Source organism: Anaerococcus jeddahensis (genome assembly GCF_001182725.1).
In the GTDB taxonomy this organism is placed as follows: domain Bacteria; phylum Bacillota; class Clostridia; order Tissierellales; family Peptoniphilaceae; genus Anaerococcus; species Anaerococcus jeddahensis.
In genome coordinates, this window is sequence record NZ_CWHU01000005.1 from 115343 (window position 1) to 230685 (window position 115343).

A 115343-nucleotide genomic window follows, 5' to 3' on the forward strand; every position below is an offset into this window, starting at 1 on the left:
TCCCATAATGGGGTCAAGAACCATAAATATTTTATTTTCTTTTACAAAATCGCAAATTATTTTTGCTTGGTCAAAATTTAGGACAAAGCCTACAAAAACCACATCATAAATTCGACCTTGTTTTTTGTAAACTTCCAAGGTATTTTTTAAAAATTTAGTAGAATCAAAAATTTCTATAGGTTTTAGGGAAAATTTATTTGAAATTAAGGCTGTTGGTAGGAAATCAACATCAAAAGAATAAAAATTCAAAACATCTCTACAAAGACTTCCACCAATATTTCCACTTGATAGAAAGTCATTAATTAATAAAATTTTTTTATTTTTTTTGAAAGATTTCATATAACCACCATAAAATTTTAAACTATCCTTATATAACTATTATAAATATAATATCAAAATAAGCAAATATGAAGAATTTGGCTGATAATAAATTTAAAAAAGAAATAAACTTTACCCTGTTAATATAAGGAGAAATTAGATATAATGAAATCATGAAAACTTATAATAATAACATGAAAAAATATAATGAAAAAATTAAAAAAATTTTAAACGAGAACAAATTTGTTGTTAAAACGAAATCATCTGTGATAAAGGTGATTTTTGGCAGGGCAGGCTTGTATTTTCTTTTGGTACTTGGGCAAATTTTTCTTATTTATCAAATTTTAAAACACCTATCCATTGATCCTTCCTTAATTTTTGGATCATCAGCTGTTATTGCTATAATTTCTCTTTTGGTAATTTTATCAATGGATGTAAATCCTTACGAAAAACTTTCTTGGTTTTTCTTGATTGCAGCTGTCCCAACATTTGGAATTATGTTTTTTATACTATCAAGAATTGATATTGGAAAAAAAATCGAGGAAAGCTCGATTATGGATAGCGAAGAAGAAACAAATTATTTGCATACAATCGATGAAAATTTGATAAATGAGCTTAAAAACGAGGATAAGGAATTTTATAATCTTGTAAATTATTTAAATGATTATGGTTCATTTCCTGTAAGCAAAGATAATGATGCAAAATATTATAGAGTTGGAGATGATTGCGTAAATGATTTGATTGACTCCATTAGAAGTGCCAAAGATTTTATTTTTGTTGAATTTTTTATAATAAATCAAGGATATTTTTGGGGGACAATTCTTGAAGAGCTTACAAAAAAAGCAAGCGAGGGGGTTGAAGTAAGACTCATGTATGATGGGACAAATGCAATTTTAAATCTTCCTAAAAATTTCCCAGAAGAAATGGCAAATCTTGGAATAAAATGCAAGGTTTTTTCTCCAATAATTCCAATTATTTCAACCTACCACAACAATAGAGACCACAGAAAAATTTTGGTTATAGATGGAAGAGAAGTATACACTGGTGGGGTAAATTTGGCTGATGAATATATAAATGTAGAAGAAAGATTTGGCCATTGGAAAGATACTTTTATAAGAATAAAAGGACCTGCAGTTCAATCATTTACAATAATGTTTTTACAATTGTGGGCAAGTGAGGAAAAAGAAGATTTAAAAAGATATTTAAAAACCTACCCACAAAAATCTGACGGATATATAATTGGAGTTGGAGATAATCCAATAAGAAAAGAAAGATTTTTCAAAAATATTTACATGCACATTTTGGATACTGCAAAAGATTACGTCTATATTATGACTCCATATTTAATTATAGATAATGAAATGGTAAAATCGCTAACTTTTGCAGCAAAAAGAGGAATTGATGTAAGAATAATTCTTCCAGCAATACCAGATAAAAAAATTCCCTATATGCTAGCAAAATCTCACTACAAAAAATTAATAGAATCAGGAGTGAAAATCTACGAATATTTACCAGGATTTATTCACGCAAAAACTTGGGTATCTGATGGCAAAAAAGCAGTTGTAGGATCTGTAAATGTAGATTATAGGGCGCTTTATTTAAATTTTGAATGTGGGGTTTATATACACAAACATCCTGTGATAAATGATATTTTAAAAGATTTTGAAATATCATTTGATATAGGAAAAGAAATTAAAATGAGAGATGTAAAATCCTATCCTCTTTATAAAAAAATAATAGCATTCGCAGTAAAACCATTTGCTCCTTTAATGTAAACCTAGTTACAAGCTAGGTTTTTTATTTTGCAAAATTTTTATCAAATAATCAAGAAAAACAAGCTAACTTAAAAAAATAAAATCTATCTTTACAATTTGTTGAAATTTCAAAGAATATTTTAAAAACATTATAGACTTTTAATAAAATACCTGATATTATTAGGGTAAGATAAATATTTTTTTAAAAGGAGGATTCTATGAAATTAAAAAATAAGGCACTACTAACATCTGCCCTTATACTTGCTCTTGCATTTTCTGGAGTAAATCCTGTAAAGGCAAGTGATGATGTTAGTTCAGATACAAGTTTGGAAAGTACAGAAAAAGATAGTAAGAATCAAGAGAATGTTAATACTTTAAAAGATGATAGTCAAGAAAAACGTCCAGTCTATTGCGAAATTGATTTGTATGTAAAAAATAGAAGAATAAAAGACTGGCTTAAAAAGGGGGCTTATTCTAAGATAGAAGGGCAAGAGGGGAAACTATTAGAAGATCATAGAGATATAGAAAAAATTAATATACACGAAAATTTAGAACCAGGCAAAAAATATAAAATAGAAATTTTAGATGGAAAAAATGGAAAAGCTTATGCGAAAGGAGAAATAAACCTAATAGCAGAAGCTAAAGATGGTCATAAAATGGCTGTAGAAATAATACCAAATACCCCTATAAAGACTAGAAAAATGACCTTGAACTATAAAAATAAAAGTTTAGACAAGGATAGGCTTATACCTGATGGCAAATTTTATGTGTTTGTAGATGGTAAATTTGTAAGTGAATATAAAAATTATAATGATGTAACTGAATTAAAAGATTTTGAATATGAGACAGGAAAGAAATTTAAAATTGAATTTAGAAGGACTAGAGATGCTGATTCTGAACTTTTAGCAAGTATAGAAGATAAAATGCCTGAAGATGGAAAAATGCTAGAATCTACATCAATGAATGTTTATTTAAAATTACCAACAGATCCAAAAGAGGATAAAAAAGATAGTGAAAAAGGATCAGAAACTACTGCTAGTTCGGGAGAAAAAGAAGGTAAAAAAACTGGTGAAACTTCTGATGGTTCAAAAGATAATAAAAAATCAAATGAATCTAAACCTTCATCTAATGAAAATTCTACATCTTCATCAAATGATCCAAGTAATGGAAAACCAAAAAACGGATCCAACCAAGGCAATAGTATGACAGTTACACCTATACCAGGAGCTAAGGATGATAAGGATAAAATTTCAGAAAAATCTTACAAAACAAGAGAAGAAGCCATTGAAGCTGCCAAAAAAGAAATGCAAACAAATACAAAATGGAAATCATATTATGTGATTGATCAAAAAGATGGAACATTTAAATATGGCTTAAGTGAAAAAGAAAATAATGGTCAAAAAGGAAGCACTTCAACTACTACACCTAATAAGCTTACAACAACAAACACTCAAACACAAAAACCTAAATCTCCTCTAAATGTAAAAACAGGAGTAGCAGGAGTAGGAGCAGTAGTTGGTGTTCTAGCTCTATCTGTAATTGGATATTTTGTAACCAAAAAGAAAAAATAAAATTTTAAAAGTCTAATCTGACTAAACCCTTCAATCTGAATTAAGATTGAGGGGTTTTTTAGTTTGAAATTTATAAAGATTATTATTTAAATCTAGCGATTAAAATTTTAATAGATTTAAAGTTTTCGGAAATTTTTATTTAAACATTTTTAAATTTTGGAATATTTTTAAGGTTAGCTTAGAAAAATTTTTTAAATTATTTGACAAAGAAAAAAATTTATATATAATTAAATTAAGAAGTGTATGGAGATACGCCACACACCATACAGAAAAAAGAAAGGAGTTTTTATGTTTGATTTGAATAGCTCATCTCAAATTCCTTTGAACGAACAAATTGTTGAGCAAACGAAGTTGATGATTGCTCAAGGAATTTTGCTTGACGGTGATATGATGCCTTCTGTAAGAGATTTATCAAAAACTTTACTTATAAATCAATCAACCGTCCAAAAAGCCTACAACAAATTGAAGGAAGATGGGATTCTGCTTACAAAAAAAGGCCTTGGGACTTTTGTAAGTTTAGATGATGAAAAAATTGATGTAAAAAAAGAAAGACTTGAGAAAAAACTCTATGATATTTTTTTAAAATGTATTTTTTATGGAATTGATTTTGAAAAAATAAAAGAAATTTATGAAAAAAGTAAGGAGGATTCTAATGATCGTGGAAGTAATGAGCCTTTATAAATCTTTCGGGAAAAATAAAGTTTTAGATGATATAAATTTTTCTCTTGATGAGGGCAAAATTTATGCCTTAGTTGGAAGAAATGGTTCTGGTAAGACTACACTCTTAAAAACCATGGCGGATATTTACCAAAAAGATATAGGCGAAGTTCTTATTTGTGGAAAATCTTACAAGGCTGATAAGCATATTATTGAAAATATTGCCTATTTACCTGACAGATTTGATTATTTTGATTATTCTTCTGTTGAAAAAATGCTTGGATATTATGAGACTATTTATCCAAATTTTGATAGAAAATTTGCTAAAAAAGAACTTGAAAAAAATAAAATTGATTTGAAGAAAAATTTGAGGAGTTTTTCTAAGGGCTATAAAAATTTAATCGGACTTTTGGCAACAATTTCTACAAATGCAAAAATTCTTCTTTTGGATGAAATTCTTGATGGGATGGATGTTTTGAATAAGGAGATAATTTTATCTTATATTTTGGATTTAAAAGAAGATGGAAAAACAGTTCTTGCATCAAGTCATGAGCTTGAGGAGTTAGCAAAAATTGCTGATGAAACCTTATATCTTTCTAAAGATGGGAAGCTTACAAATCTTTATCAAAATAAAGAGAAATTTGTAAAATTACAAATTGTAGTTAAGGACAAACTAGATCCAAAAGTTCTTGAAAAATCTGTTTTAAGATTTAATATTGGAAGAGTTTATACTATTTTGGCAGAAAATAAGGAAAATTTATTGGAAAATATAAGGAAAAATGAAACGGTCGTTCAATTTGATATTTTAGATCCAAAAATTGAAGATTATTTCTATTGGGAAAAGGGAAGGAGTAAATAATGAAAGACTTTAAAAAAGAAATTAGCATTCTTACTAGAAGAAATGGATTTTGGATTATTCTTGTTGTCGCAGTAAGTCTTCTGTTTTCTGGACTTTTTCAAACAAATTCATTGGATGCAAGCTATAGATCTTTAATCCAAACAACAAATACCCTAAATAAAATGGCAAAAACTGGGGAAAAATATGGTAAAGATTTAAAAATCGACAAAAAGTTTTTCCAAGATAATGATATTTTATTTGAAAAAATGGCAAAAAAATATAAATATGATGAATATATTAATTTTGATTATGAAAAGGCAAGCCAAAAAGAAATTGATGAACGTGAAGAATTTCAATTAAAATATGGGGAATATATTTCAACTTTGGACCAATACAAATATTTATCTCATGAAGCCAAGGGAAAATCTAATAATTTCTATTTTTCTTATATTTCGGTTATGGGCATAGTTGTAGCTATAGTTTTGGGAGTTTTATTCTCTTCAATGGAGCACTCTACATCTTATTATGAATTTGCAAGAGTCTATCCTTGGACAAAGAAAAAAGATTTTCTTATGAAAATAGGCTTTGGTTTGATGATTGTTTTGGGATTTGTGATTCTTTCTTCAGCTTTAAATTATATGATTTTAAAAACTTCAAATTTTGAGATTTTAAAAACTGGAACAAGACAAATTCCTGAAACTATCAAAGGTTTCGGAATGCTTTCAGCAATCTATCTTGCGATTTTGTCAGTAGGTTTTATGGCTGGAAATATTTTGGGACATTTTGGTTTAACTATAATGACCTTTGGATTTTTGGATATTTTGGATGGAATAATTGGAAATATTAGTCAAATTTTATTCGGTTATTCTGACAACAATAGAACTTTTGCAAGTCTTATTGAGAAAAATATTCCAAACAATGGAAGTCCTGTAAATACAATTTTAAGAGTTATACTAAGACCACTTACAGATTTTGATACTACTAAATTTGCAGTTATAGGATTAATATTATTTTCTTTAATAGTTTTTTCTGTATCTTTTTCATTAATAGAAAAAACAAAAACAGAAAATTCTGGAAAGATGGTTTTATTAAAGCCAATCGCAAATCTTGCGAAGATTTTGGTAATAATGCTTTTTGCAAGCATTGGAACAATGATTTTCCAATCATCAATTTTTGAAGGATTTTCTATTATGAATTTTGTAGTTTTGGGTATTTTAATTTTTGTATTTACAAAAATATTTAATATCTTGTTTAAATTAAAATTAAAAGTTTAATAGAGCTACTATTTAAAACATGGTAGTATAAGGCTGGAGTTTATCTTCAGCCTTTTTCTGTGATTAAATCTTTAAATTTGGTAAAATAGAAGAAAGAAAGATTTTAAGGAGTGAATTTATGGCAAAAGATAGGCTAACTTGGAACCAATATTTTATAAAACTTGCCCACATGGTTGCTCTTAGGGGAACTTGTGACAGGGCTTATGTTGGTTGTGTTCTTGTTAATAGTGAAAATAGGATAATTTCTACAGGCTACAACGGATCTATAAAGGGAAATCCTCATTGTGATGAGGTTGGCCATACTATGAGAGATGGTCATTGTATTGCGACAATTCATGCGGAAATGAATGCACTTTTATATTGTGCCAAGGAAGGAATTTCTGTCAAAAATTCAATTTGTTATGTAACTCATTTTCCTTGCCTAAATTGTACAAAATCTTTGATTCAAGCAGGAATTAAGGAAATTTATTATTCAAATGATTACAGGGTTGATCCTTATGCGATTGAACTTTTGGAGAAAAATAAAATTAAATTTGAAAAAATAGAAAATAGAGATTAGAAATGGGATATAGAAAAAGAAAACTTGAGATAATAAAAAAATTTTTAAGCCCAGACTTAATTTTTGAAATAAGAAAACTTTTAAAAAACAGGGGAGAAAATTCCAAAGAAATTCTTGATATTGAAAGTAAATTTGGTCAAAAATTAAGGAGTTTGTTTGAAGATTTGGGGCCGGTTTTTGTAAAATTTGGTCAATTATTATCTACAAGAAGGGATATATTTCCTGAAAATATAATTTTAGAGCTTGAAAAATTGCAAGATGATGTAAAGGAAGAAGATTTTGAAAACATCAAGGAAGTTTTTTATGGGGAATTTTCCAAGGATATTTATGATGTTTTTGATAAATTTGAAAAAAAACCTCTAGCTTCTGGATCAATGGCTCAAACTCATTTGGCAACAATCAAGGTCGGCTCCCTTGAAAGAAAGGTTGTTGTAAAAATTCAAAGAAAAGATTTGGAAAAAAATGTAAAAGAAGACCTAAAAATAATGAAAGACCTTTATAAAAAGCTCGAAATAAAGCTTGAAGGGATAAAATCTTTTAATCTTGGAGAAATTATTGAAGAATTTGCTATTTCTTTAAACAGGGAAATTGACTTTGAAATTGAAAAAAATAATATCAAAAAATATAGAAAATTAAATGTTCAAAAAAAGGACCTTCTTTGTCCCGACGTCTACGATTCATATTCAAGCAAAAAAGTTTTGACCATGGAATTTATAGATGGTGAATCCATCAGGTCAGTCTATGAAAAAAGGTCAGATATTAGAAAAGATTTGGCGGAAAAAATCATAGGTGCCTATGTAAATCAAATGTTTACTTATGGATATTTTCACGCCGATCCCCATCCTGGAAATATTTTTGTCGATAAAAATTTAAAAATCTATCTTTTAGATTTTGGAATCGTTGGAAATCTATCAGAAAATTACCGTTATCAAATGATGAAAATATTTTTGGGTGCAAGTTTTAATGAGGTAAAACTCATAACTGATGCCATAATTGGCATGGGACTTTTGGAATTTGATTCCAAAAAAATTGGAGATTTTGAAAAAAGAATTCAAAAACTTTTGGATAAGTACATGGTTATGAGCCTAAATCAAATGAAACTTGCGGATTTATTTAGGGATTTTTATACGCTTTTGGTAGACTATTCAATAAAAATTCCATCAGAGCTTACAAATTTTGGGAAAACTGTCCTAATTTTGGAAGGCTTAATCGAAAAATTAGTTTACAAGGAATCCTTCCTAGAACTTGCCCTTCCAATTGCAAAATCTATGGTTTTTAAAATTTTTAGTCCAGATTTGGTTTTTGATAGGATAAGACCAAAAATTTATGATACCTATTCTTTAATAAAAGAATTTCCTCAAACAAGTTTAAATATTTTAAGGCAACTTGCAAGAGGAGATTTTAGGATTATCGACCAAAAAAGCGAGGAAGAAAGAAAATCTTACGAAAAAATTGAAAATCAAAAAAGCCAGGCCCTAGTTTTTCTTGGACTTTCAATTATTATAGGATTTTCACTTTTAAGCCTTGCCCTTTTAGATTTTGATAAAAATATTTTAAAGGCGATTTTAATTGCAAGCCTTAGTATTGGATTTTTTACGATTTTTGCCATAATGAAAAATTTATTTAGAAAGGAATAAAATGAGAAAAAGTAAAGAGTTTGAAATAGGAAGATTTCTCGCAAACAGTGAGGGATATTTGAAAAATAAATATCTTTTATCTTTGATGTTTGAAGTTTCTTTTGACCAGGCGAAAGAAGTTGAAGATGAAAAAATAATGGAAGATAAAAGGTGGGTAGTATATTCTTGGGATATAAAAATAAAAAAACCGATTAGGGAAAAAGATAAAATAAAAATTACAACCTTTGCCATTGATATGAATAAATTTTATGCCTACAGAAACTTTATTATTGAAAAAGATGGGGAAATTATAGTCGAATCTTTTTGTGTATTTTTATTATTTGACCTTAAAAAAATGCGTCCAATAAAAATTCCAAAAGAAATTGCAAAAGCTTACCAAAAAGAAAATCCGATTTATAAAGAAAAATCCCATAAATACGTGGAAAATTTTGGAGATTTAGAAAAAATTCAAATAAGAATGACAGACATAGACTCAAATTATCATGTAAATAATGCAGCCTACATGGATTTGTTGGGAGAAATTTCAAATGTCAAAGACCAAGATATAGAATTTATAAATATAGTTTACAAAAATGAAATTAGGGATAAAAAATATATTTTTGGGCAAAAATCTCAAAAAGAAAATGAAATTTTCTACAGATTTGTTGATGGTGATGGAAAAATTTACACTTATGGAAATCTAGGACTTAGAAATGTATAAAGAAAATTATGGAAATATTCCAAACAAGGACAAGATAAATTTTTATTTGATAGAGGATAATAAAAATTTGGGTCCTTGGGTTACAAGGTCAAAAATTATTGGAAAAAGTGCCAAAATTATTGGAAAAGAATTGGGTCTTGATGAGGACATAGCCTTTGCTTGTGGGTCACTTTTTGATATTGGAAAAAAAGAAAAGAAAAATGGATTAGAAAATAATTTAAGATCTTTTCATATTTTAAGAAATGAAAGCTATTTTTTTCCAGCAAAAATTGCCATAAGCCACTCTTTTATCCTTAAAGATATAAATTCATACCTTGGAGAGATGAATTTGAAAGAAAAAGATATTATTACAATAAAAAATTTACTTTTGTCTTACTCTTACACCGATTATGACAAATTAATCCAAGTTTTGGACAATTCTATTACTGATAATTACCTTGGAAGTGAGAAAAAACAAGAAATTTTAAAAGAAAAATACGGAAAAATTCCTTTTGAAGATGAAAGATTAAAAAAATTAATAGAGTACGAAAAATATTTTGAAAATAAATTGAAAAATCCTATAGAATATTATGTAAATAAATTTTTGTAAAAAATCTCAGAGCGTAGACAAAGTATGATTTTAGCTAACAATTTATTTTATAATAAAAATTAAGCTACGCACCATCTCGACTAAGTGAGTGAAACGAACGCATGGAGAGATCTCATGAGATTTCTCGACTCACTACGTTCGCTCGAAATGGATATTATTTTTAGTTTGTCAACAGTCTGAAATTTTTGTAAAAAATCTTAATTTATTAACAAAAATTTTCAAAAATCTAAGAAAATGGTAATATATATAGGTATCAAAAATTTAGGAGGATTTATGAATTGTCTTATTGGGCAGTCAGGTGGACCTACTGCAGTTATTAACTCATCTTTGGCTGGAGCTATCCAAGCTGGGATTGATTTTGATTTTGAAAATGTATATGTTTCTTTAAATGGAATTGAGGGACTTTTACATGAAAATATAAAGTGTGTTGACAAAGATTTATTTGAAAAAGAAAAGGCAAATGATAGGCTTAAAAAAAGACCATCTTCAATTCTTGGATCTTGTCGTTTTAAATTAAGTGATAATTTGGAAGATGACCAATATAAAAAAATCTTTGAAAACTTGAAAAAATATGAAATTTCAACTTTTGTCTATATTGGTGGAAATGATTCGATGGATACAGTTATGAAACTTAATTCATACATAGAAAAAAATAAAATTGATTGGATAAATGTGGTTGGTTGTCCAAAAACAATTGACAATGATCTTTGTGAAATGGATCATTCACCAGGATTTGCTTCTGCATCAAAATTTGTAAATACTGCCCTAAGACAAATTAGGCTAGATTGCGATATTTATCCAATAAAATCAATTACCTTTGTGGAAATTATGGGAAGAAATGCGGGCTGGCTAACTGCAACTTCTTATCTTGCAAATTATAAAAGAAAAAAAGATATAGTAAATTTAGTTTATCTTCCAGAAGATTCAAAATCTTTGGATGATATAGAAAAAGAAATAGAAGAAAAATTCAAGGAAGATAACAATTTAGTAATTGCTGTTTCAGAAGGATTTATGGATAAAGATGGAAAACTTGAAAATGAAAGCGAAAAATCCTTCGACAAGGGCTTTAACCATCCAATAATTGCAGGAATTGGCCTAAAAATTTCAGATTATATTCACGATAAATTAAAGGTAAAAACTCGTTCAGTTGAATTAAATATTGTTCAAAGAACAAGCTTTTTAATTTCAAAAACCGATTCAGACGAAGCATATGAATTGGGATATCTTGCTATAAAAGAAGGAAAAAATCAAACAAATATAGTTCCGATTTTAAAAAGAGAAGAGAAAAAAGAATACAAAGTAAGATATTCAACAACAAGTCCATCAAATATAGCAAACAAAGAGAAGAAAATTCCGGAAGCCTGGCTAAAATCAAGAGAAATTTTAAAAGAAAAAATCACAGCATACACCTTGCCATTAATAAAGGGTGAGATAAATCAAGAATTTACAGATGGAATTTTTGATTATATAAAATTAGAAGATTTTACAAAATAAAAAGACCCGACCGGGTCTTTTTTACATAAAAATAATATCTTTTCCATCAATAATTTTTACAGGAATCCCAACTTGACCAGTTTCAATTTTTTCTTTAAACTCATCTTTGTGGTCTCTGTAGGAGAAAAATTTTTTTAGATTTGCCATCGATTTTGTAATATCAATTAAGTCAACATTTTCAAAATCCTCAGGATTTTCCTTATAATTTTTAATAATTTCTGTACAATCTGGACAAAGTGAGCTTACATAAATTTCAATCATTTTTTTCTCCTATAATCTACATATTTAAATTTTGTATCATTTTCAAAAAAATCTTCAGATTCATCAAAGACTTCGAAATCTTCATCCTCATCAAAATTATGAAGAAAAGTATCTGCATCTTTTTTCTTATCAATTTTTGTCAAAATTGCTTGGTCACAAAAAGGTAAAAGCAAATCAACAATTTGATTTCCACCAATAACAAAAACTTCCCTATCATTTTTATTCTCATCCAAATATTTCAAAAGATTTTCCACCTTATTAAAAACTAAGGCATCATCAAGTTTTAAACTTTCATTCCTAGTTAAAACTAAATTTTCCCTGTTAGGAAGAGCTCCATTCATGGATTCATAAGTTTTTCTTCCCATAATAACAATATTATTTAAGGTTAATTTTTTAAAATGAGCCAAATCTTTTTTTATATGAAAAAGAAGTTTGTTATCCTTTCCAATCCCAAATTCTCTATCAACCGCCAAAATTATTTTCATAAAAACTCCTTGAATTTACTTATTAATTTAATTTTATCATTTTTAAGATAAAAATTAAATTTTAAAATTATTTGGGGTATAAAAAAAGTAGTAATTAAAATTTTAAAGGAGTAAAAATGAAATTTTTTCTAGATACTGCAAACGTTGATCAAATAAAAAGAATAAATGATTTAGGACTTTGTGACGGAGTTACAACAAATCCATCACTTATAAAAAAAGAAGGAAGAGATTTTAAAGAAGTCGTGACAGAAATTGCATCAATAGTTGACGGACCAATTTCTGCAGAAGTAACAAGTTATGATTACGAAGAAATGGTAAAAGAAGCTTTAGAAATTTCAAAATGGGCAGAAAATATTGTGGTAAAAATTCCTATGACAGAAGAGGGATTAAAGGCTATCAATACCCTTTCAAAAAAGGGAATAAAAACAAATTGCACCCTAATTTTTTCTCTAAGCCAAGGACTAATGGCAGCAAAAGCTGGAGCAACATACATTTCTCCATTTGTAGGAAGAATCGATGATATGGGAGAAGATGGGGGAGAGTTAATTTATAATTTAAAACAAGTTCTCGATAATTATGGATTAAAAGCAGAAATTATAGCAGCATCAATTAGAACAAATAAACATCTAGAAGATGCAGCTTTGGCAGGAGCTCACATAGCAACAATTCCAGGAAATTTATTTGAAAAATTATGGACCCATCCACTAACTAGCCAAGGAATAGAAAATTTCAAAAAAGATTGGGAAGCTTTTATAAAAAGATAAGAATTCGGTGTTGCAAAACAAAAATTTTGCAACACTTTTTCTTTAGGAGGTATGAATGAAAATATTAAATTTTGGATCGGTTAATATAGATTTAAATTTTAAAGTTGACCATATAGTAAGGCCGGGCGAGACAATATCTTCAACAAATTTCACCAAAAGTCCTGGTGGAAAAGGCCTGAACCAATCCATAGCCCTAAGCAAGGTCAACGAAAATGTCTACCATGCAGGAAAATATGGACAAGATGGAGAATTTATAAAAAAAATATTAGAAGATAATGGAATAAGTACTAATTTTTTAGAAAAATCACAAAAAAACACAAAAAATGGCTCTCAAGATTCAATACCAAATATTGATGATATAAAAAATTTTAAATTTTTGGATTTTAATTAATGGAATATTATGGATAGATAAAAATAATTTTGGAGGATATATGTATTTATTAATTATTAGTTTGATAATGCCAATTGCCTTCTTTTTTATGTATTTTTTCCTAAAATATAAGGCAAATAAAAAAATAAATCGATGGTCAGGTTTTAGAACTCGACTTTCTATGGAAAGTGAAAAAAATTGGAAATTCGCAAATAATTATGCGGGAAAGCTTTCTTTAATTTTTGGGATAATTAGTATGGTAATGACCCTTTTTGTTATTTATAAATATGATTTAAATGACAAAATCGTCTTGATTTTAACTGGAATACAAATTTTCTTTTTGATTATGGTGAGCGTATTGACTGAAATAAAATTGTACAAAAAAAATAATGGATAAATTTATATCCATTATTTTTTTTATTATTTAATATTTAATTCTTTATATTCCAAGCCTGTATCTTCTGCAACACCTTCGTTTGTAACGTATCCGTCGTAGGTGTTTATGCCTGAAATTAATTCTGGTGATTTTTCGCAGGCACTTTTTAGTCCTAGATTTGCTATTGTTTTTATATATCTTGTTGTTGCATTTGATAGGGCGTAAGTTGATGTGATTGCTACAGCTCCTGGTATATTTGCAACTGCGTAGTGGATTACTCCGTGTTTTACAAAAATTGGATCGGAAAGACTTGTTGCGTGACTTTTTGTAATATCTGTTGAACCACCTTGGTCAATTGCAACGTCGACTATTACTGATCCTTCTTTCATTTGTTTTACCATATCTTCTTTTATAAGTTGTGGAGCACGTCTTCCTGGAATTAAAACTGTAGAAATAACTAGGTCAGCATCTCTTACAGATTCTTCAATATTTATTGGGTTTGAATAAACTGTTTCAATTTTATCTGGGAGAATATCTTGAAGGTGACTTAAAGCTTCGATATTTACATCCAAAACTGTAACTCTTGCTCCCATACCAACGGCAATTTTTGTAGCTCCAGTTCCAACAGTTCCTGCACCAACAATTACTACGTGAGCAGGTCTAACTCCTGGAACTCCTTGAAGTAAAATTCCTCTGCCGCCTTCAGGTTTTGTCAAATATCTTGCCCCTTCTTGAACAGCCATTCTTCCTGCAATCTCACTCATTGGGGTTAAAAGAGGAAGCTTATTGTCAAGTTTTACAGTTTCATATCCAATTGCAGTAACTTTTTTTTCTGCCAATTCTTTTGCTAATTCTTCATTACTTGCAAGGTGAAGGTAGGTATATAAAATTAAACCTTCTCTTAAATATTTATATTCTTCCTTTAATGGTTCTTTGACTTTGTAAATTATATCAGCATTTTCCCAAACTTCTTTGGCAGAATCTACAATTTTTGCTCCTACAGCTTCGTAATCCTTATTTTCAATACCAGAATTTAAACCGGCATTATTTTCAATAATAACTTCATTACCAGCTTTTACAAGCTCAGCAACAGCACCTGGTACGGTTGCAACTCTTGATTCTTGGTCTTTAATCTCTTTTGGTACACCTATTATCATATTTCCTCCTTATATACTAGAAACATCTCAAATAAAATATACCCAAAATGAAATAAAAATATTATTATTTATTAAAAACAAAATTTTCCAAATAATAAGCTATTCCGTCCTCATCATTTGATTTAGTAATAAAATCAGCTTTTTCTTTCATAAAATCAGTTCCATTTCCCATAACAACACCGGCACCTGCCATCTCAATCATGGTAAGGTCGTTTTCTTCATCACCAAAAGCAATAACATCTTTCAAATCCATATTAAAATATTTGGCGATTTCATTTAAACTTCCACCCTTGTCGATTCCTTTTGGCATAATTTCATAAAAATATGGGGTAGACTTAACTTGGGCAGTTTTATCAAAAAAATTATCCTTTAATTTTTTTGCATCCTCATCAATAAATTTTGGATCTTGAGAAAATAAAATTTTATTTGGAGCAAAGTCCAAACTATATGCCAAGTCGTCAATAACTTTATAATGAGTAAAGGCCTTATCGCAAATTTCTTTTAAAGTATAAGTTTCCTCTGAACTTGTGACAACACAATCGTCAGTGTAGAGGATGTAGTGCATTTTAAGATTTTTTTCAGCAAATTGCAAAATTTCTTTTGCAAGATTAATATCCATAGGATGATTAATAATCACTTCTTTTGTTTTATAATCTGTAATTCTTCCCCCATTAAAATTAGAAAGAAGACCACCATACTTTTCAAATTCCAAAATATCAGCAAAAGGCAAAACCCCAAGCGGATCACGACCAGATGCAATAACAACAATATGACCAAGTTTTTGAGCCTTGATTAGGGCATTTTTTGTTTTTTCAGTAATTTCTCTTTTAGAATTTAATAAAGTTCCATCAATATCAACTGCAATAATTTTTTTCATATTAACTCCTTTTTCTATTCTTTTATAATTATATTAGATAATTTTTTTTATTCAAAAAGAAAAAAGCGTGAATAAATTTATCCACGCTTTTTTAAATTCTATTTTTAATTTAATTCTGGCCAATAATCTTTGTTTACTTTTATATAATCATCAAGTAAGTCTTTTGCCTTATCAAAATCATCTACAACTCTGTTTAATGTCAAAGCTTGAACTGCTTTTTGATATGATCCTTCGAGGTTTGCATCAACTGTTAGTTTTTCGTAAGCATATTGATTTTCAAGAAGTCCCTTGTAGAAAGTTTTTACTGGTCCAACTGTTATTGGTTCAACTCCATTGATTCCAACTCTTACTGGAGATTCTAGCATCATTCCAGAGCTTAAGTTTTCTATTGTTCCATTATTTTCGTGCATGCACAAGAATATTTCACCAGTATTGTTTGAAATTGCATAGGCAAGGTCTACAATATATCCTGCGTGGCCGTCCATACTATTTGGATCTGGTTCAAATTCTGTTCCTTTTATTTTGCCAAGCTCAATTACCTTATCGCACATTTCATGAACTTGTTTTTCATTTCCATCCATTACTTCATTTGCTCTTGTATATTCTGGATTTTCATTTTTCAAAATATGTTGAGGGTAGAGGTAATATTGTAGGTAAGTGTTTGGTAAATATTCATCTGAATCTTTTATCATTTTGCTCATGAAAGTGAAGGTATCTTTCCATGATTGGTCGCTTCCTTCTTCTACTAAATCATGTGGTGTTTTTAAAATTTCTCTAAGTTTTGGTAGGTAGTCTTCTCCGGTTTCTTTGTTTAAAACATTTGTAAACCAACCAAAATGGTTTAGACCGAAATATCTTGGTTCAAGGTCATGATAATCAAGCCCTAAAATTTTCGCATAACTTGCCATTATTCCTACTGGCATGTCACAAATATTTATAATTTTATTGTCATCTTTGAATACTCTTTTTGTTGCTTCTGCTACTATTGCTGCAGGGTTTGAATAATTTAAAATCCAAGCATCTTTTGAATATTTTCTAATATCTTTTATTATTTCAATCATAGCTGGAACTGATCTCATCCCATAAGCAAATCCACCTGGTCCACAAGTTTCTTGACCTATACAATTATGTCTTAGGGCAATTTTTTCGTCTTGTTCTCTCATTTTTAATCTTCCAGCTCTAATTTGTACAAAGGCAAAGTCTAAATCTTTGTAGGCTTCCTCTTTGTCTGTTGTATAAATAAATTCATCAAGTTCTGGATAGTATTCTTTAAATAAAATATCTCCGTATTGACCGATTTTTTCTTGTCTGTCTTTTTCTATATCATAAAGAACCAATCTTCCTATTGGAAATCTTTCTTTTTGTGAAACTAACATTCTTAAAATTCCTGGTGTATATCTACTTCCACCACCAACTATTACTACATTATATTTTTTCATTTTTACTCCTTTAGTCTATGTGAACTCTACTTAAAATTTGATCTTTAACTTTTGCAACATTCATTCCAATTACTACTTGTATGTGTTGTTGTCCTTCTTTGTGAACAATTCCACTGTTAGGGTATTTGTTTATTATATCTTTATCAATTAAGCTAGGGTCTTTTACATTGATTCTTAATCTTGTAAAGCAAGAATCTAATGAATCTATATTATCCTCACCTCCTAAGCCCTCAACTATATACATTGGATCATTGTCATCTTGGGCGATAGCACCGTAATCTGCGTTTGTTTCATCTGATTTTAATTCATCAGTATCTTCTCTACCTGGTGTTTTTAAATCTAATTTTTTTATAAAATAAACGAATAAGAAATACCAAGTAGCTGTCCCTATAAGTCCTATTATTGGAACTATCCATAATTTTGTAAGACCTATTGGCATAACAATATTTTTCGTAACTAAATCTATAACTCCACCTGTAAGGCAAACTCTAGCACCTGATAAGTAAATTAATATTTGGAATAATCCATCAAGTAGGGAGTGGATTAACCATAATAATGGTGAAATAAATAAGAAAGCAAATTCAAATGGTTCTGTGATTCCTGATAAAACAGCTGTTAATAATGTAGGGATAATAAATGCTTTTGTTCTTGCCTTGTTTTCTGGTTTTGCAGTTTTAATAAAGGCGAGTGCTATTCCTATACAACCAAATATTTTTGAAAAACCCCAGTTCATATATCTTGCAGCTTCATTTATACTTGTTAAATTATGAGCGATTCCCATTTGAGCAAACCAAATTGGATCAGCACCTTGAATAACTTCTCCAGCGATTTTTGCTGTTCCACCGATACTTGTGTACATAAATGGCATGTAAACTAAGTGGTGAAGTCCGGTAGGGATTAAAAATCTATTTAAAAATCCGTAGATATATAAACCAAATACTCCTGTATTTGACATTATATTTGTAATTGAATTAATTCCATTATTTACAACAGGCCATACATATGAAAGAACTATTGCAAGAACAATATCAACTGCAGCAACAATTAAATATGCAAATCTTGGTCCGCCATAAATACTTAATGAAACTGGAAATTCTACTTCTGAATATTTGTTAAAAATATATCCTGTGATACATCCTAAAAGTATTCCAGAAAATACTCCCATATCCAAACTTTGAACACCTAAAACTAAAGTTTGACCAGTTCCTGAAAGTCCAAATTCTGGATCCGCTGTTGCAAGCATGTCGTGTCCTTTTAGCCATAGATTATTTGCTGTAATAAAAATTAGAAAGCTTAAAAGCCCAACTACAGCAGCTTGTCCCTTGTTCTTTTTTGCAAGTCCAGCACTAAGACCTACACAAAAAATAACGGATAATTGTGAAATATTTCCTAATAAGAAAGTTGTAAAAATAAAGTTTCCCGTATTTCTTATTGCTTCTGGCATAAAATTAAGTTGTAAAATTGAACAAAGTGCGATTAATAAACCTGGAATTACTAGAAAAAACACAGGTTGTAGCATAGCATGGGCAAAATCCTGCACGCCCATTTTCATTTTGTCTTTAAAAGTCATTTTTCCCTCCTTGACAATTACTTTTTATTGATTAGTATTTCTTTTTCTGTTAATTAGTAAAGTTAGCATAGTTTTTTCTTCATCAGTGACTATAATTTTATATTTATTTTCTACAAAACTCACAATAGAAAGCGTAGTTATAAAATCTTTTTTATAATTACTTCTTATAAAATAATATAGCTTTTTATCATTGATATTTTTTTGCTTTCCTTCTTTGATTCTTGTAATAAATTTATTTATATAGTCATACAAGACGTAATCTTTTCCATATAAATTTTCTGACATTTGGCCTTCATATATAATTTTAATTATCTCTTTTATATCTTCGATTTGAGATACAATTTCTGAAGGATTTCTATCATATTCAGCGTCTACAATGTGTAATGCAATTGAACTTGCTTCGTGTTCATCAAAGTTAATATTCAAATTTTTATTTAGATAATTTACAGCATATAAGCCTAATTCAAATTCTTGTTTGTAAATATTTCTTACCTCATGCAAGAGAGGATTGGTAAAGTTATAACCTTTCTCTCTTCTTTTTATTGCAAAAGAAATGTGGTCAGTAAGACTTATGTAAATATTTTCGTTTAACTTATAGTCAAATTTATCTTGAATGTGTGAGACAATGTCAAGACACAAGTCAATGTGTTCAATTGGAATTGAGGATAAAAGATTAATAAGTCTTTCTAGATGAGTTTTATTATCTAAATGATAAGTTTTTTCTATCTTTTCTTTTTCTACTAAATCTCCTTTCTTTTTATTAAATCCTAAGCCTTTTCCCATAAGGATTACTTCTAGTTCGTTTTCGTCTTTAGCGCTAATTATGTTGTTGTTAATAATCTTATATATTTTCATAACGGTACCATCTCAAATTTTAATAAAAAAAACCAAACAAAGCTATCTCGTGATAGCCTCGTTTGGTTTAGCCTAATTCAATAGTAACTATCCATTGAAAACGTTTCATTGGTTAAATTATATAAGGCATTTTTAATTTTGTCAAGATGTTGTTTAAAAATTTAATTTATACTAACGATAAATTTTTTTGGGTAAGTAATATATAAAAGGGTGATTTGATAATTATGACTTAAAAAAATTGGTATTTAATGAAAGTCATAAATCTAATTTGTATATATTAAGGAGATTTTTATGGAAAAAAATAATAGCGTATTTTCTAAGGCCTCAAATGGACTTCAAATATTTGGTAGATCTATGTTGTTGGCTATTTCAGCAATGCCTGCGGCTGCAATCTTAAATAGGCTTGCTAGTGATGATTTATTTAATATTCCTTTTTTAAAGGAAGCAGCTTGGACGATATTTGCAATTTTGCCATTAATTTTTGCGGTATCGGTTGCAGGCGGAATTACAAGAGATAAACATATTGCGGCTGGGGTTGCTTCAGTTATAGCTTATAATATTTTAATTCATACTTTAAGAGAAATTGATAAAACTGGGTTTAATTCATTTGGCAGAGTTGCGGTTAGTAATGTTGAATCAAATATTTTAATTGGTATTATCGCAGGGCTTGTTGCGGGAATTTCTTACAATAAATTTAAAGACAAAGCTTTGCCATCTGCTCTAGCATTTTTTGGTGGGAGAAGACTTGTAATTATTATGTCTTCATTTTTTGCAATCATTGTGTCTTGGATATTATCCTATATTTTTCCAACCCTTGATGAGGGTATACTTTCTTTAGGAAAAAATATTGGAACTATGTCTATGGGACCTTTTATTTTTGGATTTTTAAATAGGCTACTAATTCCTACAGGTCTTCATCACATACTTGCGACATATATTCAAATGCAATTGCCTTCCACTTTAAAAGAATTTGCAAATTTTACTGGTGAAATCCCTAGATTTTTCGCAGGCGATCCAACAGCAGGATCTTTTGTCTCTGGTATGTTTCCAATGATGATGTTTGGCCTTCCTGGAGCTGCTTTTGCAATGTATTCAACAGCTTATGAAAAAAATAAAAAAAGAGTTAAGGGATTGTTATTAGGCGCAGCATTTACTGCTTTTTTAACTGGAATAACTGAGCCTGTAGAATTTTCATTTATGTTTGTTTCACCAATTTTATTTTTGGTGCATGCAAGTTTAACTGGATTTTCAAATGTTATTTGTAAAATATTTGGAGCAAAAATTATTGGAGTTGGTGGATCTGGTATTATTGACTATTTCTTACAATTTAATAAAGCTACTAAACCTCTATTAATTATTCCTATTGGAATTGTATTGTTCTTGCTTTATTATTTCATTTTCAGATTTTTGATTATTAAACTTGATATAAAAACTCCGGGCAGAGAAGATGAAACTATAACTAGTGTTAATAAGGACGTTAGTTTATCTGATAAGGCGTCTTCAATTCTTAAATATGTTGGAGGAAGAGAAAATATAGTTGAATTTGAAAATTGTATCACAAGATTAAGAATCAAATTGAAAGATATGTCAAAATTAGATGCTAAAAAACTAAAAGAAATTGGGGTAATCGAAGTTATGAAAATGTCAAATAACAATGTTCATCTTGTGATAGGCTTAGAGGTAGAACAATTGGCAAATGAAATTCAACCATTACTAAGTGAAGAAAAAGTTGTAGAGAAAGGAACTACAGATTTAAATGATATCAAGTAAACTTTTTGCAAAAAAACTTTATACAGGTGATGAAATAATTGAAAATTGTAAAGTTGAAATTGAAAATAATAAAATAAAAAAGATAAAAAAATTGGATAAGGTAAATTGTGAAGATATTATAGCTCCTGGCTTTATAGATATTCATAACCATGGTGGTTATGGGATCGATTATATTGATGCTTCAATTGATGATATTAAAAAATTACAAATTAATCAAGCAAGTGAAGGTATTAGTTCGATGCTTGCAACTATTGGACTTTCTAGAAAAGAAAATATTTTAAGTTCTTTGAAAAATATTTCATCTTACATTGAAAATGAAAATAATTTTGGAACAAAAATTTTGGGAATTCACATGGAGGGACCATTTTTAAGTAAAGATAAAAGTGGTGTGATGGATGATGAATTAACTCTAGATCCCGATATATCATTAATGAAAGATTTTATAAAAGCTTCTAGAAATAATATTTCATTAATTACCTTGGCTCCGGAATTAAAAGGGGCAAAAGAACTGGTAAGTTTTTTAATAGAGAATAATATCATAGCTTCAGCGGGACACACAAATGCAAAAGAAGAGGATATGGTTGAGATTGAAAAGTATGGTCTAGATCAAGTAACTCATTTATATAACGCAATGAGAGGATTTCATCACAGAGATATAGGTATTATTGGAGAAAGTTTATACAATGAAAAAATTTTTGTAGAAATGGTAGGTTTTGATACTTTTTCTATTTCTCCAAAAGTTTGGAATTTTACCTATAAACTAAAAGGGCCAGATAAAATGATAATAGCAACTGATGCTTTGACCTTAAAAGGACTTAAAAATGGTGAATATAATTATGGCGGCAAAAAAATTAATTTTATTGATGGTTTTGCTTATACAGATTATTACGGTCAAAACAGGCTTCCAGGTAAGCCTATGACTTTTATTGAATGTGTAAAAAATGTATTGAAGTATACAGATGCTAAGTTTGAAGATGTAGTGAAAATGGCCTGTGTAAATCCTGCTAGAAGATTAGGTTTAAGAAATATTGGAAAGATAAAAGAAAATTATATTGCCGATATAAATGTTTTTGATAATAATTTCAATTTGAAAAAAACTCTTATAAATGGGAAATAATAAAATACGGCTGTTGTAAAATTTATTTTGATTTTACAGCAGTCTTTTTTTGAGTTTTTAAAAAAATCAAGGAGAATTAGGGTAATAAATACAAAAGAGGTGATTTTATGGGAAATTTAATTAGTGTTGATAGGAAAATGAAATTTCAAGATTTTAAGCGTTCTGAGCTTGCGGAAAGGCTTGGGAGAGTTTCAAGGATTTGTAATGATTTGGATATTCCGATTTTAATTATTGTTGATGGATGGGAATCTTCTGGGCGTGGTTTTGTTATTAAAGACTTGTGCCGTGACTTTGCTGCTAAAAATTTTGATGTTGAAGTTTTTGATAAGGATGAATCTTATGATGATAAATACCCTTTTATTAGAAAATTTTGGATAAATGTTCCTGAAAAGGGAAGGATTAAAATTTTTGATAGGTCTTTTTATTATAAAATTTTTGAAAAGAAAAATTTGTCTGACAAACAAATTCAAAAAAGAATTGATTCTATAAAATCTATTGAGAAGGCCCTTTTTGATGACCAAACTATTATTTTGAAATTTTTCTTAAATGTTGATAAAAAAGAACAGGCAAAAAGAATTGAGAAGCTGGAAGATTCTTATAAGGAAGATTTTTATATTGATGGTTTGGATTTAGACCAACAAAAAAATTACAAGGATTATGAAAAGCATTTCAAAAAAACTTTAGATGCTAGTGATTTTTCTTATGCAAGATGGGATATAGTCGATTCTAATGACAAAAAAGCTGCTAGTAAGGAAGTTTTGGGTCTTGCTCTTGATAGGATCAGCCAAGGGATGGAAAGAATTATAAGACAAAGGGAAGAAAATGAAAATGTAGAGAGAGATTATATTTCTTCTTCAAGTATTTTACAAAATATTGATCTGTCTAAATCTATTTCTGATGAAAAGTATCAGGAAAAAAAGGACAAGCTACAAGATGAAGTTGCTAAATTAATGTACAAATTTTACCAAAAGGGTATCAGCCAAGTTTTGGTTTTTGAGGGGGTTGATGCTGCTGGAAAAGATGGAGCTATTGAAAGATTAATTAAAGAAGTTGATCCAAGACTCTACAGTGTTCACGGAATTTCAGCTCCATCAAAGGAAGAACTATCAAGAAATTATTTGTGGAGATTTTTCACAAAGCTTCCTAGAGATGGTTATGTGGGAATTTTTTCAAGGTCTTGGTATGGAAGAGTTATGGTTGAAAGAGTTGAAGGTTTTGCCAAAACCAATGAATGGGACAGGGCCTATGGAGAAATCCTTGATATGGAAAAGCAAATTTATGACCATGGGTCTTTGGTTTTGAAATTTTTTGTAACAATTGATAAGGATGAACAATTAAAAAGATTTAAGGATAGGCAAAGAGATCCTGATAAACAATATAAAATCACAGATGAGGACTGGAGAAACAGGGACAAATGGGATGATTATATTGAGGCTATGAATGAAATGCTTGAAAGAACCAGTGTCAGCTATGCTCCTTGGATAATTGTTGAGGGAAATTCTAAAAAATATGCAAGAATAAAAGTTATGGAAGAATATATTAAAGCTGCCAAGGCTCATCTTAAAAAACTTGAAGATAAAAAATAATTTTTAATTTGTAACATAGGTTACCGATTAAAAAAAATATTTCTAGTATTATAGGATTGTAAGAAGAAAGAATAAAAAGAAAGGATTTTATTATGTTTTGTTTTCAATGTCAAGAAACAGCTGGCAACAAGGGCTGTACAAAAGTTGGAGTTTGTGGAAAAGATGAAAATACTGCAAACAGCCAAGACTTGTTAATTTATGTTACAAAAGGACTAGCTGAAGTTTTAAATAAAATTCAAAATGTCGATTCAAAATATTATGATTTAATTTCAAATAATATGTTTGTAACAATTACAAATGCAAATTTTGATGAAGAGGATATTTTAGACAAGGTAGAAGAAACTATTAAGGCAAAAGATGAATTAATCAAGGAAAATAAGCTTGAAAATTTATCAGCTGCGGCAAAATATACAACAGATGATAGGGATGAGCTAAAAAGAAAAGCTATCGAAGTTGGAGTTTTAAATATAGTAAATGAAGATGAAAGATCTTTGGTAGAACTTGTAACTTATGGCTTAAAAGGAATGGCAGCTTATAACCATCACGCAAATGTTTTGGGTTATAGAAATGAAGAAGTTGATAAATTTATCTCCAAAACTTTGGAAAAAACTTTAAAAGATGATAAAGATATTAATGATTTAATTGATTTAACCATGGAAACTGGAAAACATGGTTTAATGGCAATGGAAACATTGGATAAGGCTAATACAGAAAAATTTGGAAATCCAGAAATCACTGAAGTTGATTTTTCTGCTGGGAAAAATCCAGGAATTTTAATTTCAGGTCACGATTTAAATGATATGGAAATGTTACTTGAACAAACAAAAGGTTTGGGAATAGATATTTACACTCATTCAGAAATGCTTCCTGCAAACTATTATCCAAAATTTAAAAAATACGATCATTTCCATGGAAATTATGGAAATTCTTGGTGGAGTCAAAATGAAGAATTTCAAAAATTTAATGGACCAATTTTGATGACAACAAATTGTATAGTTCCACTTAAAAAAGATAATGACTATCTCGATAGATTATTTACAACAGGAAATGCAGGATATCCTGGTGCAAAACACATAGAAGCGGATGAAAATGGTCACAAAGATTTTTCAGAAATAATTGAACTTGCAAAATCATGCAAAGCTCCAGAAAATTTAGAAAATACAAAAATTGTTGGAGGTTTTGCCCACAACCAAGTTGAAGCTCTTGCTGGTGATGTGGTAAAAGAAATCAAGGCTGGAAATATTAAAAAATTTGTTGTAATGGCAGGATGTGACGGAAGACACAAAGATAGATCATATTACACAGAATTTGCAGAAAAACTACCAAAAGATTATGTTATTTTGACAGCTGGTTGTGCAAAATATAGGTACAACAAATTAAATCTTGGTGATATAAATGGAATTCCAAGAGTTTTAGATGCCGGTCAATGTAACGATTCATATTCTTTAGTAAAAACTGCCTTGTTATTACAAGATGCCTTTGGCCTTGAATCAGTAAATGATTTGCCACTTGAATTTAATATAGCTTGGTATGAGCAAAAAGCTGTAATAGTTTTATTAGCTTTGTTAAGTCTAGGAGTAAAAAATATCCATCTTGGACCAACACTTCCAGCTTTCTTGTCAGAAACTGTAGTAAATTTCTTGGTAGAAAATTTCAATATATCACCAATTTCAAGTGTAGAAAAAGATTTGGAAGAAATGACAGCATAAAAATAAAAATTAAAGAGAAAATAAATTTATACATCCCCGAAATTAATAATTTTGGGGATTTTTTTGAAAATTTATTTTTATTTTTCTAAATATAAAAGGAAAATTCATTTGTGAAAAAATAAATTAGAAATTTTGAAATAGTTTTCAGCCTATGTTATCATGTAACACATGAGAGGTTAATATGTATTATATTGGAATAGATATTGGATCAACAGCTAGTAAATATGTTGTTCTAAATAATGAAAAAAATAAAATACTTTATAAAGAAGTTATAAGCAGTGGATGGAATAGCAAGGAAACTGGTAGGAAAATAATCGAAAAATTAGAAAATTTGGGTTATGACAGAAAGGAAAGTCATATTACTGCTACAGGTTATGGAAGAATTGCAGTAGACTTTGCGGACAAGGTTATCACAGAAATTACTGCCCACGGCAAAGGAGCACATTTTTTGGGATCAAAAGATAAAACTGTAATCGACATTGGAGGACAAGATACAAAAATCATTGTTCAAAATGAAGAAAGAGTCGTGGATTTTTTGATGAATGATAAGTGTTCGGCTGGAACTGGGAAATTTTTGGAAGTTATGGCAAATAGGCTTGGCCTTGATTTGGATGAATTTTTCAAAATGGCAAAAAATGGAAAGGACATAGAACTTTCTTCAACTTGTACGGTTTTTGCGGAATCTGAAGTTGTTTCTTTGATGGGAAAGGGAACAAAAAGAGAAGATATAGCAAGTGGAGTTATAAATTCTATAGTTTCAAAAGTTTCAAAACTTGCCCAAAAAAAATCTGATGACGGATATTTTCTTACAGGTGGTTTTTCTAACAATGACTATATAATGAAATGTTTGGAAGAAAAACTTGATGTGGATGTTCAAAGTCATCCTGATGGAAGGTTTGCCGGAGCGATTGGAGCTGCTATTTTATGAAAACCAAACTAGAAGATTTCAGGAGAGATGCTTATGTAGATGCAATTTATGCAAAAATGGAAAAGGACAATGTAGTTGGAGTTTTTTCCGATAAAGTTGAAGCGCTTTTGATTTCGTACGGTTTTATTGTCTATCCAATCATTGGACTAGACAGTTACATATTTGATTATTTTAAACTAGATAATATTTGCGATCCAATAAATTCTACAATAGCCTATCTAAAAACAAAAAAATGCCCTCTCATATATGCTTCAAAATTCTTTGTAGTCGATACTTATTGCGAGAAATTTAATAAATTTTTGAAAGATTATAGTGAAAAAGATGTGGTTTACGAAGATGACCTAAAATCATATCTTGAAAATCTTGATGGAATAAAATTTGATGAAAAAATTTATAAAGAAAGTCAGAAGAAACTTGAGAAAATTAAAAAATTATTGAAGGACTTGGAAGAAAGTAATATTAGTGGGGACTTGCTTTTTAAATTAGAATTTTATATAAGATTTATCAATAATTTGGATGAAAGAATTTCTTTTCTTGAAAAAGTAAGGACAAAATTCGATAAGAAAAAAACTGAGAGAAAAATTATAAAAGCAACTTGTGCCTATGGAGTAAGCGAAAAAATTTACAAAAAAATTTCTGGAGATTATAAAATTGTAAGGTCAAAAAATCCTGATTTTACTTTTGAAAAATGTATATACGAGGCGGATGAAATCTTAACATATAAGGAGAAATAAATGGATAAAAATCATAAAATGTGGGACGATTTGAGTATGAATCTTGATAAGCACGATTTATTGTGCGAGGCTTTGCCACAAGCTTTTGGAGATGTTTTTTTATCACAAGAAAATAGACCAGAAAAAATGGATTATTTTAATGCAGTTACAGCAGATATTCACGGAGTAAGACCTGCTGAATTGATTGAGGCTCAAAAAAATGGACAAAAAGTTATAGGAAGTTTTTGTATCCACGTTCCAGAAGAAGTTGTTTGGGCAGCAAACGGAATTTCTACAGGACTTTGCTCAGGATCACAATTTTGGGTTCCAGGTGGAGAGAAAAAATTACCAACAGCAACTTGTCCTTTGATAAAGGCATCACTTGGTGCAAGATTTGATAGAACTTGCCCATTTTTTAGGATAGCAGATTTATTTGTTGGAGAAACAACTTGTGACGGCAAGAAAAAAGCTTGGGAAATTTTGGCAGAAGATGCTCCAATGTACATAATGGATATCCCACAAATGAAAAGGGATGAAGATTTCAAAAAATGGGAAAAAGAAATCAAATTATACATAGATAGGCTTGAAGAGCTAACAGGAAATAAAGTTACAGCAGAAAATTTGCACGATGCAATTGTAATGATAAATAACAAAAGACGTGCTATGCAAAGACTTTATGATTTTAGAAAACTTGATAATGTTCCAATTTCAGGAAGAGATACTCTTCTTATAACTCAAATTTCATTTTTTGATGATCCAGTAAGATTTACACAAAAAGTAAACGAGCTTTGCGATGAACTTGACCAAAGAGTTAAGGAAAATGTAAATGTATTTGAAAAAGGAACAAAAAGAATTCTTCTTACAGGAACACCACTTTCAATTCCAAACTGGAAATTACATCAAATAATTGAAACAAACGGCGGGGCAGTAGTTGGAGAAGAATTGTGTACAGGAATTAGATATATAGAAAATCCAGTTGACGAAACCAAGGGAGATTTAGATACAGAAGTTAAAAATCTTGCAAAAAGATATTTAGGAAGCATAAATTGCGCTTGCTTTACACCAAACACATCGAGAATTGACGATATAATAAGACTTTATCACGAATACAATGCCGATGGAGTAATAGATATCAACCTTAAATTCTGTAATATTTATGATACAGAAGGATATTTTGTAGAAAAAAGATTAAAAGAAGAAAATATTCCTTGCATAGGAATAGAAACAGACTACACAGACGAAGATGCAGAACAATTAAAAACAAGAATTGGTGCATTTATAGAAATGCTTGACTAATGAAATATTTTATCCTAGTAGAAAATGCAAGCATAGCCACAAATTTATTGCAAATTTTGAGAAAAGAAAAAATAAAAGCAACCCTTGCCCCAACACCAAGAGAGGCAAGTCATGCTTGTGGCGTTTCAGTTTATATATATAATAAGGAAGATATTGAAAAAATTGAGCCCTTGGCAAAAGAAAATAATATAAAAATTGATGAAATTTATAAATCAGAATTAGATTTTGATACAAAAAGAAATAAATTTCTATGAACAAAGTGGTGAGGAAAAAATCCTCATCACTTTTTAATTTGAAAAAAATTAATATAAGATATAATTTAAATAGAGGTGAAAAAATGGACTTAAGACAAATACCCTTATTTAAAAATTTATCTGAAAAAGACTTGGAAATTTTAAAAGAAAATATAAAAAAGGAGGAAAAAATATATGAAAAAGGATCCTATATCTTTAACCAAGGCGATATAAAAAAAGACCTATATTTTCTAGAAGAAGGATCAATATTAGTTGCTAAATTTGACTCAAACGGCAAAAGATCAATAATTCAAACATTTAATCAAAAAGCAATTTTTGGAGAAGTCTATGCCTATCTTGAAGAAGCCTACGATTTTTCAGCCTATGTTCAAAAAAAATCAAAATTAATTGTAATAAAAGATTTTAGAAAATTAATAAACGAATCAATGCCTAAATCATTTCTAATAAATTATATAAACTTAATAAGCAAAAAATGCCTAATATTAAGCCAAAAAAACCAAATAAGCACTCAATTTACCCTAAGACAAAAAATTTCAAATTTCCTATTAATAGAAGAAGAAAATGGAAAAGTAAATTTGGACCAAACAAGAGAAGAACTAGCAGATTTTCTATCAACAACCAGACCATCACTTTCAAGAGAATTATCAAACATGGCTGATGAAAATATTATAAAAATTAAGGGCAAAGAGATTGTAATTTTAGATGCTAAACTTTTAAAAGAAATGTTATAAGTATTAAATATTAATATTTTTTTGTAAAATTAATTACAAAATTTTAATTTAAAATCATATATTTTTTTAATTTAAAATAAATAGTTGTATTTATTTTGAAAATTTGATAAAATTTAGTTACTAAGTTGTAACAATATTTAAAGGGAAAATACGGAGAAAGTAGAGATATTATGAAAACAGAAAATATTAAAAAGATAGCCTTGGCTATGGCTATATCAACAACAGTTTTATTACAGGCAAATAAAGTTTCTTTAGCTGATTCCACAGCACCTGCAAGTGTAGAAAGCAATGTTAAAAGTAACAAAGAAAATCCAAAAAACGTTAAGGAAGCTGAAGTAAACTATAATAAAGCTAAAGAAGAATACGATAAAGCTAATGAAAATTTAAAAGATAGTCAAAAAGCAAATGAACAAGCAAGTAAAGATGAACAAAGTTTACAAAATGGTAAAGAAGAAACAGCAAAAAATCTAGAAGCAACAGATAAAAAATTAGAAACTGCTGTAGAAGATAACACTAAAATTCAAGAAAAAAATGTAGAAGATACAAAAACTGACTTAAGTAATAAAGAAAAAGATCTTGAAAATACAAAAGTATTAACAGAAAAGTCAGAAAAAAATGTTAGTGAAAAAGCTCAAGCAGAAAATACAGCAAAAAGTAATCTAGACTTAGAAAAAGAAAAAAATCCAGATGCTGAAGAAAAAATAAACAAAGCAGATGAAAATTTAAAAGCTTCAGAAGAAAATAAAACTAAAGCTGAAAATGATTATAAAGAAAAGACAAATGCTTTAGAAGAAAAAAACAAAGAATTAGAAGAATTAAATAATTTTAAAGCAGAAAATAAATTATTAAAAAATAGAGTAGAAAATAATGATTCTACAATAAGCGTTTTAGAAAAAAATAAAGCAAAAGAAGAAAGTACTTTAAATTCATTAAATTCTGATGCAAAAACTATAAAAGATCAACTAAATTCTAGACAAAAAGAATTAGAAGATTTACAAAAACAAGCTAAAAATTCTGTTACAGAAAAACAAAAATCTGAAGCAATTAAACAATGGAAAGAAGGATCTATTGGATTTTTCAGACAAAATGGATCCCAACAAGCTATAGATGTATTTAAAAAATTGCCTAATGCTAGCAAAAATAAGTGGAATTCAAAAATATACTTAGATGCAAATAAAGATTATCACGAAAATGATTCAAGAGATCTTTATAATATGTTGGATTCACTTGAGGCTCTTAAAAAAGTAAATGCAAAAAGACAAAATGCCAAGGGCTACAAAGGTAGAGAACTTAATAAATTAAGAGTAAGCGATTATGATATGGCAGTAGCTCAAGCTAATGCAAATTACACTAGAGTTATTTTGGATAAATATGGTGAAGATTACAAAAAAGTCCACGCTAAAATCCACCCACAAAATGAAAACTTAACTTGGGGAGCTTGGGCATATGATCCAGATAGGTCAATCGAATTTTGGTGGGATGAAGAAAAAGCTTATTTTGATAAGTATAAAAATGAAGTAAATACTAATATTAATGATTTAGATAAGAAAGTTAGAGAAAAACTTGGAAATAGTTATACAATTTGGCACTATGCACAAATGGCAGATTTGGGATATTTCTTTAAGGGTCAAAATCCAACAAAAAGCGCAGGTTATGCTATAGGTCAAGGCGTTGCATCATCAGTATTTAATAAACAAGCAAACCAAAAAACTTACTCAATAGGTGAATATGAAAATCGTCTAAAAACTTATATAAATAATTTAGAGAAAAAGATTAAAGCAGAGACAATTCAAGACAAAAATCTTTTACAAAAAATTAAAAATGTTCAAAGTACAATAGATGATTTAAAAAATAAATTAAGTGCAAAAGAAGCTGAAATAGCAAATGTTAAGTCAAATATAGCTGATCTTAATGGACAAATTGATCCATTAGTAAAAGAAAACACTGAAAATAAAAAAGTATTAAAAGCAAATCAAAAAAGACTTGAAAATTTAGATAAAGAAAGAGAAGATTTGAAAAATCAAATCGACCAAAAAACAAAAGAAAAAGAAGCATCACAAGAAAACCTAAATTCTAGCAAGGCTAAATATCAAAAAGCAAAAGAGGATTTAGAAAGCGTAAATGCTGAATTCAAACCTTATCTAAGTGCATTAGCTGTCTTTAATCAAGCACAAAAAGAACTAACTGAAGCCAAAAATGAATTAGAAGAAAATATAAATAATTCTAAAAAATTAGAAATAGAAATAGCAAGTACAAAAGAAAAATTAGAAAAAGCTAAAGAATTACTTGAAAAATCACATTTAGTTGATTTAAATGATTCTAAATCTTATGAAGAATTTGATTACATCAAAAATTTATTAGCAGATAAAGAAAAATATGAAAAAGAATTATTAAGCTTAGAAGATAAACTAAAAGATGCTAAAGAAAAAACTTTATCATCATCAAAAGATCTTGAAGAGGCAAAAGCAGTATATGCTAAAGCACTAGAAAAGTATATAGATGCTAAAGAAATATTCGAAAAATTCAAAAAAGAAGACGAAGCAAAATATGTAGTTTTAAAAAGACCTAGTAAAGCAGGATATAAGTTCTTATATTGGAGATATGGAAATAAAATTTATTATCCAGGTCAAAAATTAAAACTAGATAAAAATATAAAATTAGAAGCTGTATGGAAAGAATTAAAATCAACTAGAGTAGCAAATAAAGTTGATAAATCATATAGTGAAAATCCAAATACAAGCGTTAATGCTTCATTGGCACCAATGCTAATTGGACTAATGAGTACATTCGCAACAGCTTTATTAAAAAAGAAAGAAAAATAAAATTATATATTAATTTTTAAAAAGAAAATGTCAGAATTGGAATTGAATCTAATTCTGACATTTTTTATTTTTTTATTAATAAGATTTAAATACACAACTAGAAAAAAATAAAAAAAATTTTAAGAAATATTTGAAAAATTTAAATTAAGAGTATATAATATACAAGATTGATGCAAAAATCGAAAAGAAATTTTTTAAAATTTAAAAAAAATGTTAAATTTACTTGATTTTTCTTATGATTTGTTGTATCATACTTAAGTGCTATGAAGTGGGAGGTTGCTTTCACACTTAAGCCAGATGTGGAAGGTAATTTCCACCAAGCAAGCTAGAGAATAATCTCTAGTGCTTTCCAAATATAATTAAACGCCCGGTAGGGTGGCACATCAAAAGGAGGAAAAATGGCTAATCAAAAGATAAGAATTAGACTAAGAGCATATGATCATGAAATAATTGACAGCTCTGCAGAAAAAATCGTTGAAGCGGTAAAAAGATCAGGAGCAAAAGTAAGTGGACCAATTCCATTACCAACAGAAAAAGAAGTTATAACAATACTTCGTGCGGTTCACAAATACAAAGACTCAAGAGAACAGTTTGAACAAAGAACACACAAAAGATTAATCGACATCATTGGACCAAATGCAAAAACTTTAGATTCTCTAAAGAAATTGAATTTACCAGCTGGTGTTGACATAGAAATAAAACTGTAATTAGAATGATTGAAGGTTTTCCAAATAATTTTGGATCAATCCGCTGTAATTAAGGAGGTACTCAAATGAAGAGTATATTTACAACAAAAGTAGGCATGACTCAAGTCATTGATGAAGATGGTGTTGTTACACCTGTAACTGTACTTAAAGCTGATGAGAATGTAATAGTTCAAGTCAAATCAGAAGAAGTTGATGGTTACAATTCAATCCAAGTTGGATATCATGACAAAAAAGAAAAAAATGTTAAAAAACCTATCAAAGGACACTTTGATAAGGCTGGGGCTTCTTACAAAAGATTTTTAAAAGAAGTTAGACTTTCTGAAAAATCTGAATTAAATGCTGGTGATACACTTAGTGTTGACCAATTTGAAGAAGGCGAATTAGTAGATATTACTGCTATTTCAAAAGGAAAAGGAACTCAAGGTGCTATCAAAAGATGGAACTACGGAAGAGGACCAGCAAGCCACGGTTCTAAATCACACAGAGTAGCAGGTGCAAGAGCAGCAGGTTCTGATCCAGCTAGAGTGTTCAAAGGTAGAAAAGGCTCTGGAAAAATGGGTAATGAACGCGTAACAGTTCAAAACCTAAAAGTTGTTAAAGTTAATACAGAAGACAGCTACATCCTAGTTAAAGGCGCAGTTCCAGGACCAAAAGGTGGACTTGTTCAAGTTAGACAAGCAAAAAAGAGCCTATAATAAGGAGGAATAAATGCCTAAAGTAGAAGTTTTAAATATTAAAGGAGAAAATGTTGGCGAAATCGAGTTAAATGAAACTCTTTTTGCATCAGAAATTGCTGAAACAGCTGTTTACGATGCAGTTAAAAACCAACTAGCTAATAAAAGACAAGGCACACAATCCGCTAAGACTCGTGCAGAAGTAAGAGGTGGTGGAAGAAAGCCATTTAGACAAAAAGGAACAGGTAGAGCTAGACAAGGATCTATAAGAGCACCTCACTATACAGGTGGTGGAATTGTATTTGCACCAAAGCCAAGAGACTATAGCTACAAAATTCCTAAGAAAATGAGAAGAAAAGCTCTTTACTCAGTTTTAACTTCAAAAGTAAATGACAATGAATTAATCGTACTTGATGAATTAAAACTTAACTCATACAAAACAAAAGAAGCAAACGAAATTTTAGCAAACATTAATGCAAACAATAAAGCATATGTTGTTATTGCTGAAAATGATGACAAAGTTTATAGATCATTTAGAAACATTGAAGGATGTAATGTAGAAACAGCAAACTTAATCAATGTATATGATCTTTTAAGACATGATAAACTTGTTATTACAAAAGATGCAATAAATAAACTTGAGGAGGTATTTATATAATGAAATCACCTTACAATATAGTAAAAAGACCAATAATTACTGAAAAAAGTATGGAATTAATTGAAGAAAACAAATACACTTTTGAAGTAGACAAAAACGCAAACAAAGCAGAAATCAAACAAGCAATCGAAACTATCTTTGAAGGAGTAAAGGTTAAAAAAGTAAGAACTTTAAACTTTACAGGTAAAAAAGTTAGAACTAGATATGGTTATGGTAAAAAAGCTGATTGGAAAAAAGCTTACGTTACATTAACTGAAGATTCTGAAGCAATTGAATACTTCGACGGAATGTAGGGAGGATTTAAATGCCTATAAGAAAATTAAAACCAACATCAAACGGACACAGAAATATGTCTGTTATGACATACAGTGAAATTACAAAGAAAGCACCAGAAAAATCTCTAACAACTGATTTAAGAAAATCAGGCGGAAGAAACAATACTGGTAGAATAACAGTTCGCCACAGAGGTGGTGGAGCTAAAAGAAAATATAGAATCATTGATTTCAAAAGAAACAAAGATAATATACCAGCTAGAGTAAAAGCTATTGAATATGATCCAAACAGATCAGCAAACATTGCTCTTTTAGCTTATGCTGATGGAGAAAAAAGATATATACTTGCTCCAAGAAACTTAAATGTTGGAGATATAGTTGAAAGTGGAAAAGAAGCTGATATCAAACCAGGTAATGCACTTGAATTAAAAGACATTCCAGTAGGTACACAAATCCACAATATCGAACTTAAAGCAGGAAGAGGAGCAATCCTTGTAAGAAGTGCAGGAGTATCTGCTCAACTTATGGCTAAAGAAGGAAGATTTGCAACAGTAAAATTACCAAGTGGTGAAACAAGACTAATCCACAATGATTGTAAAGCTACAATCGGAATGGTTGGAAACATTGAAAACGAACTAGTAAGAGTTGGTAAAGCTGGAAAAACAAGATACATGGGTCAAAGACCACACGTTAGAGGATCAGCAATGAACCCAGTAGACCATCCACACGGTGGTGGTGAAGGAAGAACTCCAGTAGGAAGACCAGCACCATCAACACCATGGGGTAAACCAGCACTTGGTCTTAAAACAAGAAAAAAGAAAAATAAATCTTCTAAATATATAGTAAGAAGAAGAAACGAAAAATAGGGGGATTTAATGGCTAGATCACTAAAAAAAGGACCTTTTGTCGATGAACATTTAATGAAAAAAATTGAAGCATTAAATGAAAAAAATGACAAAAAGGTAGTTAAAACTTGGTCAAGACGTTCTACAATATTTCCTGAATTTGTAGAACATACTATAGCAGTACACGATGGCAGAAAACATGTACCAATATATATAACAGAAGATATGGTTGGACATAAACTTGGAGAGTTCGTTCCAACAAGAACTTTCAAAGGTCATGCTAAAAAAGCAACTGAAATGAAATCAAAATTAAGTTAGGAGAGTATAAATGGAAGTAAAAGCAACAGCTAAATATGTAAGAATATCTCCTCTTAAAGTTAATTATATATGTAGAGAAATTAGAGGTAAACAAGTAGATGAAGCACTTAACATTTTAAGATTTACAAATAAAAAAGGTGCTAGACTACTTTCAGATGTACTAAAAAGTGCAATAGCAAATGCAGAAAACAATAACGGATTATCTAGAGAAAATCTTATTGTTAAAAAAGCCTTCGCAAACGACGCTCCAACTATGAAAAGATGGAGACCTAAGGCAAAGGGTGCAGCTTATCCAATCCTTAAGAGATCATCTCACATAGGCGTAGTTCTTACACAAGAAGAAGTAGAGGAGGCATAATAATGGGTCAAAAAGTAAATCCTAAAGGTTTTAGAGTTGGCGTAATTAAAGAATGGGACTCTAAATGGTATGCAAATAAAAAAGACTTTTCTGAACTTTTAGTAGAAGATCATAAGATAAGACAATTAGTCAAAAAAGAAGTTTACGATGCAGGAATTTCTGATATAGAAATTGAAAGAGCAGTAAATAACATAAAAGTTTCAGTTTACACCGGAAAACCAGGAATGGTAATAGGAAAGGGTGGAGCAGGAGTAGAAGAACTTAAGAAAAAAGTTGAAAAAATTGCTCCTGGTAAAAGAGTAATTATTAACGTTGAAGAAATCAAAAACCAAGACGTTGATGCCCAATTAGTAGCTGAAAACATTGCAGCACAACTTGAGAATCGTATCACATTTAGACGTGCTATGAAACAAGCAGTTCAAAGAACAATGAGAGCTGGAGCTGTAGGAATTAAAACACAAGTATCTGGTAGACTTGGTGGAGCTGATATGGCAAGAAGTGAAGGATACAACGAAGGAAAAGTACCACTTCAAACACTAAGAGCAGATGTTGATTATGGTTTTGCAGAAGCAGATACCCAATACGGTAAAATCGGATGTAAAGTTTGGATAAACAGAGGAGAAGTTCTTCCTGGAGAAAAAGCAAAAAGAATTCCAGACATCAAACAACCAAAGCAAAACAGAAGAAATAAAAGAAGACGTCCAAATAGAAGAAATGACGATAGATAATATTATTATCTCAAGGAGGAAACAAGATTATGTTAATGCCTAAAAGAGTAAAATATCGTAGACAACATAGAGGAAGAATGAAAGGTAAAGCCCAAAAAGGTAATACACTTGCTTATGGTGAATACGGATTACAAGCACTTGGTAGCACATGGCTTACAGCAAACCAAATAGAAGCAGCAAGACGTGCTATGACAAGATATATAAAAAGAGGCGGAAATATTTGGATAAAAGTATTTCCAGATAAACCAGTATCAAAGAAGCCAGCAGAAGTAAGAATGGGATCTGGTAAAGGTGCTCCAGAATATTGGGTAGCAGTAGTAAAACCAGGCAGAATGTTGTTTGAAATGAGTGGAGTAAGCGAAGAAGTAGCAAGAGAAGCTATGAGACTTGCAGCACAAAAACTTCCAATCAAAACAAAATTCGTAAAAAGGCTTGAAGTCAAAGAAGTGGAGGAAGCTTAATGAAAGCAGTAGAAATCAGAAAATTAAGTGAAAGCGAATTAAATAAAAAACTTTTCGATTTACAATCTGAATTATTTAATCTTCGTTTCCAATTGGCTACAGGTCAACTAGAAAACCCAGCTGCTATTGGAAATGTAAAAAAAGATATAGCTAGAGTAAAAACAATCCAAACAGAGAGAAAGCTCAACATAAATAAGGAGGCTTAACTTGATGGAAAGAAATAGTAGAAGATCCGTTCAAGGAGTAGTTGTATCAGATAAAATGGATAAAACAATCACAGTAAAAGTTGAAACAAAAATCCAACACCCTGTATACAAAAAAAGATTAAAAGTAAGTAAGAAATATAAAGCTCACGATGAGAACAATGAAGCAAGAGTTGGCGATACAGTAACAATAATGGAAACTAGACCATTAGCAAAAACTAAAAGATGGAGACTAGTTAAAATTAACGAAACTGCGGTTCGTGCTTAATTAGGTAAAGGAGATTATTATGATACAACAAGAATCTCGTATGAGAGTAGCAGATAACTCCGGAGCAAGAGAACTTTTAGTTATCAAAGTTCTTGGTGGAGCCGGAAGAAGATACGCAAACATTGGGGATATAGTTACATGTTCAGTTAAAAGTGCAACACCCGGTGGAGCGGTAAAAAAAGGTGAAGTTGTAAAAGCAGTTATAGTAAGAACTTCAAGAGGAGTTAAAAGAAGCGATGGATCATACATTAAATTTGATGACAACGCAGCTGTAATAGTAAAAGACGACAAAACACCTGTAGGAACTCGTATATTCGGGCCAGTAACAAGAGAACTTCGTCATGAAGGATTCATGAGAATTATCTCACTTGCACCGGAAGTATTATAGGAGGATTAAATGCATATTAAAAAAGGCGATAAAGTCCAAGTAATATCAGGTGAATATAAAGGACACGTAGGAGAAGTTATTAAAGCATTTCCTAAGGAAAATAGAGTAATAGTTGAAGGTGCAAACATTCAAACTAAACACCAAAAAGCAAGACAAATGGGTGAAGAAAGTGGAAGAATTGAAAGAGAAGGAAAAATCTCAGCATCAAAAGTTCTACTATACTCAGAAAGCTTAAAAAAAGGTGTAAGAACATCAACTGAAATAATCGATGGAAAAAAAGTTAGAGTTTGCAAAAAAACTGACGAAAAATTCGATTAGATCCAAAAGGAGTAATTATGACAAGTAGATTAAAAGAAAAATACAAATCAGAAGTTGTTAAAGGTCTTGTGGATCAATTCGGTTATGAAAACTTAATGCAAGTGCCAAAACTTGAAAAAATTGTTATAAACATCGGACTTGGTGAAGCAAAAGATAACAAAAACATTTTAAACAAGGCAAAAAATGAACTTGCACTTATTACAGGTCAACAACCAATTGAAATAAAAGCAAAAAAATCTGTATCAAACTTTAAACTAAGAGAAGGCCAACCAATTGGAACAAAGGTAACTCTTAGAGGAGAAAAAATGTATGATTTCATGGATAAATTAATCTCAATTTCTCTACCAAGAGTTAGAGACTTCAGAGGAATCAATCCAAATTCATTCGATGGAAGAGGAAATTATTCATTAGGAATCAAGGAACAATTAATATTCCCAGAAATTAACTTTGATGATGTTGATTTCTTACATGGTATGGATATTACTTTTGTAACAACAGCAAAAACTGATGAAGAAGCTAAAGCATTCTTAACATTAATGGGAATGCCTTACAGAAAATAAAGGAGCAAAAAATGGCAAGAAAGTCAATGATTGCGAAACAAAAAAGAAAGCCAAAATATAGTACAAGAGCATATTCAAGATGCAAGATTTGTGGAAGACCACATTCTGTATTAAGAAAATACGGTATTTGCCGTGTATGCTTTAGAGAGCTCGCAAACAAAGGTGAAATTCCTGGAGTAAGGAAAGCAAGCTGGTAAGTTAGGAGGAAAATAATTATGATGACAGATCCAATTGCGGATATGCTAACAAGAATAAGAAATGGTAACAAAGCTAATCATACATCTGTAAGCTTACCATCTTCTAATGAGAAACGTGCTATTGCTCAAATTCTATTAGACGAAGGTTACATCAAAGGATTTGATGTGGAAGAGGACAATAAGCAAGGTATTCTTACAATAGACTTGAAATACGCAGAAGAAGGCGAAAAAGTTATAACAGGACTTAGAAGAATTTCTAAACCAGGATTAAGAGTTTATGTTAAAGCAAACGAAGTACCAAAAGTTTTGGATGGACTTGGAATTGCAATAATCTCAACATCAAAAGGACTATTAACAGATAAAGCTGCAAGAGAATTAAATGTCGGCGGCGAAGTTATGTGTTATGTATGGTAAGGAGGAATAAATGTCAAGAATAGGTAAAAAACCAATTGAAATCCCTTCTGGAGTAACTATTGATGTTAAAGACAATTTGGTTACAGTAAAAGGACCAAAAGGTGAAGATTCTCAATTAGTATCAAAAAACTTGAAACTTGAACAAAAAGACAATGAGTTATGTGTAATTGCTTCTGAAAATCCTACAAAAATCGAAAATCAAGAACATGGTCTTTACAGATCATTAATTGCTAATATGGTTTTGGGAGTAACAGAAGGTTATCAAAAAACTCTACAAATAGAAGGAACAGGATACAGAGCCCAAAAACAAGGTAAAACTTTAGTAATGAACTTAGGTTTTTCTCACCAAGTTAAAATGGACGATCCTGAAGGTATTGAAGTAGAAGTTCCTAACGATAGAACTATCCTAGTAAAAGGAACAAATAAGCAACTTGTCGGACAATATGCAGCAAATATCAGAAGATGGAGAAAACCTGAACCATATAAGGGTAAGGGAATCCGTTATGAAGGTGAGCATATTAGAAGAAAAGTTGGTAAGACAGGTAAGTAGGGGGCAATAATGGCTAAAAAAACTAAAGAGCAAAGATTAAAAACTCGTAAGTACAGAGTTAGAAATAAAGTCAGTGGAACTGCTCAAAAACCAAGACTTAGTGTCTACAAATCAAATACTAATATATACGCACAATTAATTGATGATGATGCACAAGTAACTCTTGCAAGTGCAAACACATTACAAAAAGAAGTAAACGAAGGTTTAGAAAATTGTGCAAACATAGAAGCTGCAACAAAAGTTGGCGAAATGATAGCAAAAGTTGCACTTGATAAAGGAATCGAAGAGGTTGTTTTTGATAGAAACGGATATCTTTATCACGGAAAAGTAAAAGCCCTAGCTGAAGCAGCAAGAGAAAATGGTCTTAAGTTTTAACGAGGGAGGATTTAGATGTATTTATTAAAACAAGATGTAGACAAACTAAACCTCGAAGATAGAGTAGTTAGTATAAATAGAGTTGCGAAAACTGTAAAAGGTGGACGTAACATGAGATTTGCTGCCCTAGTGGTAGTAGGAGATCAAAATGGACATGTAGGTGTAGGAACAGGAAAAGCTACAGAAGTTCCTGAAGCTATAAGAAAAGCAACAGAAGATGGAAAAAAACACATGGTTACAGTTCCTATAGTAAACACTACAGTTCCACACAGAATATTGGCAAACAAAGGTGCAGGATCTGTACTATTAATGCCAGCTAAAGAAGGTACAGGAATAATAGCTGGTGGACCAGTTCGTGCTATCTGTGAACTTGCAGGATACAAGGATATCAGAGCTAAAAACTTAGGTTCATCAAATCCAAAAAATATCATTAATGCTTGCTTAAAAGCTTTCGCTTCTATGAAAACTGTAGAAGAAGTTGCAAGATTACGTGGTAAATCAATAGAAGAATTCGATTATTAAGGAGTATTCTATGGCAAAAGTTGAAATCAAATTAAAAAAATCCTTCATAGGCAGAAAAGACGATCAAATAGCTACAGCAAAAGCACTAGGTCTTAGAAAGATTGGTCAAACAGTAGTTAGAGAAGACAATTCTGCATTAAGAGGAATGATAAACAAAATTCCATTTATGTTGGAAGTTAAAGAATTAAGCTAGGAGGTGTAAAATGAAACTTCACGATTTAAAACCTAACCAAAAGCTAAAAACAAAAAATAGAAAAGGTAGAGGTCCAGGAAGTGGAAACGGAACTAGAGCAGGTCGTGGTCAAGACGGACAAAACTCAAGAAGCGGTGGCGGAGTTAGACCAGGATTTGAAGGTGGACAAATGCCACTATTTAGACGTCTTCCAAAAAGAGGATTTAAAAATATCAATAGAAAAGAATACGAAACAATCAATGTTTGCGATTTAGATATTTTTGAAGACGGAACAGAAGTTACACCTGAACTACTATTCGAAAATAAAATTTTAAATAAAAATAAAGCAAAAGCTGGAATTAAAATTCTAGGTGACGGCGAAATCACAAAGAAATTAACAGTAAAAGCTCACAAATTTACAAAATCAGCAGAAGAAAAAATCACAGCCCAAGGGGGAAAGGCTGAGGTGATCTAATGTTTGATACATTAAAAAGAGCTTGGGGTGAAGAAGAAATAAGAAAAAAATTCTACTTCACTCTCGTGATGTTATTTATCTATAGACTAGGAAATAACATCCCAATTCCATTTATAGACGCACAAAAGTTAGCTGCAGCATATAAAGGAATGGAAGGAACCCTTGTTGATTATTTAAATATGTTAACAGGTGGTGGACTTTCTACCCTTTCAATATTCGCTCTAGGAGTACAACCTTACATTACAGCATCAATCGTAATGCAATTACTCACAGTTGTAATACCTAGACTTGAAGAGCTAACAAAAGAAGGCGAAGCAGGAAGAAAAACTATACAAAAATATACAAGATATATGACAATATTTCTTGCAATATTTCAAGCTATAGCAATAACAAACGGATTATATGGAGCAGCATTATCATCTGCAACATCATTCCAAAAAATAGTTATGAATGTAGTTCTAATCGGTGGAACAATGCTTGTTACATGGATGGGAGAAACCATAACTGAAAAAGGAATTGGAAATGGTGTATCAATTATAATCTTCATGGGTATTATAGCAAACGTACCAAAAACACTAAAAACATGGAAAACTGGACTTCATTACAGCACAATTTCTTGGGTATCAATCCTAATAATGGCAATTGTAGTAATTTTTATAGTAGTATTTACAGTAAGAATTACAGAAGGTGAGAGAAAAATTCCAGTTCAATATGCAAAAAGAGTTGTTGGAAGAAAAATGTATGGTGGACAATCAACTCATATTCCAGTAAAAGTAAATATGAGTGGAGTAATGCCAATAATCTTTGCATCAGCAGTATTAGCGATACCATCAACAATCTCATTATTTATGGGAAAAACTAATGGAGGATTAAACCAATTCTTCAGCAAATCAAGCTATGGTTTTATAATTTATCTTGTAGTTCAAGCAGTATTGATATTAGTATTTGCTTACTTCTACAACATGATACAATTTAATACAGTTGAATATGCAAAACAACTCCAACAAAACGGAGGTTTTATTCCAGGAATAAGACCAGGAAAACCAACTAGCGATTACCTAGCAAAAGTTGGAAACAAAATAACATTTATTGGTGCTATTTCGTTAGCTTTACTTACAATAGTACCAGCTCTATCATCAAGATTTTTAGGACTAAACTTATCATTTGGTGGAAGTTCAGTAATAATCGTTGTTGGTGTAATACTTGAAACAGTGAAACAAATAGAAGCAATGCTTACTATGAAAAACTATAAAGGATTTTTAAATAGGTAATATTATGAATATCATATTGTTAGGCCCTCCGGGAGCAGGAAAAGGAACACAAGCAGAAAGATTAATCAAACAATTAAATGCAGTTCAAATATCAACAGGTGATATATTTAGAACAAATATAAAAAACAATACACCTTTAGGAGCTAAGGCAAAAGAATACATTAACAAAGGTCAATTAGTTCCAGATGAATTAACAATAGATTTAGTTTGGGATGCCTTAGATAAAGTAGAAGACGAAAAAAGCGTACTTCTTGATGGTTTTCCAAGAAATATTACTCAAGCCGAAGCACTTGATGAAGGAATGCAAAAAAGAGATAAGAAGATTGATAAGGTAATAAATATCAATGTACCTGAAGATGTAATTATTGAAAGAATATCTGGAAGAAGAGTAAATGTGTCAACCGGAAAAGTTTATCACATCAAATTCAACCCTCCTAAAGTTGAAGGAATTGATGATGAAACTGGAGAAAAATTAATCCAAAGAGAAGATGACACAGAAAAAGCAGTAAAACAAAGACTTGATGTTTACAACAAACAAACATCAGTTTTGATTGATTACTACGACAAAAAAGGTATATTAGTTACTATTGACGGTGCAAAAACTCCTGATGAAGTTTTTGATCAAATTAAAAAAAGTTTAGAAAAATAAGATAAAAAATATTAACAAATATGCTAAATTTTTCAATGAATTACAAAATCGAAAACGAGATAAAGATAGAGTCTTTCATTAAAGATATCTTGATTATGTCTTGTTGTAAAAAGAATCAATCAGACATTAATAGATCAAAATAAAAAGAAAAGGAGAGATTTTATCGATGTCAAAAAAAGATGCTATAGAAGTAACAGGAGTAGTTAGAGAAGCTCTACCAAATGCAATATTTAAAGTAGAACTAGAAAATGGCCATGAAATACAAGCACATATTTCAGGAAAGTTAAGAATGAACTACATTAGAATATTACCAGGAGATACAGTTACAGTTGAGTTATCTCCATACGATCTTACTCAAGGCAGAATTACTTGGAGACGAAAATAGTCACGGAAGTGTTAAAGATTTTGAAAAAATCTTTAATTTTCGAGGCGAATGAAATGAGCCCGAAAAACTAAGCGAGCGAAGCGAGAGGAAACTTTAAGTTGACTATTTGATAAACAAGTTTAGATAAAGAAAGAGAGAACGATAATGAAAGTTAGAGCATCAGTAAAAAAAATGTGTGATAAATGCAAAATTATCAAAAGAAACGGTAAAGTTATGGTAATTTGCGAAAATCCAAAACATAAACAAAGACAAGGTTAAGGAGGTATTAGATGCCAAGAATAGCTGGTATAGACTTACCTAGAGAAAAAAGAGCAGAAATTGGATTAACTTATATTTATGGTATAGGAAAATCTTCAGCACAAGAAATTTTGGAAAAAGCAGGAATCAATCCTGATACAAAAATGAAAGACCTTACAGAAGGTGAATTAGGAAAAATTCGTGAGATATTAGACGACTATACAATCGAAGGTGATTTAAGACGTGAAGTATCTATGAATATTAGAAACCTTAGAGAAATTAATTGCTACAGAGGAATTAGACACAAAAGAGGTTTACCTGTAAGAGGTCAAAATACAAAGAATAACGCTAGAACTAGAAAAGGAAGACATTAGGAGGAGATATGGCAGCAAAGACTAAAAAATCTTCTGCTAAAAGAGGTAGAAGAAGAGTTAAAAAGAATGTCGAAAGAGGACAAGCTCATATCAATTCAACATTCAACAATACAATGGTAACTTTGACAGATGCACAAGGAAATGCCTTATCATGGGCTAGTGCTGGACAATTAGGTTTTAGAGGATCAAGAAAATCAACTCCTTTTGCAGCACAAGAAGCAGCTTTAGAAGCAGCTAAAAAAGCTATGGAATATGGCCTTAAAAGTGTAGAAGTATTTGTTAAAGGACCTGGTTCAGGAAGAGAATCTGCAATTAGAAGCTTACAAGCTGCAGGACTTGAAGTAACAATGATAAAAGATGTAACACCAATTCCTCACAATGGTTGCAGACCACCTAAGAGAAGAAGAGTTTAATAAGGAGAAACTATGGCAGTAAGCAGAGATCCAATATTTAAAAGATGTAGAAGCTTAGGAATTAGCCCAGCATATTTAGGTTACTCAGGAGAATCAAAAAGATCAAACTCTAATCAAAGAAGAAAACTTAGTGAATATGGTATGCAACAAAGGGAAAAACAAAAAGCTAAATTCATCTACGGAGTAAGTGAGAAAAAATTTAGAGGCTACTATGAAAAAGCTTCAAAAATGCAAGGACAAACAGGTGAAAACTTAATAATCCTTTGTGAAAGAAGACTTGACAATATAGCTTTTAGATCTGGACTTGCAAGAACTAGAAGAGAAGCAAGACAAATCGTTACACACGGACATTTATTATTAAATGGAAAAAGTGTTGATATCCCATCAATTCTTGTAAATGAAGGCGATGTAATTGAAGTTAAAGAAAAATCTAGATCAAGCCAATTATTTAAGGCTATTAAAGAAACAAACCAATCATTTGGTGTAGTTTCATGGTTAGATTCAGATTTAGAAAACTTAAAGGTAAAAGTTACAAACTTCCCAACAAGAGAAGATATAGATATACCTGTAGAAGAACGTATGATTGTTGAGTTCTATTCTAAATAGAATTAGTTAAATTGTTAGAACTAAGGAGATACAATGATAGAGAAATTAGATACAAAGATTGAAATTTTAGATATAGACGAAGAAACTAATTACGGAAAATTTGTTCTATATCCACTCGAAAGAGGCTATGGTACAACCATAGGAAACAGTATGAGAAGGATGCTTTTATCATCCTTACCTGGTTCTAGCGTCTCAAAGATTCTTATAGACGGGGTACTACATGAATTTTCTACAATTCCAGGAGTTGTTGAAGATGTACCTGAATTAATATTAAATATCAAAGGTATTGATATTAAAAAACATACAAAAGAAGATCTAACACTATTTTTAGATATAGAAGGACCTAAAATTGTTACAGCTAAAGATATAAAAACAGATGCCCAAATAGATGTGGCAAATCCTGATCATTATCTTGCAACAGTTAATGATAAGGGAAGATTGTTTGTAGCCCTTGATGTTACAGATGGTAAAGGATATAGGGTAGCTGAACAAAACAAAAAGGATACCGACCCAATAGGAGCAATAGCTATAGATTCATCATTTACTCCAGTAAAAAGTGTAAACTTTACAGTTGAAAATACTAGAGTTGGTGAGTCAACTGATTATGATAAATTAATTCTTGAAGTATGGACTGATGGAACAATCACTCCTCAAGAAGCTTTATCTGAAGGCGCTTCAATTTTAATGGAAGATATTAGATTTTTCAAAGATCTTCCAGGTCAACAATTCCCACCAGAAGATGAGGAAGTAGAAGTTGAAGAAATAGTTGAAGAAGATGATAATCAAGTTGAATTATCAAAAACTATTGAGGAATTAGATCTTTCATTAAGATCATTCAATTGTCTAAAAAGAGCAGGATATAATACTGTTGGTGAGATAATAGAAAAAAGTGAATCTGAACTAAAGGATATCAAAAACTTCGGTAAAAAATCTCTTGATGAAGTTATCGATAAAATCCATAGTTTAGGATTAAATTTAAGAGAAGAATAGGAGGATATGATGGCTAATAAAAGAAAGCTTGGTAGAAGAACAGATCATAGAAATGCCTTACTTAGAAATCAAGTAACTTCTTTGTTAGACAATGGTAGAATTACTACTACTCTAACAAGAGCAAAAGAAACTCAAAAAATGGCTGATCGTATGATTACATTAGGAAAGAAAAATACACTTCACACAAGAAGACAAGCAGCTCAATACATTTACAAACCATCTACAGTTCAAAAATTATTTGGTGAAATCGCACCAAAATATGAAGATAGAAACGGTGGATACACTAGGGTATTGAAACTTGGACCAAGACAAGGTGATGGTTCAGAAAGAGCAATATTAGAACTTGTATAAAACTTACTCTATAGCATCTTATGAAAATAAGGTGCTTTTTTTGTGGAAATTTTTAATTTTAAAAACATAAAAGAAAATGATTTTAAATTAATTTTTTTTAAATTTTATTAGTTTAGTTAATTATTGAAAATATATCTCATAAATGTTACCATTAAAAGAGAATAAATGTTTTAAAGAGGTTCTTATGGGTAAGGCAAATATAGAAAAATTTAGGGATGATAATTTCTATGTCTTAAACTCAATGGATGACTGGGTAAGGATTCTTGATAAGTACGGGAGACTCGTTTTTATTAATGAAAAAATGAGACGAGATATCCATCTTGATAGGTCACTCATTGAGCAAAATGTTGACACAGAAAAATTAAGTGAAAAATCTGATATTTTTAAAAATACTACAATTGAAGAAGAAAAACTTATTAATGGGAAATATTATTCTATTAAATCTTCTCCAATTTATTATAAAAATGAATTTATGGGGATTATTGAGGTTTATAGGGATATAACTAGCGAATCAAACATGAAAGTTGATCTTTTTAATGCTAACAGAAAGATGCTTGAAGATATTAGATTTGTTAGAAAAATCCAAACAAATATTTTGCCCAAAAATAAAACTTATGGCGATATTAAACTTGAGGGAAGGTATATTCCTTCAAATGATTTGTCAGGTGACTTGTTTGATATTATAAAAGTTGATGAAAATAAGTATGCTTTTTATATTGCCGATGTAATGGGTCATGGGGTAAAGGCATCTATTATGACCATGTTTGTGAAATTATCCATAAGTGGTATTTTTGAAAGACACAGTGACTATTCTCCGGGTCAAGTTTTGAAAAAGCTTAGAAAAGATTTTGTAAAACTTGATATGAATTCATCCCAATATTTTACTGTCTGGATTGGAATTTTTGATATTAAAAACAATAGACTTACCTTTTCTAATGCAGGTCACAACTGCCCACCTCTACATTTAGTTGAAAATAAAAATCGTGTTAATAAACTTGTTGTTTCTGGCAGGATGATTTCTAATATTATTGAGCAAAATATCTACCAGGAAGTAACTATTAGCCTTCATCCAAAAGATAGGATTTTGTTTTATACTGATGGGGTTACTGAAAGCAGGGATATGAATAAAAATGAATATTCTGTTGAAAGATTAATGGAGAATTTGAAAAATAAAAAGAACCTTGATTATATATTAGAAGATTTGGAAAAGTTTACTTGGGGCGAACAAGATGATGATATTAGCCTTGCCCTAATTGATTATAAAGGAGAAAAAGATGAAAATTAACCAATATATTGACCACACTTTGCTTAAAGCTGATGCTACAAAGGACCAAGTCAAAAAAATTGTTGAAGAAGCGAAGGAATATGACTTTAAATCCGTTTGTGTAAACTCTTCTTATGTTTCTTTTATTAGAAATATGGATAAGGATATTAGGATTACATCAGTTATAGGTTTTCCTTTGGGGGCAATGACTACAAAAGCAAAAGTTTTTGAGGCAGAGAATGCTATAAAAAACGGTGCTGATGAAATTGATATGGTAATTAATGTTGGAAGACTTAAGGATAAGGACTATGACTATGTCCTTGAAGATATAAAAGAAGTTAAAAAGGCTTGTGGGGATAAGATTTTAAAGGTTATTATCGAAACTTGTCTTCTTGATGATGAGGAAAAAATCAAGGCTTGTGAAATTTCTAAAGACGCTGGTGCTGATTTTGTAAAAACTTCTACAGGATTTTCTACAGGTGGAGCTACAAAAGAAGATGTAGCTTTAATGAGAAAAACTGTTGGAGAGAAAATGGGTGTTAAGGCTAGTGGAGGAATCCATACCTATGACGAGGCGATGGAAATGATAGAGGCTGGAGCAAGTAGACTTGGCTGTTCTGCATCAATTGCTATAGTAAATGGAGAAAAATAATGGGAAATGTTATGATGCAAGCCTTCGAGTGGGATACTCCTGCTGACGGAGGATATTATAAACTTTTAAAGGAAAATGCGAAAAAAATAAAAGATGCAGGAATCGATGCTCTTCGGCTTCCACCAATGTGCAAAGGCGGTGGAGATCAAGATGTTGGATATGGTATATATGACTTGTGGGATTTGGGAGAATTTGACCAAAAAGGAACAGTCAGAACCAAATATGGAACAAAAAAAGAACTTCTTGAAGCAATTGATGAACTTCACAAAAATGATGTAAAAGTTTATGCTGATGTTGTTTTAAATCACAAAGGAAATGCCGATTTTGAAGAAGAATTTATGGCTAGAATGGTAGATCAAAACAACAGGGAAAAAGATGTATCAGAAGATATGAAAATAAAGGCTTGGACAGGTTTTAATTTTCCTGGAAGAGATGGCAAATATTCTGATTTTGTTTGGCATTATTACCATTTTACAGGCGTTGATTATGATGCAAATACAGACACAAAGGCAATTTTTAGGATCCTTGGTGATGGAAAATATTGGGATGAGGGCGTAAGTGATGAAAAAGGAAATTTTGATTATCTTATGAACGCCGATATTGACCATTCCCACCCAGAAGTTAGAGAAGAAATTTTCAAATGGGTTGATTGGTTTATGGAAGAAACTGGAGTTGATGGATTTAGATACGATGCTTTGAAACACATTTCTGATGAATTTATTTATGATCTCTCCAAACATATTATGGAAAAAAAGAAAGATGATTTCTATCTTTTTGGAGAATATTGGCAATATGATGAGGGTCAAATTGATGGGTATTTGGATGATACTAATTGGAAAATAGATTTATTTGATGTTCCACTTCATTTTCATTTTGAAGAGGCAAGCAAGTCAAATGGAAATTATGATATGAGAAATATTTTTAATAATACAATTGTCAAAAATCATCCTCTCCAAGCTGTAACCTTTGTCGATAATCATGATTCCCAACCGGGTCAATCTTTGGATTCTTGGGTTGAAGATTGGTTTAAAGAAATTGCCTACTCTTTGATTTTATTTAGAAAAGACGGCTATCCTTGTATTTTTGCAGGAGATTATTATGGTCTAAAAGGAGAAATTAAAAAAGATCCTTTAAAAGATATGATAGATAAAATGCTTGATGTGAGAAAAAAATATGCTTTTGGAAATCAAGATGATTATTTTGACAATCCACAAGTTGTAGGTTGGGTAAGAAGAACAGATGCTAAAACTTCATCTCTTGCAGTTTTGATTTCTATAGGAGATATGGCTGAAAAACAAATGTTTGTTGGAGAAGAAGAGGCAGGAAAAGTTTATATAGATTTGTCAGGAAACAACAAAAACCAAGTTACAATTGATGAAGATGGAAATGGAATGTTTAATGTTGGACCTGGTTCAGTTTCATATTGGGCAGCAAAGGAAAATTAAAATAAATGAAATATTACGCAGTAAAAAAAGGCAGAAATCCTGGGATATATACATCCTGGGATTTGTGTTTAAAAGAAGTAAAAGGATACAAGGGAGCAATCTACAAATCTTTTAAGAAAAAAGAAGATGCAGAAGATTTTTTGGAAGATAAAGAAATTGAGATAAAGGCTGATAAGGATTCGGTAATAGCCTATATTGATGGATCTTATTCCAAAAAAGATAAAAAATATGGAGTTGGGATAGTATATATCACTGATGAAAAAATTGAAGAAATTTCTAAGGATTTTGACGATGAATTTCATATCCACAGAAATGTTGCGGGAGAAGTTAAGGCAAGTGTAGGAGCAATCAACAAGGCAATTTCTGAAGGTAAAAAAACAATCTATATCCATTTTGACTACCAAGGAATAGAATCTTGGGCAAGGGGAGATTGGAAAAGAAATAATGAGCTTACCAAAAGATATTACGAATTTTTCCAAAAAGCAAAGGAAAAAATTGACGTTCATTTTATAAAAGTAAAGGCACATTCAAACGACAAATACAACGATATGGCAGATGCCTTGGCAAAAAAATCTTTGGGAATAGAATCATGAGCGAATTAAAAAAAATGCTTAGGGGCGATTTATACAATGCAAATTATGATGAAGAAATTTTAAAATTAAGGCAAAAAGCCCAAGACTTATGCTTCGAATTTAACCAAACAAGGCCATCAGATAGAGAAAAACAAAAAGAAATAATAAAAAAATTAAAAATAAAAACAAAAGAAAATTTCACAATAGAAAGCCCATTTTTTTGCGATTATGGTCATAATATAAAGTTAGGAGAAAATTTTTACGCAAACCATAATTTAATAATTTTGGATTGTGCCAAGGTAGAAATTGGAGATAATGTATTTATAGGACCAAACGTCACAATAGCATGTGCAGGCCACCCTCTAGATTATAAAAAAAGAAATCAAGGCTATGAATATGCCTACGAAATAAAAATCGGAAAAAATGTGCGGATAGGGGCAAATGTAGTAATAAATCCTGGAGTAAAAATAGGAGATAATACAGTAATAGGATCAGGTTCTGTTGTTACAAAAGACATAGAAGAAAATTCTCTTGCTTTTGGGAATCCTTGTAGGGTAGAAAAAGAAATAAATTATTAAAAGAGCCTTGGCTCTCAGACTATTTATAAACAAAAAAATTTCCCATTTCTTATTATTTGTGCTTTTATAAAATAAAAAAACCACACTCGTGTGGTTCAGACTGTTGACAAAATAGAAACATTTCCCATTTCGACCGAGTGCAACGAGCGGAGAAATCTCATGAGATCTCTACGTGCTTTCGCACTTGATTTTAGGGATAAATGTTCAAAATCAATGCACATTTATCTAGTCGAGATGGTACCTAGCTTAAATTTTATTTTAAAATAAAATATTATCTACATTCATACTTTGTCTACACTCTAAACCACACGAGTGTGGTTTTTTCAAAGTTATTAAGCGTATAAGAATATATTCGATTAAAATAAGCGTATTGAATATATTCATCAATTTTATTGTGTTATATATATTTTAGTTATTAAGCGTATAAGAATATATTCGATTAAATAAGCGTATAGAATATATTCATCAATTTTATTGTATTTATATATATTTTAGTATTAAGCGTATAAGAATATATTCGATTAAAATAAGCGTATTGAATATATTCGTTAATTTTATTGTGTTATATACATTTTAGTTATTAAGCGTATAAGAATATATTCGATTAAAATTAGCGTATTAAATATATTCTTTAATTTCATTGTATTTATATATGTTTTAGTTTCTAAGCGTGTTTTCTATATATTTTTGATTAATATTTCTTCATTCAACTTTTTACGTATTTATTATAAATGTTTATTTTCATATCAAAATCTTTGAAGTTGTGAACTTAAAGATTTTATCAAAATTATTCTTGATTATAAACTCCATATACACAAAGCTCTAATTATTGCAATAAACTAGGCAAAGAATGAATATAATATTTGACAATTAAGATAAATTGCCATTAAAACTGAATAATAATTTTTTTCAAATACCTCCTTTTTAATTTTATCCTTAAAGATAAAGCTTTGATAATAAAAATATGTAATAAAAAAACGTCCCAAGAAAGGGACGATATAAACGTGTTGCCACCCTAATTCACAAATAAAATTTGCCTCATTAGAAAACTTAAACGCAGTCAACGGAAAGCTTATTAATTACACTTTCAACTATTTCAAGCCTCTATTCAATTAAAAATATCATAGTTCATTTCACCAAACTGAACCTCTCTGAGATTAATAATTTTTAATCTACTAACTCTTCAAAGTATTTATAGAAATGATATCATTTGTTTTTCACATTGTCAAATTTATTTACAATTATTTTATCTAATCACTTTTTGAGTGTAATAGAGAATTGTTCATTTTTATAAATACAAATGAATTTTATAAAATTTTATACTAAAATGTAAAGTCTAAGTAAAATTTTATACAAGATTGTAGGTTGAACATGAAAATTTATATATAATAAATTTAACTTAAGGAGGGGAATTTATGAAAAAAATTTTAAAAAGAATAGGACTTATATTTTTGATCTTTATTATTATTGCAAGTCTTGGTATGGGATATTTTATAGGCAATGAAACTTTTAAAGGACTAACAAATATAATGCCAAGAGAGAAAACTGTAGAAAATATTTCTTTATATAAGGATGAATATCAAAAATTTGCTGAAAATAAAAAAATAAAAGAAATTAAAATTAAATCTTCAAAATTTGACCACGAAATTCCTGGTATATTTGTTGAAAATAAAAATACCAATAATATTGCTGTAATGGTTCATGGTCTAGGCGGGACAAAATATTCAATGTATAGTCAAGGTCAAGGACTCTATGATTTGGGATTTTCCCTATTAATCTTTGATCAAAGAAATTCTGGTGAAAATTTAGCAAAATGTTCTACATTTGGTGTGTTAGAATCTTATGATTGTCTAGATTATATAAAATATGCGAAAAAGATTATTAAAAATGATGGAAAAATCCTTTTATATGGAGAATCTTATGGAGGGGCAAGTTCGATAATTGCTGCAAGTCGTGACGATAGCCTTATAGATTATATGATTTTAGATTGTCCAGTTTCCGATTCCAACGAATTTTCCGATAAAGTTTTTGAAAAAATAGAAAAAAATCAAGGAGTACCTGTAGTTTTAATGAAATTTACAGGAAATATTTTCTTAAAAACAAAACTTGGTTTTACCTTAAAAGAAATAGATACAAGAAAATGGCTTGAAAATACAAAAATTAATTGTCCAGTTTTAATTATAAATTCAAATTCAGATAAAGTTACCCCATATCACATGGGAGAAGATATATATAAAGCTATAAATTCAGATAAAAAAGAAATTTATACATGTAAAGGAGTTCCACATACAAAATTTGCAGAAAAAGAACCAGAAAATTTTAAAAATCTTATTTCTTATTTTCTAAAAAAATATAAATAATAATAATTTTCAAATCAAAAACAGATTAAATTTGAATAAGAATATAGAAAATGAATAAATCCAATATAAGAAAAACTTATACAAAACATAATAAGTATTTATTTTACAACAAAGGCATTTAGATATACCATTAAAGTGAAAACGTAACCATGAATATTTATGAAAGGATTAAAAAATGACAGAAAACAAAAAAAGATCATTTGCAACAGAAACAATACACGCAGGCGCAATAAAGGATACATATGGTTCATTGGGACTACCAATATACCAAACATCAACATTTATCTTCGAAAACGCAGAACAAGGCGGAAGAAGATTTGCCCTAGAAGAAGAAGGATTTATCTACTCAAGACTAGGAAATCCAACAAACGATGCCCTAGAAAAAAAACTAGCAGCCCTTGAAGGTGCAGAAGCTGCAGTATCAACATCATCAGGAATGGGAGCAATCACATCCTCAATCTGGCCATTCATAAAAGCAGGAGATCATATCCTAGCATGTGCGACACTTTATGGATGTACCTTTGCCTTTTTAAACGAAATCAAAAAATTTAACATAGACGTAGAATTCATAGACATGACAGACCTTGAAGAAGTGAAAGCTCACTTAAAAGAAAACACAAGAATAGTATATCTAGAAACACCAGCAAACCCAACACTAGACATAATAGACATAGAAGAAGTAGTAAAACTTGCAAAGAAAAACTCAAAAGACACCATGGTAATAGCAGACAACACCTTTGCAACCCCATACCTACAAAATCCATTAAAACTAGGAGTAGATATAGTAGTTCACTCAGCAACCAAATACCTAAACGGCCACGGCGACGTAATAGCAGGATTTTCATGCGGATCAAAAGAGTTAATGACCCAAGTAAGACTAGTGGGCCAAAAAGATTTCACAGGTTCAGTCCTATCAGCTCATGATGCATTTTTAATCTTTAGAGGAATGAAAACACTCGAAGTAAGAATGAAACAACACGTAGCAAACACCAAAAAGGTTGTAGAAGCATTACAAAAACACAAAAACGTAGAAAAAGTATACTATCCAGGCCTAGAAGATTTCAAAAACCACGAAGTAGCCAAAAAACAAATGAAAGACTACGGAGCAATGGTAACATTCGAAGTAAAAGGCGGAATCGAAGCAGGAAGATGCGTAATGAATAACGTAAAACTATGTTCACTAGCAGTAAGCTTGGGCGATGCAGAAACATTAATCGAACACCCAGCAACAATGACCCACTCAACCTACACAGAAGAAGCCCTAAAAGAAGCAGGAATAGCTCCAGGCTTAATAAGACTATCAGTAGGCCTTGAAGATGCTGATGAAATAATAGAAGATTTAAATCAAGCTTTAGACCTCATATAAAAAAAATTTATAAAATAAAAGAAAGTAGAGTTAAGATGGAAGATGTAAAAAAAGTCAAAAAAATAGTAAATAAAATAAATGAATCTTACTATAAAATCAGTGATGAAATTTGGGAAAATCCTGAAGTAGGATTGGAAGAAGAAAAAAGTTTAATTATATTAAAAGATTATCTAGAAAAAAATGGATTCACAGTTAAAACTGGTCTTGCAGGAATGAAAACAAGTTTTGTTGCAGAATATGGCTCTGGTAACCCAGTAATTGGATTTACAGCTGAATATGATGCCTTACCAGGTTTAAGTCAACAGGCTTATCAAACTAAAAAAATTCCAGTATGTGAAAATAACCCAGGCCATGGTTGTGGCCATAATCTTTTGGGAGTTGGATCAATAGGAGCGGCTTTAGTATTAAAAGAATATATTGACTCCAATAATCTTTCATGTACCATAAAAGTTTTCGGCACTCCTTCTGAAGAGAGGGATGCCGGAAAAGCCTTTATGGGAAGAGAAGGAGTTTTTGATGGTGTAGATTGTGGATTTACTTGGCATCCACATTTCCTAAATTCAGTTTGGGAATCAGGCTCTTTGGCAAATACAATAGTTACTTTTAAATTTAAAGGAATAAGCTCTCACGCTGCAGCAAGTCCTGAGCTTGGAAGAAGTGCCCTAGATGCTTGTGAGCTTATGAATGTAGGTGTCAATTATTTGAGAGAACATGTTCCTAGTGATGTAAGAATTCATTATGCATATTTAGATGTTGGTGGGCATGCACCAAATGTTGTTCAAGATCACGCAGCGATTTATTATTTTATAAGAGCTCCAAAAATGAAAGATTCTACAGAAACATATGAAAGAGTCAAAAAAATTGCACAAGGTGCAGCTTTGATGACTGAGACAGAATTGGAAATAGTTTTTGATTCTGCAGTATCAGATTTTGTTCCAAATCCTACTTTAACAAAAACTATGGAAGAAGCGATGTTGGATTTAGGAGAAGTTGAATATTCAGATGAAGAAATAGAAATGGCAAAATCTTTTGTAAACACCCTAGGTCAAAGTGAAATAAATGGAGCAGAAAATTTAATTTCAAGATTTTTAGATAAAAATCAAGTAGAAAATATTAAAAAAAGATCCTTGGTTAGTGAATATATCAAATTTGGTAAAGATTCACCTATGGCAAGTGGGTCAACTGATGTAGGAGATTTTAGTAATTGTGTACCAGTAGCCCAATGCTTGGTAGCTACATCTGCTTTTGGAACACCACTTCATTCTTGGCAAATGGTCAGCCAAGGAAAATCATCCTATGCAAAAAAAGGTCTTGATAAGGCGGTTTCTACATTAGCATTAACAGCAATTAGAGCTTTAAATAATCCTGAATTAATTGAAAAAGCAAAAGAAGAATATGTTGATCAAACAGGTGGAAAATATATAGCTCCAATTCCAGAAGATGTTAAGGTTAGAGATGTAAATTTATATAAATAAGGAGAAATAAATGAAAGTTAGAGATATTTTAAATGGTAAACCCTTATATTTAATGGTTATAGTTTCTTTACTTTTGGTAATTGGATTTATAATCATTTCTTTAAGACTTGCCATGAAACGTGCAAAAGAATTGGGTTTTTCTTCTAAACAAATTAACAAAGTAATAAAATCATCAGTTTTGTTTTCAATAGTTCCTTCTGTATCAATAGATATAGGTCTTGCAAGTCTATCAACAGTAGTTGGAACACCTTGGGCTTGGTTTAGACTTTCTGTAATAGGAGCTTTGATGTATGAATTAACTTCAGCAAGTATGGTTACATCTGCAGCAGGATATAAAGATATGTCAACCTTTATAAACGGAACAGATACAAATTTAATTCCTACAATTTTAATGGTAATGAGTATATCTATTATTTTTGCGGCAGTTTTAAACATATTTTTAGGAAAATCCTACCATAAGGGAGTTACTAAATTTAAGGCAAAATCTGGAGCTAAGGGTAGCTTAATAATTTCTTATTTTACTCTTGCAATGATATTAGTTTTATCAATTTCTCAATTATTAAAGGGAAAAATATCTATCTTAGTTTTTCTAGCTAGCTTTATTGTAACTGTTGGACTAATGAAAATAGCCGATAAATACAAACTTGCATGGATGGGAGAATTTGTTTTAGCATTTGCCTTAATTATAGGTATGGCACTTTCAGTATTTTTGGAAGGAATTATGGTATAGGAGAAAATTATGGAAAAAGATACAAGAAAAGAACAATATTTTAATACAATACATAGAGTAGGAAGAATAGGATCAATAATTTCTATAGGATGTATGTTGATTGTTCCTATATTAATTGCAATGAAATACGACCTACCATTTGATATAAAGGATGTTGCAGGAACAGCTGGAACCTTGCTTGCAGTATTTATTCCTACAGTTATGGCAGAATTTATAAGTTATGGACCAATACTTGGTTCAGGAACTTACTTGGCATATATAACAGGAAATGTTACAAACTTGAAAATTCCTTGTGCTTTGAACGCTCAAGCCTTGATGGATTTGGAACAAGGCACTGAAGAATCTGATGTAATTAGCTTAATTGCAATCGCTTCTTCATCATTAATTACAATGTTGGTTATAGCTTTGGGAGTTGTATTATTAATACCACTTCAACCATTTTTACAATCAGCATCTGTACAAACAGCATCAAAATATATTTTGCCAGCTTTGTTTGGATCCTTATTTTACACAATGTTAGCTGGTAACAAAAGGGGAAAAACAACTGTTAAAAACAGACTACTTCCACTTGTAGTTCCGATTATAGCAATGGTAATTTGGAAACTAACAGGCGGCGAAATACTTGGAAAAGAAGGTATTTGGATTGTTGTATCAATAGTATTATTATTAATATCATCAATAGTAATGCTAAAAGTAGGCTTAGTTAAAATTATTGAAAATAATGACAAATAATTTTGAATTTAGTAAATTAAAAAGGTCACATACATTTTGTATAGTGACCTTTTTGTTTTAAAAATAAAATTTTCTTAAAAAATTTTAAATTATTAATTTTCAAAAATATTTTTTATAAATTTTCTACCAAATTTCTCATTTTATCTCTAAATTCTTTGGCAACTTTTATGTCGAAATCTTCTCCTGCTGTTTGGAAATAATGGTTTAATTCCTTTACCAAATTTTTTATTTCTGGGTTTTCTTCGCCTGTATCTTTTTTTATTTTGCTGGCCTTTTCTAGATAAGAATTGATTTCTTCAACAATTTGCATGGTTTTGTGTTCTTGGTCATTTTCTTCAAGTAAATATCTTAATGTCCATTTTATATTTGTTGGAGTAATTCCTGCCTTGTGGTCAATTACGACATTGTTTTCTCTCATTTTATCTATAAAGGAAAACAAGTCTTTTTCTTCAAAGTCTTTGAAAAATGCAAAGGTGAAATCAAATTCTTCTAAATATTCTCCCTTTGATTCGATTTTTTCATAGCCATCTATTTCTGCAAGATATCCCACTTTTTGATCTACATCTTCCATGCCTAGTAGTTTTAATCTTACATTTTCTTTTTCGCACAAAATTCTTAAATTTTCTTTTTCTATATCATTAGCGTTAAATAAAATTATTAATGCCATAAACTCTCCTTTTTATTTTAGTATTATTACTATACCCAAAAAGATATTTTACTCACTTTTGGGTATAATATAATATAGAAAAAAATTTGGGGAGATATTTATGAAAGATTATAATTATGAAAATGCTAGAATAAAAGAAATTAATAAATTACTTGATGAAGCGAGGGAGGCTCTTGGAGTTTTGCAAAGGGCAAGTAAAAGGGTTGGAAAAACTTCTGATTATTCTGTTACTGGTCTTATTGGAAGAAATATTCTTGGAGATTTTTTGAGAGCTAATAAAAATAATACTATTAATAAATCTATTGATAGGACTCAAGATGTTTTATTAAAACTTCATGCAAATCTTTTGACTTTTGATCCAAAGCTTGCAGGTATTTTGGACCTTCCTTATAAACTTAGTCAATTTTCAAGTCCAAGAAATGCACTTTCTGATATGAAGTTAAGAATCAATATGAGAAAAAAACAATTGGAAATTCAAAATGCTGAGAGAAGACTTATAACTCTAATTAAAAAACTTTCCAAGGAAAAATCAAAAGAAATTAATAAAATCAAACATAGTATAGAACTTAAATCTTTTGAGAAATAATTTTAGGGACATTATCACCTTTCTACTTATATATAAGTAGGAGGTGATTTTTTTATGGAAAAAATTGTAAAGGGGGAAGATATGAGTAAATTTAAGGATATTACTAGGCTTTTATTTACAATATTTGGATCTTGTATGGGATTTTTTCTTGGTGATATGGATATTTTTATTTACACGCTTCTTGCTTTTGTAATTTGTGATTATTTAAGTGGAATTATAAGGGCAGGATTTGAAAGAAAACTTTCGTCAAAAGTTGGATTTAGAGGGATTTTTAAAAAGATAATGATTTTTATAATAGTAGGAATTGCAAATCTTTGTGATAAAAATTTAGTGCAAAATCAAGCCATGATTAGAAGTGCCATAATATTTTTTTATATAGCAAATGAGGGACTATCAATACTTGAAAACTCTATTGCAATCGGGCTTCCAATTCCAGAAAAATTAAAAATTTTATTAGAACAATTTAAGGAGGAAAAATGACTTATAGCAAATTAGTTGATGATATAATTTTATCACCAAACAACAGTGGAAAAAGAAGTGAAAAAATAAGCAAAATTGCCATCCACCATGCTGGAGGAATTATTTGTGGAAGAGATTTGGCAAGGCTTTTTCTTCCAAAATCAAGAGGAGCTTCTGCAAATTATAATCTAGGATCAGACGGGATTATTGTTCTTGGAGTTTATGAAGAAAACAGAGCCTGGACAACTTCTTCGTCATGGTGCGACAATCGTGCGATTACAATTGAAGTTGGAAATTCTACAAGAGGACCAAATTGGGAAATTTCAGATTTTGTTTTAGATAGGTTGATTGATTTGGTGACAGATATTTGCAGGAGAAATAATATTTATCCTTGCACTTATACTGGAGATAAAGAAGGAGTTTTGCAAAAACACGAGTGGTATGCCAACACAAATTGTCCAGGTCCATATCTGGGAGAAAAATTTCCCTACATTTCAAAAGAAGTTAATAAAAGACTTAGAAAAAATCCTAGTAAAAATTCAAGTTTATATAGGGTTAGAAAATCTTTTAAAGATATAAAAAGTCAAAAAGGAGCTTTTAAATCCCTAGAAAATGCAAAAAGATGTGCTGATAAATATAAAGAAAAAGTATTTGATGATATGGGAAATGAAATTTATCCAAGAAAAGATCACAAATCAATTGACACACTTGCAAGAGAAGTTATAAGAGGTTATTGGGGAAATGGAAATGAGAGGAAAAAAAGATTGACCCAGGCTGGGTATGATTATTATGCGGTGCAAAAAAGGGTCAATCAAATTTTAAGCTAAAAAAAAGCAATGGACTTAGGGTTCAATACTCAGAGAGTAGACAAACCCTCAAGCACGAATATCTGACTCCAAAAATTGTTGATTTCTAAATTTCAAAATTCTAAAATCGCAAACTCGAGCTACGCTCTCGAACATTGCGATTTTTTAACGAATTTTTAAATTTGAAATCAAATCAATTTTTTCCGTATGATATTCTTAGCATGAGGATTTGTATACTTTGTCAACAGTATGAGCATTGAATTTAAGGTTCAATGCTTTTTTGTATTTAAATTCCTTTTTTGTAAAGATAAAAAATTATTGGAATAAAAAGTCAAATCTATTTTGAAAAATATCTAAATAGATTTGACTTAAAATTATTTTTAAATTTATTCACTTTGCAAGGCCTCAACCGGATCTTTTTTGGCTGCTATTGATGATGGGATAATTCCTGCAAGAAGTGTTAAAGATACTGAAATTAGTACAAGAATTATTGCTGCCTTATTTGGGAGGGATGAGCCAATATAGGAAATATTTGTTATATTTCTCATAATTTTTGTGATTGGTATATTTAATAAAATAGTTACAAAAACTCCGAGAAGTCCTGACAAAAGTCCTTCCATAAATGTTTCTGACAAGAAAACTTTTCTTATATCTTTTTTGCTTGCACCGATTGATCTTAAAATTCCAATCTCTTTTGTTCTTTCTAAGACGGAAATATAGGTTATTATCCCAATCATTATTGATGAAACAACAAGAGAAACGCCGACAAAGGCAATCAAAACATAGGAAATTGCATTTATTATTGTTCTAATTGATGAGGTTAAAAGTCCTACAAAATCTGTATAGTGAATTTTATCTTTTTCTTTTTTGTTTTTATTAAAATCATTTATTATATTTTTTACATTTTCCCTGTTTTCAAAATCTTCTACATAAATTTTAATCTCTGATGGGGCAGATTTTGAAACAAAACCAAAATCTTCTAGGTTATTTTGGTAGGAATTTGATGAAAGTTCTTCTTCGTATAATTTATCCAAAACCTTATCTTCTGGATTTTTTAGGAAAAGTTCAATTATATCAATGTTTTGCCCTTGATTTTGACTTGGTCTATTCATTGAATTTATTGAAGCTTTCTTTATATTTTCTTTTAATTTTTCTGAATTTGCTAGTAAAAATGATTGAGCCTTTAATTTTTGATCTTGGTCAAGGTTTTCAAGATATGATTTGCTTGCTTTTCTTTTTTCATCTTGATCTTTTGCCTTAAAGGCAATATTATTTAAAATATTTATATCCTTATTTTTTTCTTGGTCTTTTACGATTTGAGATTCTCCAGCTCTTTTTATCATTTGGTCGGTAAATTTTGAGGTAAAACCAAGCGGAGCTGTTATATTTTGGTTTTCTTCGCTATCTTTTTTTGCCCTTGCAATCCCTACGATTTTTATTTTATAGGCATTTTCAATTGCTTTTTTCTTTTCATTTTCATCGTCTTTTATATTTTTGTACTTATTATTTTCTTTTTTATAAAAATCTGCAGGCATTAGGGCGCTAAATTCATGATTTAAAAGATCTTTGTTTTTTATTTTTTTATCGTCAAGCCTTATTTTTTCGCCTTCATCTAATTTTTTTAGGATATTTTTGTAATCTTTTTTTGGCAAAATTCCAAGCTCATACAAACTTTCCCTATCTATAGAATTGTTTTTGTCTGTAAATAAAACCAATTCGTTGGCATTTTCTGGCCATTTTCCATCGATTAAATCATATTCTTCTTTGACTATATTTGAAATTGATCCGTCCTTGTTTGAAATTATTTGTTTGAAATTTTTGTGCTCACTTGAGCCTATATTTAAAAAGGATGGACCATTAGACTTAAACATAGAATCTTCTTTATCTTCAAAATCTGAACCGTCAGTGTTTATAATCTCTCCATTTTCATCTTTTCCATAGATTTCAAAATTCAAATCATATATATAATTTATGGCATGCTTGCCAATTTTTTTATTTAAATCTTTTTTATCTAGATAAGTTTTGAAAGGGGAGAGATTATTTTCTGTAATTGATGAGGAAAGAGAAGATTTTCTTTTCAAAATATCATTGTTTGCCCTAACATTTTTGTCATCTTTTTTATATTTTTTATCTCCTGCTGGATCTTTCAAAAAATTATCTCCCAAATTTAGACTTTCCTCTTTGATTTCTATTGGATAAGATTTTAAAGTTTTTCTTTGACTTTCCTTTATAAAATCATCAACCCCATTTGAAAGAGATAGGATTAAGGCAATTCCAATAATTCCTATTGATCCTGCAAAGGCAGTAAGGATTGTCCTTGCTTTTTTTGTCAAAAGATTATTAAAAGAAAGTTTTAAGGCAGTCGGAAGGGAGAGAGATAATTTTTTTGTTTTAAATTCATCCCTTGTTTTTTCTTCCTCATAAGGATTTGAATCTGATAAAATTTTCCCGTCTTTTAATCTTACAATTCTTGTAGAATATTTTTCAGCCAAGTCTGGATTGTGGGTTACCATAATTACAAGTCTGTCCTTGGCAACTTCTTTCAATAAATCCATAATTTCCTTTGACGTTTCAGTGTCTAAAGCTCCAGTCGGCTCATCAGCAAGGATAATTTCTGGATTATTTACAAGGGCACGAGCGATTGCAACTCTTTGCATTTGCCCTCCAGATAATTGGGCAGGTTTTTTGTAGATGTGATCAGCAAGTCCAACTTTTTCTAAGGCTTTTTTTGCCAAATCTTCTCTTAATTCTTTCCTCTCACCAGAAAGAGTCAAGGCAAGTTCTACGTTTTTTAAAACATTTTGGTGGCCAATCAAATTGTAAGATTGAAAAACAAATCCAACCGACCTATTTCTATAATAATCCCAATCCCTATCCTTAAATTTTTTGGTGGACCTGCCATCTATAATCAAATCTCCCGATGTATAATTCATAAGGCCGCCGATTATATTCAAAAGGCTGGTTTTCCCACCACCAGATGGGCCAAGAATTGAAACAAATTCATTTTTTCTAAATGAGATATTTATTTTATCAAGAGCTTTTTGTTCACTTTCTCCTGTTTTATAAATTTTACTTATATTTTTAAGTTCTAACATATTTTTCCTTTCTATTTTCTTACTTGATGATTATACTCTTTCATCAATTCTTTTGAATATTTTAACATTAAAAATATAATGGAGATGAAGGAAAAATTATGGGGAATATTTTTTATAGGACTTATCCAAAAAAATTTAATAAGGATAAATCAAATTTGGGATTTTTTGATATTTATGACCTAGACCAAAGGTTTATGGCTTTAAAAATTTTGGGAATTGATTTTATTTTAATTGAAGATATTTTTAAAAGAGATAGAGATTTTTTAGATTTTTCTCAAATAAATAAAATTTTTGGCCAAAATCAAGATTTTATAAGTCAAATTTCAAAGGCCCATGATTTAAATCTAGGGATTTTTTTAAGGCTTGATTTAAGTAAAATTAAAAAAATTAGCAAGAAAAATATTAATGCTGTATTAAACTTTTGGATAAATAAGGGAGTTGATGGTTTTATCCTTGATGATTTTTCGAATTCTTCAAAATTTTTGGGAGAAAATATAAAGTCTTTAAAAAATTCTTACAAGAATATAAAATTTATTTTAAACACAAGTGATAAGAAAAAAGATGAGATTTTTGATGGATATGTCGATTTTTCTTTTTGGAAAAATTCTAAAAATTTAGATTTAAGAAAATTTATATTAGATAAAAACAAAAACGACCTTGCCTTTGCTCTTAATGGGGATTATGAATTTTTATGCGAAAAATTTTTGGATTTTAAGCATTTTTACACAAATTGTTCAAAACTTATGGCTATTATATCTATAATGAGAAGTGAAGATATTTTTATAAAAGAGGGCGAGGAAATCCTATCTTATAAAAAAGAAATAGATTCAAAAATTAGAAAAGAGATTTTTGATTTTTATAGAAAAATTTTCTTAATAAGATACGATTATCTTGATATAATAAAAGAAGAATATTATCCTTTAAATTTTAAAAGCAAGGACCTGCTTTCCTATTTTTATTATAAGGATAATAAGGCTTTGGTAATTTTAAATAATTTATCACAAAAAGATGTATTATTTGAATTGCCAGGATTTTTTAATATTAAAAAATCAAAATTTATAATTGGAAATATTTCTCAAAGGGAAATTTTCAAAAATATAAATTTAAGAGCCTATGAATCTATTGTTTTTACCTGTCCCATAAAAAAATACAAGTTATAAGGAGAAAATTATGGAAGAAAAAATGAAAAAATTTGTGCCTCAAGTACATTCAAAATTAAGAAAGTCTTTTATCACAGTGCCAGAAGAAATTTATAGGGCAAGTGGGATAAAAATTTATGAAAAAAGAATAAAATCTCTACTATTTACAACCGACCTTGCCATAATTAGAAATACAAATGCAGATTCTATAATGGCAGTATATCCTTACACTCCACAAAATACAATTGCCCAATCTATAATTTCTACAGCATCAGTTCCATGTTTTATTGGTGTTGGTGGAGGAACAACTCAAGGAGCAAGGTCAAAATACATAGCCTTTGACGCAGAGCTTGAAGGAGCTTACGGAGTTGTGGTAAATTCCCCAATCCCAAACAAGGACATTAAAGCAATTTCAGAATTTGTAGATATTCCTGTAATTGCAACTGTAACAGGATTTAAAGATGATGTAGTAGGAAAAATTGAAGCGGGAGCTGAAATTTTAAATGTATCTGGTGGTCCAAAAACTCCAGAGCTTGTAAGTGAAATTAGAAAATTAATTGGAGATGAATTCCCAATAATTGCAACAGGTGGCAAAAAACCAGAATCAATTTTAAAAACAATAGAAGCTGGAGCAAACGCAATTTCCTACACAGCCCCATCATCTGCAGAAGTTTTTGAAGAAATGATGGATAGGTATAGGAATTAGATTTGTGTTTTTAATAAGCTTAGAGATTTAAAAAATATATAGAATGAAAGTCCTAAGTTAATCTAAGAGATCTCTCGACAAGGCTCGAGATGGGTTATTGTTGTATTTATTTTTAGGCTAAAGTCTAAGTAAATAGAAAAATATTGATTTAATTAATTTGAAAGAATTTTAATGATGGATAAGTTGAATTTATTTCAAATTTGAATTAGAAGCCAAGAAAACATAAATTTAACAGAAAAATTTATATTATGGAATCTCTCGACTGCGCTCGATATTGCTTATTTTTAGGCTTAAGTTTCAGTTGATAATAAAAATAAATATTATTTTAGCTGATTAAGAATTTATTTTTTAAAAATTAAATAAGCTACAAACCCATCTCGACCTTGTGGAGAGATCTCTTGATGGCTATTAGCTTTATAAGAATAATTTCTTAATTTATTAAATATAATTTTCAAATTTTAACAAGGAGAAAAAATGTATAAGGGTTACATTACCGACATTGATGGAATAAAAGTCGGTCATGCTCAAAATTTTGATGGGGGAACTGGTCTTACGGTTTTGCTTCCTCCAAGAGGAAATACAGCAAGTGTTGATGTAAGAGGGGGAGGACCTGGAACTCGTGAAACCGACCTTTTAAATCCAGTAAACACTGTAAGTGAAGTTTCAGCTCTCGTTTTATCTGGGGGTTCATCTTATGGCCTTGCAGGTTCAATTGGAGTTGTTGAAGAATTAGAAAAAGATGGGATTGGTTTTAAACTTCCAAGCGGAATTGTTCCCATAGTTCCCCAAGCAATTTTGTACGATTTGGATTATAAATCTTATAAAATTAGACCAGATAAAAAAATGGGAAGGGATGCTTATAAAAATGCAAGTTTTGATGAAAATCGCCAAGGAATAATTGGGGCAGGGACTGGAGCTACAGTTGGAAAGGCCTTGGGCAAAGATTTTTCTATGAAATCAGGACTTGGATCTGCCACAATTTGCCTTGGAGATTTAAAAGTTTCAGCCATAGTTGCTGTAAATGCTATGGGGGATATTTTTGATGATGAAGAAAATAAACAAATTGCAGGAATTTTAAAAAATAATAAATTTATTCCGACTCTTGATGTTTTAGAAAAAATTTCTGAAAAAAATTCTTTGAACACAACAATTGGAATTGTTGCAACAAACGGAAAATTTAATAAAACTGAGCTTAGAAAAATCGCCTCAATGACTCACAACGGTTATGCCAGAGCGATTAGACCAGTTCATACAATGATGGATGGAGATACAATTTTCTCCCTTGCAACTAATAAGGTTGATGCTGATATAAATCTTGTGGGAAGCCTTGGGTCAAAAGTTATGGCTCGTGCGATTGCCAATGCAATTTATTTTTCAAAAATCGAAAATTCCTTAGAATTTATTTGAAAAAAATAATTGACTTATGTTAGCTTTTATAGTAACATAGATAAGAATTCTCTACTCCGACAATAGATCGGGGTCAAAGACCAAAGGGAGGTGAAATAGATGAATAACTACGAAGCAGTATTGATTTACAAACCAGAAGTTTCAGATGAAGAAAGAAATAAATCTTTAGAAATCTTCAAAGGCATTATAGCTGAAAGTGGAGAAGTAGAATCTGTAGATGACTGGGGAAAAAGAAAACTTGCATACGAAATCAACTATATCAAAGAAGGATATTACTATATCGTTGATTTTAAAGCTAGTGGTGACCACATCAAAGAATTTGAAAGAAGACTTAGAATATCTGATTTAATTCTTAGATACATGGTAATCAGAAAAGAGGACTAAATGAATAAAGTTTTTCTTATAGGAAGACTCACAAAAGATCCAGATTTAAGATATACCCAATCTGGACAAGCAGTTGTTAGTTTTTCTTTAGCAGTTGATAGAGGTTTAAGTAAACAAAAAAGACAAGAAATGGAATCAATGAATCGTCCAACAGCTGATTTTCCACGTATAACAGTATGGGGAGTACAAGCTGAAAATGTATCAAGATATCTAAAAAAAGGAAATCAATGTGCGATAGATGGTAAAATCCAAACAGGTTCTTACCAAGATAAAGACGGAAAAACAGTCTACACAACTGATGTTGTTGCAGACAGAGTTGAATTTTTGGAATCAAGATCAGATGGTCAATATCAAAATAACAACAATCCAATGAACCAAGATAATGGTTTTGGAGATATGAACCAAGATAGATCTTACAATAATTCAAATAATTTCCCACAAAATAACAATCAAAACATGAATAATAATGATGACTTTTTTGACGATGACTTTACAGAAATTGAAGACGACGGAAGAATTCCTTTCTAGATTTTAGGAGGATAAAATGCGTAGAAATTTCAGACCAAGAAAAAAAGTCGATCCATTTGTCAAAGACCCTTCAAAAGTAATAGATTACAAGGATATTGATACTATAAAAAGATTTATTTCTGATAGAGGAAAGATCCTTCCAAGAAGAGTTACAGGACTAAATGCGAAACATCAAAGAGAAATTACAAGAGCAATCAAAAGAGCTAGACAAGTAGCTTTATTGCCATACGAAGATAATTAAAGATAAATAGAATATATAAACTTTCAATAAGCAAGCAAAGGCACCAAAAGGTGTCTTTTTTTTATATAAAAGTAAAATAAAATTATGGAAATAAATAAAAAAAGATATAGGGATGTGGATTCTTATTTTAAAAGAAAATTTAATAAAAAAATAATAAAAATTCCCCTTGATGGGGGATTTACTTGCCCAAATAGGGACGGAAAAATTTCAAAATTAGGCTGTATTTATTGCTCAGAAAATGGGGCTGGAGATTTTACAAAATATGATGATTTGGATAAGCAAATTGATTATCAAATAAAAAGATTAAAAAAAGAAAATAGAAAAGAAGGCTACATGGCATATTTTCAAAATTTTACATCTACCTATGGTGATATAGAAAAGATGAAAAAATTATTTTATGGAGCCATAGAAAATCCTAATATTATGGGTTTATCAATTGCAACTCGTGCGGATTGTCTTTCTGATGAAGTAATTGACTTACTTGATGATTTGAATAAAAAAACTTTTCTAATTGTAGAGCTTGGCCTTCAATCTGTAAATGAAAAATCTATAGAATTTATAAATAGAGGCTATTCTCACAAGGAATTTGACCAGGGACTTTTGAAATTAAAAGAAAAAAATATAAAAACTTTGGCCCACCTTATAATTGGTCTTCCAAATGAAGATTTAAATGATTATCTTAAAGCTATTTCTTATATAAATAAAAGAAAATTTTGGGGCATTAAGATTCACAATCTTTATATTGAAAAAGGATCAAGAATTTATGATTATTATTTAAAAAATCAAAATGAATTTACTATGACTTTGGATCAGTTTGTCGATTATGTTATACTTATTTTGGAGAATTTAGATCCAAATATAGTTGTCCAAAGGCTAACCGGGGACGGACGTCGTGATAAAATTGTCTGGCCGATTTGGTCAAAAAATAAGGCGAAAGTTTTATCTACAATTGATAAAAAATTAAAGGATAGAAATAAAAATCAGGGGGATTTATGGAAAGAGAAATAGGAAGCTTTTTTATAGAAGGTTATAATTTTGATACAAAAACTTATGACAACAAGGAAAATACACTTTTGTTGGTAATTGATTTGCAAGAAAAATTGATGCCAGCAATTTATGAATCTGAAAAAATAATTAAAAATTCAAAAACACTTTTAAAAGTTTTTGAAATGTATGGAATCAAAAAAATTGCAACAGAACAATATCCAAAAGGACTTGGTCAAAGTGTAAGTGAAATAAAAGAAAATCTTTATGATGAGTATATTTTTTCAAAAACAAGCTTTGATGCAATAACTGATGAAGTTTCTTCTTATTTAAAAGAAAATAAAATTACAAATGTAGTTATTACAGGAGCAGAAACCCATATTTGCGTTTATCAAACAGTAAGAAGATTATTATTTGAAGGATATAAGGTTTTTGTGGTTGAAGATGCAGTTTCAAGTTTTAATGAAAAGCAAAAACTCTTGGGCCTAAAAGCCATATCAGATATGGGGGCAAGCCTTGTTAATACAGAAATGTTAATGTTTGATTTGGCAAGTGATGCAAAGGATGAAAATTTCAAAGAAATTTCTAAAATGGTAAAAAATTTAAGAAAATAATTTAGCCTTCTTATGAAGGCTTAGTCTGTTGACAAACTAAAAATTTTCCCATTTCGAGCGAACGTAGTGAGTCGAGAAATCTCATGAGATCTCTCCATGCGTTCGTTTCACTCACACTAAAACACGTTTGCTTTGCAAACTTCTTCGTGCTTTCGCACTTAGTTTTAGGGATGATTGTGCCAAATCGCGTTCGTTTCACTCACACTAAAACACGTTTGCTTTGCAAACTTCTTCGTGCTTTCGCACTTAGTTTTAGGGATGATTGTGCCAAATCTGGGCACAATCATCTAGTCGAGATGGTACGTAGCGTAATTTTTATTTTAAAATAAAATATTATCTACATTCATACTTTGTCTACACTCTGAGCCTTCTTATGAAGGCTATTTTTGTGATTATTTTTATATTTTTTTATAATAAATAATTTCTAAATAATCCTTGATAAATTTTATTTTTTGTCCTATTATATAATGATGCAAGCTTGGAATTTTTTGTATAAATATTGTCGAAAAAATTATATAAATTTTCAATAAGTTTACAAAAAATATTTTATATAATTTAATTAATAAAACCAAGTAATTTGCTTGTATTTGCTTGTAATTATAATAAAATAAATAGTGTAGGATTAAAAATTCATTTAATTTTAAAAAATTCATTTATTTTAAATAGAAATAAGTTTTTATATATAGGAAAGGAAAATGTATGAATTTACATATGGGACTTGATGTCGGTTCTACGACTGTAAAGATTGTTATTACTGATGATAAATTTAATACTCTTTATTCAGTCTACAGACGACATAAATCAGATGTAAAACAAACAGTTACAAATGTTTTGATGGAAGCCTATGACAGGTTTAAAGATGATTTTCTTACTGTAAATGTTACAGGATCTGGCGGAATGTTTGTTGAAAAATATTTGGGAATTAATTTTGTTCAAGAAGTTATTGCTGAAACAAAAGCTATAAAACAATTTATTCCTCAAACTGATGTAGTAATTGAACTTGGCGGTGAGGATTCAAAAATTACTTATCTCAAAGGTTCTGTTGAGCAAAGAATGAATTCAATTTGTGCTGGTGGAACTGGCGCTTTTATTGATCAAATGGCTGCTCTTCTTGATACTGACGCGCAAGGTTTAAATGATTTAAGTAAAAATTATAAAAAAATTTATCCGATTGCAAGTCGTTGTGGTGTTTTTGCAAAAACTGATATCCAAGCTCTTATGAATCAAGGAGCAAGCAGGGAAGATATAGCAATTTCTGTTTTTCAATCAGTTGTAAATCAAACAATTTCAAATCTTGCTTGTGGAAGGCCAATAAAGGGAAATGTAACTTTCTTGGGAGGACCTCTTCATTTTTTAAAGGCTTTAAGAGTTAGGTTTATTGAAACTTTAGGAGAGGAAGAAAATAATTTTTATATTCCAGAAGATGCCGAGCTTTATGTGGCAAAGGGTGCTGCAATTTTATCTCAAAATGAAGAAAAAATTTCTTATAAATCACTAATAAAATCTTTGAAAGAAGATAAAAAAGTTGATATGGAAATGACCAAAAAAATGGAAAGACTTTTTGAAGATGAAAAAGACTACCAAGAATTTAAGAAAAGACACAAGACTAATCTTGTAAAATATAAAAATATTGAAGATTATGAAGGAGAAATTTTTCTTGGAATTGATGCAGGATCAACCACCTCAAAAATTGTCCTAATCAGCAAAGACAATGAAATTTTACACCAAGATTATAGGATGAATTTGGGAAGACCTCTTGAGGTTGTAATTTCTATGCTAAAGGATGCTTACAAAAAAATTCCGAAAAATGCCCAAATAGTTTCATCAGGAATTTGTGGTTATGGGGAAGAATTTATTAGAAATGCTCTTCATATCGACAATGGCGAAGTTGAAACCATAGCCCATTATTCTGCAGCCAAATTTTTTGATCCAGATGTAGATTTTATTTTGGATATTGGTGGTCAAGATATGAAAGCTATGCATATTCGTGATGGAATTATTGATTCAATTCAATTAAACGAATCTTGTTCATCAGGTTGTGGATCATTTTTGTCAACATTTGCAGCAAGTGTAGGTCTTTCTGTAGAAGAATTTCAACAAAAAGCACTTTTTGCAAAAGAACCAGCAGATTTGGGTTCAAGATGTACAGTTTTTATGAATTCAAAGGTAAAGCAAGCCCAAAAAGAAGGATCAGATGTTTCTGATATAGCGGCAGGACTTTGCTATTCTGTTATAAAAAATGCCATCCAAAAAGTTATAAAAGTTCGTGATCCAAAATCTTTAGGAAAAAATATAGTTGTTCAAGGTGGAACTTTTTATGGAGATGCAATATTAAGAGCCTTTGAAAAATTATCAGCAAGGAATGTAACAAGACCAGAAATTTCTGGCCTTATGGGAGCTATGGGCATGGCTTTGATTTCCAAAGAAAAATCAACAGGCCATTCCAAAATTTTATCAGAAAGTGAAATAGATAATTTCACCTACACCCAAAAATCTGCAAGGTGCGGAAGATGTACAAATAATTGTTCACTTCAAATAAATATTTTCTCAGACGGCTCAAGATTTATCACAGGAAATAGGTGCGAAAGAGGAGCTGGAGTAAAACAAGAAGAAACTTTGGCAGATCTTAATATGTACAAAATTAAAAATAAACTTTTGTTTGATAGGAAGACTTTGGGAGAAAAAAATATTTTTGGAAAAGTTGGACTTCCTAGAGTTTTAAATATGTACGAAGATTATCCTTTCTGGCATGAATTTTTCACATCCTTAGGTTTTGATGTTGTTTTATCGGATGAATCAAACAGAAAAATTTATGAAAAAGGAATTGCCACAATTTCATCAGAAACTGCCTGCTATCCTGCCAAAATTGCCCATGGACATATAGAAAATTTACTAGAAAAAGACATAGATATTTTATTTTATCCAGCAATTTTTTATGAATACAAGCAATTTGATAAGGCACAAAACCATATGAATTGCCCAGTTGTTTCAGGATATCCTGATGTAATAGAAAATAATGTTGATGGATTAAAAAATGTAAAATATATGGCCCCATATCTTTCATTTGAATCTGAAAAAATAATTGCAGATAGGCTGGTTGAAATTTTTGAAGGATATGAGCATGATGGATTTGTTTTAAAGAAAAATCAAATTATAAATGCAGTTAAAAACGCTTGGGTAAAACAAGCCGACTACCATGAAGATATAAGAAAAAAAGGTAGGGAAATTTTAGAATATGTTCATGTGAACAAGGAAAAAGCAATTGTTCTTGCAGGTCGTCCCTACCATATTGATCCAGAAATTAATCACGGGATTCCAGAATTAATTGAGTCAATGAGAATTCCAGTTTTGTCAGAAGATTCCATAGCCTATTCAACAGAAGATTTGGAAAATGAAACTAGAGTTTTGGACCAATGGTCTTATCACGCAAGACTTTATAGGGCGGCGGAATTTGTAGGAAAAGATCCTTGCCTTCAATTGGTTCAATTAAATTCATTTGGCTGTGGACTTGATGCGGTTACAACCGACCAAGTTCAAGATATTTTGGAAGCAAACGGAAAAATTTATACCCTATTAAAAATTGATGAAGTTTCAAATCTTGGTGCTGTAAAAATTAGGATTAGGTCTTTAATTCAAGCTCTTGACCAACAAGAAAATGAAAATATTCATTTGAAAAAAAGAAAAGATAAATTGACCTACGAAAACCACGAATTTACCAAAGAAATGAAAAATAGTGGCTATACAATCCTTGCTCCTCAAATGGCAAGAGAGCATTTTCAAATTATGGAAAGTTTATTAAAGGGATCTGGCTATAATATAGAATTTTTGGATAAGGTTGATGAAAAAGTAATCGATAACGGCTTAAAATATGTAAATAATGATTCATGTTATCCATCAATTACAGTTGTTGGTCAATTTATGGAAGCTGTAAATTCTGGAAGATATGATCCAAATAAATTAGCCCTTTTAATGACCCAAACGGGAGGAGCATGTCGTGCTTCAAATTATGTGGGATATATTAGAAAAGCCTTAAAAGATGCAGGATATCCACAAATTCCAGTAATAGCACTTTCAGCCCAAGGAATAGAATCACATTCAGGCTTTGATCTAAGAAAAATTTCTACAATCCCAATGGTAATAAATTTATTAAGGTCAATTTTGTTGGGAGATTTAATAAATAGGGTGGCAAATGCTACAAGACCTTACGAAAAAAATGAGGGCGAAGTAAATAAGTTAAAAGAAAAGTGGATAGGAATTTGCTGTGAAAATATTTATGATATGAGCTCAAAAACCTATAAAAATATAATCGAACAAATAGTAGAAGAATTTGATGAGGTAGAAGTTTTAGATATCAAAAAACCAAAAGCAGGAATTGTTGGGGAAATTCTTGTAAAATATTTACAAGAAGCAAATAACCACCTTCAAGATACCCTAGAAGTTGAAGGAGCTGAAGTAATAGTTCCAGATTTGACGGATTTTTTAATGTATTGTTTGGCAAACACAAAGCTTAAAAAAGAATTTTATGGCAAAAGTCCAATCAAGGCATTTTTTGGAAAAGCTGCAATAAATACAATAGAAGTTTACAGAAAACCAATCAGAAAAGCCCTAAAAAATTCAAAAAGATTTTCAGAGCCTGTTTATATAAATGATGTAAAAGATTTTGCAAAAGAAGTTACAAGCCTTGGAAACCAAGCTGGAGAAGGATGGCTTCTTGCGGGAGAAATGGTAGAATTAATCCACCAAGACGCACCAAATATAGTTTGTATCCAACCATTTGGCTGTCTTCCAAACCACATTACAGGCAAGGGAGTAATGAAAAAAATCAGAGAAATTTATCCACAAGCAAATATAGTAGCAATCGACTACGACCCAGGCGCAAGCGAGGTAAACCAAATAAATAGAGTAAAACTAATGATGAGCCAAGCAAGAGAAAATTTAAAAGAAAATGTAAAAGCATAAAAAAATCTAGCATTTTGCTAGATTCAGACTGTCAACAAACTCAATTTACACCCATTTCGAGCGAACGTAGTGAGTCGAGAAATCTCATGAGATCTCTCCATGCGTTCGTTTCACTCACACTAAAACACGTTTGCTTCGCAAACTTCTTCGTGCTTATGAAAACTCATTTGCTTTGCAAATTTTTCCGTGCTACCGCACTAGTTTTCAGGATTTATAACCGAAATCAACGGTTATAAATCTGCACTTAGTTTTAGGGATTATTGTGCCAAATCAAGGCACAATAATCTAGTCGAGATGGGTTGTAGCGTAATTTTATTTTTAAATTAACAATGAATTACTAAACTGACTTTGTTCACACTCTGAATCTAGCTTTTTGCTAGATTTTTTTTATAAATTTTTCAACATGATTTGTTATAATTCCATTAGGATTTAAAATTTCTAATTTTTCGTAGTCTTCTTTTTTATTTGAAAACCAAATATTTGTCAAAACTCCCATATTTTTTAACTCTTTTATCTCCTTGGGACTAACTGCTGTGTTTTTTGGGTGATAAAATTGTAAAGATAAGTCCTTGCAAAGACTTTTTATATTATTAACTTTTTTGCTAGTCAAAAGTGCAAGGGGGATTTTTGTATCTATTTCTCTTATTTTTTTTAAAGAATTTAAATTAAATGAAGAGATAAATACCTTATCAACCAAACCGTATCCATAAATTTTTCCCATCAAAAGTTTTTCTATATTTGGATATTCTATTACATTTGTTTTGATTTCTATATTCGTTAAAACGTCCTTGTCCTTAAAATAGGAAAAATATTCGTCTATATCTGAAATTTTTATATTTTCAAAATCCTTATTATAGGAAAAATAATATTTTTGCAACTCTTCAAGGCTGTGGTCTTTTATAAATCCTTGACCGTCGCTGGTTCTATCGATTTTTTCGTCATGAATTATAATTAATTCTTGTTTTTTTGATAAATGAACATCAAGTTCAATGGCATAAACTCCCATCTCGTATGCTTTTTTAAAGGCAAGCATGGTGTTTTCTGGATAAAGGGAAGAAAAGCCCCTGTGTGCTATTATTTTCATAAAACCTCCTTTTTATTTATTACCCAAAAGAGTATTTTAAAAATAAAAATAGATATTACTTATTGAGAAATCATATATGACTTAGTGATTTTAAGAAAGATTTATAATGAGTCAAAGATTATTTAAAAAGTAAAAAATGAAATTGGATTTTAAAAGCTATTTTTAAATAAAATAATAAATTATGTAGAAAAAAATCCCAAAATCCAAAAGAAGAAATAAGCAAAGAGTTCTTATCAAAAGTTTTATAAAAATTTGACAAAGCTATAATATATTGGTAATATATAAAGGTAGTTTGCAGGATTGGCGGAATTGGCAGACGCGCAAGACTAAGGATCTTGTGTCCGATTTTAGGACGTGGAAGTTCAAGTCTTCTATCCTGCACCAAGAAAAATTATACAAAAATATAAAAGGATATTGGCGAAATAAGCCGATATCCTTTTATATTTATTAAATTATTTAGATAAAAAGAAATACAAATGATTAAAAAATATGTCTTTGTAGTTTTTTTGTAGTTACTTTTTTAAAATACAAAGACTTAAATAAAATTTCTATTAATAAATTTTTTAATAATTTACAAAAACCCTTTCTACTTATAAAAATAGTAAGAGGGTATTTTTTATTGGACTAAAAATTATTTCTTAAAAATATTTATTTCAAAGTCTCATTTGATTTGATCAAAAAAATAATTTATAATAATTAACTAGTTATAACTTCCACATTAATGTAGACATATATAGATTTAAATAAAAAAATATATTGATATATACTAATGTTAAGGAAGATAACATTTTCATTGATTGTGAGGTGAAATTGTGAATAGCAGACAAATTATGATTTTACAAGCCGTTAGGTCACAGGATGAATTTATTTCTGCCAATAGTTTGTCAGAAATGTTTGGCGTTTCTACTAAAACTATTTATAAAGATATTGACAAAATAAACCAATATTTTAAGGAATATGGAATTGAAATTGAAAAAATTCCTCGAAAAGGAATTAGAATTGATGAGAAATTTAAATCTAAAAAAATAGATTTGATTTTATCGGATATTGATAGCAAAAAAAATCTGGATAACCAGTCGATTGAATATAGAGAAGAGTTCTTGTTCAAAGAGATTTTTTTAAAAAGAAAAAAATTAAATATCGATGTTTATGAGGATAGCACATTTATAAGTGAGGGATCTGCTAGAAGAGATATTAAAAAACTGGAAAAAGAGATTTCTTCAAAAAAATTACATTTGGTAAATGAGAAAGGCAGATATTTTGTAAGTGGTGAAGAGTCAAGGATAAGAACACTTATTAAAGAATATGTATCTTCATTAATTGATGATTCTAATTTTGAGGATATTAAGACCTTGTCTAGATTTTTTACTAAGGAAAATATTTCAAATTGTAAAAAGGTAATATATGAACTAGGTAAAAAATATGACTATGACCTTAGTAAGAGATATTTTAATACTCTTTTAATAGATTTACTGGTTCAAATAAATATGATTGAGCTAGGTTTTATTTTAACTGATTATAAGACTAGCATTAAATTTGATATTGATCATTTTGAGGCATATTTTTATGCGAGAGAAATTTTAAGTAAAATCTTAGATTCTAAAAAAGAAATCCCTAGTCAAGAAATTGAAGCCTTCTCTTATACGCTTCTTGCTTCTGGATTTAAAATAAAAAATGCTGGTTATAATTTGAGATTAGATAAGAGTGTAACAAACCTTATTAAAAAAGTATCAAATATTTTGGATATTGATTTGGCCAATGATTATCATTTGAAAAATATGTTGATAAGCCATATTGGTCCTATGATATTTAGATTACAAAAATCTATTGCAGTTAATAATCCGGTAGCTGAAGAAGTGAAAAAACAATATAGCGTTTTGTATAATGTTGTTTGGCTTTCAGTAAGGGAGCTTACAGAGGAATTCAATATAAAAATGACAGCTGATGAGGCTGCGTTTTTGGCCATTCATTTTCAAATAGCTGTAGAAAAAGTTCATACATCTTTAAATATTTTAGTAATATGCCCACATGGAATTGCTACTTCTGAGCTTATTGTTAGTAAATTAAAAAGATTAATTTTAGATACTGATAAGATAAAAAAAATAGACTTAGATGATTTAGATAAAATAGACTTAAGTAATGTTGATTTTATCGTATCTTCAGTAAAATTAGAAAAAATAAAAGTTCCAGTTTTTGAGGTTAGTCCAGTTATAACTGAACAAGAAATGAAAGAAATTAGTAGATTTTTTAATGAAAATTTAGACAAAAATAGGTTTTTAAAATCTAGCGAAAAAATTGAAACTAATAATAATTTGATTCGAGAGCTATTAGATGAAAATATATTGCTAAAATCTAAAGCCAAAAATAAAGATGAAGTTTTCAAAGAAATTTTAAAAATTTCAAATGAATTGAACAGGAAAAATAATTTATTTTTAGATTCAATAATAAAAAGAGAGGACATGGGAAGCACTAGTGTTTATACAGGAATTTCAATTCCCCACTGTGATCCTAAATATGTAAATAAATCTCAACTTGGTATTATAACTTTGGATAAGCCAATAAAGTGGGGGAAAAATTTAGTTAAGATTGTACTTTTAATTGCAATAACAGATGAAGATATTGATAGTACAAAGGATATTTTGATAAAGATTTATGGGAAAATAGAAAATAAAAATTTTATAGAAAAGTTGTGGAAGTCAAAAACAAAAGATGAATTGATTTCAACACTAATAAATTGGAGGGATGATTATGATAGAAAATAAAATCATTAAATTAAAAGTAGAAAATTTAAAAAATAGTAAGGAGGTGTTAAGTAGTTTAGCAGATTGTCTTATAGAAGAAAAAATTGTAAAACAATCATTTAAAGAAGCTATTTTAGAACGAGAAGATTCTTATCCAACAGGCCTTCAGTTTGACGGTTATGGCATTGCCTTGCCCCACACTGATAGCAAACATGTAATTAAATCACAAATAGCAATAATGACATTAGAAAAACCAGTAAAATTTGTAGAGATGGCAACATCTGATAAAGAAATTGATGTAAAAACTATTTTTATGTTAGCTTTAAAAGATTCCAACCAACACATTAAAATTTTACAAAAAGTAATGGAATTATTACAAGATAGGGAAGACATGACCAAGATTGAATCTTTTGATGATTCAAAGGAAAATGTAGAAAAATTAATAGAAATATTAGAAAAACATGAATTAAATTAAGGGGAGAAAAAAATGTTAGAACTTTTTCAAAAATTTGTTGATTTGGGAGCAATAGTAGTGCTACCAATATTAATTTTTATATTTGGAATGATACTTGGAACAAAAGCCAAAAAATCATTTACATCAGGTATAATTGTAGGTGTAGGTTTTGTTGGTTTAAATATGGTAATTGATTTACTTGGAAATAGTTTGGGACCTGCTGCCCAACAAATGGTAGAAAGATTTGGATTAAATTTAACAACAATTGATGTCGGTTGGCCAGCAGCTGCAGCAATTTCTTACGGAACAGTATTAGGAAGTTTAGCAATTCCTATAGGAATTGGTCTTAATATAATTTTATTATTTTTAGGACTAACAAAAACATTGATGGTAGATATGTGGAACTTTTGGCATGCAGCTTTCGTAGCATCTCTAGTATATGCAATTACTCAAGATTTTGCCCTAGGAATTTATGCAACAATAGCATATTTAACAATGATATATCTTTTAGCAGATATTATAGCACCAAGAATTGAAAAATTTTATGGTTTTCCAAATATAACATTCCCTCACGGAACATCAGCTCCAGGATTTTTATTTGCCCTACCATTAAATTGGATTTTTGATAGAATACCAGGATTTAACAAAATTGAAGCAGATCCAGAATCAGTCCAAAAGAAATTTGGTGTATTTGGAGAAAGTACAGTTTTAGGATTAATAATTGGTTTAGGAATGGGAATTTTGGCAGGATATGACTTGGGAAAAATTTTACAATTAGGAGTGAAAACTTCAGCAGTTATGGTATTAATGCCAAGAATGGTTTCACTTTTGATGGAAGGTCTCGCTCCAATTTCTGAAGCAGCAAACACTTTTGTACAAAAAAGATTTCCAGGAAGAGAAGTAAATATAGGAATGGATTCAGCCCTTTCAGTTGGTCACCCAGCAGTTTTATCAAGTTCATTATTATTAGTGCCAATAACAATTCTTTTGGCTGTAGTTTTACCAGGAAATACTACACTACCTTTTGGAGATTTGGCTACAATACCATTTGTAGTTTGCTTAATGTCTGCAGTATTTAATGGAAATATTGTACGTACAGTAGTAGGTGGATCAATATATATGACTTCAATACTATATATAACATCTTGGGCATCACCACTTGTAACAATGGCAGCAAAGGCAGCAAAATTTGATTTGGGTGGAAACAAAAGCATAACTGCAATGGCAGAAGGTGGTTTATGGCCAACATGGTTATTTATAATGTCAGGAAAATACATGCCATGGATAATGCTAAGTATAATATTTATTGTAAGTTTAGGCGGATTATATTACGTAAACAAAATTAAAGCAAAAAAAGAAATTAAGGAGTAAAAAATGAAAAAATTATTAATAATGTGTGGATCAGGAATTGCAACTTCTACAGTTGCTGCAGGAAAAGTTAAACAATGGTTAAAAGATAATAACTTAGAAGATGAAGTAAAAATTTACCAATCAAAAATAGCAGAAGAGGTTAATCATATTGACGATTATGATGCAGTAATAACTACAACAACAGTTCCAGATAATATTAAAGACAAAGTTATATTTGGACTTCCTTTGCTAACAAATATGGGAATTGATCAAATGTGGGATCAATTAAAGAAAGAATTGGAAAAATAAAATGAAAGCATCATCTCGAGAAATTTTAAAAAAAGCTCAAAAAAATTCTTATGCAGTTCCCTCATTAAATTTTATTGATGGACTAACTGCTAAAGCTTATTTAGAAGTTTGCGAGCAATTTAAAGTTCCTATGATATTATCATTTGCCCAAGCTCATGAAAAATGGCTTTCATTAGAAGATGCTGCTTGGATTGGGAAAAAAATCCAAGAAAAAGCATCTACACCAGTAGTTTTACACCTAGATCATGGCCAAGACATATCTTTTGTAAAAAAAGCAATTGAATTAGGTTTTAATTCCGTAATGATTGATGCGTCAACTCAAAGTTTTGAAAATAATATAAAAACAACAAAAGAAGTTGTTGCTTATGCTCATGAACGTGGAGTTGATGTTGAAGCAGAAATTGGTTTTGTAGGTGCAAACGAAAACTTAGAAAATCATGAAGTTGTAAATTCTATTTACACAGAAGTCAATGATGCTGTAGAATTTGTAAAAAAAACAAATGTAGATTCACTTGCGATTTCTATAGGAACAGCCCATGGAGTTTATAAGGGAGAACCTAAAATTAATTTTGAGAGATTGTATGAAATAAGAGAAAAAGTAGAAATTCCCCTAGTTTTACACGGGGGTTCTTCTACAGGTTATGATAATTTAAGCAAATGTGTCCAAGGTGGAATAACAAAAATAAATTTATTTACAGATATGATTAATGCAGGCTTTGCTGCTATTAAAAATGAAGATGTAGTAGATTATCCATCTTTGATTATTAAGATTAAAGAAAATATAAAAGAAGAATTAATTAAGTATTATAAAGTTTTTGGACTAATTGAAAGATAGGAGTGATAAAAATGAAGATAAATTCAAAAAAACATTTCTTTGTGTTCAATCCAAAATCATATTTGTACGGTGAAAAACTAATAAAATATGCTAAAGTTGCTGACCAAATGTCAAAAAAATATCCCAATATTGATGTTTTTGTGACAGGACCTTACGCTGATTTATATCGTTTGAAAAAGGAAACAGAAAATATAATAGTAACAGCACAACACATGGATGGAATAAATCCAGGTCGAGGAATGGGAGCAGTTTTGCCAGAATCATTAAAAGAAGCTGGAGTGGGTGCTACATTTTTAAACCACGCTGAACATCCATTAACTTTAGCGCAAATCGCAGCTTCTGTAAAAAGAGCAAAAGAATTAGGAATAATTACAATTGTTTGTGCTGATTCAAAAGAAGAAGCCAAGGCAATAGCAACTTTGGATGTAGATATTATTTTGTGCGAGCCAACAAAATTGATAGGAACAGGAAAGACAAGCGATAGGGATTATGTAGAATCAACAAATAATTCCATTAGAGAAATAAATCCTCATGCTCTTATAATGCAAGCGGCAGGAATAAGTACAGCAGAAGATGTTTTTAATACAATAAGCCAAGGTGCAGACGGAACAGGATGCACAAGTGGAATTGTAAAAGCAAAAGATCCTGAACAAATGATAAGAGATATGATTGAAGCTGTTGATAAGGGAAGTAGAGTGTGATTTATGCCAGTATATATGAAAGATTATCAAGTAGAAAGTAAAGAAGGACAAGTAAGCTTTATAGATATCACAAAAAATGTAAAAGAGGCAATAGATTTAAGTGGTATCCAAAAAGGAATTTGTACAGTAACTACAAGTCATACAACATGTTCAATATTTTTTGAAGAATTTACCCACGATGTAGATGAAAATGGTACAGAATTTTTGCTTCTTGATATGGACCAATGTCTTCAAAAAATAGTTCCAAATCACGACAGCAAAGATATCTACAGATATCCAGGAGAAAAACATTACCAAGAAGTTGAATCTTGGCCAGATTTAGATAAATGGCTACCAGGAGGAGATCGTACAAAATTATGGAATGCAGACGCCCATATTAAATCTTCAATTATAGGATCAAGCGAAACATTTGCTGTAAAAGATAATAAATTAAAAGTTGGAGTAACAGGCTACGTATATTTTGTAGATTTTGATAGGACAAGACAAAGACAAAGAAAATTTACTGTTACTGTAATTGGAGAATAAAAAGTTTTCATAATAACAATAAATAAAATTAAAATACTAGTTAATATATTATTAAACTGATCTTGTCTAAGCTCTGATGAGAATTTTTAAAAATAGAAAAGGATAAAATTTATGAATAGACAGACATATATTAAGCTAGAAAAAGAAAATCAAGAATTTAGAAAAAAAGTAAATTCTGATCCAAATAGGTTGAAATTTCATTTGATGCCACCAACAGGATTTTTAAATGACCCAAACGGTCTTTATCAAAAAGATGGATTGTACCATATTTATTTTCAGTATACCCCCTTTAATCCAGGCTGGGGTTTAAAAACTTGGGGCCATTATACAAGCTCTGATTTGCTAACATTTAAAGAAGAAGAGCCATTTTTATACCCAGACATTAACGAAGATAAGGACGGGGTTTATAGTGGGTCAGCTTTCATAGAAGATGGCAAAATTCATTTCTTTTATACAGGAAATGTTACCTACAAAGATATGGAAGGCTACGATGGAATTTTACTTGGAAGGGAACAAAATACAATAAAAGTTACAAGCCCAGACGGTTTTAATTATGACAAAAAAAATATTGTTTTAAAAAATGAAGACTATCCTCCATATATGTCCTGCCATGTGAGAGATCCAAAAATATTTAAAAAAGATGGAAATTATTATATGGCAATCGGAGGAAGGATGAAAGATGATGTGGGAGGTTTGCTTTTATTCAAATCCAAAGATTTAGAAAATTTCGAATTTTTTGATATGGTTACAACAAAAGAAAAATTTGGCTATATGTGGGAATGTCCAGACCTTTTTGAACTTGATGGGAAATTAGTCCTAGTTGTTTGCCCTCAAGGAGTAAAAAAAGACGGATACAAGTACGAAAATGTCTACCAATGTGGATATTTTTTCTTAGATTATGATTTTGAGACAAAAAAATATTCCTTAAGTGAATTTAAAGAATTAGACCACGGCTTTGATGTATATGCTCCTCAAAGTTTTTTGTATGAAAAAGGAAGAAGGATTCAAATTTGTTGGATGGGAATTCCAGATGCAGAATATACAAACGAACCAACAGTAAAATATGGTTGGAACAACGCCCTATCCATGCCAAAAGAATTAAAAATTAAAAATAATAAACTTATCCAAAATCCAATCGATGAAATAAAAAACCTACGTCTTAAAGAATATTTCTGCAAAATTGATGGATTTGAAGATTTAAAAATTAAAGACGAAATCTATGAAATGAAAGTAGACTTTGAAAAAAAAAAAGATTTTAAATTAGAAATTAGAAAAAATTTATTTTTAGAATACAAAGAAAATCTTTTGACCCTAACAATGAATGAAAGTGGTTTTGGAAGAGATAAAAGACATATTGAAATTGAAAAAATTAAAAATATAAGAATATTTAACGATACCTCATCAATCGAAATATTTATTAACGACGGAGAAGAAGTAATGACAAGTCGTGCCTATACCGAAAAAATTTCAAAACCAAGATTTATTACAAAAAATAAAGGAAAAATTCAATATTATCCATTAAGAGGATATGAATATATAAAATAAACTTGCCAAGTTAAATAAAAACTATGATTTGATAGAAAAATTCTATTGGATCGTAGTTTTTTTATTCTAATTTAAGAAAAAAATAAATACAGAGTGTAGACAAAGTCAGCTTATCAATTAATTATTAATTAAAAATAATATTAAGCTACAACCCATCTCGACTAAGTGAGTGAAACGAACGCACGGAGAGATCTCATGAGATTTCTCGACTCACTACGTTCGCTCGAAATGAGTGTAAATTTAGTTTGTCAACAGTCTAAATATTCGGATTATTTTAAATATAAAACAAGACCTAGCTTTAAATAAATTTCAAATTGTCAAGAATTTTTATAAATATTTTTACTAGCTATTGAATAAAAAAATTTTTAATGTATTATTATTATATAATAAGTCACATTTAATATGTTTTATTTATAATTAAAACGTTTCTAAAAGTTTTTGATTTTTTATTTTCATATAAAATTAAAAATGCGTTCGTAGGAGGGTATATTAAATACTTAATTTCTTTTTGTAAATTATAAAAATTTATTTTGCCTTAGGAATTTAAATATTAGTATTTTATATAGGATTTTTACGAAAAATATTTAGAGGAGGAAAACGTATGGCATGAGAGGACTGAAAAAAATTATATCCTTATTATTAGCCTTGTTTATAATTCTTGGAAATATTGTCCCGGCTTTTGCGGATGAAATTGTTGAATCAAAAGATAAAGAAATCATTGAACAAAGTTCTCAGTCAAATGAAGAAAATACTATTGAGCAAAATTCTCAAATAAATGAAGAAAATCAAAAAAATAACAATTCAGAAATTGACTCTTCAAATATTCTAAACCCACCTTTAAGAAAGACGCAGGTACTTTCTGATGATAGTAGTAAACCTGGATTTAATGAAACTAATGTTGTTGTGAGATTGAGCTTACATGGATTAAATGGAGGAAAATTTGATTTAGAAGATGTTTATCCTGATGGTTTAGAAGTAATATTAGAAGGTGAATGCATTGATGTTCATTATAAAGATTTGGTCGATGGGAAGGAAGTTATTAAAGAATTTAATGGTGAAATAAATGAAACTAGAAGTGTTGAGAAAAATGATCTAGTACAAGATATTGACTTTGGAATTCAATCTCAACTATTTTTTTCAGACTATTTAGAAGGGGATGAAGATGGTGATAAGTATTTTGAAGCCTATCCTGATCCTGACGACTCAGATAGAATAAATTCTTCTTTTGGTATTGGAGGAATAGAGTGGGTAGATGGAGTTCCAACTACTGTACTTACTTTAGATCTTTATCAAAGTCAAAATACTGAATTGATTTTTAATACCATAAACTCTAAAGGTGAAATTGTAGATAATCCAAATTTCGGAGAATTTATATATAAGATAGGTTCTGAAATCAGGACAAATAATATACCAAGTGATACGAACATTAATAAAATTGACCCTTTTGAAGGACTGATTATAGACTCGGAAAATCTTGATAATTTTAATGGTAGCAAAACTCAGCAAGTTACTTTAAAAGATTCCAGTACAAATGGATTTATGTTTAAAGATAATGATGAATTTGCTTATAAAATTATTCGCACTAAACAAGAAAAATTATCCAGACCTATGGAAGTAACTTTAATAAAAAAACAAAAACTTATAAAAGGAGGAGATCGTCCAAAATATATAGATCCGATAAGCGGAGAAGAAGTTGACGATCCTGATTATGTAAAAGTTGAATTTAAAGTTAATGATCATGGATCAATTGAAAGTGGAGAATCTGTTTATTGGGTTTTAAAAGATCTTGATTTAAAAGATTCAATCAAAGCTCCAAAAGTCAAATTAGAATATGGATATGGTCTTAAGGGTTGGAACCCTTGGTTTAATAGTGAAACTCAAAAGTATAGCCAAGATACAATCCATGTAGCTATAATTGATAAAATCAAATATTTTGATTATTTAACTTTTTCTGGAGATGTAACTACTAATAGATTTACATTTACAGATGGAAGTAGATTAGAGTTAATTGGACTTGTCGATGAATATGGAATTTACAAGAGAGATCAAATTAAAAGCTATATTGACTTTGAAAAAACTCCAGAAAGGGTAAGGGTGACCATGACAAATGGTTTAGTAGAAAATCCAGGAGTTAAGGAATTAAAAGTTCCTTTCCAGATGAAAGTTGATAATTCCTTTGGGAATGATATTCTAAAAACACAAAAAAAAGAACTTGTAAGAGAAACAACATTTCTTGCAAAAGATATTTTTGGCAATACTTCTTGGTGGGGGATAAGATATACAATCAAAAACCAAAACACCAAGGGAACAGTTACTCCAAAAGAAAAAGAAACCTTCAAAGATATAGCTTTAACAAAAGAAGAAATTTATAAAGCTGTAGAAGATGGAGAATTTTCATATAATTCTGATGTACCAAAACAAAATAAAAGTGGAGATAATGCTCTTCATAGAGAAGTTGACGGCAAAAATCTTTTAAATTCTAAAAAAGTTAATGGATTTTCCATAAGTGATGCAGATTATAAAAAACTTGACTTTTCTAAACTCAAGGATCAAGAAGTTCCAGTTACTATAACTTATTTAGACAATTCAAAGTCTACTGTAAATGTTAAAATTAAAATCAAGGAAAATGTTCCAACTGGTCTTACCAACGATAATAAAAATTCATCAAAAATTCTTTTGTTTGTAGGATTTGTTGGTATTGTTGTAAGTGCATTTAATTTTAGGAAAAAATTTCTAAAAAATTATGAATAAGAAAGAAAAAAATTATAAAAAAAATCAAAAAGATCCTGTGACAAGAGCCTTGCTCAAACTTGCTATAAAAATTGTAAGCATTTGTTTGGTCATAGCTTTTGTATTTACTTTTATTTTTGGAATATATAGGGTCAACGATACTTCTATGGTTCCAAATATTAGTCCAGGAGATATGATTCTTTTTTATAGGCTTGATAAAGATTTTGTTGTGGGAGAAACTGTTGTTTATTCTTACAATAAAGAAAACAAAATTGGAAGGATTGTGGCTATGCCGGGCGATGTGGTAAATATTGACGAGAAGGGACTTGTTGTAAATAATTCCCACCAATATGAACCAAAAATTTACAAGGAAACTTTGCCATTTACTGATGGGATAAAGTATCCGGTAAAATTAAAGGAAAATGAAATATTTTTATTGGCTGATAACAGGGACAAGTCAGTCGATTCAAGATTATTTGGTCCGGTTGAAAAAAAATTTATAAAAGGAAAAATATTTACTCTTCTAAGAAAAAGGGGAATATAATAAAAAATTTAACGAAAGGAAAAAGAAAAAATGAAATCATTAAAAAGTAAAATCGTAGCAAGCACATTGGCTCTTTGCCTTGTTGGGGGAGCTGTAATAGCAAATCCACAAAAAGCAGAAGCGACAGGAAAACCATTAAATATTAAAAAAGTTTTAAACTTACCAGCTGAAGGTGTAACAACACCAGAAGAAACTTTCACCTTTACATTTACTGCTCACAGTAAAGATGGTGATACAGAAAAAACAGCTGATCTTCAAGCTATTAATCCTGTAACAGTATCATACACAAATACTGAAACAGAGGATAATAATACTACAAAAGATGGTAAGCAACTTATCAAACAATCAGCTGACGCCTTAGCAAATGTAAAATTTACATCTGCTGGTCAATATACTTACACAGTAAAAGAAACTGCTGGATCTACAACCGATATGACATATTCACAAGCTGAATATTTGGTATCATTATTTGTTAAAAAAGTTGGAGATAATTATGAAGTAACAGATATCCAAATCAAACAAACAAAAGATGATAAGGGTGGAGAAGTTACTGGAGAAAAAACTGAATACCAACCAGGAGATAAAAACAAATTTGCCTTCGAAAATAATTACGACAAAAAAGATGGTAATGCAAATCCAAAAAACGGACCAGAAATTCAAGCAGATGATAAAAAAGGTTTTGCCCTAAGAAAAACCATCACAGACGATACTCCAGATGCAAATGCAGAATTTACCTTTAACCTTAAAGTTACAAAACCAGTAGGATCACACTCTGATGCAACAGCATTTAAATATGTTGTAGTAGATGAAAAAGGTACAGTTGTTGAAAAACAAAGTGGAACTTATGGAACTGCTTTTGATGTAATTTTAAAACACAACCAAAGAATAGTATTTACAGAAGTTTTACTAGGATCAAAGGTAGCCTTTGATGAAACAGTTGCTGGTGCATACACAGGCTCTGTAAAATCAGCTACATTTAATGGAACAGCAGTAACTGATAAAGAAGGAACTATAGGAGACCAAGAGGGTGGAAACTTTGTAGAATATGAAAATAAGACACAAACTCCAACTGGTTTGTTGATTGACAACCTACCATTTATTGCCTTAATAGCAGTAGCAGGTTTAGGAATATTCTTCTTTGTTAAAAACAGAAAAGAAGATGAAGCTTTAGCTTAATTTTGCTGTTTTAATTGATGAAAGAAAATAAGGAAAGTACTAATTCTAAAATAAAAAATGAGGAAGTGGAAGAGAAATCTTCCATTTCCAAAGATAAATCAAATATTTTATCAAAAGATCAAAGAAAAAAATTATTAGTAATCAGAAATATTTCCAGATTTTTGGATTATATTGTTTTAATAATTTCCTTGCTTGCACTTTTTATTGGAATCTATGCTTTTTGGGACACCCACCAAGTTATGGAAGTTGCTGATTCAGAAGCTTACTCAATGTATAAGCCAAATAGCGAGGATGATTTAACTTTTGACCAAATAAGGGCAAAAAATCCTGATGTTTTGGGGTGGATTGACATTTATGGGACAAATATAGATTATCCAATAGTTCAAGGAAAGGACAATGAAGAATATTTAAACAAAACTGTTCTTGGGAAATTTTCTACTTCAGGTTCGATTTTTTTGGACGCTTCAAATAAAAAAGATTTTTCAGATTTTCAAAATATTTTATATGGCCACTATATGGCTGAAAGAAAAATGTTTGGGGATATGGAACTTTTTAAAGATCGAGAGTTTTTTAATACTCACAAGTATGGAGTAATTCATAGAGTGAATAAAAAAAGCAAGGGGATAGAATTTTTTGCTTTTTTAAAAACTGTAGGAACGGATGATAAAATTCTTTCTATTGCAAAAAATTCTCAGGAAAAACCTGATTTAATCGACCATATTTATAAAAACGCTGATTATTCTAGAAAATTAGATTTTGGAGAAAATGAAAATTTAATCGTCCTTGATACTTGTGATCTTTCTGTTACAAACGGGAGATATATTCTTATAGGAAGGCTTACAGACAAGGTAGAAGAAAATATTTTTAAAGAAGAAAAAAAGGAAAATAAATTTGCCAAACTTCTTAAAAAATTCTATAAAATCAATATTTTACTGACTTTGATAATAATTTGGATTTTATTAGTTTTGATTTATCTAATTTATGATAGGATTAGTCGAAAAAAAGGAGAGGAGTCTAAGACGAATGTACAATAAAATAAGTATTAAGTTAAAAGCACTTTTTTGCTTTTCCTTAATTTTAGCTTTTCTCTCTGTGTTTTTTCTCTTTCATACAAAAGTTTATGCCAAAAACATAGACTATACTTTTAAGGTTGGGCAAAATGTAAGTATAAATTCACCATATTCAAAACCTCAAGATAATTTTGAATATATATTAGAGCCGATTTCAAAGGATGCTCCTTTGCCAGAAGCGAAAAATAAGACTTATAATTTTAGTCTAAAAGCAGATGAGGAAAAACAAATAAATATAGAATATCAAAAACCAGGTGAATACAAGTACAAATTATATCAAAATAAAACAGATATAAAAAATGTGACTCAAGATAAAGAGGTATATACTTTATTTATAAAAATCATAAAAAAAGATGGGCAACTTGTAAAAGATGAAATCATGATTATAAACTCTTCAAATAAGAAGGTTGAAGAAATGAATTTTCACAATATTTACAAAATAACAAGTCAAGAAAAAGCAAAAAATAAGAAAAAAATCAGTGCTGTTGTAGCAACTGGTATAAAAGAAAATTTTATTTTGTTAATCTTGATTATTCTAGTTGCAAGACGACTATTTATTTTAATTAATAATAGCAGAGATAAAGAAAAAGTATAAAATTAATAAGAATTTTGATGGGCTTTTGCAAAGTGTGATTTTCATACTTTTCTAAAAGTCCATTTTTTATTGATAAACTGGTATAATATTTTAAACTTATTTAAAAAGAACTAAGGAGAAAAAATGAAATTTGTTTATATGATAATGGGGCCTTTTGATTCAAAGGTTGATAGGAAGGCTATTGGGAAAAATGATAATACTGAAATTATTGGTGTTAAAAATCTTGAAGAGGCGAAAGAAATTTCTAAATCTTTAATTGGATATGCTGATGTGATTGAGCTTTGTGGGGCTTTTGGTAAAGAAGGGGCAAGGGAAATTATTGATGCAACAAATGGCAAAATCCCTGTTGGTTTTGTTACCCATCTTGATTGTCAATATGATTTGTTTGATGAATTATTTTCTTAAATTGGATTTTTTTCAAATTCAATCTTTTGGTAAAATTGGAAATATAATAAAAAAAAGTGCCTGCAGGCACTTTCAGAGCGTAGACAAAGTATAATTTTAGCTAATATTATATTTTAAAATAAATATTAAGATACTACCATCTAGACTAGATGATTGTGCCTTGATTTGGCACAATCATCCCTAAAACTAATGTGATAACACGAAAAGTTTGTAAGACAAGCATGTTTTAGTGTGAGTGAAACGAACGCATTGAGAGATCTCATGAGATTTCTCGACTCACTACGTTCGCTCGAAATGGAAAAATTTTTAGTTTGTCAACAGACTGAGTGCCATTTCTGGCACTTTTTTAAATTCTTATTTTTCAATAAGTTTTGCTAATTCGATTTATTTTTTATTTCTAATTATTCCACAACTCTTCTGCGACTGGCTTCCAGTCTTCTGCGTAGTCTTCGCATTTATCGCACAAATCGTCTACGTTTTCTTTTTCTAGGATATCTGTTGATTTTGCCATTGATTTTTTCACCATATCTCTTAATAAATTTGGATTTTCTAGCATTGGACATGGTCTTAACATATTGTCGTTAAATGGTTGTCCATCATGATAGGCCATAAATAATGGTGATTGTAGACTTTCTACTAGGGTTTTTTCTTTTATATTTGAATCTGAATAATGGATAAATACGCATGGTTCTAAATCGCCATTTGTATTTATGTGAAGGTAATTTCTTCCTCCAGCAATACATCCTCCGATATATTCTGCATCATTTTGAAAATCTAGGAAAAATAGTGGTTTTGTTTTTCTAAATTTCCTTAATTGGTGGTAGACGTGTTTTCTTTGGTCAGGTTTTGGTAAGAGTTCTTTGCCTGTGCCTTTTCCTACTGGCATAAAGTGGAAGTGCCAAGCAAATAGGGCTCCTCTTTCTATCATTTCGTCTACAAATTCTTCGCTAATTATTGATTCATAGTTTTGGGAAGTGTAGCAACATGATATTCCAAATGGAAGTTTGTTTTCTTTTAATAAATTCATTTTTTCTATTACTTTATTATAAACTCCATCGCCTCTTCTTGCATCTGTTGTAAATTCTTCTCCTTCTACTGAGATTGCTGGAACTATGTTTTTAAGTCTAAGCATTTCTTCAATAAAATCTTGGTCGATTAGGGTTGAATTTGTAAAAATCAAAAATTCGCAGTCATTGTGTTTTTCGCAAATTTTTAATTTATCTTTTTTTCTTACAAGTGGCTCGCCGCCTGTAAAAATGTAAAAATAGATTCCTATTTCTTTTCCTTGACGGATAATATCATCGATTTGTTCAAAGGATAAATTCAAACTATTACCGTATTCTGCTGCCCAGCAACCCTTACATTTTAAATTGCAGGCTGTTGTAGGATCTAGAAGAATTGTCCAAGGAATATTACACTTATATTTTTCTCTACTTTCTTTTTTCAAATCTTCACTGAACAAGACTGAATTTAATAGAAAATTTATAATTGTTTTGTCGAACACTTCGGGATCTATTGTGTTTAGCATATTTAATATGTATTTATGGTAAACATCTTCTGGATCTTTTATTACTTTATCTATTGTTTCTATTTGTGTTCTATAATCATTTGGTGAGATTTTCTTTGCCAAATCTATTGCTTTTTTTAGATTCTTTTCTGGGTCCTTGTGGACATATTTTAAAGTTTTTTCTACTCCATATGTTTTAACTTTTTGGTTTAAATTCATAATTTCCTCCTTTAACTTAATATTAAAATTTTTTTAGCTTATAATCTTTTCTAATTGCTTATAGGATTTTTTTAATAATTCTATAAGCTCATCTTCTTTTTTTGGATCTGCATCATACAATTTCACAGCCAATAAAATTGGTGAATAGAAGATGGTAGATAGGACTTTTAGGTCAGAAAATTTGCTTAGACCATAGTAGTTTATAATTTCTTGCTGTTTGGTCATGGGATTTTCTATAAATTTTTCCACATAACATTGCATGGCTTGTGGATTTTTGTACATTTCTATAGATAATATTTTCCTAACTTTTGAAACAAAGGAATCATGGAGTAGGTATTTGAAAATATCTATAGATAATTTTTCTATATTTAATGATGCGTGACCATTTCTTATAATTTTGTAGCTATCTACATCATCTAATTCATTGTCAACCCTAATTACGGCATCTTTTATAATTGTGTCAAAAATAATTTTTTTTGATTTAAAATGTTTGTAAATTGAAGGGGCTTTTATACCGACTTCTTTTGCAATATTTTCCATAGACACATCTGAATAACCGTATTTAGAAAATAAATCCAAAGATTTTGATAAAATATTCTCTTTTGTATTCATGTTGCCTCCCAAGAAATATTTCTTAATTCTATTATAGGCTAATGGTTATTAGCTGTTAATTATTTATTGAAATTTTGATTTTTAAAATTTGAAAAATTAAAAAATATTTCAAATTTTATTTGAAATTTTCTAAAATTTTCTTAAAATTTTTTATTCATTTCATTTTATTTATTTTATTTTTTTTTTGACTTAAATATTTGTTTTTCAATTGTTGTTTTGTATTTTTTATGATAATATTATATTTAAGTAAGATTTTGGTAAAATCTTTTTATCTTAAATAAATTATTTGGAGGAATTATGCAATTATCGACTTTATCGTCTTTGCAATGGAACCTTATTGCTGGGGGTCTTGCGATATTTTTATTCGGCATTAATTTGATGGGGGAAGCTCTGACAAATTTTGCTGGACCAAAGCTTAGGGGTTATGTTGAAAAATATACATCCAATCCTATAAAGGGAGTTTTAGTTGGAATTGTTATTACTGGACTTATTCAATCATCATCAGCTACAACTGTTATAGCAATTTCTTTTGTTAGGGCTGGAGTAATGACTCTTGAACAAGCTATCGGTGTTATTTTGGGTGCCAATATTGGTACAACTGTTACTGCAGTTTTGATTGGTTTTAATTTAGATTATTTATCTTATTTTATTTGCCTTATTGGAGTTGTTGTTTTTTTATTTGCCAAAAAAAGAAAGGGAAAATATATTGGTGAAATCCTAATTGGTTTTGGACTTTTATTTATTGGTCTAAAAATGATGGGTGATAGCCTTGCTGAACTTAAAAATATCCCAGGTTTTGATGATGTTGTTACAAATCTTGGTAAAAATCCAATAATTGCTGTTTTGGTCGGAGCTTTGTTGACAGCTCTTATCCAATCTTCATCAGCTTTTATAGGAATTGTCCAATCCTTGTATGCATCTGGAGCAATTGGTCTTGATCTTTCTTTAGGATTTTTATTTGGAGCAAATATCGGAACCTGTATTACAGGAATTCTTGCATCTTTGGGTGGATCTTTATCTGCAAAAAGAACAAGCTTGTTCCATGTTTTATTTAATGTAATTGTTTCAGGGATTTTCTTAATTTTATTGGCACCTTATGAAGGATTTATTTCCTTTGTTTCTGATAAATTTTCATTAAATCCTATGATGACTATAGCAGTGGGCCACTTTACTTTTAACTTTGTGGGTATGATTTTATTTGTTCCAATTATAAAATATGTTTCAAATGTTCTCCACAAAATTGTTCCTGGAAAAGATTCAATTTTCTCTGACGTTTCAGAAATTGAACTTGAAGAAAGTTTGATAAATACTTTCCCAGCAGCAGCTCTTGATCAAGCAAAAACTGCAATTATAAAAGAAAGTAAGATTGCTCTTGAAACTATAAAATCAACACAAAAATTTTTAAATACAAGAGACAATAATGATCTTTCTACAGCAAACCAAGCTGAAGCCTTGGTAAATGAAATGGATACAAAAATTCAAAAATATTTACTGGATATTTCAAAATCGAATCTAGTAAGTGAGCTTGAAGAAGATATTCACAATTATTTACAAGTACAAATAAATGTTGAAAGAGTTTCAGACCTTGCCCAAAATCTTGGAGAATATTTTGATGAGATTAATGAGGCAGGAGAATTATACAATACTGAAGCCTTGGCAGATTTAAATAAAATTTACGATTTGGTAATAAACAATTATGTAAACGCAATCGAAGTTTTTGAAGCTGAGGATATAGCACTTTATCATACCTTAAAAGAAGATGAAGCAAATCTAGACTTATTGGAGCAAGAACTTAGAAGGTCTCACTACAAAAGACTTACACATGGAGAAAAATTATCCACAGTTGCAAGTTCAGTTTTCGTTGATATAGCATCAACAATAGAAAGAATCGGAGACCATGCCTTTAATATTGCTCGTCTTACAGTTGATCCTGTAAAAGTTCACAGTGAATACGAAAATCAAGTTGTAACCATTGAAGGTGCAAATTAAAATTTATAATTAATCTCATGGAATTTTCCGTGAGATTTTTTTTGTTTATTTTTTGGGTAAATATAAAATAAGTTACTATACAAGGAGGGCTTATGCTTGAAGTTAAAAATTTTACAAAAAAATATAAAAATGGCAAGCTTGCTGTTGATAATATTTCATTTACTGTAAATAATGGAGAAATATTTGGCTTTTTGGGTCCAAATGGTGCTGGAAAATCTACAACTATAAAGGCTATTGTTGGATTAATTAAAAAAAGCAAGGGTGAGATAAAAATTGATGGGATAAGACTTGAAGATGATCCACTTTTATACAAAAATAAATTTTCCTATCTTGCAGATAATCCTGATTTATTTGATAAATTTACGGCAGTTGAGTACATAAATTTTGTGGCAGATATTTATGGTATTGATGAAAAAACTAGAGATGAAAGGCTCAATACTTATCTTGATTATTTTGATATAAGAGAGGCTATGGCGGATTTGATTTCTTCTTTTTCTCATGGAATGAAGCAAAAACTTGCTATAATTTCATCTCTTATTCACGATCCAGACCTTTTGATTTTGGATGAGCCAATGGTAGGACTTGATCCAAAATCTTCTTTTAATCTTAAAAAAATAATGAGAGAGAGAAGGGATGATGGAAAAATGGTTTTCTTTTCAACCCATATTATGGAAGTTGCTGAAAATATTTGCGATAGAATTGCTATAATTTCTAAGGGAAAAATTGTTGCCCAAGGAAGGCTTGATGAAATCAGGGAAAATCTTAATGAAGATAAGTCCTTGGAAGAATTATTTTTGGAGCTTACAGATGAAAAATAAAAGATTGAAAAGGATTTTTATGAAAAATTTCAAGGAAGAAATTTCTCAGTATATTCCAGGAACAAAAGTTTATGGACTTCCAAATGACTATACTCTAAGAATTTTATACCTTCTTTTGATGTATGGTTTTTATACAGCTGTTGGTCTTGGAACTTTCGCTTTTTTGGCTTTTACCTATTTAACAAAAAATGATGAATTTTCATATTTTACATCAGCATCATTAATAATAAGTTTGTTTGTGCTTATAGGCTCTGCTGTGGATTTAGTTTCAGATTATACTAAAAGTAAGGACATAAATATTTTGATGACCATGCCAATAAAAGATGAAGAAATTTATTTATCAAAATTTTTGGCAATAATTTTATCAAAATTTGAAATTTTTTATTTTTATATTTTGATGATAGGAGTCTATTTATTTAATATGGGCTTTTCTTTTATAAGATTTTTTGGACAAATAATAAACGTTTTTCCAATATTTGTAACATCAGTTGCAATTATTTCAATTCCTATAATGTTAATTATGAGATTTTCAAATATAAGAAATTACAAAACAACATTTAAATTTATAGGCTATGGATTTGCATTATTTGGACTTGGTTTTATATATTTTTATGCCTTTACAAAAGATGGAAGGTCAAGTGATTTAATTTCAAATTTGATGAAAATATTTGTAAAACATTCAGGTAAAGTTTCGTTTTTGTTTTTCCATACAAGATTATATGGAAAAAGTTTGAGCGGAAATACACTAGATTTTTTCTTGTATAGCTTTTCCTTGTATTTATATAGCTTTATAATTTTATTTATACTTGCAAAGCTTGCATCAAAAATCTACCTTGATTCGCTTACAGGAAATGAACAGATTAAAATTCACAAAAAAAGTAAAAATATTTCCTACAAAAAATCATCAACCATCCATGCCATTTACAAAAAAGATATTAAAACAATTATAAAAAATCCAGTCTATCTTTTTCCAGTCCTATCATCAATAATAATGCTTACAATTGTGTGGGGATTTGGGTCAAGTGGACTTTTTGAATTAATAAAAGGAGTGAATTTAAAAAACAAAGAAATATATTTATTTATAATTTTGGGATCTTTTGCCTTCAGATTTTTTGTATCAGGAAATGACATAGGAATAAATTCATCCCTATCAAGAGAAGGAAAGACTTTGTACCAAACTTTGACGCTGCCAATAAGTCCAAAAGATAATGTAATGGCAAGGGCTCTTTCAATTAATACAATAAATTTTATTATAAATTTATCTATTTGTATTGTTTTAAGCCTTATTACAAAAATAAATATTTTGGCAAGTATTTCTATTTTTATAGGATTTAGCCTATCAAGCCTTATTTCATCATTGCAGGGTCTTTTGATGGACGCAAACGCAATAAATATCCACTGGGAAAAAGAGAGAGATCTAACAAAAGGCTCATCACAAAATATTGGATATTTTTTGATAGAAGGATTTGTCTTAATAATAGTAGGAGTCATAACTTATATTATTTATAAATTTACAAATATTTATTTTGTATTTTTATTTGTAATGGTCTTAATAACACTAACAATAATATTTTTGTACAAAAAAGTAATAAAAAAATACGAAAAAGGATTTTTTGACCTATAAAAAACAAATAAAACGAAGAAATCCTATCAAGTATAGTCGAGAGAACTTAAGCATTTAATAAATAAAATTTGAAATAAAAATAACTGCTAATAAAATAAATTAGAAAAAAACAAACCAAACCGAAGTAAACCCCATCTTGAGCAGATAAATATGCCTTGATTTGGCATATTTATCCCTAAAACTAGTGCGAGAGCACGGAAAAATTTGCGAAGCAAATGGGTTTTAGTGTCGAGAGATTTCTTATTAGACTTAGCTTGTAATTAATAAAATTCGAAAATAAAAAATAATTGCTGATTTATCAAATTATAAAAATGAAAAACCAAACCGAAGTAAACCCCATATCGAGCAGATAAATATGCCTTGATTTGGCATATTTATCCCTAAAACTAGTGCGAGAGCACGGATGAATTTACGTAGTAAATGAGTTTTCATAAGCACGGAAAAAATTGCGAAGTAAACCCATCTCGAGCGAAGTCGAGAGATCTCATTATTACACCTAGCCTGTAATTTAATAAAACTTTGAAATAAATTAAAAAATATTTTTTTAAAATCATATTCCAACAAAAAAACTTCAAGCAATTACGCTTGAAGTTTTAAATTTAAAATTTATTTAATTTTAGTACCAACCATTGTTGTTCCAGAATGCTAAAGCATTGTCCCATGAACCATATCTTTGAGCTACATATTGATCAGCAACTCTTTCTTGGTTAGCTGGTGAATAATCTCCATTTAAATAAGCTGAAGATAATTGATATTTTCCAATGTATTGACCATTTCTAGCATTGTATGATCCACCAGATTCTCTTTGAGCAATAATTTGTTTAGCTGATGAATTATTAGCTGTGTATGATTGAGCTGGTGCTTGGTATGTTTGTGCTGGAGCTTGGTAAGTTTGTGCAGGTGCTTGATAATTTTGAGCTTGAGCTTGAGCTTGTGCAGCTGGAGCTTGAGCTTGTTGATTAGCGCTTGCAACTTGACCTAAAGCATTATTTACAATGTGTTGAGAAAGATCTAAAAGACTGCTGTAAACATATCCTTCTTTTCCTTCAAAAGAAACTTTTACGAATCCATTGTTTGCTATAGATTTAACTTCAACAACATTTCCTGCTTGAAGAACTTGGTAAATTTCTGAATTTAAATTGTCAGCACTTCTTAAGTTAGCTGGGCTTACAACCTTAACTTCTTCAGTTACGTTGAATAAATCTCCATAAACAAAAGCTTCTTTTCCGTTAAAATTAATTTTTAACCAACCATTGTTATTTTCAATAACTTCGTAAGCTTTATTGTTGTTGATTCCTCCGATAATATTTGAATCTGTACCAGCAGCTTCTCTAACGTTAACTGCATTTGCTTTGTTTGCATCTTTAACTGCAACTGCAGCTTCTGATTTATTTGATGCTGTGAAAATTGTCGGTAGTACGATTGCCGCTGCTAGAGCGTATTTTTTAAAATTTGTCATAATGATTACTCCTTATATGTAATTTTTTAATTTATTGTAACTATTAACTAGTTATTTTCTAAAATTATTTTCTATTTCGTAACAATAGTTACAAAATATTTACAACTCGTTTTTACAAGCATTATAATATCTTATGATTGTGTAGAAAATATGAAGAAAAATAAAAAAATTTAAATTTCTAAATTTTTCTTATAGTATTTTTTTTGTTATAATAGATGAATACGAAAAGGAGAGGATAGATAATGGGATTTGTAAAAGCTGAAAATTTTTCTGATAAGGAGCTTTTAAAATTTTTAAAAGATGACGCATACAACGAATGTCTGGCGAAAAAAGCTGATGCTGTAAGACAAGAAATTTATGGAAAAGATGTTTTTGTCAGAGGCCTCATTGAATTTACAAATTATTGCAAAAATAATTGCTATTATTGTGGGATAAGAAAATCAAATTCAAATGTAAAAAGATATAGGCTTTCTTTTGATGAAATTATTATGTGTGCAAAAATTGGTTACAAATTAGGTTACAGAACTTTCGTACTCCAAGGTGGGGAAGATTTAACTTATAAAGATGAAGATATTTGTAAAATTGTAGAAGAAATAAAAAAAATTCATCCTGATTGTGCCATTACCTTATCTATTGGAGAAAGATCAAAAAAATCTTACAAGTCATTTTTTGAAGCTGGCGCAGATAGGTTTTTATTAAGAGAAGAAACTTCAAACAAAGATCATTATTATAAAATCCATCCTAAAGAAATGTCTTTTGAAAATAGAAGAAGAGCTCTTTTTGATTTAAAAGAAATTGGTTTTCAAGTTGGGGGAGGCTTTATGGTGGGATCTCCTTATCAAACAGATGAAGATTTAATTTCAGATTTGAGATTTTTACAAAAATTAAAACCGGACATGATAGGAATAGGCCCATATTTATCCCAGCACGATACTCCATTTAAAAATATGGAAAATGGATCCTACAAAAAAACTTTAAGACTTGTTTCTATCTTAAGATTAATGTTTCCTTATTGTTTGATTCCAGCAACAACCGCTCTTGGAACGATAAATCCCTTTGGAAGGGAAGAAGGCCTAAAGGCGGGAGCAAATGTCCTAATGCCAAATTTGTCCCCAACATCTTATAGAGAACTTTATTCCTTATATGATAATAAAATTTGCACGGGAGATGAGGCGGCAGAATGTAGAAATTGTTTGGAACTAAGAATAAAAAAAGCAGGTTACAATATAGTAACCCACAGGGGAGATGTTTCTTCTTATAAAAAAATGTATGAATAAAGGCTCTTTACGAGCCCTAGACTGTTGACAAACTAAAGAAATTCCATTTCGACCGAACGTAGTGAGCGGAGAAATCTCATGAGATCTCCCCATGCGTTCGTTTCACTCACACTAAAACACGTTTGCTTAGCAAATGTCTCCGTGCTTTCGCACTTAATTTTAGGGATAAATGTGCAAAATCAATGCACATTTATCTAGTCGAGATGGTACGTAGCGTAATTTTTATCTTAAAATAAAATATTATCTACATTCATACTTTGTCTACGCTCTGAGGCTCTTTATAAGCCTTTTAAATTTCTATTATTTTTTCTTCTTTATTTTCAAAATATGAAATATGGTCAAAGCCTATCTCTTTTAAGTGTTTTATTCCTTCATCAATTTTGTAGGAAATTGTATCTGGAAAATGGGAATCTGAACCTAGAGTTATTGTTTTTCCTCCAAGATTTTTGTATTTTTCTAAAATTTTATCTTTTGGGTTAGCATGTGTTAAATTATTTCTAAATCCTGCTGTATTATATTCAAAACCTCTTTTTGTTTTTATTAATTCTTTTAAAATTTCTTCTATCAAGTCCTCATAAAATGAAAAATCTGGTATTACTGATTTATCTTCAAGGTATCTATCAATATAATCAATATGGCCCAAAACTGAGAAGTTTTTGCAGGATCTTACAGAATCTAGCATATACTTATAATATTTTCTATAATAATATTCTGGATTTTTTTCTATATTTTTTCTATTTGACCAAACATCTTCAAATTTAACTGCATGGATTGATCCAATTACAAAATCAAAGGGATTTTTTTCAATAAATTCATTTATTTTATCCGCATTTTCATAGGCTATACCTACTTCAATACCTGCTAAAATTTTAATTTTATTTTTATATTTTTCCCTAAGCATATATATAGTAGAGAAATATTTTTCAAGGTCAAAGGATATATCTCTAGAATTTTGGCAAAAATTGTCCATATGGTCTGTAAAGGCCATTATTTTTATATTATTTTTTATGGCTGATTTTATATTTTCTTCTGGATTTGTGTTTGAATCAAAAGAAAAATTTGAGTGTAAATGTAAGTCTTGCATATTATTCCTTTCTTTTTTATTCTTTCTTCATATATGATAACATATATTTTCTTTAAGATAAATTTGATAAAAACTACAATTTTTTTAAAAATTTTGATATAATAATTATTGAAGTTAAACAGGAGAGGGGAATTATGAAAAAAAATAGTAAAATTTTAATTTTGGGACTTGGATTATCTTTGGCATTCGCTCCAATCAATAGCCTGGTTTCAAGTAATATTAATGTAGCTTATGCTGTAGAAGAAAATACTGAAAAAGAAGAAATAACATTAGAAGAATATATAGATCAAGCTAAGAAATTTATGGATTCTGATGTTTTTAAAAAATTTGAAAAAGACGATCAAGATAATTATAAAGAATTATTAGAAAATTTGTCTGTAGAAAATTTAGAAAAAGAAAAATCAGATGAAATTGTTAAAGAAATAGAAAAAATAAAATTATCCTATGAGTATAATGAATTAAAGGACGAAGTTTTAAAATTAAATGTTGCTTCCTTGTCTGATGATTTGAAGAAAGAAGTTAAAGCTTACAAAGATTCAGATGAAACTTATAAAGATTACGAAACACAAATAAATAAGCTCAAGACTATCAAATCAAATATTGAAAATTACAATAAAGAATTAGCTGAATCTAAAAAGATTTTAAAAGAAGGTCTAGATAAATATAAAAACTCTGGTCTTGATTTAAAAGCAGAAAAAGCAGTTTTAGATGATGAAAAATCAAAGCTTGATGATATAGAAAAAGCAATCAATAGTTTGAATAAAAAAGTTGAAGATTATAATGCAAAAGTTAAGGAAGAAAATAGACTTAAAAATCTTTCAAAGCTTAGAGATATAATTGACGAAGAAGAAAGTGTAAAAAACTCTTATCTTTACAAAAAAGCAGGCAAAGAATTAAAAGAAAAATTTGATGCTAGCTTAGAAAATGCGAAATCTGCTTATAAAAATCTTGAAAAAAAAGAAGAAGTTAATAATGTAGATGATTTGGTTAGTGTTTATAATTCATCTAAAAGTAATCTTGACGGAAATAAATTTGTAGATGAACATAAAAAACTCATTGAATATTTTGATAAAAATAAAGATAAATTATCAGGCGAAGATCAAGAAAAATTTGCTAAATTAATAAATGAATTGCCTAACAAGGAAGATTCTAATCTAGAAAGTATAAGTAAATTAAAATCTGAAATTGAAAAAGCTATAGAAGAAAATCAAAAACAAGGCAAATTAAACAAGGTAACAAGACAAGTTGCAGTTCCAAAAGGAACTGGAACAAAGAAAAGCCGTTCTTTTGTAAGAACAGGAGTAAAATCTGTAGGAATTGTTCTTGTAGTTTTAATCCTTGCAGGAATTGCATATTTCTTTGCAACAAAGAAAAGTAAAAATAATAAATAAAAAAAATCTTCAAGCAAAACTTGAAGATTTTTTTTATTTATTTGAAATATTTTTCCCATTATCAATCAGATCGAGAGTCTCTTTTAAAACTTCTATTCTTGTCCTAATTGTTTCACCCTCGTCTGTGTCTTTTATTAGCATTCTTGGAATTAGTTTTTCAGTTTCATAAATTTTTGGGGTGTAGGCTCCCATATTATCCCTAATATGTGAATAGGAAACGTGCTCGGCAAGGGCAACGTGGTGGGAGTTATACATCAAAGTATAGCCTGCAATGCCTGTCTTTTTTTGGTAGGTTTTTGAAATTCCACCGTCAATTACATACAATTTTCCATTTGCCCTTACAGGTTTTTTGCCTTCTTTGACCTTAACTGGAACGTGGCCGTTTATAATTCTTCTTCTTTCGCATTTTAAATCAAATTCATCCAAAATTTTATCGCAAATTTCTTCTTTTTTGTTTAAATCATAATAAGGATTCATTTTTTCATATTTTAAGCTCTTATCATCGACTAATAAATTTTCGAAATATGAATATTGACTTTTGCCAAAAATTGGAGATTTTTTGCCACAAACCAAATACCAGCAAACATCTTGGGCAAATTCTTTTTCCTTTGGATTTTTTGAAAAATAAGCATCTCTTGCAAGCTTATCAAAAATATCAAGCATTGCACGGCCCTTGTAGGATTTTCCTTTGATTTTTACTTCTTGGAAATTTCCATCCTCATCCATTGGTATACAACCGTGAAATAAGAGAGACCCATTGGATTTTTTATACATTGCTCCGTTTGTATACATAAATTTGATGTGCTTATTTAAAAGAAGATTTTTTGAAAATTCTTTTTGGAGGGTATTAATTATAAATTCTTCCTCGTAGCTTAATTTACTAGGATCTTTTGGGTCTATAGTTGGGAAATTTGTATCAAGGAGTTTTGCTCCTTTATAGGCCATGTCATCAAAATTAATGTGTTTTAAAGCATCTCTATCATCCATATTAAATTCTGGATTTCTTTCAAGAAGTTTACTATCTAGTTTAAACCTAATGATGCTCATGGCCTTAAACATTTTTGCAGCAACATCCTTGTTGACCTTATCGTAAATATTCTCTTCAAAAATTTTTGGCATAAATCTCTCACAAGGATCATCCCTATAAGTTTTCATAGAAAATTCATAAAGTGGCCTTAAATTTATTCCATAACCTTCTTCTATAAAGTCAAAATTGTTGTAGGAAAAAGCATTACAAAGGCAAGCTGCAATCAAAGCCTTGTTTCCACTTACAGCTCCCATCCAGGCAAGATCGTGATTTCCCCATTGAATATCAACATTAGGAAAGGCAATCAACTCATCCATAATAACATGAGGCTCAGGACCTCTGTCGTAAATATCCCCAACTATGTGGAGGCTATCGACAGAAATTCTTTGGATTAGGGAAGATAAAACAATAATAAAATCATCGGCAGCCTTATATCTAATGATATTTTCAATTATTTTTTCATAATAAAGTTTTTTATTAAATTCAGAATCATTGGTATACAAAAGCTCATCGATAATTTCCTTATAATTTGTAGGAAATTTTTCTTTTACCGTATCTTTTGGATATTTGGTAGAAACAAACCTAAACAAATTAACAAGCCTGTGAATATTGATTGTGTACCAATCATCATCAATAATATTTTCTTCCTTTAATCTTACAAGCTCAATTTCAGGATTATAAATTAAACTTGCAAGATCGTCTTGATCTTTTTTAATAAGAGTATCACCAAAATATTGGCTAGTTTTATCCCTAATATTACCAGCAGCTGACCTTAAAAGATGAACAAAAGCCTTGGCTTCCCCGTGAAGATCAGAAAAAAAGTACTCAGTTCCCTTTGGAAGATATAATTTTGCGTTTAAACCAATTAATTCATCAACCAAATGAGTCCTACTTGGATAATTTTCTCTAAGAAGATTTAAATATTTTTCGTTCATAAAAACCCTTTCATAATAATTTCAAAAAAAAGTAAGGCTTAGGCTTACTTTTCTATTGTAACTTTTTTATTAAATTTACTTATTCTTTTTCACCATCTTGATCTAAATTTAATTTATCTTTAGACTCATCGATATTATTAACTTCAATAATTTCAATATCATCATTAGATGTATCATCTTCAATATCTTCATCTATGATAACTTCATCATCAATTACTTTTTCATTTTCGTATTCAATATTTTTTTGATTTTTTAAATCATGAAAAGTAACAATTTTTTCAGATGGTTTTTCATCTGAGTTTTCTTCCTTATAATATACTTTGCTTTTTTCATTAAGTGCAATCATTGATCCAATAATTAAAATCACATTAAAAACATAAGCAACTATAAAAATTTTATCCCTCAAAAAAACATGACCTATAATAGAAAGAAAAATAAAGAAAAATCCTGTGAAAATATTAAACAAAAAATATTTCCCGTTTTTAATTGATTTAAAAATCTTTCTGTCTATTGATGCAATTAATATAAAAAGTAAAAATAGCATCACAAATAAAATAGGCTTAATTATAGAAAGAGATATATTGGAAAAACCCAACAAATCAAAAATAGCAAAAACATATTTCTCATCAACGAACATGGAAAATAAACTTGCCAAAAAAAGAGCTAAGCTTAAAAATAAATAATAAATTGCTCCCAAACATAAAAAAAACTTACTGATTTTCTTCATCAAATCCTCCTATTTAAATTAATTATACCACAACCATATAAAATATAGTTAATTCGAAAAAAGATTTTTGATTAAATTATTTATAGTATAATAAAGAAAAGAAGGGAGATATTATGGAATTTGATAAAGTGATAGACAAAAGAGTATCGACAAGAAAATTTTTAGACAAAAAAATTGAAAGAGAAAATTTGGAAAAAATTGTAAAAGCAGGAACAAAAGCTCCAGTTGGAAGAAGCTTATATGAAAATATGGCAATAACTGTGATTACAAATAAGGATTTTATAAAAGAAATTTTAGAAGAGGCAAGAGAAGTCGCAAATGATCCAAAAGCAAATCCAATTTATTCAGCTCCTTATTTAATAATAATTTCAGCCAAAGACGGACACGTAACAAGACTTGAAGATACAGCTTGTATAATTGAAAATATGTCCCTAAAAGCAACAGATCTTGAAATAGGATCTTGCTATATAAGAGGAATGTTTGAAAGATTTGATAAAAATGCAAAATTTATCAAAAAATTAAATCTTGAGGAAAATTTCTACCCAGTTCACGGTCTTATCTTAGGATATGCAAAAGAAGAATTAAAAGGAAAAAATCACCAAATAAAAACAAATTATATAGACTAAGTTGATTTGACAAAATTATAAAAAAATATATAGTAAGTAAAAATTATATAGAGATGAAAATTAATTTTAAAAATCTCCTAAATTATTTGACACTTACTAGCATGTAGTGATATAATAAACAATTGCTAGAATTCTAATTTAGCGAGATTTTTTATTTATGTAAAAAAGGCTTGTTTTAATATAAAAAAGCCCGAAAAATACATAAAAGGTCATAAGCAAAGTTTTAGGCTTAAAGCAAGATAAAGGAGTAATTTATAGTGCAATATCATAAAGAGTTATTTGGTAAAACTGAACGTGTTAGCTTTTCTAAATTTCCTCAAGTTCTTGATTTGCCAAACCTATTAAAAGTTCAAAAAGATTCTTATAGGTGGTTTGTCGAAGAAGGCTTGGGAGAAATCTTGGAAGATATTTCCCCAATTGAAGATTATAATGGCAATTTAATACTTGAATTTGTCGGTTATGATTTTGATGATGAAACAAAATATACAATAGAAGAAGCAAAATACAAAGATACAACATATTCTAGAGACCTTAAAGTTAAGGCTAGACTTATTAACAAGGAAACTGAAGAAGTAAAAGAACAAGAAGTATTTATGGGAGATTTCCCAATGATGACAGATTCAGCAACCTTTGTAATAAACGGTGCAGAAAGAGTTATTGTAAGTCAGCTTGTAAGAAGCCCTGGAGTTTATTACGCATCAGAGCTTGATAAATCAGGAAACAAAATGTATTCTTCAACAGTTATACCTAACAGAGGAGCATGGATAGAATTTGATACAGATGCATCTCATACAGTAAATGTAAGACTTGATCGTACAAGAAAACTTCCAGCTACAACTCTTGTAAGAGCTTTACTTTTTGAAAACGACGAAGAAATAATAGAAGCCTTGGGTGATACAGAACATTTAAGAAATACCCTAGAAAAAGAAAATTCAGAAACAAGCGAAGAAGCTTTAATAGAAATTTATAAAAAATTAAAGCCGGGTGATCCTGCCAGTCTTGAATCTGCACAAAATTTAATAAATAATCTTTTATTCGATGATAGAAGATATGACCTTGCTAAAGTAGGAAGATACAAATACAACAAAAAATTAGCTTTACACAACAGAATTATTGATCAAATTTCTGCAAAAGATGTAGTAAGTGATGAAACAGGTGAGCTTTTTGTAAAAGCTGGAGAAATGATAGACAGGACTACTGCTCTTAATATAGAAAAAAGCGGAATTAATGTTGTAGATATAATTGTAAAACAAGAAAACGGTGAGGACAAAGAATTAAGAATTTGTGGAAACCACTTTGTATATCTTGATTCTTTCGAAGAATTAGAAGGAATTGATCTAGAAAATCTTGAATTATCAGAAAAAGTATATTATCCAGTAATGAGAGAAATACTTGATGAAAATGAAGATAAAGAATCAATTTTAAATGAAATTGAAAGAAGAAAGAAAGAACTTTGTCCAAAAAATATAGTAAAATCTGACATTCTTGCTGCAGTAAACTATCAATTTAACCTTTTTGAAGGAATTGGCGATGTTGATGATATAGACCACTTAGGAAACAGAAGAGTTAGAGGTGTTGGAGAATTATTACAAAACCAATTTAGAATTGGTCTTGCAAGAATGGAAAGAGTTGTAAGAGAAAGAATGACAACTCAAGATCCAGACCTTGCAACTCCTCAAGGACTTATAAATATAAAACCTGTTACAGCAGTAATAAAAGAATTTTTCGGTTCCAGTCAGCTTTCACAATTTATGGATCAAACAAATCCAATGAGTGAGCTAACTCACAAAAGAAGATTATCAGCTTTAGGACCAGGTGGACTTTCAAGAGATAGGGCAGGAGTAGAAGTAAGGGACGTTCACGATTCCCACTACGGAAGAATTTGTCCGATAGAAACTCCAGAAGGACCAAACATCGGTCTAATTACTTCTCTAACAACTTATGCAAGAATAAATAAATACGGATTTATAGAAACACCTTACAGAAAAGTTGGAAAAGATGGTCACGTAACAGACGAAATAGATTATCTAACAGCAGATATTGAAGATGATTATATAATAGCTCAAGCCAACGAACCACTTGATGAAAATAATAGATTTATAAATGATCGTGTATCAGGTCGTGGTATTAATGGTGAGAATGATATTTATCCAAGAGAAACTGTAGAATATATGGACGTTTCTCCTCAACAAATCGTATCAGTTGGAGCAAGTTTGATTCCTTTCCTAGAAAACGACGATTCAACTCGTGCTCTAATGGGTGCCAACATGCAAAGGCAAGCAGTTCCACTTTTAAAATCCCAAGCACCAATAATTGCTACAGGAATTGAGCACAGGGCTGCAAAAGATTCAGGAGTTTGTGTAATAAGCAAAAACGCTGGAGAAGTTGTTTATGTTGGTGATGAAAAAATCAGAATTAAAAGAGATTCTGATGGAGAAATTGACTATTATAGACTTCTTAAATTTAGACGTGCAAACCAAGGAACAACAATTAACCAAAGACCAATTGTAAAACTTGGAGAACATGTTGAGGCAAACGAAATAATTGCAGACGGTCCTTCAACAGAACAAGGAGAGCTTGCCCTTGGTAAAAATATCCTTATAGCCTTTACAACATGGGAAGGATATAACTACGAAGATGCTATGCTCTTAAATGAACAATTGGTTATGGATGATGTTTTAACATCAGTTCATATAGAAGAGCATGAATGCGAAGCTCGTGAGACAAAACTTGGTGCTGAAGAAATAACAAAAGATATTCCAAATGTTGGCGATGACATGAAGAAAAATCTTGATGAAAATGGAGTTATAAGAATCGGTGCTGAAGTTAAAAGTGGCGATATCTTGGTAGGAAAAGTTTCACCAAAAGGAGAAACAGAACTATCTCCAGAAGAAAGATTATTAAGAGCCATCTTTGGAGAAAAAGCTCGTGAAGTTCGTGATACATCTCTTACAGTTCCACACGGAGAAAGTGGTATTGTTGTTGATGTTAAAGAATACAACAAAAAAGACGGAGATGAATTATCTCCAGGAGTAAATAAAGTTATTAGAGTTTTTGTTGCAACTAAAAGAAAAATCATGGTAGGAGATAAAATGTGTGGTAGGCACGGTAACAAGGGTGTCGTTTCAAGAATTATGCCAAGAGAAGATATGCCTTTCTTACCAGATGGAACTCCAATTCAAATTTGCTTAAACCCACTAGGTATTCCTTCACGTATGAATATCGGACAAGTTTTGGAAGTTCACATGGGTCTTGCTGCAAGAACTATGGGATGGAAGATTGCTACACCAGTATTTGATGGCGCTTTGGATACAGAAATAGAAGAAGCGTTAGAAGAAGCTCAAAAAACAGCTCCATATGTAAATAAAACAGGAAAAATCAGACTTCGTGATGGTAGAACCGGAGAAGAATTTGATAATCCAGTTACAGTTGGAGTAATGTATATGCTAAAACTTCACCACATGGTTGAAGAAAAAATCCACGCTAGAAGTATTGGACCTTACTCACTTGTAACCCAACAACCTTTGGGTGGAAAGGCACAATTTGGTGGACAAAGATTTGGAGAAATGGAAGTTTGGGCCCTAGAAGCATACGGTGCAAGTCATACTCTTCAAGAAATGTTAACTGTAAAATCTGATGATGTTACAGGAAGAGTTAAAACTTACGAAGCTATTGTTAAGGGAGAAAATGTTCCTGAACCAGGTACACCAGAATCTTTCAAAGTATTGGTAAAAGAATTACAATCTCTAGCCCTAGATGTTGAGCTTTTAGATGAAGATGGAAATGTAATTGAAATTAAAGAAAATATAGATGAACAAGATAAGTTCTCAGAAGTTGAAAAGATTGATGCATCAAAAATTAGAAGCCAATCCAAAAAACTTAGTGGAGCAAATCTATCAGCAAAAGAAGATGAAAAAGTAGAAGCTACAGATTCTACAAGTAATGATAATAAAGAGCTAGAAGATTAAGGGGGATTTTTTGTCAGAATTACAAGAATTTGGTGCTATGAGGATGAAAATAGCATCTCCTGAAAAAATCAGATCATGGTCTCATGGTGAAGTTAAAAAACCAGAAACTATTAATTACAGAACACTTAAACCTGAAAAAGATGGTTTATTCTGTGAGAAAATTTTTGGACCAACCAAGGACTATGAATGCTCTTGTGGTAAATACAAGAGAATTAGATATAAGGGTATTGTTTGCGAAAAATGTGGTGTTGAAGTTACAAAATCAAAAGTAAGACGCGAAAGAATGGGACATATTGAACTTGCAGCTCCTGTAAGTCACATATGGTATTTTAAAGGAATTCCTTCAAAAATGGGTCTTCTATTAGATATGAGTCCAAGAGTTTTGGAAAAAATCTTATATTTTGCATCATATGTAGTAATAAATCCAGGTGAAACTGAATATTACGAAAAACAAGAATTATCTGAAAGCGAATATTCAGAAGCTCTAGATAATTATCCAGACGATACAGAATTTCAAGCTGAAATGGGAGCGGAAGCTGTTAAAAAACTTCTTGCCAAGATGGATCTTAAAAAAGAATACGAATCTTTGATGAAAGAACTTGAAGATGCAAAGGGACAAAAGAAAGTTAGAATTTCTAGAAGACTTGAAGTTGTTGATGCATTTTTGACAAGTGGTAATAAACCAGAATGGATGATACTTGATGTTCTTCCAGTTATGCCTCCAGAACTTAGACCAATGGTTCAACTTGAAGGTGGAAGATTTGCAACAAGTGATTTAAACGATTTATACAGAAGAGTTATAAATAGAAATAACAGACTAAAAAGACTTCTTGATATTGGAGCTCCAGAAATCATTGTAAGAAATGAAAAAAGAATGCTTCAAGAAGCTGTCGATGCTCTTATAGATAATGGTAGACGTGGTCGTGCCGTTACAGGTGCATCAAATAGAAACATGAAATCTCTATCAGACTTATTAAAAGGTAAAAGCGGTAGATTTAGACAAAACTTATTGGGTAAAAGGGTAGATTATTCAGGTCGTTCTGTAATAGTTGTAGGACCTAATCTTAAATTTAACCAATGTGGTTTGCCACAAGAGATGGCTCTAGAATTATTTAAACCTTTTATTATGAATAAGGTTGTGGAAAAAGACCTTGCTCATAATCTAAAATCTGCTAAAAAAATGGTTGAGAAAAAAGATCCAAGAGTATATGAAATACTTGAAGAAGTAATAAAAGATCATCCAGTTTTATTAAACCGTGCCCCTACACTTCATAGACTTGGAATCCAAGCTTTTGAACCAGTTTTGGTTGAAGGAAAAGCAATGAAGCTTCACCCACTTGCTTGCCCTGCTTTTAATGCGGACTTTGATGGGGACCAAATGGCTATACACTTGCCTTTATCAAACGAAGCTCAAATTGAAGCAAGACTATTAATGATGTCAACAAACAATATTCTTGGTCTAAAAGATGGTAAGGCAATCACAACACCATCACAAGATATGGTTCTTGGTGCATATTACCTAACAACTATTAAAGAAGGCGCAAAGGGCGAAGGAATGATTTTTGAAAATATTTCAGAAATGAAAAAAGCTCTTTTAAATCATGATGTTACCCTTCAAACAAAAGTTGGAGTAAGAATTAAAAAAGATGAAAAAGATCCTGGAAAAATTGTAAATTCTTCTGTTGGAAGATTTATCTACAATGAAGGAATTCCACAAGATTTAGGATATGTAAATAGAAAAGAAGATCCATATTCTCTTGAAGTTGATCAAGTTACATCTTCTGGTGTTTTAAAAGAAATTGTTGATCGCTGCTTTAGAAAACATGGAAATATAAAAACAGCTTCAGTTTTAGATTATATAAAATCAACAGGCTATAAATTCTCAACTCTTTCAGGACTAACAGTTTCAATGTCAGACGTTACTATTCCACATCAAAAATGGGATATAGTTTCAAAGGCTGATGAGGAAGTTGATAAGTATGAAAAACTTTATAGACGTGGATTTATAACAGATAATGAAAGATACGAAAAAGTTATAGATATTTGGAGAGAAGCAACTGATGAAGTTACAGCAGCTCTTCTTGATGAATTAAAATCTGACAATAATATTAAAATATTTGCAGATTCTGGAGCCCGTGGTTCTACAAACCAAATCAGACAATTAGGTGGAATGCGTGGACTTATGTCAAGAGCCGATGGAAAAATCATAGAAATTCCTATAAAGGCTAACTTCCGTGAAGGACTTTCTGTACAAGAATACTTTATTTCAACTCACGGTTCTCGTAAGGGACTTACAGATACAGCTTTAAGAACTGCCGATTCAGGATACCTAACCAGAAGAATGGTAGATATTTCTCAAGATGTTATTGTAACTGAAGATGATTGTGGAACTGATGGATATGTAATTGCTCATGAATTTAAAGATGGAAATGAGTTGATTGAAAATTTATTTACAAGAATTGTAGGTCGTACATCATTTGAAGATATTTATGACAATGATGGGGAACTTATAGTTGGTAAAAACCAAATTATCGATGAAGATAAGGCAGATAACATTGTAGCAAACGGAATTAAAGAAGTTAAACTTCGTTCAGTTCTTGAATGTAAATCTAAACATGGTGTTTGTGAAAAATGTTATGGTAGAAACCTTGCTACAGGTAAAAAGGTAAATATTGGAGAAGCAGTAGGAATTATAGCTGCTCAATCAATCGGTGAACCGGGTACTCAGCTTACAATGAGAACCTTCCACTCAGGAGGAATCGCAGGAGTTGGAATTACTCAAGGTCTTCCAAGGGTTGAAGAGTTATTTGAAGCAAGAAAACCAAAAGGACTTGCCTTTATTGCAGAAAACTCTGGTACAGTTTCACTAATTCAAAATGAAAAGAAAACTGATGTTGAAATTTTATCTGAAGACGGATATTCTAAAAAATATAATATTCCATTTGGAGCAAGACTTTTAGTTTCAGAAGGAGATGTAGTTGTTAAAGGACAACAACTAACCGAAGGATCTCTTGATCCACATGATGTTTTAAAAGTTTTGGGAAAAATTGGAGTTCAAGATTATATAACCAAGGAAGTTCAAAAAGTTTATAGACTTCAAGGTGTAGAAATTGACGATAGACATATAGAAGTAATTACAAAGCAAATGCTTAAAAAAGTTAAAATAGAAGAAGCTGGAGATACAGAATTTTTACCAGGTTCATTACAAGAAATTAGAGAAGTAAGAATTGTAAATGAACAAATGGAAAAAGATGGCAAAAAACCATGTGAATATTCTCAACAACTTCTTGGAATTACAAAAGCATCACTTGCTACAGAATCTTGGCTATCAGCAGCATCTTTCCAAGAGACAACAAGAGTTCTTACAGATGCCTCAATCAAAGGTAAGGTTGATGATCTAAAAGGATTAAAAGAAAATATAATCATAGGAAAACTAATACCAGCAGGTACAGGTATGAAAGTTTACAACGACTTTGATATAGACTATGAAAATAAAGATCTTGAAGATGCACAAATTCAATTAAATATTGAAGAAATAGAAAATAAAGAAAAAGAAGCGTTAAATGAATAAAAAACAAGAGCCGGCATAAGCCGGCTCTTAAAGCGTAGACAAAGTCAGTTTAATAATTCATTAATGATTTAAAAATAAAATTACGCTAAAACTCATCTCGACTAGATGATTGTGCCTTGATTTGGCACAATCATCCCTAAAACTAAGTGTGAAAGCACTGATAAGTTTGCAAAGCAAACGTGTTTTAGTGTGAGTGAAACGAACGCATGGAGAGATCTAATGAGATTTCTCCGCTCGTTGCACACTATGAATCGGGATAAATAACCGAAATCAACGGTTATTTATCTGGTCGAAATGGGAAATTTTTTAGTTTGTCAACAGTCTAAAAGCCAGCATAAGCTGGCTCTTTTATATTGTGTTTATAATATTTAAAATTATAAAAATCAGTAAAAATGTAATGGTTAATTTTTTATACTTTATATTTTTAAAATTAAAATTAACTTTTTGAACTTTTGCAAGAAATAGGGAAAAAATTAAAAATCCTATGGAAAAAATTAAAGATCTTTTTAATGATTCTACTTGATTATTTTTATAAATGTAAAAATATGCTAAATATTGAACGAGTAAAACTAGGCTTACTGAACATGGAAGAGCCTGTAAATATTGTTTGTAATTTTCTTTAGAGTTCATATCAATCTCCTTTCTAAATATTATTATAGGGGATTTTTTTATCTTTACAAATACTATGAATAAGTAAGAAAAATATACAATAAAATTTCAAAGAAAAAAAATCCAAAATTAAGAGAATTGCCATCAAAATTTTCGATTTTTAAATTTAAAAGCAAAATAAATTTTTGTACAATATTCTTATGATATGTACCCTCTTTACTGGACAAACCAGTAAGGAGGGTATTTTTATGAAATATAGCTATGAGTTTAAAAAGAACTGCATAGAATTATACAAACAGGGTAAATGGGCTGATACACCTAGAGGTATCAACAAATATTACTTCCGTAACTACATAAGAAGATGGAATAATTTAGTAGAAACACATGGAATTGAGGTATTAAAGCATAAATCTCATAACAATAGTTTTTCAGTAGAGGATAAATATAATAGTGTATTAGAAGTTGTTAAAGGAAAATCTACTTATCAAGTTTCTATTGAATTAGGAATCAGTGAAGGTAATATTCAAAACTGGGTTAACAATTACAAAATTTATGGATATAATGGTCTTGTAAATAAAAAGGTCGTAAACCTAAGAATACAACCATGAAAAAAACAAATATACATAAAGCAAAAAAACTTAATGAATCTGAAAATAAGACTTAGAGCAGAAAATGAATATATAAAGGCAGAAAACGAAATAATAAAAAAAGAAATCGCCTTGAGAGAAAACAATTACGCTGCGCAACTCAAGGCGAAAAAGCAGCGATTGTCAAAAAACTCAAAGAAAAAGGCTACAGACTAAAATATCTTTTAATAGCTATCGATTTGCCAAAATCAACATACTACTATGAAATTAATAAAGTTGATGCTGTTAAG

At 30.0% G+C, this 115343-nt stretch carries 118 protein-coding genes and 1 tRNA gene (2 of these 119 running past the window's edge); 101 read left to right on the forward strand and 18 right to left on the reverse strand.

The annotated features are described in order from the left end of the window. On the reverse strand, window positions 1-339 hold the start of the coding sequence (locus BN2087_RS03615) for a bifunctional hydroxymethylpyrimidine kinase/phosphomethylpyrimidine kinase (protein WP_049690515.1). The gene continues 450 nt to the left of window position 1, outside the view; 339 of the gene's 789 nt are visible here — the first part of the coding sequence; it begins with the start codon at window positions 337-339; its stop codon lies beyond the left edge, outside the window. Between the two features lie 173 nt (window positions 340-512). Between BN2087_RS03615 and cls the strand changes: the two genes are divergently transcribed. The 10 genes from cls (at window position 513) to BN2087_RS03665 (ending at window position 11391) form a co-directional block, all read left to right on the forward strand. Next, window positions 513-2093, forward strand: coding sequence for a cardiolipin synthase (gene cls / locus BN2087_RS03620; RefSeq protein ID WP_245190817.1), 1581 nt, complete (start codon window positions 513-515; stop codon window positions 2091-2093). A 197-nt stretch (window positions 2094-2290) separates the two neighbouring features. After that, window positions 2291-3643: a DUF5633 domain-containing protein gene (locus tag BN2087_RS09400; RefSeq protein WP_245190818.1), complete on the forward strand. Its 1353-nt coding sequence runs from the start codon at window positions 2291-2293 to the stop codon at window positions 3641-3643. Between the two features lie 288 nt (window positions 3644-3931). Next, on the forward strand, window positions 3932-4324 hold the full coding sequence (locus BN2087_RS03630) for a GntR family transcriptional regulator (RefSeq protein ID WP_049690517.1): 393 nt from the start codon (window positions 3932-3934) through the stop codon (window positions 4322-4324). Then, on the forward strand, window positions 4296-5159 hold the full coding sequence (locus tag BN2087_RS03635) for an ATP-binding cassette domain-containing protein (protein ID WP_049690518.1): 864 nt from the start codon (window positions 4296-4298) through the stop codon (window positions 5157-5159). Before BN2087_RS03630 ends, BN2087_RS03635 begins: the two co-directional genes overlap by 29 nt. Then, window positions 5159-6412 carry an ABC transporter permease gene (locus tag BN2087_RS03640; protein ID WP_049690519.1) on the forward strand — a complete coding sequence of 418 codons (1254 nt, stop codon included), beginning with the start codon at window positions 5159-5161 and terminating at the stop codon, window positions 6410-6412. Before BN2087_RS03635 ends, BN2087_RS03640 begins: the two co-directional genes overlap by 1 nt. 118 nt (window positions 6413-6530) lie before the next feature. After that, complete coding sequence (locus tag BN2087_RS03645) at window positions 6531-6971, forward strand: deoxycytidylate deaminase (protein WP_049690520.1); 441 nt, start codon at window positions 6531-6533, stop codon at window positions 6969-6971. A gap of 2 nt (window positions 6972-6973) precedes the next feature. Next, window positions 6974-8608, forward strand: coding sequence for an ABC1 kinase family protein (locus tag BN2087_RS03650; RefSeq protein ID WP_049690521.1), 1635 nt, complete (start codon window positions 6974-6976; stop codon window positions 8606-8608). A 1-nt stretch (window position 8609) separates the two neighbouring features. Then, window positions 8610-9308 (forward strand): acyl-[acyl-carrier-protein] thioesterase, encoded by a 699-nt coding sequence (locus BN2087_RS03655; protein WP_049690522.1) that lies wholly within the window; start codon window positions 8610-8612, stop codon window positions 9306-9308. Then, window positions 9301-9897 (forward strand): HD domain-containing protein, encoded by a 597-nt coding sequence (locus BN2087_RS03660; RefSeq protein WP_049690523.1) that lies wholly within the window; start codon window positions 9301-9303, stop codon window positions 9895-9897. Before BN2087_RS03655 ends, BN2087_RS03660 begins: the two co-directional genes overlap by 8 nt. Window positions 9898-10170: 273 nt before the next feature. Beyond that, window positions 10171-11391 carry a diphosphate--fructose-6-phosphate 1-phosphotransferase gene (locus BN2087_RS03665; protein ID WP_049690524.1) on the forward strand — a complete coding sequence of 407 codons (1221 nt, stop codon included), beginning with the start codon at window positions 10171-10173 and terminating at the stop codon, window positions 11389-11391. Between the two features lie 21 nt (window positions 11392-11412). On the opposite strand, the gene BN2087_RS03670 is transcribed toward BN2087_RS03665, so the two are convergent. Continuing rightward, complete coding sequence (locus BN2087_RS03670) at window positions 11413-11652, reverse strand: hypothetical protein (RefSeq protein ID WP_049690525.1); 240 nt, start codon at window positions 11650-11652, stop codon at window positions 11413-11415. Further along, window positions 11649-12137, reverse strand: coding sequence for a dihydrofolate reductase (locus BN2087_RS03675; protein ID WP_049690526.1), 489 nt, complete (start codon window positions 12135-12137; stop codon window positions 11649-11651). Before BN2087_RS03675 ends, BN2087_RS03670 begins: the two co-directional genes overlap by 4 nt. A gap of 116 nt (window positions 12138-12253) precedes the next feature. Between BN2087_RS03675 and fsa the strand changes: the two genes are divergently transcribed. Genes fsa through BN2087_RS03690 form a run of 3 tightly spaced genes read left to right on the forward strand, consistent with a single transcriptional unit; the run spans window position 12254 to window position 13668 of the window. After that, window positions 12254-12901 (forward strand): fructose-6-phosphate aldolase, encoded by a 648-nt coding sequence (gene fsa / locus BN2087_RS03680; protein WP_049690527.1) that lies wholly within the window; start codon window positions 12254-12256, stop codon window positions 12899-12901. A 55-nt stretch (window positions 12902-12956) separates the two neighbouring features. Further along, window positions 12957-13292: a PfkB family carbohydrate kinase gene (locus BN2087_RS03685; RefSeq protein ID WP_049690528.1), complete on the forward strand. Its 336-nt coding sequence runs from the start codon at window positions 12957-12959 to the stop codon at window positions 13290-13292. Between the two features lie 40 nt (window positions 13293-13332). Beyond that, window positions 13333-13668 (forward strand): SdpI family protein, encoded by a 336-nt coding sequence (locus tag BN2087_RS03690; RefSeq protein ID WP_049690529.1) that lies wholly within the window; start codon window positions 13333-13335, stop codon window positions 13666-13668. 23 nt (window positions 13669-13691) lie between these two features. Here the strand turns inward: BN2087_RS03690 and ald are convergent, their stop codons facing one another. The 5 genes from ald to BN2087_RS03715 all read right to left on the reverse strand — a co-directional run bounded on the left by ald (window position 13692) and on the right by BN2087_RS03715 (window position 19545). After that, window positions 13692-14804 (reverse strand): alanine dehydrogenase, encoded by a 1113-nt coding sequence (gene ald / locus BN2087_RS03695; protein ID WP_049690530.1) that lies wholly within the window; start codon window positions 14802-14804, stop codon window positions 13692-13694. A 64-nt stretch (window positions 14805-14868) separates the two neighbouring features. Beyond that, on the reverse strand, window positions 14869-15681 hold the full coding sequence (locus BN2087_RS03700; protein WP_049690531.1) for a Cof-type HAD-IIB family hydrolase: 813 nt from the start codon (window positions 15679-15681) through the stop codon (window positions 14869-14871). A gap of 104 nt (window positions 15682-15785) precedes the next feature. Then, window positions 15786-17120: a 6-phospho-alpha-glucosidase gene (locus tag BN2087_RS03705; RefSeq protein WP_049690532.1), complete on the reverse strand. Its 1335-nt coding sequence runs from the start codon at window positions 17118-17120 to the stop codon at window positions 15786-15788. 10 nt (window positions 17121-17130) lie between these two features. Continuing rightward, a complete protein-coding gene (locus tag BN2087_RS03710; RefSeq protein ID WP_049690533.1) occupies window positions 17131-18690 on the reverse strand; it encodes a PTS transporter subunit EIIC in 1560 nt (519 codons plus the stop codon). Between the two features lie 24 nt (window positions 18691-18714). Continuing rightward, the gene (locus BN2087_RS03715) at window positions 18715-19545 is read right to left on the reverse strand and encodes a PRD domain-containing protein (RefSeq protein WP_049690534.1); all 831 of its coding nucleotides are present in this window, start codon (window positions 19543-19545) and stop codon (window positions 18715-18717) included. A 291-nt stretch (window positions 19546-19836) separates the two neighbouring features. Between BN2087_RS03715 and BN2087_RS03720 the strand changes: the two genes are divergently transcribed. The 50 genes from BN2087_RS03720 to BN2087_RS03965 all read left to right on the forward strand — a co-directional run bounded on the left by BN2087_RS03720 (window position 19837) and on the right by BN2087_RS03965 (window position 58384). Further along, window positions 19837-21315: a PTS transporter subunit EIIC gene (locus tag BN2087_RS03720; RefSeq protein WP_049690535.1), complete on the forward strand. Its 1479-nt coding sequence runs from the start codon at window positions 19837-19839 to the stop codon at window positions 21313-21315. Then, window positions 21302-22432 carry an N-acetylglucosamine-6-phosphate deacetylase gene (nagA, locus tag BN2087_RS03725; protein WP_049690536.1) on the forward strand — a complete coding sequence of 377 codons (1131 nt, stop codon included), beginning with the start codon at window positions 21302-21304 and terminating at the stop codon, window positions 22430-22432. Before BN2087_RS03720 ends, nagA begins: the two co-directional genes overlap by 14 nt. Before the next feature lie 107 nt (window positions 22433-22539). Then, on the forward strand, window positions 22540-24018 hold the full coding sequence (locus tag BN2087_RS03730; protein ID WP_082144173.1) for a hypothetical protein: 1479 nt from the start codon (window positions 22540-22542) through the stop codon (window positions 24016-24018). A 92-nt stretch (window positions 24019-24110) separates the two neighbouring features. Next, window positions 24111-25727: a hydroxylamine reductase gene (hcp, locus tag BN2087_RS03735; RefSeq protein WP_049690537.1), complete on the forward strand. Its 1617-nt coding sequence runs from the start codon at window positions 24111-24113 to the stop codon at window positions 25725-25727. Window positions 25728-25908: 181 nt separating this feature from the next. Then, the gene (locus tag BN2087_RS03740) at window positions 25909-26655 is read left to right on the forward strand and encodes an acyl-CoA dehydratase activase (RefSeq protein WP_049690538.1); all 747 of its coding nucleotides are present in this window, start codon (window positions 25909-25911) and stop codon (window positions 26653-26655) included. Continuing rightward, complete coding sequence (locus BN2087_RS03745) at window positions 26652-27389, forward strand: hypothetical protein (protein WP_049690539.1); 738 nt, start codon at window positions 26652-26654, stop codon at window positions 27387-27389. Before BN2087_RS03740 ends, BN2087_RS03745 begins: the two co-directional genes overlap by 4 nt. Further along, the gene (locus BN2087_RS03750; protein WP_049690540.1) at window positions 27390-28664 is read left to right on the forward strand and encodes a double-cubane-cluster-containing anaerobic reductase; all 1275 of its coding nucleotides are present in this window, start codon (window positions 27390-27392) and stop codon (window positions 28662-28664) included. Then, window positions 28664-28918, forward strand: a complete 255-nt coding sequence (locus BN2087_RS03755) for a putative Se/S carrier protein (protein ID WP_049690541.1) — start codon at window positions 28664-28666, stop codon at window positions 28916-28918. Before BN2087_RS03750 ends, BN2087_RS03755 begins: the two co-directional genes overlap by 1 nt. An 83-nt stretch (window positions 28919-29001) precedes the next feature. Then, window positions 29002-29649, forward strand: a complete 648-nt coding sequence (locus BN2087_RS03760) for a Crp/Fnr family transcriptional regulator (RefSeq protein ID WP_049691426.1) — start codon at window positions 29002-29004, stop codon at window positions 29647-29649. Window positions 29650-29819: 170 nt separating this feature from the next. Continuing rightward, the gene (locus tag BN2087_RS03765) at window positions 29820-32471 is read left to right on the forward strand and encodes a coiled-coil domain-containing protein (RefSeq protein ID WP_049690542.1); all 2652 of its coding nucleotides are present in this window, start codon (window positions 29820-29822) and stop codon (window positions 32469-32471) included. Between the two features lie 398 nt (window positions 32472-32869). After that, the gene (gene rpsJ / locus BN2087_RS03770) at window positions 32870-33178 is read left to right on the forward strand and encodes a 30S ribosomal protein S10 (protein WP_004815458.1); all 309 of its coding nucleotides are present in this window, start codon (window positions 32870-32872) and stop codon (window positions 33176-33178) included. Window positions 33179-33243: 65 nt separating this feature from the next. Beyond that, window positions 33244-33873, forward strand: a complete 630-nt coding sequence (gene rplC, locus BN2087_RS03775; RefSeq protein WP_049690543.1) for a 50S ribosomal protein L3 — start codon at window positions 33244-33246, stop codon at window positions 33871-33873. A gap of 13 nt (window positions 33874-33886) precedes the next feature. Continuing rightward, window positions 33887-34510 (forward strand): 50S ribosomal protein L4, encoded by a 624-nt coding sequence (rplD, locus tag BN2087_RS03780; protein WP_049690544.1) that lies wholly within the window; start codon window positions 33887-33889, stop codon window positions 34508-34510. Further along, window positions 34510-34803: a 50S ribosomal protein L23 gene (gene rplW / locus BN2087_RS03785; RefSeq protein ID WP_049690545.1), complete on the forward strand. Its 294-nt coding sequence runs from the start codon at window positions 34510-34512 to the stop codon at window positions 34801-34803. Before rplD ends, rplW begins: the two co-directional genes overlap by 1 nt. Window positions 34804-34814: 11 nt before the next feature. Next, complete coding sequence (gene rplB / locus BN2087_RS03790) at window positions 34815-35648, forward strand: 50S ribosomal protein L2 (RefSeq protein ID WP_049690546.1); 834 nt, start codon at window positions 34815-34817, stop codon at window positions 35646-35648. Between the two features lie 9 nt (window positions 35649-35657). Beyond that, complete coding sequence (rpsS, locus tag BN2087_RS03795) at window positions 35658-35945, forward strand: 30S ribosomal protein S19 (RefSeq protein ID WP_004838107.1); 288 nt, start codon at window positions 35658-35660, stop codon at window positions 35943-35945. Between the two features lie 10 nt (window positions 35946-35955). Then, window positions 35956-36303 (forward strand): 50S ribosomal protein L22, encoded by a 348-nt coding sequence (rplV, locus tag BN2087_RS03800; RefSeq protein ID WP_004838108.1) that lies wholly within the window; start codon window positions 35956-35958, stop codon window positions 36301-36303. 2 nt (window positions 36304-36305) lie between these two features. Further along, window positions 36306-37031, forward strand: a complete 726-nt coding sequence (gene rpsC, locus BN2087_RS03805) for a 30S ribosomal protein S3 (protein WP_049690547.1) — start codon at window positions 36306-36308, stop codon at window positions 37029-37031. A gap of 29 nt (window positions 37032-37060) precedes the next feature. Further along, entirely contained in the window at window positions 37061-37492 is a 432-nt protein-coding gene (gene rplP / locus BN2087_RS03810) for a 50S ribosomal protein L16 (RefSeq protein ID WP_019116579.1), read from the forward strand. After that, entirely contained in the window at window positions 37492-37698 is a 207-nt protein-coding gene (gene rpmC / locus BN2087_RS03815) for a 50S ribosomal protein L29 (RefSeq protein ID WP_019116578.1), read from the forward strand. The genes rplP and rpmC overlap by 1 nt, the downstream gene beginning before the upstream one ends. Before the next feature lie 4 nt (window positions 37699-37702). Further along, window positions 37703-37963 carry a 30S ribosomal protein S17 gene (gene rpsQ / locus BN2087_RS03820; protein ID WP_004838111.1) on the forward strand — a complete coding sequence of 87 codons (261 nt, stop codon included), beginning with the start codon at window positions 37703-37705 and terminating at the stop codon, window positions 37961-37963. A gap of 19 nt (window positions 37964-37982) precedes the next feature. Next, the gene (gene rplN / locus BN2087_RS03825) at window positions 37983-38351 is read left to right on the forward strand and encodes a 50S ribosomal protein L14 (protein ID WP_049690548.1); all 369 of its coding nucleotides are present in this window, start codon (window positions 37983-37985) and stop codon (window positions 38349-38351) included. A gap of 9 nt (window positions 38352-38360) precedes the next feature. Then, window positions 38361-38669: a 50S ribosomal protein L24 gene (gene rplX / locus BN2087_RS03830; protein ID WP_019116575.1), complete on the forward strand. Its 309-nt coding sequence runs from the start codon at window positions 38361-38363 to the stop codon at window positions 38667-38669. A 17-nt stretch (window positions 38670-38686) separates the two neighbouring features. Continuing rightward, window positions 38687-39229, forward strand: coding sequence for a 50S ribosomal protein L5 (rplE, locus tag BN2087_RS03835; protein WP_049690549.1), 543 nt, complete (start codon window positions 38687-38689; stop codon window positions 39227-39229). An 11-nt stretch (window positions 39230-39240) separates the two neighbouring features. After that, window positions 39241-39426: a type Z 30S ribosomal protein S14 gene (locus BN2087_RS03840; RefSeq protein ID WP_004815479.1), complete on the forward strand. Its 186-nt coding sequence runs from the start codon at window positions 39241-39243 to the stop codon at window positions 39424-39426. A gap of 18 nt (window positions 39427-39444) precedes the next feature. Beyond that, the gene (gene rpsH / locus BN2087_RS03845; RefSeq protein ID WP_049690550.1) at window positions 39445-39840 is read left to right on the forward strand and encodes a 30S ribosomal protein S8; all 396 of its coding nucleotides are present in this window, start codon (window positions 39445-39447) and stop codon (window positions 39838-39840) included. 10 nt (window positions 39841-39850) lie between these two features. Beyond that, complete coding sequence (rplF, locus tag BN2087_RS03850) at window positions 39851-40390, forward strand: 50S ribosomal protein L6 (RefSeq protein WP_049690551.1); 540 nt, start codon at window positions 39851-39853, stop codon at window positions 40388-40390. Between the two features lie 9 nt (window positions 40391-40399). After that, window positions 40400-40765 carry a 50S ribosomal protein L18 gene (gene rplR, locus BN2087_RS03855; RefSeq protein ID WP_004838116.1) on the forward strand — a complete coding sequence of 122 codons (366 nt, stop codon included), beginning with the start codon at window positions 40400-40402 and terminating at the stop codon, window positions 40763-40765. Window positions 40766-40780: 15 nt separating this feature from the next. Further along, window positions 40781-41287, forward strand: a complete 507-nt coding sequence (rpsE, locus tag BN2087_RS03860) for a 30S ribosomal protein S5 (protein ID WP_004838117.1) — start codon at window positions 40781-40783, stop codon at window positions 41285-41287. Window positions 41288-41297: 10 nt separating this feature from the next. Next, the gene (gene rpmD / locus BN2087_RS03865) at window positions 41298-41480 is read left to right on the forward strand and encodes a 50S ribosomal protein L30 (protein WP_004838118.1); all 183 of its coding nucleotides are present in this window, start codon (window positions 41298-41300) and stop codon (window positions 41478-41480) included. 10 nt (window positions 41481-41490) lie between these two features. Next, window positions 41491-41934 carry a 50S ribosomal protein L15 gene (gene rplO, locus BN2087_RS03870; protein ID WP_049690552.1) on the forward strand — a complete coding sequence of 148 codons (444 nt, stop codon included), beginning with the start codon at window positions 41491-41493 and terminating at the stop codon, window positions 41932-41934. Continuing rightward, window positions 41934-43205, forward strand: a complete 1272-nt coding sequence (gene secY / locus BN2087_RS03875; RefSeq protein WP_049690553.1) for a preprotein translocase subunit SecY — start codon at window positions 41934-41936, stop codon at window positions 43203-43205. The genes rplO and secY overlap by 1 nt, the downstream gene beginning before the upstream one ends. A gap of 4 nt (window positions 43206-43209) precedes the next feature. Then, window positions 43210-43854, forward strand: a complete 645-nt coding sequence (locus BN2087_RS03880) for an adenylate kinase (protein WP_049690554.1) — start codon at window positions 43210-43212, stop codon at window positions 43852-43854. 166 nt (window positions 43855-44020) lie between these two features. After that, window positions 44021-44239 carry a translation initiation factor IF-1 gene (gene infA / locus BN2087_RS03885; protein WP_019116565.1) on the forward strand — a complete coding sequence of 73 codons (219 nt, stop codon included), beginning with the start codon at window positions 44021-44023 and terminating at the stop codon, window positions 44237-44239. A 144-nt stretch (window positions 44240-44383) separates the two neighbouring features. Further along, window positions 44384-44497 (forward strand): 50S ribosomal protein L36, encoded by a 114-nt coding sequence (gene rpmJ / locus BN2087_RS03890; RefSeq protein ID WP_004818043.1) that lies wholly within the window; start codon window positions 44384-44386, stop codon window positions 44495-44497. Between the two features lie 11 nt (window positions 44498-44508). Further along, window positions 44509-44850: a 30S ribosomal protein S13 gene (rpsM, locus tag BN2087_RS03895; protein WP_004838123.1), complete on the forward strand. Its 342-nt coding sequence runs from the start codon at window positions 44509-44511 to the stop codon at window positions 44848-44850. 8 nt (window positions 44851-44858) lie between these two features. Then, window positions 44859-45263 (forward strand): 30S ribosomal protein S11, encoded by a 405-nt coding sequence (gene rpsK, locus BN2087_RS03900; protein ID WP_004838124.1) that lies wholly within the window; start codon window positions 44859-44861, stop codon window positions 45261-45263. A 12-nt stretch (window positions 45264-45275) separates the two neighbouring features. After that, window positions 45276-45869, forward strand: coding sequence for a 30S ribosomal protein S4 (gene rpsD / locus BN2087_RS03905; RefSeq protein WP_049690555.1), 594 nt, complete (start codon window positions 45276-45278; stop codon window positions 45867-45869). 33 nt (window positions 45870-45902) lie between these two features. Further along, window positions 45903-46859 carry a DNA-directed RNA polymerase subunit alpha gene (locus tag BN2087_RS03910; protein ID WP_049690556.1) on the forward strand — a complete coding sequence of 319 codons (957 nt, stop codon included), beginning with the start codon at window positions 45903-45905 and terminating at the stop codon, window positions 46857-46859. 9 nt (window positions 46860-46868) lie between these two features. Then, complete coding sequence (gene rplQ, locus BN2087_RS03915) at window positions 46869-47210, forward strand: 50S ribosomal protein L17 (RefSeq protein WP_019116561.1); 342 nt, start codon at window positions 46869-46871, stop codon at window positions 47208-47210. Window positions 47211-47394: 184 nt separating this feature from the next. Continuing rightward, the gene (locus BN2087_RS03920; RefSeq protein WP_049690557.1) at window positions 47395-48495 is read left to right on the forward strand and encodes a PP2C family protein-serine/threonine phosphatase; all 1101 of its coding nucleotides are present in this window, start codon (window positions 47395-47397) and stop codon (window positions 48493-48495) included. Then, window positions 48485-49126 carry a deoxyribose-phosphate aldolase gene (gene deoC, locus BN2087_RS03925; protein WP_049690558.1) on the forward strand — a complete coding sequence of 214 codons (642 nt, stop codon included), beginning with the start codon at window positions 48485-48487 and terminating at the stop codon, window positions 49124-49126. Before BN2087_RS03920 ends, deoC begins: the two co-directional genes overlap by 11 nt. After that, a complete protein-coding gene (locus BN2087_RS03930) occupies window positions 49126-50571 on the forward strand; it encodes an alpha-amylase (RefSeq protein WP_049690559.1) in 1446 nt (481 codons plus the stop codon). The genes deoC and BN2087_RS03930 overlap by 1 nt, the downstream gene beginning before the upstream one ends. Before the next feature lie 5 nt (window positions 50572-50576). Further along, window positions 50577-51164: a ribonuclease H1 domain-containing protein gene (locus BN2087_RS03935; protein ID WP_049690560.1), complete on the forward strand. Its 588-nt coding sequence runs from the start codon at window positions 50577-50579 to the stop codon at window positions 51162-51164. Continuing rightward, window positions 51161-51721 carry a sugar O-acetyltransferase gene (locus tag BN2087_RS03940; RefSeq protein ID WP_049690561.1) on the forward strand — a complete coding sequence of 187 codons (561 nt, stop codon included), beginning with the start codon at window positions 51161-51163 and terminating at the stop codon, window positions 51719-51721. The genes BN2087_RS03935 and BN2087_RS03940 overlap by 4 nt, the downstream gene beginning before the upstream one ends. 1415 nt (window positions 51722-53136) lie before the next feature. After that, window positions 53137-54081 carry an alpha/beta hydrolase gene (locus BN2087_RS03945; protein WP_049690562.1) on the forward strand — a complete coding sequence of 315 codons (945 nt, stop codon included), beginning with the start codon at window positions 53137-53139 and terminating at the stop codon, window positions 54079-54081. Window positions 54082-54256: 175 nt separating this feature from the next. Further along, on the forward strand, window positions 54257-55447 hold the full coding sequence (gene megL, locus BN2087_RS03950; protein WP_049690563.1) for a methionine gamma-lyase: 1191 nt from the start codon (window positions 54257-54259) through the stop codon (window positions 55445-55447). Window positions 55448-55482: 35 nt separating this feature from the next. After that, window positions 55483-56922, forward strand: a complete 1440-nt coding sequence (locus tag BN2087_RS03955; protein ID WP_049690564.1) for an amidohydrolase — start codon at window positions 55483-55485, stop codon at window positions 56920-56922. A gap of 10 nt (window positions 56923-56932) precedes the next feature. Then, window positions 56933-57652 (forward strand): DUF5058 family protein, encoded by a 720-nt coding sequence (locus tag BN2087_RS03960; protein WP_049690565.1) that lies wholly within the window; start codon window positions 56933-56935, stop codon window positions 57650-57652. Between the two features lie 9 nt (window positions 57653-57661). Next, on the forward strand, window positions 57662-58384 hold the full coding sequence (locus BN2087_RS03965) for a hypothetical protein (RefSeq protein WP_049690566.1): 723 nt from the start codon (window positions 57662-57664) through the stop codon (window positions 58382-58384). A gap of 112 nt (window positions 58385-58496) precedes the next feature. Here BN2087_RS03965 and BN2087_RS03970 read toward each other — a convergent pair whose 3' ends face one another. After that, window positions 58497-59051: a DUF3783 domain-containing protein gene (locus BN2087_RS03970; protein WP_049690567.1), complete on the reverse strand. Its 555-nt coding sequence runs from the start codon at window positions 59049-59051 to the stop codon at window positions 58497-58499. 100 nt (window positions 59052-59151) lie between these two features. Between BN2087_RS03970 and BN2087_RS03975 the strand changes: the two genes are divergently transcribed. Genes BN2087_RS03975 through BN2087_RS03985 form a run of 3 tightly spaced genes read left to right on the forward strand, consistent with a single transcriptional unit; the run spans window position 59152 to window position 60923 of the window. Further along, window positions 59152-59637 (forward strand): hypothetical protein, encoded by a 486-nt coding sequence (locus BN2087_RS03975; protein WP_049690568.1) that lies wholly within the window; start codon window positions 59152-59154, stop codon window positions 59635-59637. A 54-nt stretch (window positions 59638-59691) separates the two neighbouring features. Continuing rightward, a complete protein-coding gene (locus BN2087_RS03980) occupies window positions 59692-60117 on the forward strand; it encodes a phage holin family protein (protein ID WP_280641576.1) in 426 nt (141 codons plus the stop codon). After that, the gene (locus BN2087_RS03985) at window positions 60114-60923 is read left to right on the forward strand and encodes an N-acetylmuramoyl-L-alanine amidase (protein WP_049690569.1); all 810 of its coding nucleotides are present in this window, start codon (window positions 60114-60116) and stop codon (window positions 60921-60923) included. Before BN2087_RS03980 ends, BN2087_RS03985 begins: the two co-directional genes overlap by 4 nt. A gap of 365 nt (window positions 60924-61288) precedes the next feature. Here the strand turns inward: BN2087_RS03985 and BN2087_RS03990 are convergent, their stop codons facing one another. Further along, a complete protein-coding gene (locus BN2087_RS03990; RefSeq protein WP_049690570.1) occupies window positions 61289-63997 on the reverse strand; it encodes an ABC transporter ATP-binding protein/permease in 2709 nt (902 codons plus the stop codon). A 98-nt stretch (window positions 63998-64095) separates the two neighbouring features. Here BN2087_RS03990 and BN2087_RS03995 point away from each other — a divergent pair, with 98 nt between their 5' ends. The 9 genes from BN2087_RS03995 to BN2087_RS04035 all read left to right on the forward strand — a co-directional run bounded on the left by BN2087_RS03995 (window position 64096) and on the right by BN2087_RS04035 (window position 74959). Next, window positions 64096-65157, forward strand: coding sequence for an alpha-amylase family protein (locus tag BN2087_RS03995; protein WP_049690571.1), 1062 nt, complete (start codon window positions 64096-64098; stop codon window positions 65155-65157). A 10-nt stretch (window positions 65158-65167) separates the two neighbouring features. Then, the gene (locus tag BN2087_RS04000) at window positions 65168-65842 is read left to right on the forward strand and encodes a hydrolase (protein ID WP_049690572.1); all 675 of its coding nucleotides are present in this window, start codon (window positions 65168-65170) and stop codon (window positions 65840-65842) included. A gap of 474 nt (window positions 65843-66316) precedes the next feature. Next, window positions 66317-67249 carry a P1 family peptidase gene (locus tag BN2087_RS04005; RefSeq protein WP_049690573.1) on the forward strand — a complete coding sequence of 311 codons (933 nt, stop codon included), beginning with the start codon at window positions 66317-66319 and terminating at the stop codon, window positions 67247-67249. Window positions 67250-67348: 99 nt separating this feature from the next. Further along, window positions 67349-67633 carry a 30S ribosomal protein S6 gene (gene rpsF, locus BN2087_RS04010; RefSeq protein WP_004839216.1) on the forward strand — a complete coding sequence of 95 codons (285 nt, stop codon included), beginning with the start codon at window positions 67349-67351 and terminating at the stop codon, window positions 67631-67633. After that, on the forward strand, window positions 67634-68161 hold the full coding sequence (locus BN2087_RS04015) for a single-stranded DNA-binding protein (protein WP_049690574.1): 528 nt from the start codon (window positions 67634-67636) through the stop codon (window positions 68159-68161). A gap of 16 nt (window positions 68162-68177) precedes the next feature. Then, window positions 68178-68402 (forward strand): 30S ribosomal protein S18, encoded by a 225-nt coding sequence (gene rpsR / locus BN2087_RS04020; RefSeq protein ID WP_049690575.1) that lies wholly within the window; start codon window positions 68178-68180, stop codon window positions 68400-68402. An 84-nt stretch (window positions 68403-68486) separates the two neighbouring features. After that, entirely contained in the window at window positions 68487-69410 is a 924-nt protein-coding gene (gene mnmL / locus BN2087_RS04025) for a tRNA modification radical SAM protein MnmL/YtqA (RefSeq protein ID WP_049690576.1), read from the forward strand. Then, entirely contained in the window at window positions 69395-70000 is a 606-nt protein-coding gene (locus BN2087_RS04030) for an isochorismatase family protein (RefSeq protein ID WP_049690577.1), read from the forward strand. Before mnmL ends, BN2087_RS04030 begins: the two co-directional genes overlap by 16 nt. A 699-nt stretch (window positions 70001-70699) precedes the next feature. Beyond that, window positions 70700-74959: a 2-hydroxyacyl-CoA dehydratase gene (locus BN2087_RS04035; RefSeq protein WP_049690578.1), complete on the forward strand. Its 4260-nt coding sequence runs from the start codon at window positions 70700-70702 to the stop codon at window positions 74957-74959. Between the two features lie 376 nt (window positions 74960-75335). Here BN2087_RS04035 and BN2087_RS04040 read toward each other — a convergent pair whose 3' ends face one another. Further along, window positions 75336-76043, reverse strand: coding sequence for a glycerophosphodiester phosphodiesterase family protein (locus BN2087_RS04040; RefSeq protein WP_049690579.1), 708 nt, complete (start codon window positions 76041-76043; stop codon window positions 75336-75338). Window positions 76044-76337: 294 nt separating this feature from the next. Between BN2087_RS04040 and BN2087_RS04045 the strand changes: the two genes are divergently transcribed. The 15 genes from BN2087_RS04045 (at window position 76338) to BN2087_RS04115 (ending at window position 91023) form a co-directional block, all read left to right on the forward strand. Next, window positions 76338-76427, forward strand: a tRNA-Leu gene (locus tag BN2087_RS04045). A 428-nt stretch (window positions 76428-76855) separates the two neighbouring features. Then, window positions 76856-78805: a BglG family transcription antiterminator gene (locus BN2087_RS04050; RefSeq protein WP_049690580.1), complete on the forward strand. Its 1950-nt coding sequence runs from the start codon at window positions 76856-76858 to the stop codon at window positions 78803-78805. Then, the gene (locus tag BN2087_RS04055) at window positions 78792-79259 is read left to right on the forward strand and encodes a PTS sugar transporter subunit IIA (protein WP_049690581.1); all 468 of its coding nucleotides are present in this window, start codon (window positions 78792-78794) and stop codon (window positions 79257-79259) included. Before BN2087_RS04050 ends, BN2087_RS04055 begins: the two co-directional genes overlap by 14 nt. A gap of 12 nt (window positions 79260-79271) precedes the next feature. Further along, window positions 79272-80609 (forward strand): PTS galactitol transporter subunit IIC, encoded by a 1338-nt coding sequence (locus tag BN2087_RS04060; protein ID WP_049690582.1) that lies wholly within the window; start codon window positions 79272-79274, stop codon window positions 80607-80609. 3 nt (window positions 80610-80612) lie between these two features. Next, entirely contained in the window at window positions 80613-80897 is a 285-nt protein-coding gene (locus BN2087_RS04065) for a PTS sugar transporter subunit IIB (RefSeq protein WP_049690583.1), read from the forward strand. Window position 80898: 1 nt separating this feature from the next. Then, window positions 80899-81732, forward strand: a complete 834-nt coding sequence (locus tag BN2087_RS04070; protein WP_049690584.1) for a class II fructose-bisphosphate aldolase — start codon at window positions 80899-80901, stop codon at window positions 81730-81732. Between the two features lie 11 nt (window positions 81733-81743). Further along, on the forward strand, window positions 81744-82433 hold the full coding sequence (locus BN2087_RS04075; protein WP_049690585.1) for a triose-phosphate isomerase: 690 nt from the start codon (window positions 81744-81746) through the stop codon (window positions 82431-82433). Between the two features lie 3 nt (window positions 82434-82436). Continuing rightward, window positions 82437-82958 (forward strand): YjbQ family protein, encoded by a 522-nt coding sequence (locus tag BN2087_RS04080; protein WP_049690586.1) that lies wholly within the window; start codon window positions 82437-82439, stop codon window positions 82956-82958. Window positions 82959-83069: 111 nt separating this feature from the next. Beyond that, the gene (locus BN2087_RS04085; protein ID WP_049690587.1) at window positions 83070-84503 is read left to right on the forward strand and encodes a glycoside hydrolase family 32 protein; all 1434 of its coding nucleotides are present in this window, start codon (window positions 83070-83072) and stop codon (window positions 84501-84503) included. A 606-nt stretch (window positions 84504-85109) separates the two neighbouring features. Further along, window positions 85110-87254: a hypothetical protein gene (locus tag BN2087_RS04090; protein ID WP_049690588.1), complete on the forward strand. Its 2145-nt coding sequence runs from the start codon at window positions 85110-85112 to the stop codon at window positions 87252-87254. Next, window positions 87247-87777, forward strand: coding sequence for a signal peptidase I (gene lepB / locus BN2087_RS04095; protein ID WP_049690589.1), 531 nt, complete (start codon window positions 87247-87249; stop codon window positions 87775-87777). Before BN2087_RS04090 ends, lepB begins: the two co-directional genes overlap by 8 nt. A 30-nt stretch (window positions 87778-87807) precedes the next feature. Next, complete coding sequence (locus BN2087_RS04100; protein ID WP_049690590.1) at window positions 87808-88953, forward strand: DUF7601 domain-containing protein; 1146 nt, start codon at window positions 87808-87810, stop codon at window positions 88951-88953. Between the two features lie 17 nt (window positions 88954-88970). Then, window positions 88971-89987, forward strand: coding sequence for a class B sortase (gene srtB / locus BN2087_RS04105; RefSeq protein ID WP_049690591.1), 1017 nt, complete (start codon window positions 88971-88973; stop codon window positions 89985-89987). Further along, on the forward strand, window positions 89977-90618 hold the full coding sequence (locus BN2087_RS04110) for a Spy0128 family protein (protein ID WP_049690592.1): 642 nt from the start codon (window positions 89977-89979) through the stop codon (window positions 90616-90618). Before srtB ends, BN2087_RS04110 begins: the two co-directional genes overlap by 11 nt. A 123-nt stretch (window positions 90619-90741) precedes the next feature. After that, window positions 90742-91023 carry a DUF6506 family protein gene (locus BN2087_RS04115; RefSeq protein ID WP_049690593.1) on the forward strand — a complete coding sequence of 94 codons (282 nt, stop codon included), beginning with the start codon at window positions 90742-90744 and terminating at the stop codon, window positions 91021-91023. A 397-nt stretch (window positions 91024-91420) separates the two neighbouring features. Here the strand turns inward: BN2087_RS04115 and BN2087_RS04120 are convergent, their stop codons facing one another. Next, window positions 91421-92749 (reverse strand): radical SAM/SPASM domain-containing protein, encoded by a 1329-nt coding sequence (locus tag BN2087_RS04120; RefSeq protein ID WP_049690594.1) that lies wholly within the window; start codon window positions 92747-92749, stop codon window positions 91421-91423. Between the two features lie 33 nt (window positions 92750-92782). Further along, complete coding sequence (locus BN2087_RS04125) at window positions 92783-93361, reverse strand: TetR/AcrR family transcriptional regulator (protein WP_049690595.1); 579 nt, start codon at window positions 93359-93361, stop codon at window positions 92783-92785. Between the two features lie 297 nt (window positions 93362-93658). On the opposite strand from BN2087_RS04125, the gene BN2087_RS04130 reads away from it, so the two are divergent. The 3 genes from BN2087_RS04130 (at window position 93659) to BN2087_RS04140 (ending at window position 97792) form a co-directional block, all read left to right on the forward strand. Further along, complete coding sequence (locus BN2087_RS04130; protein ID WP_049690596.1) at window positions 93659-95350, forward strand: Na/Pi cotransporter family protein; 1692 nt, start codon at window positions 93659-93661, stop codon at window positions 95348-95350. A gap of 92 nt (window positions 95351-95442) precedes the next feature. Next, window positions 95443-96168 (forward strand): ABC transporter ATP-binding protein, encoded by a 726-nt coding sequence (locus tag BN2087_RS04135; protein WP_049690597.1) that lies wholly within the window; start codon window positions 95443-95445, stop codon window positions 96166-96168. Further along, window positions 96158-97792 (forward strand): hypothetical protein, encoded by a 1635-nt coding sequence (locus tag BN2087_RS04140; RefSeq protein ID WP_049690598.1) that lies wholly within the window; start codon window positions 96158-96160, stop codon window positions 97790-97792. The genes BN2087_RS04135 and BN2087_RS04140 overlap by 11 nt, the downstream gene beginning before the upstream one ends. 616 nt (window positions 97793-98408) lie before the next feature. On the opposite strand, the gene BN2087_RS04145 is transcribed toward BN2087_RS04140, so the two are convergent. Next, window positions 98409-99251 (reverse strand): aggregation-promoting factor C-terminal-like domain-containing protein, encoded by an 843-nt coding sequence (locus BN2087_RS04145; RefSeq protein ID WP_049690599.1) that lies wholly within the window; start codon window positions 99249-99251, stop codon window positions 98409-98411. A 242-nt stretch (window positions 99252-99493) separates the two neighbouring features. Between BN2087_RS04145 and hydE the strand changes: the two genes are divergently transcribed. Then, window positions 99494-100528 carry a [FeFe] hydrogenase H-cluster radical SAM maturase HydE gene (hydE, locus tag BN2087_RS04150; protein WP_049690600.1) on the forward strand — a complete coding sequence of 345 codons (1035 nt, stop codon included), beginning with the start codon at window positions 99494-99496 and terminating at the stop codon, window positions 100526-100528. 289 nt (window positions 100529-100817) lie between these two features. Here the strand turns inward: hydE and BN2087_RS04155 are convergent, their stop codons facing one another. Further along, entirely contained in the window at window positions 100818-101612 is a 795-nt protein-coding gene (locus tag BN2087_RS04155; RefSeq protein ID WP_049690601.1) for a histidinol-phosphatase HisJ family protein, read from the reverse strand. Window positions 101613-101746: 134 nt separating this feature from the next. Here BN2087_RS04155 and BN2087_RS04160 point away from each other — a divergent pair, with 134 nt between their 5' ends. Then, complete coding sequence (locus tag BN2087_RS04160) at window positions 101747-103003, forward strand: hypothetical protein (RefSeq protein WP_049690602.1); 1257 nt, start codon at window positions 101747-101749, stop codon at window positions 103001-103003. Between the two features lie 33 nt (window positions 103004-103036). Here BN2087_RS04160 and BN2087_RS04165 read toward each other — a convergent pair whose 3' ends face one another. Together BN2087_RS04165 and BN2087_RS04170 are read right to left on the reverse strand one after the other, a co-directional pair. Next, window positions 103037-104965 carry a fructose-bisphosphatase class III gene (locus tag BN2087_RS04165; RefSeq protein ID WP_049690603.1) on the reverse strand — a complete coding sequence of 643 codons (1929 nt, stop codon included), beginning with the start codon at window positions 104963-104965 and terminating at the stop codon, window positions 103037-103039. Window positions 104966-105044: 79 nt separating this feature from the next. Further along, the gene (locus BN2087_RS04170; RefSeq protein ID WP_049690604.1) at window positions 105045-105692 is read right to left on the reverse strand and encodes a hypothetical protein; all 648 of its coding nucleotides are present in this window, start codon (window positions 105690-105692) and stop codon (window positions 105045-105047) included. A 113-nt stretch (window positions 105693-105805) separates the two neighbouring features. Between BN2087_RS04170 and BN2087_RS04175 the strand changes: the two genes are divergently transcribed. The 3 genes from BN2087_RS04175 (at window position 105806) to rpoC (ending at window position 113857) form a co-directional block, all read left to right on the forward strand. Next, window positions 105806-106318 carry a nitroreductase family protein gene (locus BN2087_RS04175; RefSeq protein ID WP_049690605.1) on the forward strand — a complete coding sequence of 171 codons (513 nt, stop codon included), beginning with the start codon at window positions 105806-105808 and terminating at the stop codon, window positions 106316-106318. A gap of 257 nt (window positions 106319-106575) precedes the next feature. Next, on the forward strand, window positions 106576-110286 hold the full coding sequence (gene rpoB / locus BN2087_RS04180; RefSeq protein WP_049690606.1) for a DNA-directed RNA polymerase subunit beta: 3711 nt from the start codon (window positions 106576-106578) through the stop codon (window positions 110284-110286). Window positions 110287-110296: 10 nt separating this feature from the next. Next, complete coding sequence (rpoC, locus tag BN2087_RS04185) at window positions 110297-113857, forward strand: DNA-directed RNA polymerase subunit beta' (RefSeq protein WP_049690607.1); 3561 nt, start codon at window positions 110297-110299, stop codon at window positions 113855-113857. A 348-nt stretch (window positions 113858-114205) separates the two neighbouring features. On the opposite strand, the gene BN2087_RS04190 is transcribed toward rpoC, so the two are convergent. Then, a complete protein-coding gene (locus BN2087_RS04190) occupies window positions 114206-114487 on the reverse strand; it encodes a hypothetical protein (protein ID WP_049690608.1) in 282 nt (93 codons plus the stop codon). Between the two features lie 227 nt (window positions 114488-114714). Here BN2087_RS04190 and BN2087_RS09300 point away from each other — a divergent pair, with 227 nt between their 5' ends. The 3 genes in view from BN2087_RS09300 to BN2087_RS04200 are tightly spaced (at most 33 nt apart) and all read left to right on the forward strand, a layout consistent with a single transcriptional unit that may run on beyond the window. Then, window positions 114715-115074, forward strand: a complete 360-nt coding sequence (locus BN2087_RS09300) for a helix-turn-helix domain-containing protein (protein ID WP_209320243.1) — start codon at window positions 114715-114717, stop codon at window positions 115072-115074. A gap of 33 nt (window positions 115075-115107) precedes the next feature. Further along, a complete protein-coding gene (locus BN2087_RS09405; RefSeq protein WP_245190819.1) occupies window positions 115108-115269 on the forward strand; it encodes a hypothetical protein in 162 nt (53 codons plus the stop codon). Next, a protein-coding gene (locus BN2087_RS04200; RefSeq protein ID WP_049690609.1) for an IS3 family transposase crosses the window boundary here: on the forward strand, window positions 115233-115343 show its 5' end (the start). It continues 744 nt past the right edge of the window; 111 of the gene's 855 nt are visible here — the first part of the coding sequence; the start codon lies at window positions 115233-115235; its stop codon lies beyond the right edge, outside the window. The genes BN2087_RS09405 and BN2087_RS04200 overlap by 37 nt, the downstream gene beginning before the upstream one ends.

Coding starts and splice junctions, on each gene's coding strand:
- cls (WP_245190817.1), top strand. CDS start 513: ATGAAAAAATATAATGAAAAAATTAAAAAAATTTTAAACGAGAACAAA.
- BN2087_RS09400 (WP_245190818.1), top strand. CDS start 2,291: ATGAAATTAAAAAATAAGGCACTACTAACATCTGCCCTTATACTTGCT.
- BN2087_RS03630 (WP_049690517.1), top strand. CDS start 3,932: ATGTTTGATTTGAATAGCTCATCTCAAATTCCTTTGAACGAACAAATT.
- BN2087_RS03635 (WP_049690518.1), top strand. CDS start 4,296: ATGATCGTGGAAGTAATGAGCCTTTATAAATCTTTCGGGAAAAATAAA.
- BN2087_RS03640 (WP_049690519.1), top strand. CDS start 5,159: ATGAAAGACTTTAAAAAAGAAATTAGCATTCTTACTAGAAGAAATGGA.
- BN2087_RS03645 (WP_049690520.1), top strand. CDS start 6,531: ATGGCAAAAGATAGGCTAACTTGGAACCAATATTTTATAAAACTTGCC.
- BN2087_RS03650 (WP_049690521.1), top strand. CDS start 6,974: ATGGGATATAGAAAAAGAAAACTTGAGATAATAAAAAAATTTTTAAGC.
- BN2087_RS03655 (WP_049690522.1), top strand. CDS start 8,610: ATGAGAAAAAGTAAAGAGTTTGAAATAGGAAGATTTCTCGCAAACAGT.
- BN2087_RS03660 (WP_049690523.1), top strand. CDS start 9,301: ATGTATAAAGAAAATTATGGAAATATTCCAAACAAGGACAAGATAAAT.
- BN2087_RS03665 (WP_049690524.1), top strand. CDS start 10,171: ATGAATTGTCTTATTGGGCAGTCAGGTGGACCTACTGCAGTTATTAAC.
- BN2087_RS03670 (WP_049690525.1), bottom strand. CDS start 11,652: ATGATTGAAATTTATGTAAGCTCACTTTGTCCAGATTGTACAGAAATT.
- BN2087_RS03675 (WP_049690526.1), bottom strand. CDS start 12,137: ATGAAAATAATTTTGGCGGTTGATAGAGAATTTGGGATTGGAAAGGAT.
- fsa (WP_049690527.1), top strand. CDS start 12,254: ATGAAATTTTTTCTAGATACTGCAAACGTTGATCAAATAAAAAGAATA.
- BN2087_RS03685 (WP_049690528.1), top strand. CDS start 12,957: ATGAAAATATTAAATTTTGGATCGGTTAATATAGATTTAAATTTTAAA.
- BN2087_RS03690 (WP_049690529.1), top strand. CDS start 13,333: ATGTATTTATTAATTATTAGTTTGATAATGCCAATTGCCTTCTTTTTT.
- ald (WP_049690530.1), bottom strand. CDS start 14,804: ATGATAATAGGTGTACCAAAAGAGATTAAAGACCAAGAATCAAGAGTT.
- BN2087_RS03700 (WP_049690531.1), bottom strand. CDS start 15,681: ATGAAAAAAATTATTGCAGTTGATATTGATGGAACTTTATTAAATTCT.
- BN2087_RS03705 (WP_049690532.1), bottom strand. CDS start 17,120: ATGAAAAAATATAATGTAGTAATAGTTGGTGGTGGAAGTAGATATACA.
- BN2087_RS03710 (WP_049690533.1), bottom strand. CDS start 18,690: ATGACTTTTAAAGACAAAATGAAAATGGGCGTGCAGGATTTTGCCCAT.
- BN2087_RS03715 (WP_049690534.1), bottom strand. CDS start 19,545: ATGAAAATATATAAGATTATTAACAACAACATAATTAGCGCTAAAGAC.
- BN2087_RS03720 (WP_049690535.1), top strand. CDS start 19,837: ATGGAAAAAAATAATAGCGTATTTTCTAAGGCCTCAAATGGACTTCAA.
- nagA (WP_049690536.1), top strand. CDS start 21,302: ATGATATCAAGTAAACTTTTTGCAAAAAAACTTTATACAGGTGATGAA.
- BN2087_RS03730 (WP_082144173.1), top strand. CDS start 22,540: ATGGGAAATTTAATTAGTGTTGATAGGAAAATGAAATTTCAAGATTTT.
- hcp (WP_049690537.1), top strand. CDS start 24,111: ATGTTTTGTTTTCAATGTCAAGAAACAGCTGGCAACAAGGGCTGTACA.
- BN2087_RS03740 (WP_049690538.1), top strand. CDS start 25,909: ATGTATTATATTGGAATAGATATTGGATCAACAGCTAGTAAATATGTT.
- BN2087_RS03745 (WP_049690539.1), top strand. CDS start 26,652: ATGAAAACCAAACTAGAAGATTTCAGGAGAGATGCTTATGTAGATGCA.
- BN2087_RS03750 (WP_049690540.1), top strand. CDS start 27,390: ATGGATAAAAATCATAAAATGTGGGACGATTTGAGTATGAATCTTGAT.
- BN2087_RS03755 (WP_049690541.1), top strand. CDS start 28,664: ATGAAATATTTTATCCTAGTAGAAAATGCAAGCATAGCCACAAATTTA.
- BN2087_RS03760 (WP_049691426.1), top strand. CDS start 29,002: ATGGACTTAAGACAAATACCCTTATTTAAAAATTTATCTGAAAAAGAC.
- BN2087_RS03765 (WP_049690542.1), top strand. CDS start 29,820: ATGAAAACAGAAAATATTAAAAAGATAGCCTTGGCTATGGCTATATCA.
- rpsJ (WP_004815458.1), top strand. CDS start 32,870: ATGGCTAATCAAAAGATAAGAATTAGACTAAGAGCATATGATCATGAA.
- rplC (WP_049690543.1), top strand. CDS start 33,244: ATGAAGAGTATATTTACAACAAAAGTAGGCATGACTCAAGTCATTGAT.
- rplD (WP_049690544.1), top strand. CDS start 33,887: ATGCCTAAAGTAGAAGTTTTAAATATTAAAGGAGAAAATGTTGGCGAA.
- rplW (WP_049690545.1), top strand. CDS start 34,510: ATGAAATCACCTTACAATATAGTAAAAAGACCAATAATTACTGAAAAA.
- rplB (WP_049690546.1), top strand. CDS start 34,815: ATGCCTATAAGAAAATTAAAACCAACATCAAACGGACACAGAAATATG.
- rpsS (WP_004838107.1), top strand. CDS start 35,658: ATGGCTAGATCACTAAAAAAAGGACCTTTTGTCGATGAACATTTAATG.
- rplV (WP_004838108.1), top strand. CDS start 35,956: ATGGAAGTAAAAGCAACAGCTAAATATGTAAGAATATCTCCTCTTAAA.
- rpsC (WP_049690547.1), top strand. CDS start 36,306: ATGGGTCAAAAAGTAAATCCTAAAGGTTTTAGAGTTGGCGTAATTAAA.
- rplP (WP_019116579.1), top strand. CDS start 37,061: ATGTTAATGCCTAAAAGAGTAAAATATCGTAGACAACATAGAGGAAGA.
- rpmC (WP_019116578.1), top strand. CDS start 37,492: ATGAAAGCAGTAGAAATCAGAAAATTAAGTGAAAGCGAATTAAATAAA.
- rpsQ (WP_004838111.1), top strand. CDS start 37,703: ATGGAAAGAAATAGTAGAAGATCCGTTCAAGGAGTAGTTGTATCAGAT.
- rplN (WP_049690548.1), top strand. CDS start 37,983: ATGATACAACAAGAATCTCGTATGAGAGTAGCAGATAACTCCGGAGCA.
- rplX (WP_019116575.1), top strand. CDS start 38,361: ATGCATATTAAAAAAGGCGATAAAGTCCAAGTAATATCAGGTGAATAT.
- rplE (WP_049690549.1), top strand. CDS start 38,687: ATGACAAGTAGATTAAAAGAAAAATACAAATCAGAAGTTGTTAAAGGT.
- BN2087_RS03840 (WP_004815479.1), top strand. CDS start 39,241: ATGGCAAGAAAGTCAATGATTGCGAAACAAAAAAGAAAGCCAAAATAT.
- rpsH (WP_049690550.1), top strand. CDS start 39,445: ATGATGACAGATCCAATTGCGGATATGCTAACAAGAATAAGAAATGGT.
- rplF (WP_049690551.1), top strand. CDS start 39,851: ATGTCAAGAATAGGTAAAAAACCAATTGAAATCCCTTCTGGAGTAACT.
- rplR (WP_004838116.1), top strand. CDS start 40,400: ATGGCTAAAAAAACTAAAGAGCAAAGATTAAAAACTCGTAAGTACAGA.
- rpsE (WP_004838117.1), top strand. CDS start 40,781: ATGTATTTATTAAAACAAGATGTAGACAAACTAAACCTCGAAGATAGA.
- rpmD (WP_004838118.1), top strand. CDS start 41,298: ATGGCAAAAGTTGAAATCAAATTAAAAAAATCCTTCATAGGCAGAAAA.
- rplO (WP_049690552.1), top strand. CDS start 41,491: ATGAAACTTCACGATTTAAAACCTAACCAAAAGCTAAAAACAAAAAAT.
- secY (WP_049690553.1), top strand. CDS start 41,934: ATGTTTGATACATTAAAAAGAGCTTGGGGTGAAGAAGAAATAAGAAAA.
- BN2087_RS03880 (WP_049690554.1), top strand. CDS start 43,210: ATGAATATCATATTGTTAGGCCCTCCGGGAGCAGGAAAAGGAACACAA.
- infA (WP_019116565.1), top strand. CDS start 44,021: ATGTCAAAAAAAGATGCTATAGAAGTAACAGGAGTAGTTAGAGAAGCT.
- rpmJ (WP_004818043.1), top strand. CDS start 44,384: ATGAAAGTTAGAGCATCAGTAAAAAAAATGTGTGATAAATGCAAAATT.
- rpsM (WP_004838123.1), top strand. CDS start 44,509: ATGCCAAGAATAGCTGGTATAGACTTACCTAGAGAAAAAAGAGCAGAA.
- rpsK (WP_004838124.1), top strand. CDS start 44,859: ATGGCAGCAAAGACTAAAAAATCTTCTGCTAAAAGAGGTAGAAGAAGA.
- rpsD (WP_049690555.1), top strand. CDS start 45,276: ATGGCAGTAAGCAGAGATCCAATATTTAAAAGATGTAGAAGCTTAGGA.
- BN2087_RS03910 (WP_049690556.1), top strand. CDS start 45,903: ATGATAGAGAAATTAGATACAAAGATTGAAATTTTAGATATAGACGAA.
- rplQ (WP_019116561.1), top strand. CDS start 46,869: ATGGCTAATAAAAGAAAGCTTGGTAGAAGAACAGATCATAGAAATGCC.
- BN2087_RS03920 (WP_049690557.1), top strand. CDS start 47,395: ATGGGTAAGGCAAATATAGAAAAATTTAGGGATGATAATTTCTATGTC.
- deoC (WP_049690558.1), top strand. CDS start 48,485: ATGAAAATTAACCAATATATTGACCACACTTTGCTTAAAGCTGATGCT.
- BN2087_RS03930 (WP_049690559.1), top strand. CDS start 49,126: ATGGGAAATGTTATGATGCAAGCCTTCGAGTGGGATACTCCTGCTGAC.
- BN2087_RS03935 (WP_049690560.1), top strand. CDS start 50,577: ATGAAATATTACGCAGTAAAAAAAGGCAGAAATCCTGGGATATATACA.
- BN2087_RS03940 (WP_049690561.1), top strand. CDS start 51,161: ATGAGCGAATTAAAAAAAATGCTTAGGGGCGATTTATACAATGCAAAT.
- BN2087_RS03945 (WP_049690562.1), top strand. CDS start 53,137: ATGAAAAAAATTTTAAAAAGAATAGGACTTATATTTTTGATCTTTATT.
- megL (WP_049690563.1), top strand. CDS start 54,257: ATGACAGAAAACAAAAAAAGATCATTTGCAACAGAAACAATACACGCA.
- BN2087_RS03955 (WP_049690564.1), top strand. CDS start 55,483: ATGGAAGATGTAAAAAAAGTCAAAAAAATAGTAAATAAAATAAATGAA.
- BN2087_RS03960 (WP_049690565.1), top strand. CDS start 56,933: ATGAAAGTTAGAGATATTTTAAATGGTAAACCCTTATATTTAATGGTT.
- BN2087_RS03965 (WP_049690566.1), top strand. CDS start 57,662: ATGGAAAAAGATACAAGAAAAGAACAATATTTTAATACAATACATAGA.
- BN2087_RS03970 (WP_049690567.1), bottom strand. CDS start 59,051: ATGGCATTAATAATTTTATTTAACGCTAATGATATAGAAAAAGAAAAT.
- BN2087_RS03975 (WP_049690568.1), top strand. CDS start 59,152: ATGAAAGATTATAATTATGAAAATGCTAGAATAAAAGAAATTAATAAA.
- BN2087_RS03980 (WP_280641576.1), top strand. CDS start 59,692: ATGGAAAAAATTGTAAAGGGGGAAGATATGAGTAAATTTAAGGATATT.
- BN2087_RS03985 (WP_049690569.1), top strand. CDS start 60,114: ATGACTTATAGCAAATTAGTTGATGATATAATTTTATCACCAAACAAC.
- BN2087_RS03990 (WP_049690570.1), bottom strand. CDS start 63,997: ATGTTAGAACTTAAAAATATAAGTAAAATTTATAAAACAGGAGAAAGT.
- BN2087_RS03995 (WP_049690571.1), top strand. CDS start 64,096: ATGGGGAATATTTTTTATAGGACTTATCCAAAAAAATTTAATAAGGAT.
- BN2087_RS04000 (WP_049690572.1), top strand. CDS start 65,168: ATGGAAGAAAAAATGAAAAAATTTGTGCCTCAAGTACATTCAAAATTA.
- BN2087_RS04005 (WP_049690573.1), top strand. CDS start 66,317: ATGTATAAGGGTTACATTACCGACATTGATGGAATAAAAGTCGGTCAT.
- rpsF (WP_004839216.1), top strand. CDS start 67,349: ATGAATAACTACGAAGCAGTATTGATTTACAAACCAGAAGTTTCAGAT.
- BN2087_RS04015 (WP_049690574.1), top strand. CDS start 67,634: ATGAATAAAGTTTTTCTTATAGGAAGACTCACAAAAGATCCAGATTTA.
- rpsR (WP_049690575.1), top strand. CDS start 68,178: ATGCGTAGAAATTTCAGACCAAGAAAAAAAGTCGATCCATTTGTCAAA.
- mnmL (WP_049690576.1), top strand. CDS start 68,487: ATGGAAATAAATAAAAAAAGATATAGGGATGTGGATTCTTATTTTAAA.
- BN2087_RS04030 (WP_049690577.1), top strand. CDS start 69,395: ATGGAAAGAGAAATAGGAAGCTTTTTTATAGAAGGTTATAATTTTGAT.
- BN2087_RS04035 (WP_049690578.1), top strand. CDS start 70,700: ATGAATTTACATATGGGACTTGATGTCGGTTCTACGACTGTAAAGATT.
- BN2087_RS04040 (WP_049690579.1), bottom strand. CDS start 76,043: ATGAAAATAATAGCACACAGGGGCTTTTCTTCCCTTTATCCAGAAAAC.
- BN2087_RS04055 (WP_049690581.1), top strand. CDS start 78,792: ATGATAGAAAATAAAATCATTAAATTAAAAGTAGAAAATTTAAAAAAT.
- BN2087_RS04060 (WP_049690582.1), top strand. CDS start 79,272: ATGTTAGAACTTTTTCAAAAATTTGTTGATTTGGGAGCAATAGTAGTG.
- BN2087_RS04065 (WP_049690583.1), top strand. CDS start 80,613: ATGAAAAAATTATTAATAATGTGTGGATCAGGAATTGCAACTTCTACA.
- BN2087_RS04070 (WP_049690584.1), top strand. CDS start 80,899: ATGAAAGCATCATCTCGAGAAATTTTAAAAAAAGCTCAAAAAAATTCT.
- BN2087_RS04075 (WP_049690585.1), top strand. CDS start 81,744: ATGAAGATAAATTCAAAAAAACATTTCTTTGTGTTCAATCCAAAATCA.
- BN2087_RS04080 (WP_049690586.1), top strand. CDS start 82,437: ATGCCAGTATATATGAAAGATTATCAAGTAGAAAGTAAAGAAGGACAA.
- BN2087_RS04085 (WP_049690587.1), top strand. CDS start 83,070: ATGAATAGACAGACATATATTAAGCTAGAAAAAGAAAATCAAGAATTT.
- BN2087_RS04090 (WP_049690588.1), top strand. CDS start 85,110: ATGAGAGGACTGAAAAAAATTATATCCTTATTATTAGCCTTGTTTATA.
- lepB (WP_049690589.1), top strand. CDS start 87,247: ATGAATAAGAAAGAAAAAAATTATAAAAAAAATCAAAAAGATCCTGTG.
- BN2087_RS04100 (WP_049690590.1), top strand. CDS start 87,808: ATGAAATCATTAAAAAGTAAAATCGTAGCAAGCACATTGGCTCTTTGC.
- srtB (WP_049690591.1), top strand. CDS start 88,971: ATGAAAGAAAATAAGGAAAGTACTAATTCTAAAATAAAAAATGAGGAA.
- BN2087_RS04110 (WP_049690592.1), top strand. CDS start 89,977: ATGTACAATAAAATAAGTATTAAGTTAAAAGCACTTTTTTGCTTTTCC.
- BN2087_RS04115 (WP_049690593.1), top strand. CDS start 90,742: ATGAAATTTGTTTATATGATAATGGGGCCTTTTGATTCAAAGGTTGAT.
- BN2087_RS04120 (WP_049690594.1), bottom strand. CDS start 92,749: ATGAATTTAAACCAAAAAGTTAAAACATATGGAGTAGAAAAAACTTTA.
- BN2087_RS04125 (WP_049690595.1), bottom strand. CDS start 93,361: ATGAATACAAAAGAGAATATTTTATCAAAATCTTTGGATTTATTTTCT.
- BN2087_RS04130 (WP_049690596.1), top strand. CDS start 93,659: ATGCAATTATCGACTTTATCGTCTTTGCAATGGAACCTTATTGCTGGG.
- BN2087_RS04135 (WP_049690597.1), top strand. CDS start 95,443: ATGCTTGAAGTTAAAAATTTTACAAAAAAATATAAAAATGGCAAGCTT.
- BN2087_RS04140 (WP_049690598.1), top strand. CDS start 96,158: ATGAAAAATAAAAGATTGAAAAGGATTTTTATGAAAAATTTCAAGGAA.
- BN2087_RS04145 (WP_049690599.1), bottom strand. CDS start 99,251: ATGACAAATTTTAAAAAATACGCTCTAGCAGCGGCAATCGTACTACCG.
- hydE (WP_049690600.1), top strand. CDS start 99,494: ATGGGATTTGTAAAAGCTGAAAATTTTTCTGATAAGGAGCTTTTAAAA.
- BN2087_RS04155 (WP_049690601.1), bottom strand. CDS start 101,612: ATGCAAGACTTACATTTACACTCAAATTTTTCTTTTGATTCAAACACA.
- BN2087_RS04160 (WP_049690602.1), top strand. CDS start 101,747: ATGAAAAAAAATAGTAAAATTTTAATTTTGGGACTTGGATTATCTTTG.
- BN2087_RS04165 (WP_049690603.1), bottom strand. CDS start 104,965: ATGAACGAAAAATATTTAAATCTTCTTAGAGAAAATTATCCAAGTAGG.
- BN2087_RS04170 (WP_049690604.1), bottom strand. CDS start 105,692: ATGAAGAAAATCAGTAAGTTTTTTTTATGTTTGGGAGCAATTTATTAT.
- BN2087_RS04175 (WP_049690605.1), top strand. CDS start 105,806: ATGGAATTTGATAAAGTGATAGACAAAAGAGTATCGACAAGAAAATTT.
- BN2087_RS04190 (WP_049690608.1), bottom strand. CDS start 114,487: ATGAACTCTAAAGAAAATTACAAACAATATTTACAGGCTCTTCCATGT.
- BN2087_RS09300 (WP_209320243.1), top strand. CDS start 114,715: ATGAAATATAGCTATGAGTTTAAAAAGAACTGCATAGAATTATACAAA.
- BN2087_RS09405 (WP_245190819.1), top strand. CDS start 115,108: ATGAATCTGAAAATAAGACTTAGAGCAGAAAATGAATATATAAAGGCA.